Raw genomic sequence first — 115,343 nt, 5'->3', positions numbered from 1 at the left:
AGAACTTCAACATGGGCAGCTACGAAATTGACACCAGCCGGTTCCCTTACGGTGTGTATGACGTCACGGTGGATGTCGTGGTAAATGGCCGGACGGTGAACACCCGCGTCAGTCGTGTGAATAAAATTTTTGCCCGCCAGCAGGCCGCAGGCCTGCATGAAGTCGCATGGCAAATTTTTGGCGGTTCACTTGATTACGACCGCGTGAGTTATAAGCGCAATCATTACCGTGATGCCGGCAGTGAACAGACCTGGATTGCGGGTGGTGCGGCCTCGTTAACCCTGGCAATGCTCTCCGGGCTCACCCTGAAAACGACAGGTTATGGGTTTGATGACAATGCCGTCAATGAAACGGACATTACCCTTAACGTCAACGAATATGTCAGCGTCGGGACACAAACGCTGGTGGCGAACGACGGAACATGGCGCAACGTCAGCAGCGCCAGTCTTAATGCTCCAGGCGGGTTTGGATCGCTGTGGGCATCGCGGGAAGACAGCAAAATCGGTAACCGTCTGCCGGTGCAGGAGCGGGATAACTATTCGATTGGCGCAACATTGAACCTGAGCCGGTTTATTCCGCACGGTGGCACGTTAACGGTCAGCCAGACCGAAAACCGCTATTCCGGTAATACCTACCGGAACCTGGATTACAGTACCACCCTCTATGCGGGACGGTACGCCACAGTGGGGTTACGGGCCGGGATACAGCGCTATTACTACAACAATACGAATGATGACGGACGTCAGGAACGCTATGTCAGCCTGGATTTATCGCTGCCGCTGGCCTCGTGGATGAGTGTCGGGGTTTCACGCGATCGCTACGGCGCAACACAGGGCAATATCAGCGCGCGTAAACAATTTGAGGATAGCGTCATTACGTCTGCAGGCATTTCCGCCTCGACTCGCCTGAGTGGAGAGCAGAACTACGACAACAATTACGCTGTAAATGGCAACCTGAGTTATGACACCCGCTATAACGGCGGGACGGTTTCGGTGACCCGTTCAGCAGACAACTCGACCAATATGAACTTCTCCTCTCAGGGTTCCGTTGCCTGGGCGGGCGGCGATTTTGGTCTGAGCAAAGAGCGACAGCGCTCGGGTATTATTGTGAAAACCGATCTTGTGGGTGATGGAAAGCTGGCCGCAAAAATAAATAACCGAAATTATATTCTTAGCGGCAAATCGAGCTTTATTGCACTCCCGCCTTACGCGCAATACAAGCTGGAAATTATGAATGATAAAAACTCTGAAGACAGTTTTGACATTGTCTCGGGCCGTAAACAGGCGCTTAACCTTTATCCCGGTAACGTCGGCGTGGTGTCACCTGAGGTGAAAAGCATGGTGACCGTGTTTGGCCGGGTGCGATATCCCAATGGTGAACTGGCGTCAAATACGGACATCCATAACCACATTGGCAAAACGCGCACCGACGCGAAAGGTGAGTTCGCCATTGATATTGATAAGAAGTATCCCGTTATTACCCTGGTGTCCGCCAACGGTAATATCTGCGAAGCGGATTTAGATCTGGAAAAAGCCAGGGGCGCTGCGTGGGTAGGGGATGTTAAATGTGCACCGCAAACCACGATGGCGCAGAGATAATGCTATGAAAAAAAGTGCTTCCGTTTTTATTTCGCTCCTGTTTTTGGCGGGGTTGATTCCCTTCACCGCAAGGGCACTGACCGCCTCATCGTCAGGGGCGATCAACAACACGTTTTTATTTATCGAGAACGACATTGACGGTGAGTATTTCATTACGCCGTCCGCGTTAGATCCCCGTTTCAGCGGGTCAAATACCTGGGTTAAATACGGCACATCCCAGGTCAGCCTCGGTTACCTGGGTTATGTCATTTGGACTGCGCCAGCCAATAATTATCAGGATATGTGGATTGATAATTCGCCCATTGATGCTCCTTTCACAGGAATACGCTGCTACCGAGGTTCGCAGTGTCCGACGACGGGCTACATTGCCGGACAGGGGGTGGATAACAATGGTTTTTACCACGCGCAGGTTGGATCCGTGGCGGGGGTTATTGGCGGAGCGTATGGCTTTGCTTCGCTGAGCAACTCAGCCTATGAGTATTTTCGTAATATGCCGACGGGTGGCAGCGAAACCTATGTTTTTAACCGCTGCTATACCTCGGTTAACTATGATTACGCCTCGGGACAACGCTGTAAGGATCAGACAACAGGTCGCTGGAATTACATCAATTACACGTTAAACAAGCGGGGACATCTGGCGCTGGAATCAACAAGTGCCTTTCAGGAGCTGTGGATCGCCAGTGATGGAACCCCAAGCATCACAAATGATTCCGGATCCTGTGAGCTGGGTGTCGTCAGTAACGTTGATGGCGTAATTTGTAAAATGGTCAAATACAACCTTGAGCAGACACAAAATTTGACGGCATCGTTGACGTTCAGAGCGTATATCGATTCTGCTGCGTTGGGTTTTACCCCTTCCGCAACCACCGTGAAATATTCGGGAAATGGCTCGACATGGTATAACTTCAGCGCCTCGACGGCGTATTACAACGTCTTTTCGACATCTGGTCAGTATATCTATGTCTTTTTGTCGAAAACATTCCTTAAGAATCTGGTGGATGCAGGCGTCAGTATTACCAACAGCCAGCCCTTTACGTTTGCGTTTACGAATGCATTAACTCCGGAGTCAGGCTATTACCAGTTTACCCCCTCTTTGCAGCTCAATATTGTGCCGAAGGAGTATGGGATTAGCATTGTCTCATCGAATAATACGGCCTCTGCCAGTGGAAGCGGCACCATCGGAGATGACGCGCCGATTGAGATGGATTACGTCGTCACCGTATCGGGACCCCGTCAGGCTGACAGTATTACGGCCCAGGTTATCGGGGACAGCACGACAATCAACGACACCCCTTACTGCCTGTTTACGTCGGCCCAGGGGGGGATAAACGTGCCTGTCCCTGCCTATCTGCAATACAACACCGTGTCGGGAAGCCCTACTCAGGTGAGGAACAGCTGCAGTGAAAATGCCATTAGTCTGAACGATGCGTTATGGCAACAGGTGCCATGGGATGCCAACAACACGGATGATGGCAGCTTTTTCAGCACCAACTTAACGCTGCTGTTCCCGATGAATGATTCCCGCTCAGCACTGACGGTGGCTGGCGCTGACTGGGAAGGCGTGGTCAGCGCCAGTGGTGAAATCAAAGTCACCGCGAACTGGCTGGGAGTAACAAAATGATGCGCTGGCGGAAGGTCGCGGAGGGTGTGGTGGGACTCTGCATTGCGCTTTACACGCTTTCTGCCCACGCGCTGTATCTGGACTCCACGATCTATGATATCCCCGCAGAGCGGTCGTTCATTAGCAAACGTATTTACAACGACAGCCAAAAACAGAATGTGTACAGCATTTCGGCGATTAAAATCGACCGTCCAGGACCGGGTGGGGAAAAGCGTCTGCCAATAGAGGACGGGGAGTTGCTGTTTACACCGCTCACGTTTTCGCTCGCCCCGGACGCCGGGGAGTATTTTAAGATCTTCTATCGCGGGCCCGAGGATGACAAAGAGCGTTACTACCGGATTCAGTTTCGCGAGATGCCGGTAACGCTGTTTGCTGAACGTCCTTCAGGCAAAGCAAGTGAAGCTGTACCCGCTATTGCATTGGATACGATACTGGTGGTCAGGCCCAGAAAGCTGACGCTAGGTTATACTCTGGATGAGCAAAAAGGGGCGCTGACAAATACCGGCAATACGTTTTTCAGGATCATCGTACACAAGGGATGCCAGTCAACCGATGACGAGGCGACGATGCGCTACCTGCTGCCTGGAGAGACCTACCGAAGCAGTGCGTTAAACACTAAAAATAAAAAATTCATCGTTGCGTTGAAAAAATATATACCGATAGGCGATGGTTGTTTTAAAAATAACAGTTAAAGTTTAAAGAAACAGTTCTTATATTGCTAACTGAACTCTGGGAATATATTCTGTACTGCGTGCTGGCATTGCCGCCGATAATAAAAGAGTTCCCGGATGAAAAAGATAATCAATGATCATATTGTATACGATTCAGAGACCAGAGCGCTAAGTGTACAGGGAGAAAGAGTGGTTCTGTCCGCTGCAACGGCAAGATTACTGGAGCTCTTTATTGCGAACAACCGCAAACAATTACATCGGGATCTGATTATAGAAGAAGTGTGGGGAAGGTATGGGTTGATCCCATCAGGTCACAGTCTGAATAAAAATGTCAGTATTTTGCGCAAAACGTTAGCAGAACTGGGAATGGATAATCTGATCGCAACTATCCCCCGAGAAGGATTTGTTTTTCAGGCGCAGATCGAAAACGTAAAAGAAGATGCGTTGCCGCATAGCATCACTGCATTAACCTCCGCCACCAAACCCGGGTTAAGGCGATATGGTAAAACGATCGTTGGCGGAATGTTAGGCATCAGCCTAGTGATATCTGGCTTTGTCCTTCTGCCAAAATTATTACGAGATACCGATGGTGTCGTGCATGTACAAAAATCCGGTTCCTGTGAAATATTTACGACAGATGATAATTCAGTTGAGAAAATATCCACTTTTTTGAATTCATCCCGATGGCAGCAATTCAAATCTATCTGTAAGGGAAGAAATAAGGTCATTGTGTTTTATGATGACAATGGATTGTCTGCAGGTAATAAACTAAAGGAATCATTTTTCAGTATTTGTACGTTAGGCTCCCGGGGAGTTGCACATGCGTGCGAAAATTATGTATTTTAGTCTTGCCGTAGCGCTTGTTATCATTTTTTTGTTTTTATTTAAACGTCATGAGGTTCCGGCAGCGCTGGTATGCTCAGCGAAGAACCATCTTGTGCTCAATACGCAAAAAACAGGTATGCACATCGAAGGGGAGGTATTGCTGGTTTTCAGGATATCATCTGCTGAAGAGGGGGTATTGTCACAAGTGGGCGTGATTAATGTTAATGGGAAAAGCTACGCCATTAACCGTTCCACGATGCTTAAATTTTTAGGTAATGATAGTGACGGCTACATACGTACCCAACGGGTTTCTGTGATCAAAAATGATAATGATGATTTGCCTGATGAGATCACGGGATTAATTATGTCTAAGCAACACAACTTTTATTATAAAATAATGCATATTGCGCACAATGTGTACGGTATACGCGATTTGCGACGCACCCTGTTGGTGTGTCGGGCAGCGTAATCCTCAGAATAGGGTATCGTCTTATTCTGAAATAATAACCTATGTGCCGCATTATTTATGGTTTTTTATTCTGTTAAAATCGAGTTTATTATCACTAAAGTTTGTCTGAATGTGAATATAAGCGCATAAGTTTGTACTCATTTCGGACCTCAGAATTCGCTACCGATACAGCAAGAATATTCTTATCATTTCCCCTGCGCTCAGTTTTATTGTAGGGGGGATGAGCTACTACACACTATGCAATCTAAAGGCATTTTATTGTTTTACCTTAAGTCTATGTGAATACCAGGTCAATTGTGAATACACTTTCCTGTTCGGGAAGGCTGCGTTTTACAATGAAAACGTGATGGTGATTATTATGAATAAGAAAAAGGTCTTCCTGCTCAGTTATGACATTTATCTTTTCGCCGGGCTTAGGGCTTTTTTGCCTAATCTGGTACTGGTCGACAGTCAGACATTTATATCAGAGTCAGACCTTTCTTTTCAGCAATACAACTCCTGTCTGTTAATTGTTGATAACCGGATGCCCTTTTTCCTGGTGAAGAAATGGCTACATCGTAACAGTAGCCAGTTTATCATGGTAAACAGCGTTGTTCTCAGGTTGAGCGAAAATGAGTGTATTAATCGAGGCTATGAATACAGTACCTCAATTGATGTAACACTGCATTATACGACCGTCATCGATATACTCACGCGTATACTGATGACCACCCCGCAACCGGAATCACGCGTAAAATCAGATGAGCTGGACGTTTTCGCGTTAACCGAATTTGAGGCAGACATGCTTAATGCCATGATGACGAAAGAGGGGCAGGCCGAATTCTGCCGGGCAAATTCATTGACTACAAAATCCCTGTATCGCTACCGGGATAAAATAACGCACAGGCTTGGTTTTAAAAATTTTATTGAATCTATTATTTTTCTTATCCGCAATGGTTTCCTGACTGAAAGGGATGTGGGGCAGAACAGTACGCTAATGCGCAAATCCACCGGGCGTAGTTATGATAATAATGATGCGGGGCGTCTGAGTCTGGCACTCAAAAATGATGAGATTTTACCTTATTATCAACCCGTTGTCGGTGCAGGTGGTGAACTGTGCGGTATAGAGATTTTGGCCCGCTGGCCATTAGGGCATAATTACACGATTTCGCAGCGAGAATTTATTCCGCTGGCAGAAAGCTGTGGCCTGATTAACGAACTCACCAGCTATTTAATGCATAAAGTTGCCAGTGACTTAAAGCAAAAGAATAACGGGTTAAATACACCGCTGTTTGTGGCGTTTAATGTCAGTCCAACCACGTTAAGTAACCCGGTGTTTTATTGGGAGTGCCTCAATTTTTTAGAGCTGACAGAATCGTTACCGGTGAAGCTCATGATTGAGATCACCGAAAATCAAACGCTGGCCGTGACGCCTGCAATAAAAGAACTGATCCGTTCACTGCGTAATCGCGGGGTGATGTTTGCTCTGGATGACTTTGGTACAGGATACGCGAATTTATGCTATCTGAATGAACTCGAACTGGATGTCATAAAAATTGATAAGACCTTTATCAACGCTATCCAGGCTGATAACCAACCGCTGCCGATGCTGGAATCGATTATTAATCTGGCGATGATTCTGGGGCTGCGTACCGTGGCGGAAGGGGTGGAGTACGCTTATCAGCGAGAGTGGCTTATCAGCAAACAGGTGGATTACCTGCAGGGGTATCATTTCCTGCCCCCGGTGCCGTTCGCTGATTTCCGGCGATTTGTCGAGCAAAGCCAGCCGACGACAAGAGAAGCGGCATGCAAAAAGGGCAGCGTGCTGCCAGGTAAAAAGGAAAATGTGCGTTTTAACGCGCTGTAAACGACGGAAGCCCTGCGCATTTCGAGGGCTTCCGTCGGGGCTTAACGGAACATCACCTGTGCCCAGCGGGCCAGACCTGCCGTTACGGAGCCAAAGTCATCGCCACCGGCAATCGGAATACCCGGAAGCTGTTCCGCCAGCGCTTTCTTGATAAGCGGTGAACGGGCGCTACCGCCGGTCAGGTAAATCACATCCGGCTTCTCTTTACCATTCTCCAGCGCCAGTTGCACCTGCTCGAGGATCCGCTGCAGCGGCTGGGCGAGTGCCGTTTCCAGCCCTTCCTGCGATATCGCGGTCGCCAGCTCATCACTGATAAAAGGTAATGAGACAGCGTGTTCAGCACGGTCAGAGAGGGCGATTTTGCTCTCTTCAGCGGTACGCACCACGCGATAGCTGAGACGCTGACGCCACACTTTATAGAGCAGGGCGACTTTATCCGCGTCCTGCGCGTCGCGTACCAGATCGTTCAGGAAGCGCCCGTTCGCGGTGCTGTAAAAATCACTCTGCGCCGGAACGTCGTTGATGGCGATGGCGTTCCACCAGGGCAGAATTGGCAGGGCAATGCCTTTTTCGGTTTGTCCGCCCATGCCGAGCAGCGGCATCAGGCTTTTAAATGCCAGAGCAATGTCCAGGTCGTTACCGCCTACGCGGCAGCCGCTGTGGCCCAACAGGCTGGTTTCGCGGTCACGACGCTGATGCCATTGTGGCCCCATCAGCAGTAAAGAGCAGTCGGTGGTGCCCCCGCCAATATCCACAACGAGCACGCGTTGCTCTTGCGTTAATGTGGCTTCAAAATCCAGCCCTGCCGCTACCGGCTCATACTGGAAGACCACGTCACGGAAACCGGCTCGGTGTGCGGCGCGCTCGAGGATCCCCTGCGCTTGCTGGTTAGCCTCTTCACCGCCCAGACCCTGGAAGTTGATCGGGCGACCAATAACGGCCTGCGTGATGGGATCGGGTACCTGGGTCTGCGCCTGGTTACGGATGTGCAGCATCATGGCGCACACCAGGTCTTCGAACATCGCCACCTGCTGTGGTTTTAACCCACTGGCGCCCAGAAACGACTTCGGTGATTTAACGAAGTAAACCTCTTCCGGATCGTCAATGTAATGGCCCAGCGATGAGAGGCCAAACTGCACGCTGGAAGGGGTCACGTCGATATCTTCGTCGCGGTTAAAACTGACCGCCCGGCGCAGCAGCGCCTGGGTTTCCGCTGCGGTAGCGGGCACCTGATGATGACGGAACAGCCATTCGCTGACCGCTTCGCGTGTGGGTGCGCAGAGCATTGATGGCAGCAGCGTGCTCTCTTTTTCCATCTTCAGGAGCTGTGGTTGCCCGTTTTGCATAATGGCAACCGAACAGTTTGCCGTACCGTAGTCAAATCCAATAAACACGATTAATCCCCATGCCAGTGAGAAGGGGCGAGACTTTAGCGAAATGTCTGCCTGGCGACAACAGGAATATGAAAGCAAGGCGAAACAAGGCCTTTCGGTTTATGCTGAGGGGAATAAAAAAGGAGCGATGATGTATACCCTGACCTGGCAACCCCCTTACGACTGGCAATGGATGTTTGGTTTCCTTAGCGCACGTGCGGTAGCGGGCGTAGAGACCGTCACGGACCACTATTACGAGCGCAGTTTCGCCTGCGAGGGGCATCAGGGGATATTTCGCGTTACGCCGGACAGCCAAACCCCTACGCTTGCCGTGACGCTCAGCCCGGGCTTGATTCCGGTTGCGCAGACCTGCCTTGAGCGTATCGGGCGACTTTTCGATCTTGGCTGCGATCCTCAGGCGATCCGCTCGACACTGGGGGATCTGGGGGCCGCACGGCCAGGCTTACGGTTGCCGGGGGCGATGGATGCCTGGGAGCAGGGTGTGCGGGCGATACTCGGGCAACTGGTTAGCGTGGCGATGGCGGCAAAATTGGCTTCCCGCGTTGTCGCCCTGTGCGGAGAGCCGGTTGAAGACGCCCCGGGTTATCTCTGCTTCCCGACCCCGCACGCGCTGGCCGCAGCGGACCCGCTGGCGTTGAAAGCGCTTGGAATGCCGGTAAAGCGGGCGGAGTCGATCGTTCATCTGGCTCAGTCTGTGGTGGACGGGACGTTTCCGCTTTCCCCTCCTGCGGATATTGAGGCGGGAATGAAGGCCTTACAGCAGCGGCCCGGAATAGGACGCTGGACGGCAAACTACCTGGCCCTGCGCGGCTGGCAGGCGAAGGACGTTTTTCTGCCGGATGATTATCTGATTAAGCAACGTTTTGCCGGGATGACGCCTGCGCAAATTCGGCGCTACGCCCAGCGCTGGCAGCCCTGGCGCTCGTATGCGTTGCTGCACATCTGGTATACCGACGGCTGGGCGCCATCAGTTGATGGCGAAATAGCTGGTATTAAGCAGTAGATCCAACGGCTGCGGCTCGGCGATGGTGTCGCCGTAAATAAAATCAATGCCGATGCCGGAGAGCGTGTCCATCATGATGGGCTGGTTACACGGACCAGCGATGGTTTTCATGCCCAGGCGCTGGGCGTGCCCCTGAACGATCGTCACCATCATCTCATCCATCAGGTTGCCATAAACATTCGTCACCATTTCCGTATCAAGCATCAGATAATCGGCCATATTGGCGCTGAGGTGGCTAAAGATGTTCATATCGCGTCCCACCTGGCTGAGTACGACGCGGCAGCCAGCATGGCGAAGCTTTTGCAGGCCCTGCTGCAGGTTCTCATCCGGGTTACATACCACGTCGGCAGCGATAACCAGATGCAGCAGACGGCCCGGCATGGGGCTCTTCTCCAGCAGGTCGACAAGTTCATCAACCAGCGTGACGCTTGCTAAACCCGCTTCAGACAGCGGAAGCGCGACCCCCATGCCTTTGTGGGCGACCTGTGCGGCGGAGGTGCGGAAAAACTCGTTGAAGATACGTCTGTCAAGGGCGTGCAACAGTTCAGGCTCCGCAAGTCCGGAGCGGAACGCATGCTCTTCCTGCACTTCGCCCTGGCTGGTCCACAGGCGTAATGAAATCAGCCAGAAGTTGCAGCTTTCCGGTATCCGTGGAGACGCGACGCTGCGGGCAATCATCATCAGGTGATTGTCTTTAATCATGTGCCACTGCTCATCAAGCGACATCATGCTGCGCATGCCGTGGTCCCGTTCCTGCTGGGGTTCGTAAACCGTGACGACGCCGCGTCCGCTGTTTTTCGAGGCGTAACAGGCGATATCCGCCTGTGACATGATTTCTGAAGCCTGATGGTTATTTTCATCAATCAGAGTGATACCCGCGCTGGCGCCGATCCGGTGCAGACGTCCTTCCCACATAAAGTGATAGTCATTGATGGTGTTAATCAGGCGGCCGGTAATATAACGCGCGCTTTCGATATTGCAGTCCGGGAGCAACAACCCGAATTCGTCCCCGCCGAGACGAGCCAGCACGTCGCTGGAGCGGAGCATGGTCAACATTAATGACGAAAGCTCCCGCAGCAGAGCATCACCCGCCGCATGGCCTGCGGTGTCGTTGACGGCTTTAAAACGATCGAGATCGATAAACACCAGCGCATGACGCTGGCGTGTCTCCTGTACGGTCTGTAAGAGCCGTTTGAGGTGATTTTCGAAACTGACCCGGTTTGCGAGGTGGGTGAGGGCATCGTGCGAGGCACTGTAACTGAGCTGACGCAGCATTTTGCGCGATTCCGTCACGTCCTGAATCACGATCACGGAGCCAATGTTCTGCCCGTCCAGCGTACTGAGCGGGGTGATGCTGTAGTGGATATCGTAGTTGCCGCCGGTACGGCAGTTCAGCACCACGTCCTGGTCTATATCGGAACGGGACATATCGCCGCTGTGAATATTCTCCATCAGCGGTCCCTTTTCACCAAAGGTGATGTGCAACACTTTCAGGACAGGCTGCCCGATAGCCTCGGTCTGCAGCCAGCCGCTCATTTTCTCGGCAACCGGGTTCATAAAGGTGACATTCATGTCGATATCGGTACACAACACCGCTTCGCCGATGGAATCGAGGGTAATGTGCAAACGCTCTTTTTCCTGGAACAGCGCTTCGTTGAGCTGCTTCACCTCGGTCATGTCCATGTTGATGCCGAGCAGGCGTTCGACTTCACCCTGTTTGTTCAGTACCCGGTTCGCCAGAGAGCGTATATGGCGCACGCCTTCTTTAACACGAATGCGGAACTCAAGCTTAAACGGCAAACGTGAAATGAGGGAATCCCGGAGCACCTTTTCAGCGTGAGCGCGGTCTTCCGGGAGCATCGTTTCGTGCCAGAGCTGCCAGGTGGGCTTGATGTGCGGCGGGATCTCATACAGCTCAAACATCCGCTTATCCCAGCTGATAATGTCCGGCTCCAGATCCCACTCCCAGATGCCGATACCGCCCGCTTCGTTGGCGAGGGTGATGCGCTCCATCAGGCGTTTATTGACCCACTCGGTCTGCTTCAGGTCGTTAATATCTTCAATCTGGGCGATAAAATAGAGCGGTGAACCGTCGGTGTGGCGCACCACGGAGACGGCAAGCAGGGCCCAGACCACTTCACCGTTGCGGGTGTAGTAACGCTTCTCAAGGGTGTAGGTGTTGATGTCGCCGTTGACCAGCTGCTCCAGCTGTTCGAGATCGGTATTCAAATCTTCCGGCCAGGTTAACTGCTGGAAGGTGAGGGCCTGAAGCTCCGTCTGGCTGTATCCCAGGAAGTTACACAGGGCTTTATTGGCCTGAAGCCACTGCCCCTCTATGCTGACCAGCGCCATGCCGATGGCGGAATACTCCATCGCGTTACGAAAACGCGCTTCACTTTCGGTGATATGTTTGCGTTCGGCGCGAAAGGCATACATCACCATGGTCATAATATTGGCCGGCAACAGCATCATCAAAAAGGGTAGCCAGGGCGCGTTTAGCGTCACCAGCAGGTTTTGCGGCGTCATGGATACAGGGTTACGCGTCATGATCAGCGAGACCATCATCACGGTGACCAGAAATACCAGAAACGCCTCCATTCGCGGCAGGCGCACGGCGCTCCACATAAGCAGAACGATAACGCAGGTGAAGGGCCACGGCAGCCAGGTAATCGCCATCCAACTGAGAGCCAGCGTCACGGCCATGGTGGCGAGCGTTTCCAGCAGCAATTTTGGGTTGCGGTGACGCAGCAGATAATGTGGTTTAAACAGTAACCCTAACGGCACCAGCGCCAGCGCACCAATGGCTTCTGATAACACCCAGACGAGGAAATTACGCAGCGGCTCCGGACCCGGCACCAGAAGATACACCAGCACCCCGCCAACCAGCGGTGGCACCAGCGCACTACCGATGGACAGACGGATCCAGTCATTCAGATTCTGCAGGGGGTTATACCACGGGAGCAGTTTACGCAGTAACACCGCGCCAATCACGGCTTCAACCACGTTGATAGCGGTATAGGTCGGGTTGATCGACGACCAGGAGAAAAGCATCCACGCGGCCAGGATATTGCCAAACGAGCAGGCCAGAGCGATACCCGGCCACATCTTTCCTGCATGACGGTAAAAGGCCACCATCATGATGGCGGTAGGGAACCAGAGCGGGGCGAGCAGGGTGCCGAAGCGGGTCAGCTCCAGCGAAAATAAGGTAAAGATAAAGGTGACCAGGCCCAGACAGACAAGTCGCAATAAAGGATGTGGGGTGGTAACCAAAACCCGCTGGTATTGTTTATTCATTACCGCTTTATCCAGAGACGCCATGCCGTCAGGAGAGAAATCCGGACGAGTGAATTTGATAATTTGGTTTATGCTAGTACAAACAATTTACAATTCATATGGCGACTGCTCATAATTTGACATCATAGACTTATTAAATAGTTACTCGGTATAAAATCCCCGACAAACGCTGAAAAAACGTGCGTTTAAATTTCACAAAGGGATCATTTCGTCGCTTTTCACCCTGTCTCGCAGAACCTGCGCTTTCGACTGGTATCATGCCCGCGAAATCCCTATAATTGCCGCGTTTGACGCTCCGGCGTCGTCCTTCCTTAACATCCAGGTTAATCAGGTCGCTAAATTTATGACTGATAAGTCTCATCAGTGCGTCATTATAGGCATCGCCGGCGCATCGGCTTCAGGTAAAAGTCTTATTGCCAGTACGCTTTACCGCGAACTGCGTGAACAAGTTGGTGATGAGCATATCGGCGTCATTCCCGAAGACAGCTATTACAAAGATCAATCCCATCTGTCGATGGAAGAACGCGTAAAAACTAACTATGACCATCCTAATGCGATGGATCACAGCTTACTGTTCCAGCATTTAGAAGCACTTAAAAGCGGCCAGGCAATAGAACTTCCCGTCTATAGTTATGTAGAACATACCCGTACGCAGGAAACGATCCGTATCGAACCGAAGAAGGTCATTATTCTTGAAGGTATTTTGCTTCTGACCGACTCCCGTCTGCGTGAATCAATGAACTTCTCGATTTTCGTCGATACGCCGCTGGATATCTGCCTGATGCGCCGCATTAAGCGTGACGTCAATGAGCGTGGACGTTCGATGGACTCCGTGATGGCGCAATACCAGAAAACTGTCCGCCCGATGTTCCTGCAATTCATTGAACCATCCAAGCAATACGCCGATATCATCGTGCCTCGTGGCGGTAAAAACCGCATAGCCATTGATATCTTAAAAGCGAAAATCAGCCAGTTTTTTGAATAAGCCGCGCGAATTGTGTACCGTTCAGGGATAACCTGGTTTTGCCCTGAGTCTTTATGGCTTCAGGGTACGATGCATGAAAGGAGAAAGTGCGATGCGTCTTTGTGATCGCGATATTGAAGCCTGGCTGGATGAAGGCCGTCTGTCTATTACACCACGTCCACCCGTGGAGCGTATCAATGGTGTGACTGTTGATGTGCGCCTGGGAAATAAATTCCGCACCTTTAGCGGCCATACCGCACCGTTCATCGACCTTAGCGGGCCGAAGGATGAAGTCAGCGCCGCACTTGATCGCGTGATGAGTGATGAAATCGTTATTGACGAGGGCGAAGCCTTTTATCTGCATCCGGGTGAACTGGCGCTGGCGGTGACCTATGAATCCGTGACGCTGCCTGCGGACCTTGTCGGCTGGCTCGATGGCCGTTCTTCTCTGGCGCGACTGGGGCTGATGGTTCACGTGACCGCGCACCGTATCGATCCAGGCTGGTCGGGCCGTATCGTGCTCGAGTTCTTCAATGCCGGTAAACTGCCTCTGGCACTGCGTCCGGGGATGATGATCGGCGCATTGAGCTTTGAACCGCTAACCGGTCCGGCAGATCGTCCTTATAACCGCCGTCAGGACGCTAAATATCGCGACCAGCAGGGTGCGGTCGCGAGCCGTATTGATAAAGACTGATCGTTAGTCCACTGAGGATGCTATGAGAAGAGTTCTGACAACGCTGATGATTTTGCTGGTGGTTCTGGTTGCTGGCCTTTCGGCGTTAGTCCTGCTTGTTAACCCTAATGATTTCCGTGCTTACATGGTGCGGCAGGTCGAAGCGCGTAGTGGTTATCAACTGAAGCTTGATGGGCCGCTGCGCTGGCACGTCTGGCCGCAACTCAGCATTCTCTCAGGCCGCATGTCGTTAACCGCGCCGGGTGCCTCCCAGCCGCTGGTCTCTGCCGATAACATGCGTCTTGATGTGGCGTTGATCCCGCTCTTTTCACACCAGTTGCAGGTCGACCAGGTGATGCTGAAAGGGGCGGTGATTCAGCTGACGCCGCAAACTGAAGCCGTGCGTGACTCGGATGCGCCGGTCGCCCCGCGGGAAAATACGCTGCCCGACGAGCCGACGGATACGGGCTGGTCATTTGATATAGCCAAACTGAAAGTCGCCGACAGCGTGCTGGTTTTCCAGCATGAGTCCGACGAGCAGGTAACCGTCCGTAACATCAACCTGAAGATGGAGCAGGACGCCCACCATATTGCCTCGCTGGAGTTTAGCGGAAGGCTGAACCGCGATCAGCGCGATCTGAATCTGTCGTTGAACGCCAACGTGAATGCCTCAGATTACCCCCATCAGCTCACGGCGGATATTCAGCAACTGAACTGGCAACTGACGGGAGCCGATCTTCCTGCCCAGGGGATCACCGGTCAGGGAACGCTGCAGGCCGTGTGGCGCGAAGAACAAAAACAGCTTGAGCTGGATAATCTCAACCTGCAGGCGAACGACAGCAGTCTGACAGGGCAGGCGAGCGTCACGCTTGAGGAGAAGCCGAAGTGGGTAATGAATCTGCAGTTTGACAAGCTCAATCTGGAGAACTTACTTCCGCCTCAGCCAGCAGGTGCAACCGACGGTAACGCTGCTCAGAATGGGCAAAGCCAGCCGTCCAAGCCGCGTCCGGTCATCTCCTCGAGTCTTGATCAGCCAGACTATAATGGTCTGCGCGGATTCACGGCTGATATCTTACTGAAAGCTAACAGCCTGCGCTGGCGCGGTATCGATTTTACCGACGTGAGCAGCCAGATGTTTAACCATAACGGTTTGCTGGTGATCTCCGAACTGAGCGGCAAAATGGGCGCCGGACATCTTTCTCTGCCGGGCACGCTGGACGTGCGTAAAGAGACGGCCAGCGCCGAATTCCAGCCGCGTCTCGACAACGTTGAGATTGGTACCATCCTTAAAGCCTTTAATTACCCGATCTCCTTAACGGGCCAACTGACGCTGGCGGGTGACTTTTCGGGGACGAAGATTGATGCTGAGGCTTTCCGCCGCGAATGGCAGGGGCAGGCCCATCTTGACCTGAAAGATTCCCGTATGGAAGGGCTTAACTTCCAGCAGCTGGTGCAGCAGGCGGTGGAGCGCAGCAGTGATGTCAAAGCCCAGGAAAACTACGACAGCGCAACGCGCCTCGACAGCTTTACCACTGACCTGACGCTGGATAATGGGCAGCTCACCCTCGACGGAATGCAGGGGACCTCTTCACTCCTGTCGTTAACCGGTGAAGGTAAGCTGGATCTGGTGAAAGAGACGGCGGATACCCGATTTAACGTGCGGGTACTTTCCGGCTGGCAGGGTGAAAGTAAACTGATCGACTTCCTTAAAGAGACGCCGGTTCCGCTCACTGTCTATGGCAAATGGCAGGCGCTGAATTACAGCCTTCAGGTGGATCAGATCCTGCGCAAACATCTGCAGGACGAAGCGAAACGTCGTCTGAACGACTGGGCGGATCGGAATAAAGATTCACAGTCAGGGAAGGATGTGAAGAAGCTGTTAGATAAGCTTTGATGCCCGAGCGCCCGGTAGCGCACATGCTACCGGGCAAAACAACTCACTAAACCTCATAGTCCAGTTCTTCTTCATCCCGCAGTGGAATGAGCTGCACCTTCTGTACACGGTGGCTCTCAACCTGCAACGTTTTAAGCAGATAGTCGCCCACCTGAACCTCTTCTCCCGGTTGCGGGATACGCTGCAAATATTCCATCAGCAGACCGGCAATAGTGTGGTATTCGCGTTTTTCATCCAGCGGCAGCGGCACATATTGCACCAGGTCTTCCAGCGGCATATGGCCGTTCGCCGTCCACGACCCGTCGGCATTTTTCTGGATGTCGTGGCGCGCATCAATCTCATCCACCTCGTTGGGCAAATTACCGGCGATGGTTTCCATGACGTCGCTGAGCGTGACCAGTCCTTCAACGGAACCGAATTCATCCACCACAAAGGCAAAGTGAGTGCGCGCGTTACGGAACTGCTCAAGGGCAGAAAGCAGCTGCAGTCCTTCAGGGAAGACCAGCGGCTGGCGCACCAGAGCGCGCAGATTGAGTGCTTCACCGTGCAGCTGCTGTTGCAGCAGGTCGATGACGTGCACCACGCCCAGTAACTCCTCTTCCTCTTCACCACCGGTGACAACCACGCGGGTGTGCTGGTTTTTATCCAGCAGGGCGCGAATGTGCTCCTCCGGTGCCGTCAGGTCGATATGCTCAATGTCATGCCGTGATGTCATGATGCTGCTGACCGTCCGCTGATTAAGATTGAGCACTCGCTCAATCATCAGTCGCTCCTGCGGATTAAAGATCAGCCCGTCACTGTGATCGGCAAGCATCGCGGCGGATTCCGCATCCAGTTCCGCATCCTCTTTTTTCCCGCTCAGCAGGCGCATGACCGTGTCGGCCGTGCGTTGACGTAACGTCTGATTCGCTGAGAGGAAACGGCGACGGTTGAATATCGCCAGCTGGTTCAGCGCTTCAATCATTACTGAGAAACCAATGGCGGCATACAGATAGCCTTTCGGAATGTGGAATCCAAACCCGTCTGCCACCAGGCTAAAGCCAATCATCAGCAGGAAACTCAGGCAGAGAATAACAATGGTCGGGTGGCTGTTAACGAACCGGGTCAGGGCTTTACTCGCCATCACCATCAGCGTAATGGCAATGATCACTGCGGCCATCATCACGGCCAGGTGGTCAACCATCCCGACGGCGGTGATCACCGAGTCCAGTGAGAAGACGGCGTCCAGCACCACGATTTGCGCCACCACAGGCCAGAATTTTGCCCCGCGTCGCTGGGTCGGGTTTTCACTGTCTTTGCCTTCGAGCCGCTCATTAAGTTCAACCGTCGCTTTAAACAGCAGGAACAAGCCACCGAAGAGCATGATCAGGTCACGGGCGCTGAAGCTCAGGCCGTGAACGGAGAACAAAGGCTGTGTCAGCGTGACCAGCCAGGAGATAGAGGCCAGCAGCAGCAACCGCATCACCATCGCCAAAAGCAGGCCCGTTACGCGAGCGCGGTCACGCTGAGAAGGGGGCAGTTTTTCGGCGAGGATGGCGATAAAGACCAGATTATCAATACCGAGCACCAATTCGATGACGACCAGCGTCACCAGTCCGGCCCAGATTGATGGATCGGCAATCCATTCCATAGTAATAGCAATACCTTCTGTTATATGACGAATGTCACACTTCGATCATGGATAAAGCGGCGGGAAATTGCAATGCCGGGCTGAGATTTCTCTTAATAAGGCCGAACAAAAAGAGAGCAATACGCTGGCGCTGTAAATAAGGTAATTACGTATATTTTATTACGCACAGTACATTTTAGGATATATCGCAATTAATGGTTTTTATTGTTGCTTTGTCAATATAAAGAAAATCCTAAAAGGTCAAAACTTTGCTCTTAATATTAATCTTAAAAACAGTTATTAGGACAGTTGTCTCCTTGCCTGCTATTAGGTTAGCTGCAACAATTCCTCCAGCATCAAATGTTAAATCTCCTTGTTGCTATTATTGTTTCGGTCTTCAGGAATGGTTATTGATTATCCGTCGGGCGTTTTTGCGGCTGATATATTTCCAGAAGACCTTGTTCAAGAGGGTGTCTATCCATAACACATTGTTTAGTCAGTGGATTGGTAACTGAAAGCCAAGGGCGGTAGCGTGCCTGAAAGCGTGTGAATCAGCCTCGATTATTCTGTCAATAGCCAATGGATGAATAAGCTTTTTTTAGGACTGATGCCAGTTATATTTCTATTTGATTAACTGCATGCTGAAACCCAATACGACCCGGCTTATTTTAAATTGCACAGGATAATTACTCTGCCAAAGTGATAAATAATCAATGATGAAATCCAAAATGAAATTGATGCCATTATTGGTGTCTGTGACCTTGATGAGTGGTTGTACGGTCTTTCCCGGCAGCAATATGTCAACAATGGGTAAGGATGTGATCAAGCAGCAGGATGCCGATTTTGATCTCGACAAAATGGTGAATGTTTATCCACTCACGCCACGTCTGGTCGAACAATTACGCCCACGTCCGAATGTTGCTCAGCCGAATATGTCTCTGGATCAGGAGATTGCCTCCTACCAGTACCGCGTGGGGCCGGGTGATGTCATCAACGTCACCGTCTGGGACCACCCTGAACTGACCACACCAGCGGGCCAGTACCGTAGCTCAAGCGACACCGGTAACTGGGTACAGTCAGACGGCACCATGTTCTATCCCTATATTGGCAAGGTACACGTTGCCGGGAAAACGCTCGCCGAAATCCGCAGTGATATTACCGGCCGCTTAGCGCAGTACATCGCCGATCCGCAGGTGGACGTTAATATCGCCGCATTCCGCTCGCAAAAAGCCTATATCTCCGGACAGGTGAATAAATCCGGTCAACAGGCCATCACCAACGTACCGCTGACCGTTCTGGATGCCATTAACGCCGCCGGCGGTTTAACCGACGGTGCCGACTGGCGCAACGTGGTTCTGACGCACAACGGCAAAGAGCAGCGCATTTCGCTGCAGGCGCTGATGCAAAACGGTGACCTGACTCAGAACCGTCTGCTCTATCCGGGCGACATTCTCTACGTACCGCGCAATGACGATCTGAAAGTGTTCGTGATGGGCGAAGTTAAGAAACAGAGCACCCTCAAAATGGACTTCAGCGGCATGACCCTGACCGAAGCGCTGGGTAATGCAGAGGGTATTGATCTGACCACCTCCAACGCCACCGGTATCTTCGTGATCCGTCCGCTGAAAGGTGAGGGCAGTGCGAAAGGCAAGATTGCCAACATCTACCAGCTGGATATGTCCGATGCGACGTCTCTGGTGATGGCAACGGAGTTCCGTCTCCAGCCATACGATGTGGTGTATGTCACCACCGCACCGGTTGCCCGCTGGAACCGTCTGATCAACCAGTTGCTGCCAACCATCAGTGGCGTTCGCTACATGACGGATACGGCGCGCGACATTCATACCTGGTAATCCGCGATGTTTAACAAAATTCTGGTGGTATGCGTGGGGAACATTTGCCGTTCCCCCACGGCTGAACGGCTGCTGAAACTCTACCAGCCCGAACTGACCGTTGAATCCGCAGGGCTGGGTGCGCTGGTCGGTAAAGGTGCCGATGAGCGCGCAACGAGCGTGGCCCGCGATCATAACCTTTCGCTCGACGGGCACATCGCCCGTCAGGTCACCGGCCGTATGTGCCGGGAGTATGACCTGATCCTGACGATGGAAAAACGCCATATTCATGCGCTGTGTGATATCGCACCGGAGATGCGCGGCAAGGTGATGCTGTTTGGTCACTGGGACAATGAACGCGAAATCCCCGATCCATATCGCAAAAGCCATGAGGCCTTCGAGGCGGTATACACCTTACTTGACCAGTCTGCCCGTCAGTGGGCGCAGGCACTGAAAGCTCAGCAGGGATAACAATGACAGAAAAAACAAAACCTTCTGCCGCCCCGACTTCGGGCAGTGATGAAATCGATATTGGTCGCCTGGTCGGCACCGTCGTAGAGGCAAAGTGGTGGGTGCTTGGGATCACCGCCGTGTTTGCCGCGGCGGCCGTCGTCTATACGCTGTTTGCGACGCCAATCTACAGTGCCGATGCGCTGGTGCAGATTGAGCAGAATACCGGTAACTCGCTGGTGCAGGACATTGGCTCCGCACTGGCGAACAAACCGCCGGCCTCCGATGCGGAAATTCAGCTGATCCAGTCGCGCCTGGTTCTGGGTAAAACCGTTCACGACCTCGGCCTTGATATCTCCGTCACCAAAAATACCTTCCCGATCTTTGGTGCCGGCTGGGACCGTCTGATGGGACGCAGCAACGACACGGTCAAAGTGACTGACTTTGTGCTGCCAAAAGGAAGCGCGGATCAGACCTTTACCCTGACGGTGTTAGGCCCGAAACAGTACCAGTTGACCAGCGATGCGGGCTTTAGCGCGCGCGGTGAAGTGGGGCAGATGCTGACGAAAGAGGGTGTCAGCATGATGGTCAGCGCGATCCACGCCCAGGAGGGCGGTGAATTTACCGTGACCAAATTCTCCACGCTGGGAATGATTAACAATCTGCAGAACAACCTGACCGTCACCGAAAACGGCAAGGACACCGGTGTCCTGAGCATGACCTTTACCGGTGAAGATAAGGATCAGATCCGCGACATCCTCAACAGCATCACCCGTAACTATCTTGAGCAGAACGTTGAGCGTAAATCGGCTGAAGCAGCGAAAAGCCTGGCATTCCTCGCCAAACAGCTTCCGGAAGTCCGCGCCCGTCTGGATGATGCCGAGAACAAGCTGAACGCCTATCGTCAGGATAAAGACTCTGTCGACCTGCCGCTGGAAGCGAAATCCGTTCTCGACTCGATGGTTAACATTGATGCCCAGCTTAACGAGCTGACCTTCAAAGAGGCGGAGATTTCCAAGCTTTATACCAAGCGTCACCCGGCCTACCGTACGCTGCTGGAGAAACGCCGCACGCTGGAAGAAGAGAAGGCGAAACTCAACGATCGCGTCACTGCGATGCCTAAAACGCAGCAGGAAATCGTACGTCTGACCCGCGATGTGGAATCCGGACAGCAGGTGTACATGCAGCTGCTGAATAAACAGCAGGAGCTGAAAATTACCGAAGCCAGTACCGTTGGTGATGTGCGCATCGTTGACCCGGCCATCACCCAGCCAGGGGTGCTGAAGCCGAAGAAAGCCCTCATCATTCTCGGCAGCATTATTCTGGGTCTTATCCTCTCCATCGTTGGCGTGCTGCTTCGCTCGCTGTTCAACCGTGGAATCGAAAGCCCGCAGGCACTGGAAGAGAGCGGTATCAACGTCTACGCCAGCATCCCGCTGTCGGAGTGGCAAAAATCGCGTGACAGCGTCAAAACCACCAAAGGCGTTAAGCGTTACAAACAAAGCCAGCTGCTGGCAGTGGGTAACCCAACCGATCTGGCCATCGAAGCGATTCGTAGTCTGCGTACCAGTCTGCACTTCGCCATGATGCAGGCCAAAAACAACGTCCTGATGCTGACCGGTGTCAGCCCGTCAATTGGTAAGACCTTTGTCTGTGCCAACCTGGCGGCGGTAGTGAGCCAGACCAATAAACGGGTGCTGCTGATCGACTGTGATATGCGTAAGGGCTATACCCACGAACTGCTGGGTACCAATAACGTCAACGGGTTGTCGGAAATCCTGCTGGGCAAAGGTGAGATTAGCCAGAGTGCAAAACCGACGACGGTGCCGAAGTTTGACCTTATTCCGCGTGGTCAGGTGCCGCCGAATCCATCAGAGCTGCTGATGAGTGAACGTTTTAGCGAGCTGGTAGAGTGGGCGAGCAAAAACTATGACCTGGTGTTGATTGATACCCCACCGATTCTGGCGGTGACCGATGCCGCCATTGTGGGCCGCCATGCCGGCACCACGCTGATGGTGGCGCGTTACGCGGTGAACACGCTGAAGGAAGTGGAAACCAGCCTGAGCCGCTTCGAGCAAAACGGAATTGAAGTGAAAGGGGTGATCCTGAACTCCATCTTCCGTCGTGCGACCGGTTACCAGGACTACGGTTACTACGAGTACGAATACAAGTCTGACAGTCACTAATCGTTAGCTTTCGGGGAAGACCATGACTACACAACGCCCTTTAGTTTCTATTTATATGCCGACATGGAATCGTCAGCAGCTGGCGATCCGCGCAATAAAATCTGTGCTGCGACAGGATTACGATAACTGGGAACTGATCATCGTTGATGACTGTTCTTCCTCGTACGAACAGCTGCAAAAGTTTGTGACTGACCTTAACGACCCGCGCGTGGTTTACACGCACAACGAGATTAACTCCGGTGCGTGCGCGGTGCGTAACCAGGCGATTATGCAGGCTAAGGGCCAGTATCTGACCGGCATCGACGACGATGATGAATGGACGCCGAACCGTCTGTCGATCTTCCTGTCGCACAAAGCACAGCTGGTGACGCATGCGTTTTTGTATGCCAACGACTATGTCTGTCAGGGTGAAGTTTACTCGCAGCCTGCCAGCCTGCCGTTGTACCCGAAATCGCCTTACTCACGCCGCCTGTTCTATAAACGCAACATCATTGGTAATCAGGTCTTTACCTGGGCGTGGCGCTTTAAGGAGTGCCTGTTCGATACCGAGCTGAAGGCTGCGCAGGATTACGACATCTTCCTGCGCATGGTGATGGAGTATGGCGAGCCGTGGAAGGTGGAAGAGGCGACGCAGATCCTGCATATCAATCACGGGGAGATGCAAATCACCTCGTCGCCGAAGAAATTCTCTGGTTACTTCCACTTTTACCGCAAGCACAAGGACAAGTTCGACCGTGCCAGCCGGAAGTATCAGCTGTTTACCCTCTATCAGATCCGCAATAAGCGCATGAACTGGCGCACGCTGCTCACGTTGTTGTCCGTGCGTAACGGCAAGCGTCTGGCTGATGGACTTCGGGGGAAATAATGTTTCTGGAAGATTGCCGCGCTAACAGCTGGAGCCTGCGCCCGTGCTGCATGGTTCTGGCGTACCGCATCGCGCATTTTTGCTCGGTGTGGCGCAAGAAAAATGTTTTAAACAATCTCTGGGCAGCACCGGTGCTGGTGCTGTACCGCATCATTACTGAATGTTTTTTTGGTTATGAAATTCAGGCCGCTGCCACCATTGGTCGCCGTTTTACCATTCATCACGGTTATGCCGTGGTGATCAACAAATTCGTTGTAGCCGGTGATGATTTCACTATTCGCCACGCGGTCACCATCGGTAACCGTGGGCCCGACAGCCTGGCCTGCCCGGTGATTGGCAATAACGTCGAGCTGGGCGCGAACGTGGTCATCATTGGCGACATCACGATTGGTAATAACGTCACGATAGGCGCAGGCAGCGTGGTGCTGGACAGTATTCCGGATAACGCGCTGGTGGTGGGTGAGAAAGCCCGCGTGAAGGTGATCAAATGAACATTCTGCAATTTAACGTCCGTCTCGCAGAGGGCGGGGCGGCCGGTGTGGCGTTGGATCTTCATCAGCGCGCGCTGCAAAAAGGACTTCAGTCTCGTTTTATTTACGGTTATGGCAAAGGCGGTAAGAAAAGCGTCAGCCACGATAACTACCCGCAGGTGCATAAGCACACGCCGCGCCTGACTTCCGTGGCCAACATTGCCTTGTTCCGCCTGTTTAACCGCGATCTGTTTGGCAATCTTAATACCCTTTATCGCACCGTGACGCGCTCCCAGGGGCCGGTTGTACTGCATTTCCATGTGCTTCACAGCTACTGGCTGAACCTGGAAGAGGTGGTGGCGTTTTGCCAGAAGGTGCAGGCCCACAAACCGGATACCCGCTTCGTCTGGACGCTGCACGATCACTGGAGCGTGACCGGTCGCTGCGCCTTTACCGACGGGTGTGAAGGCTGGAAAAGCAACTGCCAGAAGTGCCCGACGCTGAGCAACTACCCGCCGGTGAAAGTGGATCGTGCCCATCAGCTGGTGGCCGGAAAGCGCCAGCTGTTCCGCGACATGCTCTCGCTCGGCTGTACGTTTATCTCCCCAAGCCAGCACGTTGCCGATGCCTTTAACAGTCTGTATGGGGCAGGGCGCTGTCAAATCATCAATAACGGTATCGACGTGGCGACGGAAGCGATTCTGGCCGAACTTACCCCGGTTGCAGAAACCCCGGGTAAACCAAAAATCGCTATCGTTGCGCATGACCTGCGTTACGACGGCAAAACCAATCAGCAGCTGGTGCGCGACATGATGGCGCTGGGTGACAAGATTGAACTGCACACCTTCGGCAAGTTCTCGCCGTTCGAAGGGGCTAACGTGGTGAATCACGGGTTTGAAACCGACAAGCGCAAACTGATGAGCGCCCTCAATGGGATGGATGCGCTGGTATTCAGTTCGCGCGTGGATAACTACCCGCTGATCCTGTGCGAAGCGCTCTCCATCGGTGTGCCGGTGATTGCCACCCACAGCGATGCGGCACGTGAAGTGCTGGAAAAATCGGGCGGGACCACGTTTGCGGAGCATGAGGTACTGCCTCTGGTGCAACTGCCGAAGGCGCAGATCGCGCAGGCCGTTTTTGGCACCGACCTGGAATCGTTCCGCAACCGCAGCCGCAAGGCCTACAGTGGACAACAGATGCTGGAGGAATATGTCTCGTTCTATCAGAGTCTGTAGTTATCTGCTGCTGCCGCTGATTTACCTGCTGGTCAACGTCAAAATTGCCCAGCTTGGCGAAAGCTTCCCGATAACCATAGTGACCTTCTTGCCCGTTCTGCTTCTGCTGTATGTCGACAAAATCAACCTCAAGAAGCTGATGATGGCCTTAGGGCTGGGCGTGGGTCTGACGCTATTTAACTACATCTTTGGTCAGTCTCTGGATGCCAGTAAATACGTCACCTCCACCATGCTGTTTGTTTATATCGTCATTATTATTGGCATGGTCTGGAGTATTCGTTTCAAGGTTATTTCGCCACACAATTATCGGAAAATCCTTAGGTTCTTTTATATTGCCGTTGCGTTAATTGTTATGCTTGCTGCACTGGAAATGGCGCAAATTATTTTGACCGGTGGCAGTAGCCTGATGGAGATAATTTCGAAATATCTCATTTACAGTAACAGCTATGTATTGAACTTCATCAAGTTTGGCGGAAAACGTACGACAGCCCTCTATTTTGAACCGGCGTTTTTTGCTCTGGCACTAATCTCAATTTGGCTCAGCATCAAACAGTTTGGTATCAAAACCCCTAAGACCGATGCTATGATTCTTGCAGGAATTGTTCTGTCAGGATCGTTCTCAGGGGTAATGACATTTATCCTGTTTTACCTGCTGGAGTGGGCGTTCCAGTACCTGAACAAAGATGCGATTAAGAAAAAACTGCCGCTGGCGATTATCTCTCTGACAGTATTTATGGTTGGCGTGATATTTGCCTTCCCATACATCTCAGAACGCCTGGGAGATTTGGGAACCGAAGGCTCGTCATCCTATTATCGTATCATTGGTCCGCTGGTGATGGTGGGTTATTCCTTAACCCATATCGATGGTGTAGTAAGATTCGGCTCACTTTACGAATATGTTGCATCATTCGGAATCTTTAACGGTGCGGATGTCGGTAAAACCATAGACAATGGCCTGTATCTGTTAATTATCTATTTTTCGTGGTTCGCCGTACTGTTGACACTGTGGTATCTGTTTAAAGTTTTCAAAATGATGATTAACGCGTTTGGTGATAACCAGAACTTTCGCGTGCAGCTTTATCTGTTTACACCGGTGTCGTTGTTTTTTACCGGGTCAATATTTAGCCCGGAATATGCTTTCTTGATTGTCTGTCCGTTTATTCTGCGCAAAGCGCTTAATATTACGAACGTATGACGAAATGAGGTGATTTATGTTTCTTAGCGTCATTACTGTCGCTTTTCGTAATTACGAAGGGGTGGTAAAAACCTGGCGCTCGCTGCGCAACCTGGCGTGCGATCCAAGCCTCACCTTTGAGTGGATTGTGGTCGATGGCGGCTCGAACGATGGTACGGCGGAGTTTCTGGAAAAACTCAACGGTGAGTTCAACTTACGTTTCATCAGCGAGAAAGATAAAGGCATCTACGATGCGATGAATAAAGGCATCGACATGGCGCAAGGCCGTTATGCCATCTTCCTGAATTCCGGTGACGTATTCCATGAGGATGTGGCGTTATTTGCCCGTCAGCTGGCGCGCCAGAAAGAGGATGCGATGTACATTGGCGACGCGCTGCTCGATTTTGGCGATGGCCATAAAGTTTGCCGCAGTGCGAAACCCGGCTGGTATATCTACCACAGTTTGCCTGCCAGCCATCAGGCCATTTTCTTCCCGGTAAAAGGTCTGAAAAAACAGCCTTACGATCTGCAGTATAAAGTTTCTTCAGATTATGCGCTGACTGCCAGCCTGTATAAATCAGGTTACCCGTTCCGTCGAATTAAAGGGCTGGTATCTGAATTTTCAATGGGTGGCGTGTCAACGTCTAATAATCTGGAACTGTGCCAGGATGCCAGAAATGTGCAGCGTAAAATATTAGGCGTGCCGGGGTTCTGGGCGGAATTGTCTTATTTATTACGTCTGCGTACCACCGGTAAAACGAAAACCTTATATAACAAAGCCTGAATATAAGGAAACGTAATGCAGGATCTTAAAGGTTTCTCCGTGCCGAAAGGCTTTCGGGGCGGGAGCGGTATTAAAGTGCAGTTGTGGTGGGCCGTACAGGCCACCTTATTTGCCTGGTCACCGCAAATACTGTACCGCTGGCGAGCTTTTTTATTGCGTCTGTTTGGCGCAAAAATCGGAAAAAACGTAGTCATTCGCCCGTCGGTAAAAATTACCTACCCGTGGAAATTAACGCTTGGGGATTATGCGTGGGTAGGGGATGACGCGGTGTTATATACCCTTGGCGATATTACGATTGGTGCAAATTCGGTGGTTTCACAGAAGTGTTATTTGTGCACCGGCAGTCACGATTTTATGAGTCAGCATTTTGATATTACTGCCACTCCGATTGTGATTGGCGAAAAATGTTGGCTGGCGACAGATGTTTTTGTTGCACCTGGTGTTTCTGTTGGCGATGGCACGGTAGTCGGTGCCCGCAGCAGCGTTTTTAAATCGCTACCGGCAAATAAAATTTGCCGTGGCAACCCCGCAGTGGTGATACGCGAACGCGTTGAAACTGATTAAATTCATAAGTAGAGGAATATAAACATGTCTAAAGTCGCTCTCATCACCGGCGTTACCGGACAGGATGGTTCTTACCTGGCAGAACTGCTGCTGGAAAAAGGTTATGAAGTACACGGTATTAAGCGTCGTGCTTCTTCATTCAACACCGAACGTGTGGATCACATTTATCAGGATCCTCATGCGGCGAACCCGAAATTCCATCTGCACTACGGCGACCTGACCGATACTTCCAACCTGACCCGTATTCTGCAGGAAGTGCAGCCGGATGAAGTGTACAACCTGGGCGCGATGAGCCACGTTGCGGTCTCCTTCGAATCTCCGGAATACACCGCTGACGTTGACGCAATGGGTACGCTGCGTCTGCTGGAAGCGATTCGCTTCCTCGGCCTTGAGAAGAAAACCCGTTTCTACCAGGCATCCACCTCTGAGCTGTACGGTCTGGTGCAGGAAATTCCTCAGAAAGAGACTACCCCGTTCTACCCACGTTCTCCGTACGCGGTGGCGAAACTGTACGCGTACTGGATCACCGTGAACTACCGTGAATCCTACGGCATGTATGCCTGTAACGGCATTCTGTTCAACCACGAATCCCCACGTCGCGGTGAAACATTCGTTACCCGTAAAATCACCCGCGCTATTGCTAACATCGCACAGGGTCTGGAATCTTGCCTGCACTTGGGCAACATGGATTCCCTGCGTGACTGGGGCCATGCCAAAGACTACGTAAAAATGCAGTGGATGATGCTGCAGCAGGAAAAACCAGAAGACTTCGTTATCGCAACCGGCGTGCAGTACTCCGTACGTCAGTTCGTTGAGATGGCTGCCGCTCAGCTGGGTATCAAACTGCGCTTCGAAGGTACCGGCGTGGAAGAGAAAGGCATCGTGGTTTCCGTAACCGGCCATGACGCACCGGGCGTGAAACCGGGCGACGTGATTGTACAGGTTGACCCACGTTACTTCCGTCCTGCTGAAGTGGAAACCCTGCTGGGCGACCCAACCAAAGCACACGAAACACTGGGCTGGAAACCAGAAACGACTCTGCAGGAGATGGTTTCCGAGATGGTTGCCAAAGATCTTGAAGCAGCGAAAAAACACTCCCTGCTCAAGTCACATGGCTACGAGGTTGCCATCGCGCTGGAGTCCTGAGAATGACAAAACAACGTATTTTTGTCGCGGGTCATCGCGGAATGGTGGGTTCCGCGATTGTTCGCCAGCTTGAACAGCGCGGTGATGTCGATGTGATTGTCCGTACCCGTGACGAGCTGAACCTGCTCGACAGCAAAGCGGTACAGGACTTCTTCGCCAGTGAACGTATTGACCAGGTGTATCTGGCGGCGGCGAAAGTGGGCGGCATTGTTGCCAACAACACGTATCCGGCGGATTTCATCTACGAGAACATGATGATTGAGAGCAACATCATTCACGCAGCGCATCTGCACAACGTGAATAAGCTGTTGTTCCTCGGCTCATCCTGTATCTACCCGAAAATGGCGAAGCAGCCGATCGCTGAGAGCGAACTGCTGCAGGGCACGCTGGAAGCAACCAACGAGCCGTATGCGATTGCCAAGATTGCCGGGATCAAGCTGTGCGAATCCTACAACCGTCAGTATAACCGCGACTATCGTTCGGTGATGCCGACCAACCTGTACGGACCGCATGACAACTTCCACCCGAGCAATTCGCACGTGATCCCGGCGCTGCTGCGTCGTTTCCACGAGGCAACGGCCGAAAATGCACCGGATGTGGTGGTGTGGGGCAGCGGTACGCCAATGCGTGAATTCCTGCATGTGGATGACATGGCGGCTGCCAGCATCCACGTAATGGAGCTGGATCGTGAGGTGTGGCAGGAAAACACCGAACCGATGCTGTCGCACATTAACGTCGGTACTGGCGTGGATTGCACCATTCGTGAGCTGGCGCAAACCATCGCGCAGGTGGTGGGTTACAAAGGCCGCGTGGTCTTTGACGCCACCAAACCGGACGGCACGCCGCGCAAACTGCTGGACGTGACCCGTCTGCATCAGCTGGGCTGGTATCACGAGGTATCACTGGAGCAGGGGCTGGCAAGCACCTACCAGTGGTTCCTTGAAAACCAGCACCGCTTCCGGGGGTAATGATGTTTTTAAGTCAGGAAGATTTTGCCACGGTAGTGCGTTCCACTCCGCTCATCTCAATTGATTTGGTGGTGGAGAACGAACGCGGCGAGTTCTTGCTGGGAAAACGAACCAACCGTCCTGCACAGGGCTTTTGGTTCGTGCCCGGCGGGCGCGTGCAGAAGGATGAGACGCTGGAAAATGCTTTTGAGCGTCTCACTCTGGCGGAACTGGGCCTGCAACTGCCGATGGCGGCAGGCCAGTTTTACGGGGTCTGGCAGCACTTCTATGACGATAACTTTTCGGGCACCGGTTTCACCACGCACTATGTGGTGCTCGGTTTTCGCCTGAAGGTGAGTGAGGCAGACCTGCGTCTGCCTGATTCTCAGCATGACGACTACCGCTGGCAGACGCCAGAGGCGTTGCTGGCCAGTGACAATGTGCATGACAACAGTCGTGCCTATTTCCTGGCCGATCGTCAGTCCGGAGTGCCGGGCTTATGAAAATTCTGGTGTACGGAATCAACTATTCGCCGGAGTTAACCGGCATCGGTAAATACACCGGCGAAATGGTCGAGTGGATGGCGAGCCAGGGACATGACGTGCGGGTCATTACCGCGCCGCCATACTACCCGGAATGGAAAATAGGTGAGCGCTATTCAGGCTGGCGCTACCGTCGCGAAGAGGGTGCCGCGACCGTCTGGCGTTGCCCGTTGTACGTGCCGAAACAGCCCTCAACGCTGAAGCGGTTACTTCATCTGGGCAGCTTTGCCCTGAGCAGTTTCTTCCCGCTGATGGCGCAACGTCGCTGGAAGCCGGATCGCATTATCGGTGTGGTGCCAACGCTGTTCTGCACCCCAGGCATGCGCCTGCTGGGCAAACTCTCCGGCGCGCGCACGCTGCTTCACATTCAGGATTATGAAGTGGACGCCATGCTCGGCCTGGGAATGGCCGGCAAAGGTAAGAGCGGGAAGGTGGCGAAACTCGCCAGCGCCTTCGAGCGCAGCGGCCTGCATAACGTGGATTATGTCTCGACCATCTCGCGCTCAATGATGAACAAAGCGCAGGAGAAGGGCGTACCGGCGGAAAAAGTGATCTTTTTCCCCAACTGGTCTGAAGTGGCGCGTTTTCGCGACGTGACAGACAGTGACGCGCAGGCGCTACGCGCTCAGCTCGGTCTGCCTGACGACCAAAAAATCATTCTTTACTCAGGCAACATCGGCGAGAAGCAGGGGCTTGAGAGCGTCATCGACGCCGCACAGCAACTGAGCCATCAACCCTGGATGTTTGTCATCGTCGGGCAGGGCGGCGGAAAAGCGCGACTGGAAAAAATGGCCAACGAACGCGGCCTGACGAACGTGAAATTTTTCCCGCTTCAGTCTTACGAGGCACTGCCTGCGTTGCTGAAGATGGGCGACTGCCATCTGGTGGTACAAAAGCGCGGCGCGGCAGACGCGGTGCTGCCGTCCAAGCTGACCAACATTCTGGCAGTGGGCGGTAACGCGGTGATCACGGCGGAAGCCGAAACAGAATTAGGCCAGCTGTGCGACAGCTATCCGGGGATCGCCGTTTGCGTGGAACCGGAATCGGTCCCGGCGCTGGTCACTGGCATTGAACGGGCACTTGCCATGCCAAAAACGAACACGGTGGCACGTGAATATGCCGAACGCACGCTCGAGAAAGAGAACGTGCTGAGCCAATTTATTGCAGATATACGGGGATAAATCATGAGTCAAACCACTTTGTATCCGGTTGTGATGGCAGGTGGCTCTGGTAGCCGGTTGTGGCCGCTGTCCCGCGTGCTCTATCCAAAACAGTTCCTCTGCCTGAAAGGGGAGCTCACCATGCTGCAGACGACGGTTAACCGCCTGCAGGGTGTGGAGTGTGAAAGCCCGGTGGTGATTTGTAACGAACAACACCGCTTTATTGTCGCCGAGCAGCTGCGCCAGCTGAACAAACTCACAGAAAATATCATTCTGGAGCCTGCCGGACGTAACACCGCCCCCGCGATTGCGCTGGCGGCGCTGGCGGCCAAACGCAGCAGCCCGGATTGCGATCCGCTGATGCTGGTTCTGGCTGCAGACCATGTTATTCAACAGGAAGAGTCGTTCCGCGAGGCGGTACGCGCGGCTATTCCTTACGCCGAAAACGGCAAACTGGTGACTTTCGGCATCGTGCCGGACCTGCCGGAAACCGGCTACGGGTATATTCGTCGTGGCAATGTGACCCCTGGCGAAGGCGACAGCGTAGCGTTTGACGTGGCGCAGTTTGTCGAAAAACCGAATCTGGAAACCGCGCAGGCGTATGTGGCCAGCGGTGAATATTACTGGAACAGCGGGATGTTCCTGTTCCGCGCTGGCCGCTACCTGGAAGAGCTGCGCAAATATCGCCCGGATATTCTGGACGCCTGCGAGAAAGCGATGGCGGTAGTGGATCCGGATCTCGATTTTATCCGTGTTGACGAAGCGTCTTTCCTCGCCTGCCCGGAAGAGTCAATTGACTATGCGGTAATGGAACGCACGGCCGATGCCGTTGTGGTACCGATGGATGCGGGCTGGAGCGATGTTGGTTCCTGGTCCTCCCTGTGGGAGATCAGCGCTCATACCCCGGAGGGTAACGTCCATCACGGTGATGTTATCAGCCACAAAACGGAAAACAGCTATATCTACGCCGAGTCCGGTCTGGTGACCACAGTCGGCGTGAAGGATCTGGTGGTCGTACAGACGAAAGACGCCGTGCTGATTGCTGACCGTAATGCCGTGCAGGACGTTAAAAAAGTGGTGGAGAAGATCAAGGCCGATGGTCGCCATGAACACCATATCCACCGCGAAGTGTATCGTCCGTGGGGCAAATATGACTCCATCGATGCCGGTGAACGTTACCAGGTGAAACGCATCACCGTGAAACCGGGGGAGGGGCTGTCGGTACAGATGCACCACCACCGTGCCGAGCACTGGGTCGTGGTGGCGGGTACCGCCAAAGTCACGATTGATGGCGAAGTGAAACTGCTGGGCGAAAACGAGTCAATCTATATTCCGCTGGGAGCCACGCACTGTCTGGAAAACCCGGGGAAAATTCCTCTCGACTTAATTGAAGTGCGCTCCGGTTCGTACCTGGAAGAAGACGATATTGTCCGTTTCCAGGACCGTTACGGGCGGGTATAGCGCCGTCTCTAAAGCCGGATAGCGTTTCGCGCATCCGGCCTGCGAATGAATAAAAACAAATTTGCCTGTTAATCGGGCGGGCCAACTGTTGCCTGAAAAAGGGGTCATCATGGAAAAATTAACCTGTTTTAAAGCCTACGATATTCGCGGCAAGCTGGGCGAAGAGCTGAATGAAGACATTGCGTGGCGCATTGGCCGCGCATACGGCGAATATCTTAAGCCACAAACGATTGTCCTGGGCGGCGATGTGCGTCTGACCAGTGAGTCCCTGAAGCTGGCGCTGGCAAAAGGGCTGCAGGATGCGGGAGTGGACGTGCTGGATATCGGCTTGTCCGGCACCGAAGAGATTTACTTTGCCACCTTCCACCTCGGCGTGGACGGCGGTATCGAAGTGACGGCCAGCCATAACCCAATGGACTACAACGGTATGAAGCTGGTGCGCAAGGGCGCGCGTCCTATCAGCGGCGATACCGGTCTGCGTGACGTGCAGCGTCTCGCCGAAGCTAACGATTTCCCGCCGGTGAATGAAGCGAAACGCGGCAGCTATAAGCAGATCGACCTGCGTAAAGCGTACATCGACCACCTGCTGGGCTACATCAACGTTGCAAACCTGAAACCGCTGAAGCTGGTGATCAACTCCGGTAACGGCGCGGCCGGCCCGGTGGTGGATGCGCTCGAAGCCCGCTTTAAGGCCCTGAACGTGCCGGTAACCTTCGTTAAGGTCCATAACACCCCGGACGGCAACTTCCCGAACGGTATCCCGAACCCGCTGCTGCCGGAGTGCCGCGACGACACCCGTAACGCGGTCATCGAACACGGTGCCGATATGGGTATCGCCTTTGACGGCGATTTCGACCGCTGTTTCCTGTTCGACGAAAAAGGCCAGTTCATCGAAGGCTACTACATTGTCGGCCTGCTGGCGGAAGCGTTCCTTGAGAAAAACCCGGGCGCGAAGATCATTCACGATCCGCGTCTGTCCTGGAACACCGTGGATGTGGTGAACGCCGCGGGCGGCCAGCCGGTGATGTCCAAAACCGGTCATGCCTTCATCAAAGAGCGTATGCGCGAAGAAGACGCCATTTATGGCGGCGAGATGAGCGCCCACCACTATTTCCGTGATTTTGCCTACTGCGACAGCGGGATGATCCCGTGGCTGCTGGTGACCGAGCTGCTGTGTCTGAAAGGGCAGACCCTTGGCGAGTTGGTACGCGACCGCATGGCGGCCTTCCCGGCAAGTGGCGAAATCAACAGCAAACTGGCGCAGCCGGCCGAGGCCATTGCCCGCGTGGAGCAGCATTTTGCCCTCCATGCGCTGGAAATTGACCGTACCGACGGCATCAGCATGGCGTTCCCGCAGTGGCGTTTTAACCTGCGCTCTTCAAATACCGAGCCGGTGGTGCGCCTGAACGTGGAATCCCGCGCGGATACCGCGCTGATGGAAGCGCGAACGAAGGACATTCTGGCGCTGTTGAATCAGTAAATAGCTTTCCCCCTCACCCTGATGTGGGGTGAGGGGGCAGGTGTTGAACTAAAGGAACAACGATGACGAATCTAAAAAAACGCGAACGAGCGAGAACGAATGCATCGTTAATCTCCATGGTGCAGCGTTTTTCTGATATCACCATCATGGTCGGCGGATTATGGGTGGTGAGTTGGGTAAGCGGGCAATCCTTCTTCTACATGCATCTGCTCATGGCGCTGATTGCGCTGGTTGTGTTCCAGATGATCGGGGGGATGACCGACTTCTACCGTTCGTGGCGTGGTGTGAAAATGACCACCGAACTGATGCTGTTGCTGCAGAACTGGACATTAAGCCTGATCTTCAGTGCAGGGCTGGTGGCATTCAGCCATGATTTTGATAATCGCCTCGTGACGTATCTGTGCTGGTATCTGATTACCAGCGTCGGCATGGTGGTATGCCGCACCCTGATCCGTTTTGGCGCCGGCTGGCTGCGTAACCGCGGTTATAACCGTCGCTTTGTCGCCGTAGCGGGGGATTTGCCGGTAGGGAAGGTGCTTCTCGATAGCTTCCGCAAAGAGCCATGGTTAGGTTTTGAAGTGGTCGGGATTTATCACGACGCGAAGCCTGGCGGCGTGCCTTCAGACTGGGCTGGTAATTACGAACAGCTTATTGAGGACGCGAAAGCCGGCAAAATTCATAATGTCTACATCGCGATGCAGATGAAAGATGAATCCCGCATTAAGAAACTGATGCGTGAACTGGCCGATACCACCTGTTCGGTGATCCTGATCCCGGACGTCTTTACCTTTAACATCCTCCACTCCCGTATTGAAGAAGTGAACGGCGTGCCGGTCGTGCCGCTGTATGACACCCCGCTGTCGGGTATCAATCGCGTGCTCAAGCGCCTGGAAGATATCGTGCTCTCTTCACTGATCTTACTGCTGATCTCCCCGGTGCTGTGCTGCATTGCTCTGGCGGTGAAGCTGAGCTCCCCGGGCCCGGTTATTTTCCGTCAGACCCGCTACGGCATGGACGGTAAGCCCATCATGGTGTGGAAATTCCGCTCAATGAAGGTGATGGAGAACGACAAGGTCGTGACCCAGGCGACGCAGAACGATCCACGCGTTACGCGGGTGGGGAACTTCCTGCGCCGTACCTCGCTGGATGAGCTGCCGCAGTTTATCAACGTCTTTACCGGTGGCATGTCGATTGTCGGACCCCGTCCCCATGCCGTGGCTCACAACGAACAGTACCGCTCGCTGATTGAAGGCTACATGTTGCGCCATAAAGTGAAGCCAGGCATTACAGGCTGGGCGCAGATCAACGGCTGGCGCGGCGAGACCGACACGCTGGAAAAAATGGAAAAACGCATCGAATTCGACCTGGAGTACATCCGTGAATGGAGCCTCTGGTTCGATATCAAGATCGTCTTTCTGACCATCTTCAAAGGTTTCGTGAACAAAGCGGCGTACTAAGATGAGCTTACGTGAAAAAACCATCAGCGGCGCCAAATGGTCAGCGATGGCGACCATTGTCATCATTGGCCTCGGCCTGGTGCAGATGACGGTGCTGGCGCGCATTATCGATAACCACCAGTTCGGTCTGCTGACCGTCTCGCTGGTGATTATCGCGCTGGCCGATACGTTGTCTGACTTCGGCATTGCTAACTCGATTATCCAGCGCAAAGAGATCAGCCATCTGGAACTGACCACGCTCTACTGGCTGAACGTTGGGCTGGGGGTGTTCGTTTTCGTGCTGGTGTTCCTGTTGAGCGATACCATCGCCAGCGTGCTGCACAACCCCGATCTGGCACCGCTGATGCGTACGCTCTCGTTTGCTTTTGTGGTGATCCCGCACGGGCAACAGTTCCGCGCGCTGATGCAGAAAGAGCTGGAATTCAACAAGATTGGGATGATCGAGACCAGCGCCGTTCTCGCAGGGTTTACCTTTACCGTGGTCAGCGCCCATTTCTGGCCGCTGGCCATGACCGCTATCCTCGGGTATCTGGTTAACTCTGCTGTGCGTACGCTGCTGTTCGGCTACTTTGGCCGCAAGATTTACCGTCCTGGGCTGCATTTCTCTCTCGCTTCGGTGTCATCCAACCTGCGTTTTGGTGCGTGGCTCACCGCCGACAGCATCATCAACTATGTCAACACCAACCTCTCCACGCTGGTGCTGGCACGCATCCTCGGCGCGAGCGTCGCGGGGGGGTACAACCTGGCGTACAACGTCGCGGTAGTACCACCAATGAAGCTCAACCCGATTATCACCCGCGTACTGTTCCCGGCGTTCGCCAAAATTCAGGACGACACCGAGAAGCTGCGCGTCAATTTTTACAAGCTGCTCTCTGTGGTGGGCATTATCAATTTCCCGGTTTTGCTGGGGCTGATGGTGGTCTCGAGCAACTTCGTGCCGCTGGTGTTTGGCGAGAAGTGGAACAGCATTATCCCGATCCTGCAGCTGCTGTGCGTGGTGGGGCTGCTGCGATCCGTTGGCAACCCGATTGGCTCACTGCTGATGGCTAAAGCGCGGGTTGATATCAGCTTCAAATTCAACGTGTTTAAAACGTTCCTGTTTATTCCGGCGATTATCGTCGGTGGACATATGGCCGGCGCCATTGGGGTCACGCTTGGTTTTCTGCTGGTGCAGATCATCAACACCATACTGAGCTACTTCGTGATGATCAAGCCGGTGCTGGGCTCCAGCTACCGGCAGTACATTCTGAGCCTGTGGCTGCCGTTTTATCTGTCACTGCCTACCCTTGCGGTGAGCTATAACCTGGGCATCGTGCTCACTGGCCATCTGCCGCTCGCGGCCATGCTGGCAATACAGGTCGCAGCAGGTGCACTGGCGTTTGGCGTGATGATTGTGCTGTCACGTAATGCGCTGGTGGTGGAGATGAAGCGCCAGTTTTGCCGTAACGAAAAAATGAAAACGCTGCTTCGCGCAGGCTAGTTATTTAAGAGGCCATTATGAAATTACTTATTCTTGGCAACCATACCTGCGGCAACCGTGGCGACAGCGCCATTCTGCGCGGTTTATTGGATGCGATTAACACCCTTAAGCCTGAGACTGAAGTGGACGTGATGAGCCGTTATCCGGTCAGCTCTTCCTGGTTATTGAACCGCCCGGTAATGGGCGACCCGCTCTACGGCCAGATGAAGCAGCACAACAACGCCGCCGGCGTGATGGGACGCGTGAAGAAAGTTCTGCGCCGTCGCTATCAGCACCAGGTGTTGCTGTCCCGTGTAACTGATACCGGCAAGCTGCGTAACATCGCCATTGCTCAGGGCTTCACGGATTTCGTTCGACTGCTGTCGGGCTACGACGCCATTATTCAGGTCGGCGGATCGTTCTTCGTCGATCTTTACGGTGTGCCTCAGTTTGAGCACGCACTTTGCACATTCATGGCGAAAAAACCGCTGTTTATGATTGGTCACAGCGTCGGGCCGTTCCAGGATCCGCAGTTTAACCAGCTGGCAAACTATGTCTTCGGCCACTGCGATGCCCTGATCCTGCGTGAGTCGGTAAGCCTCGATATGATGAAACGCAGCGAGATTGACACCTCTAAAGTCGAACACGGGGTGGACACCGCCTGGCTGGTGGATCATCAGGACGACAGTTTCCAGGCGAGCTACGCAGTGCAGCACTGGCTGGACGTGGCGGCGAAACAGAAAACGGTCGCCATCACCCTGCGCGAACTTGCACCGTTTGATAAACGTTTAGGCACCACCCAGGCGGCGTATGAGAAAGCGTTTGCTGACGTGGTTAACCGTGTGCTGGACAGCGGATACCAGGTGCTGGCGCTTTCAACCTGTACCGGCATCGACAGCTATAACAAAGATGACCGCATGGTGGCGCTGAACCTGCGCAACCTGGTAAACGATCCGTCCCGTTATCACGTGGTGATGGACGAACTGAACGACCTCGAGATGGGCAAATTGCTCTCAGCCTGTGACCTCACCGTGGGCACGCGTCTGCACTCGGCGATCATTTCGATGAACTTTGGCACGCCGGCCATTGCGATTAACTACGAGCACAAGTCAGCCGGCATTATGCAGCAGCTTGGCATGCCTGAAATGGCCGTTGATATTCGTCATCTGCTGGATGGTTCGCTTGGCGCGATGGTGGGCGATACCCTGGGGCAACTGCCTGCCATCAATGAACGCCTGGCCGTCGCGGTGAAAGCCGAGCGCGAGAAGGGAATTGGGATGGTGAAATCGGTGCTCGACCGCGTCCGGGAGGGGAAATGAAGGTTGGTTTCTTCTTACTGAAATTTCCGCTGTCGTCTGAAACCTTTGTGCTGAACCAAATCACCGCGTTTATCGATATGGGATACGACGTGGAGATCATCGCCCTGCAAAAGGGCGATACACAAAATACCCATGCGGCGTATACGCAGTATGGACTGGAGGCGAAAACCCGCTGGCTGCAGGACGAGCCCTCAGGAAGAGTAAATAAGCTGCGCCACCGGGCCAGCCAGACCTTACGCGGGATCCATCGTGCGTCGACCTGGCGCGCGCTGAATGTTTCCCGCTATGGCGCGGAATCTCGCAACCTGATCCTGTCCGCCATTTGTGGTCAAACGGCGCAGCCGTACCGCGCCGATGTGTTTATTGCTCACTTTGGCCCGGCGGGCGTGACCGCCGCCAAACTGCGTGAGCTGGGGGTGATTGACGGTAAGATTGCGACCATCTTCCACGGTATCGACATCTCCAGCCGCGAAGTATTGAACCACTACACGCCGGAGTATCAGCAGCTTTTCCGCCGTGGCGACATGATGCTGCCCATCAGCGACCTGTGGGCCGGGCGTCTGAAAAACATGGGCTGTCCGCAGGAAAAAATCACCGTTTCGCGTATGGGCGTGGATTTAGAGCGCTTTACCCGCCGCCCGGTCAAGGTGCCGGGAAAACCGCTGCAGATAATCTCTGTTGCGCGTCTGACGGAGAAAAAAGGTCTGCACGTCGCCATCGAAGCCTGCCGCCAGCTGCGAGCGCGCGGCGTGGATTTCCGCTATCGCATTCTCGGTATTGGCCCGTGGGAGCGTCGTCTTCGCACGCTTATCGAACAGTATCAGCTGGAAGATTACGTGGAGATGCCAGGTTTTAAGCCAAGCCACGAGGTGAAGGCCATGCTGGATGAGGCGGATGTATTCCTGCTGCCTTCCGTGACCGGCGCCGATGGCGATATGGAGGGGATCCCGGTTGCGTTAATGGAGGCGATGGCCGTCGGTATTCCGGTGGTGTCGACCCTGCACAGCGGGATCCCGGAGTTAATCAAGTCTGATTACTCCGGCTGGCTGGTACCGGAGAATAATGCGATGGCCCTTGCGGATCGTTTAGCCGAATTTAGCGGCATCGACCAACAGGCGCTGGAGCCCGTTATCCACAACGCCCGACAAAAAGTTGAAGCAGATTTTAACCAGCAGGTGATTAATCGCCAGTTAGCGAGCCTGCTGCAAACGTTGTAACGCCGAGGTTGTATGCTGAAAAAGATTACCAGACGCACCTTTGTCTCTTCATTATCCGTCCTGGCGGCTACGCCGCTGCTGTCGTCCCGCATTGCGCGGGCGGCAACCGGAAAGACGGTCTCTGTTAACCAGTACAACAACAACGACTGGATCGCCGCCTTTAAGCAGGCATTTAACGAAGGCGACACCGTTGTTGTCCCTGCCGGGCTCACCTGTAAAAACATCAATACGGGCATTTTCATTCCTGACGGTAAAACGCTGTTGATCCGCGGTGCGTTAACGGGAAATGGTCGCGGGCGCTTTGTGCTGCAGGAAGGCAGTAAAGTGATTGGTGAAGGTGACGGCCGCACGGAGAACATTACGCTGGACATTCGCGGTTCAGACTGTGTGATCAAAGGGCTGGCAATGAGCGGCTTTGGACCGGTGACGCAGATCTACATTGGCGGCAAAAAGCCGCGCGTCATGCGCAACCTGCTGATTGATAACATCAGCGTAAGCCAGGCGAACTACGCCATCCTGCGCCAGGGATTCCATAATCAGATAGATGGCGCGCGCATCACCAACAGTAAATTCAGCCATTTGCAGGGCGACGCGATTGAGTGGAACGTCGCCATTAATGACCGTAACATCCTGATCTCCGATCATGTGATTGACAACATTAACTGTACGAACGGCAAGATCAACTGGGGCATCGGCATTGGTCTCGCCGGCAGCACCTACGACAACGATTATCCGGAAAAGCAAACCGTGAAGAACTTCGTGGTGGCAAATATCACCGGCAGCAACTGTCGTCAGTTAGTCCACGTCGAAAACGGTAAGCACTTTATTATTCGCAATATTAAGGCCAAGAATATCACTCCTGACTTCAGCAAGAAGGCGGGAATAGACAACGCCACGGTAGCCATTTATGGCTGTGATAATTTCATTATCGATAATGTCGATATGGTCAATAGTGCCGGCATGCTGATCGGCTACGGTGTAATAAAGGGCGACTATCTCTCGATACCTCAGAACTTTAAGCTGAACGACATTCGACTGGATAATCGCCAGCTTGCGTACAAACTGCGCGGAATACAAATTTCCTCCGGCAACGCCACCTCCTTTGTGGCCATCACCAACGTTGAGATGCAGCGGGCTACGCTTGAGTTGCACAACAAACCGCAGCACCTCTTCTTGCGTAATATCAACGTGATGCAGGAAGCTGCCGTCGGCCCGGCGCTGAAGATTAATTTCGACCTGCGTAAGGATGTGCGAGGCAAGTTTATGGCTAAAGATGAGACCTTACTGTCGCTGGCGAACATCAAGGCTGTGAATGAGAAAGGGCAGAGCTCCGTGGATATTGACCGCGTGGACCAGCAGGTGGTGAATACGGAGCGGCTGAATTTTGCGCTCCCGCACAGATAATCGACAATTGCCTTTTTTTGCGACTATTCCTGGCACAGAAACGCGATCTATTCAGATTACAACTACTGTTTTTTGTGATGTGGTCCCCTAACATCATATAAGAATCACGGCAAATCATGCTGGCGAAAACAGGTTAAAGAGCTATAATTCGTCAACCATTTTAAGGTGGAAGAAATAATGATTAATTTGAAAGCAGTCATTCCGGTAGCAGGCCTGGGCATGCATATGTTGCCAGCCACAAAAGCCATTCCTAAAGAGATGCTGCCGATTGTCGACAAACCGATGATTCAATACATTGTCGATGAAATTGTTGCTGCAGGGATCAAAGAAATCGTCCTGGTTACGCACTCCTCCAAGAATGCGGTAGAAAACCACTTCGACACCTCTTACGAACTCGAAGCGTTGCTTGAGCAGCGCGTAAAACGCCAGCTGCTGGCTGAAGTGCAGTCTATCTGTCCTCCTGGCGTAACCATCATGAACGTGCGTCAGGCGCAGCCGCTGGGTCTGGGCCACTCCATTCTTTGCGCGCGCCCGGTCGTGGGTGACAACCCGTTCATCGTTGTACTGCCGGATATCATTATCGACAGCGCATCTGCCGATCCGCTGCGTTACAACCTGGCGGCAATGGTGGCGCGCTTCAACGAAACGGGCCGTAGCCAGGTACTTGCTAAGCGCATGAAAGGCGATCTCTCCGAGTACTCTGTTATCCAGACTAAAGAAGCGCTGGAGACGGAAGGGCAGGTGAGCCGTATCGTTGAGTTTATCGAGAAACCGGATCAGCCGCAGACGCTGGATTCTGACCTGATGGCCGTTGGCCGTTATGTTCTCAACGCGGATATCTGGGCCGAGCTGGAAAAAACCGAGCCGGGTGCCTGGGATCGTATCCAGTTGACCGATGCGATTGCTGAACTGGCTAAGAAGCAGTCTGTTGATGCGATGCTGATGACCGGTGACAGCTACGACTGCGGTAAGAAACTGGGCTATATGCAGGCATTTGTGAAGTATGGCCTGCGTAACCTGAAGGAAGGTCAGAAGTTCAGAAGCCGGATTGAGAAGTTGCTGGCTAACGACTGATCCACCTTTTAGCACGTTCTATAAGCGGTAGTCAGTATTTTGGTGTTGTGACATAACCAGAATGCGCGCTACCGCTTTTTGTTATTAATTTCAGTGATAACAGAGAGTTATCTGATTTAAATATCGACGAATTTGTAACGATTTATGCTTGTTTCTGATGCCATTTAAGACGACAATTAACGCCAGTTTTTTGCAGTGGTTCAGCGCTTGGGTGAGTTCGGTGCCGGACCAGCAAATGGGACATTCAACCTTTCGCTCAGTGCACTGGTAGCTGTTAAGCCTGGGGCGGTAGCGTGCCTGGAATTTATAAGTTGGGTTTTGTGAAGATAAAAAACAGTCAAATGCTTGGAGGGATGTGGTACAAGGGGCTTTATATTCTTATCACATCATTGAATGCATTGTTAATGATAAAAATTTTGCCTCCTAAAGAGTTAGGCGTTTGGTACATATTTATGACTTTGCAAACACTCATCTTTACATTGAATAATTCATTAGTGCCAAATATTTCCAGGCAATATACACTAGGTAATCATAAGAACGGATTGGATTTTTGCTGCAATACTTTTCATCACGAGACTAAAAGAATATTTGGTATTCTTGTGTTATTAGTGTTTGTCCTGTGTGGTGTATTAACAGTCACTTATCTCCAATCGGTATTATCCATTTTTGAACCTAATAACAGGCTAATCCTCGCCGCATGGATTTTTATCGTTATATCCTTGTGTATGGAAGTGTATTTTTCTTCTTATGATTGCGCCTTTAACGGTATGGGGGATTTTAAAACAGTAAATAAAGTTAACTTTGTATCAAAATTATTTCTTTTTTTGTCGAGTGTGGTTCTTGTTTTTGGGCAGTTCCATGGTGAGTATGGTGTTTTTTATTTCTGCGTGCTATATTTCATTAGTAACTTAATTAAAAGGGTGTTAATAAGTAATACGTTCCGTCATGACTTTAAAAACAAAGAAATTGATGAATTGAGTGACACTAAAATTTATTTTAACGAAGCGTTCAAAATCATAATAAAGCTATCTTTTTTGTCATTGGTTTCATCAGTCGGAGGGAGTTTTATAGTCAGAGGGGGGATGTTTATTCTCCCCTATTATGTGTCTTTAGAAGACGTTGGGTCGTATGGAATAACGTATCAATTATTTGAAATCGGATTTAACCTTTTATTTACTGCCGCAATAATTAAAACCCCACACTGGATACAACTGTTTAGAGAGTCTTCACTGAGGTCTCTTTCAAAATCGTATCGAAAGTTAAAATTTGTATGCTTACTATTAATGCTTTTTGGGGGGGTATTTATAAGCATTTTAGGCCAGCCACTATTGCATCTATTTGCAGTTAAGACGCCGTTGCTCTCATCATATGATTGTCTGTTCTTTACTCTTGTATTTATTCTTCAACTCAACCATAGCATTTCCGGACAATTATTAACTATACAAAATAAAATACCATTTGCTTTAGCATCTTTTCTCACTGGTATTTTGGTTATAAGCTTTTCAATGATAACAATACCATTTTATGGCGTCGTTGGCGCTATCGCTTCAATATTCGTGGGGCAGGCCATATATAACAATTGGAAATGGCCTTTAGAGGCTCGGAGACTAATCACTAATGCATAGCAACAAAATCAAGAAGAACTTGCTAAGTATGTTTGTCTTTAGCGAATTAATGTGCGCTTTATATATTTTTTATTATCATCAGTATGTTTCAGATTATCTTAATGTTGAAGCTAATATTGATAGTGTAGATGTCATTGCTTGTTTTAGTTTGATTTTTATCGCTTATATATTCTATTATTATTCATGGTCAGGTTTAACCTTTGTATTCGAAAAACGGAAAAAGATAGCACCGTTAGGAAATGTTAATTTGCTTTTTTTTGTCTTTGTTGTTATTTATTTTATATTTATCATAAAAACAGGAGTCGGGAAAGTAAATGCCGAAGATGGTACATCTTCTGGTAATTTATCAGTTTTTGATAAATTGTTTTTTTTCCCAGTCATAGCTTTAAAGTTGAATTATCTTATTTATATTTACGCTGCAGGATGTAGAAATAAAAATAAATTATATTATGTAACAATTGTGCTTTTCTTACTGTGCGAGTTATATAGAGGAGTATCATTTTCTATTTTGTTACTTGCAATAATAGAATTTGACAAATGGAAAGGGCTTATTAAATTACGCAATTTAATTTTAACTATACCATTTTTTCTTCTATTTGTTAATGTTGTTTATAATTTAAAATTTATGGCAAGATTAAATGATGCATATGAATATTTAAATGTATATCAAACTCTTGTTATGTTAATGGGACGACTGAGTGTTATCTCTAATATCCTATATAATTATGAGAATTATTCATCCATAAGCAATTTTGTCAATATCAATAATTATAGTGTGGTTAATGAATTTCTTGAGAAACTCACACCGATGCCTTCAATTTTTGGAATACATGAAAAAACTATAGAGTTTGGTAAGTTAATTTTTTTAAATTCATATGGAAGACCCGATAGTGCTATTGCTATTTCAATACTTGGAATGATGGCGATTGTTCCAACTCAAGTAACAACTATTATAACGATCTTAACTTTAAGCACTATTTTTATCAAATTTACAATCTCTCTGCTAGATAAAAGCGAAGAGCAAGATATCGTTGCATTCTTTTTTGTTCTTTTGACCTTATATCAAGGCTTTTGGGGGATTCTTGCAAATTATGTGTATGCATTGTTTATTTATTTAGCCTTGACCTGTTTAAAGCAATTGTTAAGCTATGGTGGAAAAAATGTCTAATTTTGAAATATTAGTTCTTTCATTACCTGATGCGATTCATCGAAGAGAGAATTTTCATAAGAATTTTAATTCAGTATCCAAACTTAACTATAAATTCTTTGATGGTGTCTATGGGAAAAACTTAGAACAAAAAAAAATAGATGAAATATACTCTTCAGCGAAGGCTAATTTTAAAATTGGAAGAGATTTAACGCTAGGTGAAATTGGGGCAACTTATTCACATTACTTAATGTATAAACAGGCGCTGCAAAAAGAATGTGATTATCTCATTGTGCTTGAGGATGACTCTTTTTTAAATCCAAACTTTGACGTAGTTCTAAAGAGTATATTGTCGGAGTTTAAGTATACAGATGATGCGATAATTTTCATTCAGGAGCATACACTTAATAATAAAGTTATTTTCAGTAAAAATTCGACCTGTGTTCATGGTGAGTATACTGTTAGTCGAATGCTTGGGAGTTCTCAGTACTTTGTTGGTTCTTATGGTTATATAATTACAAAGGAAGCACTGCATAAAATTGTAAAAAATTATCTTCCTCTTTATTGTGTCTGTGATCATTGGTATTTTATTAAAAAACAGAGCGCTATAAAATATTTTTATGCATTAAAACCTAGTATAGTTCGTACGAATGAAGAACATGTAAGAGAGATTGATAGTTTTATTAATGAAGAAAGGAAGCAAATTCTAATAAAGAATGAATTGACGAATTTGGCTAAGCTGAAAATTTTCACAAAGAAAATTCTATTACCTGTTTTAAATAAGGATTGGGAATAGTGTATTCTTTCAAGGTCTTAATGGTTTTTTTAAAGCTCGTTGTAGCGTTCCTTTTATATCCAGCTTATTACCTCTATAAGTTACGAATCAAACAAGATAAGATAATTATTGGAACAAGGAATGGTGAATCTGGATATGATAATGGTGAGATTTTTTATTTATACCTTCTTAAGAAGACTGATTCACGTGTGATGTTTGTATCGCGGAAACCAAAATATAAGGATACTTCAACAGTAAAGAAAAATTCTATAAGAGCTAATTTAACTATATTGGATTCCGATATTATATATGTCACTCACTCTCAATCTGATATAATTGACTATTGGTGGCGGCTATTATTATTCAAGAAAATTATCTTCATTCAACATGGTGTAATTGGCATAAAAAAACTACCTGAGTATGAGCGCAAGAAGTTCGATGGAATAGTTGCCAGCAATGAATATGAAGCTGCCATATTTAAAAAATACTATGTAAATAGTGCCGATAAAATCGTAAAAAGCGGACTGCCTAGATTTGATTTATATTCTGTTAGGGAGACATGTCCTCTGCAAGTTCAAACATGCTTAATAATGTTTACCTGGCGGAAGTACTATGAAGATAATAATATTTTTAGAATAAATCAGGTTGTCGAAAAATTAAGAAAAATTGATCCCACTCTAGATATTTACATTGCTAGTCATGAAATGGTGAAAAAATCATATCGCAAGCCTCTAAATGGTATTAATTTTGTGAGCTCAAAAGATATAAATAATATAATAAAGAACACTGATCTTTTAATCACTGATTTTTCCAGTGTGGCATGGGATTATCTTTATCAGAATAAGTTAGTCTGTTTTATACAAGATGATTTTAAGGACTACATTGATAGTGAAGGGGTCTATTACATAGAAGATGACTTTTTTGGACATTTCACTAAAAGTTTCGATGAAATTGATATGTTTTTTTTAGATAAAATAATTAGCTCTAATAGAAAAAATAATTCGCGTTTTTTAAGTAAGTACCATTTTTATGCTCATGGTACAAAAAAACATGCTGAATTGCTATATTCAGAAACTAGAGGGTAAAATGAGGGTTATAATATATGCTACCGCGGCTACAGAAGGCGGTGCCCTTTCTGTTCTTAATGATTTATTGCACCATATTGATGGCGATGGTAACTCATACATTGTCTGCGTTAATATTGAACTCGAAAATAAGCTTCCAAAAATAAATAACGTAATATATAGATACATTGATACCAAGAGGTTTTGGAAACGTATTTATTTAGATTTTATTGGCTTCGATCATTTAATTAACAAAGAAAGTAATGATATTATAATAAATTTACAGAATATACCAGTAAGAACTAAATTAAAACAAATCGTTTTTATCCATCAACCTATACCTTTTTCAAATATTAAATTGAGTTTTTTAGAACGTAATGAACGAAAGTTGTTTCTTTACAAATATATTTATGGTTATCTAATTAAACTTAATCAAAGTTTTATTAGCCATTGCTTAGTGCAGACTGAATGGATGAAACTTGCTGTATGTAATTATCTTCATTTGAGTCCGGAAAAGATAACTATTGTTAAGCCAAAAATAAATGTTGATGATAAATACGTGCGTAAAAATTATGCTATAAGTAATCTTTTTATTTATCCTGCAGCCTCATATAGTTACAAAAACCATCGAGTATTAGTCGAGTCAATAAATTCACTAGATCGAAATTTTCTTGCTAATCATAATTTTCTTATGACTTTCACGATTAATGAAAGTGATGATGTTGAATTATCTTCATTAGTAAATAAATATAATCTAAATGAATTTGTTAAATTTTCTGGAGCTCTCCCTAGGAACGAAGTTCTTCAGCGTTTGTCTGAGTCAAAGGCTTTGTTGTTTCCTTCAAAGTTAGAAACTTTCGGCATTCCATTGGTTGAAGCTGCTAAAATGGGGGTGAATATTATCGCTTCGGATTTGCCTTACTCGAAAGAAGTGTTGTCTGGTTATAATAAAGTTATCTTCTGCGACCAGAACTCTATTTCTCAGTGGTCCAATGCCATTGCTAAAATGGTTGAAAGTGATAGCAATCATATTGATTGTGGGTCAGCTTTCAAGATGAAATCTGGCTGGGATGAATTAGATAGTATTCTTGAAAACCTTAAGTGATTAATTGTGAAGGCTATATTATGTTTAAAGATAAAGTGTTGTTGATCTCTGGTGGAACAGGTTCTTTCGGAAATGCTGTGTTGAGAAGATTTCTTGATACGGACATTAAGGAAATTCGTATTTTTTCTCGTGATGAAAAAAAACAAGATGACATGCGGAAAACTTATAATAATAGCAAGTTGAAGTTTTATATTGGTGACGTTAGAGATTACAAAAGTGTACTAAATGCTACACGTGGGGTTGATTTTATCTATCATGCTGCGGCGCTTAAACAAGTTCCTTCGTGTGAATTCCATCCTATGGAAGCCGTGAAGACAAATGTACTAGGTACTGAAAATGTATTAGAAGCAGCGATTGCCAACGAAGTTAAACGTGTTGTTTGCTTAAGTACTGATAAAGCAGTTTATCCTATCAATGCTATGGGTATCTCTAAGGCAATGATGGAAAAAGTGATGGTTGCAAAATCACGTAACGTTAATAGTGAAAAAACAGTAATTTGCGGCACTCGCTATGGCAACGTGATGGCTTCTCGTGGCTCTGTAATTCCATTGTTTGTTGATCTTATTAAAGCAGGTAAAGCGCTGACTATTACTGATCCAAATATGACTCGCTTTATGATGACTCTTGAAGATGCAGTCGATTTGGTCCTTTATGCATTTGAACATGGTAATAATGGCGATATCTTTGTCCAAAAAGCACCAGCCGCGACGATTGAAACATTAGCCATTGCACTAAAAGAGCTACTCAACGTCGAACACCATCCCGTCAACGTTATCGGAACCCGCCATGGCGAGAAGCTATATGAAGCGCTGCTGAGCCGCGAAGAGATGATCGCGGCAATCGATATGGGAGATTATTATCGTGTTCCGCCAGATCTTCGTGATCTGAACTATGGAAAATATGTAGAACAAGGTGATAGCCGTATATCTATTGTAGAGGATTATAACTCACATAATACGCAGCGACTGGATGTAGAAGGAATGAAAGCTCTTCTTCTTAAATTGCAATTTATTCGTGCATTGCGCGCGGGTGAACAATACGATCTGGACGCATGATATGAAAATCCTGATTACTGGAGCTGACGGCTTTATTGGACGTAACCTGTGCTTACGCCTTCAGGAAGCAGGGTACAATGACCTTGTTAAGATTGATCGCGGTTCGAGTGCTACTGAACTAGAGATTGGCCTGCGAGAAGCTGATTTTATTTATCATCTCGCAGGTATCAATCGACCTAAAAAAATCGAAGAGTTTGCCGAAGGAAATAGCAATCTGACCCAGCAGATTGTGGATTCTCTTTTAGCGATGCATAAAAACATACCCATTATGATTAGTTCTTCCATCCAGGCTGAACTGGATAATGCGTATGGACAGAGTAAAGCTGCAGCCGAAAAACAAATTGAACGCTATGCAGCAGAAAGTGGTGCAGCATACTTTATATATCGTTATCCGAATGTATTTGGTAAATGGTGCAAGCCAAATTACAACTCATTTGTCGCGACTTTCTGCCATAATATTGCCAACAATATCGATATTACCATCAATGACTCATCCTCATCAGTTAATCTTGTTTATATTGATGATGTTTGTACTGATGCGATAAAACTCTTGTCTGAAAAGGTTGAAAGCGGGTACAAGACTGTTAATCGAGTATATTCTACGACAGTAGGTGAGGTGGCGGATTTACTTTATCGTTTCAAAGACAGCCGTTCCACTCTTGTCACCGAGGCTGTAGGTACAGGGTTCACCCGCGCGCTTTATTCGACGTGGTTAAGTTATCTACCAGCTGATATGTTTGCGTACTCAGTTCCCTCTTACGGGGACGCCCGAGGGGTTTTTTGTGAGATGTTAAAAACCCCTTCAGCGGGTCAGTTTTCATTTTTCACAGCGCATCCCGGCATTACACGTGGTGGTCATTATCATCATACCAAAAATGAGAAGTTTCTGGTCATTCGTGGCCAAGCATGCTTCAAGTTTGAACATGTGATTACTGGTGAGCGATATGAGCTGAATGTCTCCTCAGGTGAATTCAAAATCGTTGAGACTGTCCCCGGCTGGACACATGACGTAACAAACATTGGAACTGATGAATTGATAGTCATGCTCTGGGCAAACGAAATTTTCAATCGTGATGAGCCTGATACTATTACGAGATCTCTGAAATGAAAAAATTAAAAATTATGTCTGTTGTTGGTACGCGTCCTGAGATTATTCGTCTGTCACGCGTTCTCGCTAAGCTTGATGAACACTGCGAGCATATTCTTGTCCATACTGGTCAAAACTATGATTATGAGCTAAACGAAGTGTTCTTTAATGACCTGGGTGTACGAAAGCCCGATTACTTTTTAAATGCTGCTGGGAAAAATGCTGCAGAAACTATCGGTCAGGTTATCATCAAAGTTGATGAGGTGCTTGAATTCGAAAAGCCTGAAGCAATGTTGGTGCTGGGTGATACTAACTCCTGTATTTCTGCTATTCCAGCCAAGCGCCGTAAAGTGCCGATCTTCCATATGGAAGCTGGCAACCGTTGTTTTGATCAGCGCGTCCCGGAAGAGACCAATCGACGCATCGTCGACCATACCGCTGACATAAATATGACCTACAGTGATATTGCACGTGAATACCTTCTGGCTGAAGGCCTCCCAGCGGACCGAATTATTAAAACCGGTAGCCCAATGTTTGAGGTACTAACGCATTACATGCCTCAAATCGATAATTCGGATGTACTGTCGCATCTGAGCCTGCGTCCGGGCGAATTTTTCGTCGTCAGCGCGCATCGTGAAGAGAATGTTGATTCTCCCAAACAGCTTGTCAAGCTTGCCACCATTCTCAATACTATTTCTGATAAATATGATTTGCCGGTTATTGTATCCACTCATCCGCGGACACGTAATCGTATTAACGAGCAAGGGATTAAATTCCACCCAAATATTAATCTGCTGAAACCGTTAGGTTTCCATGATTACAACCATTTGCAGAAAAATTCACGTGCTGTGTTGTCTGACAGCGGTACGATCACTGAAGAATCTTCCATTATGAATTTCCCAGCGGTAAATATTCGGGAAGCACATGAGCGTCCAGAGGGCTTTGAAGAAGCCTCTGTCATGATGGTGGGTTTGGAATGTGAACGTGTTTTACAGGCACTGGATATTCTGGCAACACAGCCTCGTGGCGAAACTCGTCTTTTACGACAAGTAAGTGACTACAGCATGCCTAATGTGTCGGATAAAGTCGTCAGAATCGTTCATTCTTATACAGATTATGTCAAGCGAGTCGTCTGGAAAGAATACTGATGAAACTTGCTTTAATCATAGATGATTACCTGCCCAATAGTACGCGAGTTGGTGCAAAAATGTTTCATGAATTGGCTCAGGAATTTATTCGCTGTGGGCATGATGTTACGGTCATTACACCTGACACCTGTCTCCCGGAAGAAGTATCTTTTAGCACCTTCCAGGGGGTCAAGACATGGCGTTTCAAAAGTGGGCCTCTCAAGGATGTGAGCAAAATTCAACGTGCAATTAATGAAACGCTTCTATCCTATCGGGCATGGAATTCCATTAAAAGCCAGATAAAAAAAGAAACTTTTGATGGGGTGGTTTATTACTCACCCTCCGTTTTCTGGGGGTACTTAGTTAAGAAAATTAAATCCCGTTGCCAGTGTCCGGCTTACCTGATTTTGAGGGATATGTTCCCGCAATGGGTGATAGACGCTGGCATGTTAAAAGCCGGTTCTCTCATCGAACGTTATTTCCGTCTTTTCGAAAGATCGTCTTATCGCCAGGCAAACTGTATTGGGTTGATGTCAGATAAGAATCTTGACGTCTTTCGGATGAACAACAAAGGCTATCCTTGTGAGGTTTTGCGTAACTGGGCTTCACTCACGCCGGCGGTACCACCCCAAGGTTATATACCATTACGTCAGCGTCTTGGCCTTGAAGATAAAGTTATTTTCTTCTATGGAGGGAATATTGGTCATGCGCAGGATATGGGTAATCTGATGCGTCTTGCCCGTAAAATAGCTGAGCATCCTCAAGCCCACTTTTTATTTGTCGGGCAGGGAGATGAAGTTGAATTAATCAATTCCTTGGCTGCCGAGTGGGCTTTACCTAACTTCACATATATGGCCTCTGTCAATCAGGATGAATTTAAATTTATCCTTTCGGAAATGGATATTGGTCTTTTTTCACTTTCTGCCAGACACTCATCACACAATTTCCCTGGAAAATTGTTAGGGTATATGGTTCAGTCCTTACCTATATTAGGCAGTGTGAATGCTGGTAATGATTTGCTCGATGTCGTTAATCAAAGTAATGCCGGATTAATTCACATCAATGGTGAGGATGATAAACTTTATGAGTCCGCACTGCTAATGCTTAAAGACGTTGCCAGGCGTCGCCAATTCGGCTTAGGTGCGAATATATTGTTGAAAGAACAATTCTCAGTCGAGTCTGCGGCACAGACTATAGAAATGAGGTTAGAGGCATGTAATGCGGCTAATTGATACTCTTCAGCTTGAAGCCTTATACGAACAAGCCGGGCATTCTCCACGCTTGCGCGCTCACCTTCTGTTGCATAATTCGCACCAGGATAAAGTGCAGCGGTTGCTCATTGCTCTGGTTCAGGGTAGTTATGTCGACCCGCATTTCCACGAACTCCCTCATCAATGGGAGATGTTTATTGTTATGCAGGGGCAAGTACAGGTTTGCTTGTATGGCAAAGATGGCGGAATCATTAATCAATTTGTGGCCGGAGAGAATACCGCAATAAACGTAGTCGAGTTTTCTCCGGGTGATATACACAGTGTCGAATGTCTCTCTCCGAGAGCACTAATGATGGAAGTGAAAGAGGGGCCTTTTGATCCTTCCTTTGCCAAGGCGTTCATCTAACGCCCCTCTGAATCGCATCTTCCGCTATCTACTCAGGCTCATCCTGAGTTAACATCTAAGCCACATTTCAAGCCGCGCACAGTCGCGGTGACCACACCTGACAGGAGTATGTAATGTCCAAACAACAGATCGGCGTTGTCGGTATGGCAGTGATGGGGCGCAACCTGGCGCTCAACATCGAAAGCCGTGGTTATACCGTCTCCGTTTTCAACCGCTCCCGTGATAAGACTGAAGAAGTGATTGCCGAGAACCCGGGCAAGAAACTGGTTCCGTTCTATACGGTGAAAGAGTTTGTTGAGTCTCTGGAAACGCCTCGTCGTATCCTGTTAATGGTGAAAGCGGGCGCAGGTACCGATGCTGCTATCGACTCTCTGAAACCTTACCTCGAAAAAGGCGACATCATCATTGATGGCGGTAACACCTTCTTCCAGGACACCATTCGTCGCAACCGTGAACTGTCTGCTGAAGGTTTCAACTTCATCGGTACTGGTGTTTCCGGTGGTGAAGAGGGCGCACTGAAAGGCCCATCTATCATGCCTGGTGGTCAGAAAGAGGCATACGAACTGGTTGCGCCAATCCTGACAAAAATCGCTGCGGTTGCTGAAGATGGCGAGCCGTGTGTGACCTATATTGGTCCAGACGGTGCGGGCCATTATGTGAAGATGGTTCACAACGGCATCGAATACGGCGACATGCAGCTGATCGCGGAGGCTTACTCTCTGCTGAAAGGCGGCCTGAACCTTTCTAACGAAGAGCTGGCAGAAACCTTTACCGAGTGGAACAAAGGCGAACTGAACAGCTACCTGATCGACATCACCAAAGATATCTTCACTAAGAAAGATGAAGAGGGTAAATACCTGGTCGATGTGATCCTGGATGAAGCAGCGAACAAAGGTACCGGTAAATGGACCAGCCAGAGCTCTCTGGATCTGGGTGAACCGCTGTCTCTGATCACCGAATCCGTATTTGCGCGTTATATCTCTTCCCTGAAAGAGCAGCGTGTTGCGGCATCCAAAGTGCTGTCTGGCCCACAGGCTAAACCCGCGGGTGACAAAGCTGAATTCGTCGAGAAAGTTCGCCGCGCTCTGTACCTGGGTAAAATTGTCTCCTACGCGCAGGGCTTCTCTCAGCTGCGTGCCGCATCAGACGAGAACAACTGGGATCTGAACTACGGCGAAATCGCGAAGATCTTCCGCGCAGGTTGCATCATTCGTGCACAATTCCTGCAGAAAATCACCGATGCTTATGCGGAAAACGCGGGTATTGCTAACCTTCTGCTGGCGCCATACTTCAAGAAGATTGCCGACGAATACCAGCAGGCGCTGCGCGATGTGGTTGCTTATGCCGTTCAGAACGGTATTCCAGTACCAACCTTCTCCGCAGCAGTGGCGTACTACGACAGCTACCGTGCTGCCGTTCTGCCTGCTAACCTGATTCAGGCGCAGCGCGACTATTTTGGCGCGCATACCTACAAGCGCACTGATAAAGAAGGCGTGTTCCACACAGAATGGTTGGATTAATCTGATTCTGCCATTCCATAAAGCCCGGTAGCGATACCGGGCTTTTTTATCTTGTAAAATCCACTCAACTCACTTTAACGGAATAGACTGCGTGAAAATTCTAGTTACTGGCGGTGCCGGGTTTATTGGCTCCGCGGTTATACGACATATTATTAGCAATACTCAGGATAGCGTTGTTAACGTTGATAAATTAACCTATGCCGGTAACCTGGAATCCTTGCGTGAAGTAAGTGATAGTGAACGTTACGTTTTTGAGCATGCTGATATATGCGATAAAAATGCCATAGAACGTATATTTTCCACTCATCAGCCTGACGCGGTGATGCATTTGGCGGCTGAAAGCCATGTTGACCGTTCTATTACTGGACCGGCTGAATTCATTGAAACCAATATTGTTGGCACCTATGTTTTGTTAGAGGTCAGCCGTTCTTACTGGTCGTCACTGAACGGAGCAGCAAGAGCTGCATTTCGTTTTCATCACATTTCAACTGATGAAGTCTATGGTGATTTGCCTCATCCAGACGAATATCATGAAGCTACTCCGTTGCCACTCTTTACTGAAAAAACGGCATATGCACCAAGTAGCCCTTACTCAGCATCAAAAGCTTCCAGCGATCATTTAGTGCGCGCGTGGATACGTACCTACGGCCTGCCGGGAATTGTGACAAACTGTTCCAATAACTATGGGCCTTACCATTTTCCGGAAAAACTCATTCCACTTGTCATCCTGAATGCTCTGGAAAGTAAACCCTTACCCATTTACGGTAAGGGCGATCAGATCCGCGACTGGTTATACGTGGAAGATCATGCGCGTGCACTTTATACCGTTCTGACAACGGGTGTCGTGGGGCAAACGTATAATATTGGAGGGTACAACGAGAAGAAAAATATCGAGGTTGTACACACCATATGCGATCTGCTGGATGAAATCGTGCCCAAGGAACGATCCTATCGGGAACAAATTACTTATGTTACTGACCGTCCAGGGCACGACCGCCGTTACGCGATCGACGCTCACAAAATCAGTGCCGAACTGGGCTGGAAACCGCTTGAAACCTTTGAAAGTGGTATTCGCAAAACCGTTGAGTGGTATTTGAACAATCAGAAATGGGTTTCTAATGTTAAAAGTGGCGCCTATAAAAGCTGGATTGATCAGAATTATGGGGAACGTAAGTAATGATTAAGCGTAAAGGTATCATTTTAGCTGGCGGATCTGGCACACGTCTTTACCCCGTCACGATGGCGGTAAGTAAACAATTGTTGCCGATTTACGATAAGCCGATGATCTATTATCCGCTATCAACACTGATGCTTGCTGGCATCAGGGACATCCTTATTATCAGCACGCCACAGGATACGCCGCGTTTTGAGCAACTGCTGGGTGATGGTAGCCAGTGGGGGCTGCGTCTGCAGTATAAAGTGCAACCGAGCCCCGACGGGCTTGCTCAGGCCTTTATCCTTGGCGAAGAGTTTATCGGAAACGACAACTGTGCTCTGGTGTTAGGGGATAACATTTTCTATGGACATGACCTTCCGCGACTCCTTGAAGGGGCTGCAAGTCAGGAAGGAGGGGCGACCGTTTTTGCCTATCATGTCAGCGATCCGGAACGTTATGGTGTTGTTGAATTTGACAAAGAAGGGACCGTAATTGGCCTTGAGGAGAAACCTCAACAACCAAAAAGTAATTACGCCATAACCGGTCTTTATTTTTATGACAATGATGTCATTGAGATGGCTAAAAGTTTGAGCCCATCGGATAGGGGTGAATTGGAAATCACCGATATCAACCGTCTTTATATGCAACAGGGCAGATTGTCTGTCGCAATGATGAGACGAGGATACGCCTGGCTGGACACCGGAACACACCAAAGTATGATTGAGGCGAGTAATTTTATCGCAACGATAGAGGAGCGACAGGGACTAAAGGTTTCTTGCCCAGAGGAAATCGCTTTTCGTAGGGGATTTATTAATGCGGAACAACTTCTGCTGCTTGCAGAGCCACTTAAAAAGACGGGATATGGTCAATATCTGCTTAACCTTACCAAGGGATTAGTCTGATTTGAGTCAGTCCGCTATTTATCCATTTTATGGGTCTATAAGCGTTAAGTGCCCCACTATTGCTGGAAATCCGGTACTTCATGCTCTGTTGTGATAACGATATCTGTGGAGTCAACGTATTCTTCAGCCAGGCATGCACCTTGACAGTGAATTAGCATTAGCGATAAAAAACCACCAGTTATTCATTGTGGTGACCCTTAGATGTCACCAGAAACTCATACTGAAGAAGCCAAACGAATGAAAATAACCATTTCCGGAACAGGCTATGTTGGCCTTTCAAACGGTATCTTGATTGCGCAGAACCATGAAGTGGTTGCGCTGGACATCGTACAGTCCAAAGTGGATATGCTGAATCAGAAGAAATCGCCGATTGTAGACAAAGAAATCCAGGATTACCTTTCGAACAAACCGCTGAATTTCCGTGCTACCACCGATAAAGAAGATGCTTATCGTGATGCGGACTTTGTCATCATTGCGACCCCAACAGACTACGATCCAAAAACCAACTATTTCAACACTTCGACGGTTGAAGCGGTGATCAAAGACGTTATCGCGATTAATCCGAATGCAGTGATGATCATTAAGTCGACCATTCCGGTCGGTTTCACTACATCAATCAAAGAAGAGTTGGGTATTGATAATGTCTTCTTCTCGCCAGAGTTTCTGCGCGAGGGCAGGGCGTTATACGATAACCTGCACCCATCCCGTATCGTGATCGGTGAGCGCTCTGAGCGTGCGGAGCGTTTTGCTGCTCTCCTTCAGGAAGGCGCAATCAAGAAAGATATCCCGGTGCTGTTTACCGACTCCACTGAAGCCGAAGCGATCAAACTGTTCGCGAATACCTACCTGGCAATGCGCGTGGCTTACTTCAACGAGCTGGACAGCTATGCCGAGAGTCTGGGCCTGAACACCCGTCAGATCATCGAAGGTGTTTGCCTCGACCCGCGTATCGGCAACCATTACAACAACCCGTCGTTTGGTTACGGCGGCTACTGCCTGCCAAAAGATACCAAACAGCTGCTGGCGAACTATCAGGCTGTGCCAAACAATTTGATTTCAGCGATTGTTGATGCAAACCGTACGCGTAAAGACTTCATTTCTGATTCCATTCTCGCGCGTCAGCCGAAAGTGGTGGGTGTATATCGCCTGATCATGAAGAGCGGTTCTGATAACTTCCGCGCCTCTTCCATTCAGGGGATCATGAAGCGTATTAAGGCTAAAGGCGTTCAGGTGATTATTTATGAGCCAGCGATGCAGGAAGATGAATTCTTCCATTCCCGTGTGATTCGTGACCTGGATGCATTCAAACAGGAAGCGGATGTGATTATCTCTAACCGTATGGCGGAAGAACTGGCCGACGTGGCGGATAAAGTGTATACCCGCGATTTGTTTGGTAGCGACTGAGTCTCTGCTTAAGGCGCATAAAAAAACCGGCACTTGCCGGTTTTTTTGTTGTCATCCCTAAACCACCTCCTGGGGAGGTGGTGATTGTTCCTGTAAGGCTCTAGCCTGAAGAATGCCCATGTCGAAATATCTTTGCTTACTCACCACAAGTAAGAGGAGACAAACCGACATGGGGCTTTACAGGAGTTCATCACATGTATATTGGCGTTGCAAATACCACATAGTCTGGACGCCGAAGTACCGTTTCAGGATCCTGAAAGATAAGCTGGGTAAAGAACTTTACAGGACAATCTACATTCTCTGCGGAATCAAAGATTGTGAGGTTCTGGAGCTAAATGTTCAGCCAGATCATGTACATCTCGTTGTCATTGTCCCACCGAAAATTTCTATATCCACTCTGATGGGGCATCTGAAAGGCCGCAGCGCTATCAGGCTCTACAATCGTTTTCCGCACATAAGAAAGAAGCTATGGGGCAATCATTTTTGGTCCCGCGGATACTTTGTAGATACGGTGGGGGTAAATGAAGAAATAATCAGACGATATGTGCGGCATCAGGAGAAAACGGAACAGACACATGAACAGCAGATGGAATTGTTAGAGTAGTTAGTGGAAAGTGATAGTAGCTCCCCTTACAGGGGGCATTCTCAAAAGCCACCTTCTAAGAAGGTGGTCTTTTACTTTTATACTTTGTAGAAGTCGCGATACCAGTCAACGAAATTCTTCACGCCTTCTTTAACGGAAGTCTGCGGTTTGAAGCCAATAACGTCATACAGCGCTTTAGTATCTGCGCTGGTTTCCAGTACGTCACCCGGCTGGATTGGCATCATATTCTTCTCTGCCTCTATCCCGAGCGCTTCTTCAAGAGCCGTAATGTAATCCATCAGTTCAACCGGAGAGCTGTTTCCGATGTTATAGACGCGATAAGGCGCAGAGCTGGTTGCCGGTGAACCGGTTTCAACGGTCCAGTTTGCATCGGCCTGAGGGATAACATCCTGCAGACGGATAATGGCTTCGGCGATATCATCAATGTAAGTGAAGTCGCGCTTCATCTTACCGTAGTTGTAGACATCAATGCTTTTGCCTTCAATCATCGCTTTGGTGAACTTAAACAGCGCCATATCCGGACGTCCCCACGGACCGTACACGGTAAAGAAGCGCAGTCCCGTCGTGGGCAGGTTGTACAGGTGGGAATAGGTATGCGACATCAGTTCATTGGCTTTTTTGGTCGCGGCATAAAGTGAGACAGGGTGATCGACCGAATCGTCAGTCGAAAAAGGCATCTTGCGATTAAGGCCGTAAACGGAGCTGGAAGACGCATACAGAAGATGTTGTACCTTGTGATGGCGACAGCCTTCCAGCACGTTGAGGTGGCCAACCAGGTTGGCATCTGCATAGGCGTGAGGGTTTTCAAGCGAGTAGCGTACACCTGCCTGTGCGGCCAGGTGGATGACGCGATCAAATTTCTCACGGGCGAACAGTGTGGCCATGCCTTCACGGTCGGCCAGGTCCAGCTTGTGGAAGGCGAAACTGTCAGATGTCAGCAGATCCAGACGTGCCAGCTTAAGATTGACATCATAGTAGTCATTCAGGTTATCAATACCGACGACCTGATGACCGGCATCCAGGAGTCGTTTGCTGACATTTGCGCCGATAAAGCCTGCTGCACCCGTTACCAGAAATTTCATACCTTCCCTCATAAATATGTGTTCTTACTGATGCCATCACGCATCACATTGCGTCTATCATAGCGCGGCGGATGCCAGTTACATAACCCATCTTTCCGATTTAACTCATCGGATTCTTATAGAAAAATTCATAGCAACAGATACACTATGTGAACATGTTTATTTTTGCCCTTTATCATCTGTTAGGGATTGTATGACGCAGAACAACAATAACCTGGTCAGCAGAAGTAATGACCCGGAGCAAATTGATTTACTTGATTTAGTGCTGCAACTGTGGCGAGGGAAGTGGGTTATTGGAGCTTTTGTTGCTGTATTTATCATATTGGCTGGGATCTACATCACCGTAGCAAAAGAGAAATGGACATCGTCCGCCATCATTGCCCAGCCGGATGCCGCGCAGATTGCAACGTATGCAAATGCATTGAACATCCTTTATGGTGGTGCCGCACCGTCAATTTTGGATATCCAGACCCGTGCAATTGGTCGTTTTAATTCATCTTTTTCAGCTTTAGCGCAGGCGCTTGAAAATCAGGAAATCCCGGAAAAGCTAACCATCGATTCCACGGTTAAGGGACAAGCATTTCCATTGACCGTCAGCTATGTTGGTGAATCTGCTGAAGCAGCTCAAAAGCAGCTTGCACAGTATATTCAGCAGGTTGATGAACAGACGGCGAAAGAACTGGCGCTTGACCTAAAAGATAACATTAAGCAGCAGATCACAACACTGAATGACTCGCTGGAGAACCAGGAGAAAGTCTCGCAGGAACAAAAAGATCTGCGCATTAAACAGATTACGGAAGCGCTGAAGAACGCTGAAGCGGCCAAAATCACTTCTCCACAGATTCAGCAAACTCAAGACGTGACGCAGGAAACCATGTTCCTGTTAGGCAGCGAAGCGTTGAAATCGATGATTGAAAACGAAGCATCTCGTCCGCTGGTGTTCTCTGGAGCGTACTATCAGACTAAGCAGAACTTGCTGGATATTGAGAAGTTGAATGTTAACCCGGACACCATTCATGTCTATCGCTATGTCATGAAACCGGATCTTCCTGTTTATCGCGACAGTCCGAAAAAAGCCATCACTCTAATCCTTGCCGTACTCCTTGGCGGGATTATCGGTTCAGGTGTGGTGTTGGGTCGCAACGCGTTGCGGAACTACAAACCAAAATCGTGATTCTCATCAGATAAAAAAACCGGGGAAATTCCCCGGTTTTTTTATTTATGTCTCTTACGTAGATTCTCAATCACCGCCGTTAAATCAAGGTCCTGATCCTGCAGCAGTACCAGCAGGTGATACATCAAATCCGACGCCTCGTTCGTCAGCTCCTCGCGGTCATGCACGGTCGCGGCCAGCGCTGTCTCAACGCCTTCTTCCCCCACCTTTTGCGCGATACGTTTGGTTCCGCTGGCGTAGAGTTTCGCCGTATACGAACTTTCAGGATCCGCCGTTTTACGCTCAGCGAGTAACTGTTCCAGTTGATACAGGAACAGCCACTGGTGGCTTGCGTCGCCGAAGCAGCTGCTGGTGCCCTTGTGGCAGGTTGGGCCGATCGGATTCGCCAGTACCAGAAGCGTATCGTTATCGCAGTCCGGCGTAATGTTGACCACATTCAGGAAATGGCCAGAGGTTTCCCCTTTGGTCCACAGGCGTTGTTTGGTACGCGAGAAAAAGGTGACCTTGCAGCTGTCGATGGTTTTGGTTAGTGCATCCTGGTTCATATATCCCAGCATCAGCACTTCACCTGAGACGGCATGCTGTACAACCACCGGCAGTAATCCGTCAGTTTTTTCCCAGTCCAGTTGTGCCTGTTGTTGCTCTGTTAACATACCCTGATCTCCACGCCCTGGTCGGCCAGGTACGTTTTTAACTCACCAATATTAATAATCTGTTTGTGGAACACAGAGGCCGCCAGCGCGCCGTCAACGTTTGCATCGCGGAAGGCTTCAAGGAAGTGTTCCATGGTGCCTGCACCGCCGGAAGCAATCAGCGGTACGTGGCAGACCGCGCGGACTTTTTTCAGCTGCTCGAGGTCGTAGCCGTTACGCACGCCGTCCTGGTTCATCATGTTCAGCACAATTTCGCCTGCGCCACGTTTCTGGACTTCCTGCACCCAGTCCAGCGTCTCCCATTGGGTTACGCGGGTCCGGCTTTCATCGCCGGTGTACTGGTTGACATGGTATTTACCCGTTGCGGCGTCATACCAGGTGTCGATCCCCACGACAATGCACTGTACGCCAAAGCGATCGGCCAGACGGGTAATCAGCTCCGGGTCTGCCAAAGCAGGGGAGTTAATGGAAATCTTATCGGCACCAAAGGAGAGAATTTTTGCCGCGTCTTCCGCAGATTTAATCCCGCCTGCCACGCAGAAGGGAATATCAATCACTTCTGCCACGCGCGCCACCCAGCTTTTATCCACGACGCGGCCATCGCTGGAGGCGGTGATATCGTAAAACACCAGCTCATCTGCGCCTTCTTCAGCGTAGCGTTTTGCCAGCGGGACGATATCGCCAATGATTTCGTGGTTGCGGAATTGCACGCCTTTCACTACCTGGCCGTCACGTACGTCCAGGCAAGGGATTATCCGTTTTGCCAGCATTGAATCGCCTCCGTCACAGTAAATTTACCTTCCAGCAGGGCCCGGCCCACAATCACGCCCTGTACGCCCGTTCCGCGCAGCGCGGCAATATCAGTGATATCACCAATACCGCCCGACGACTGGAAGGCCACCTGCGGATAACGCGCGCAGACTTCTTGGTATAAAGAAACGTTAGAGCCTGCCAGCGTGCCGTCGCGGGAGATATCGGTGCACAGCACGTGCTTCAGGCCAACGGGCAGATACCTCTCGACCAGTTCTTCCAGCGTCACCCCGGAATTTTCCTGCCAGCCGCTGACTGCAACCTGCTTGTTACCCTGTTCGTCGATACGAACATCCAGCGCCAGCACCAGCGCGTCAGCGCCAAAGCGGCGGAACCAGGCTTTAACCTTTTCAGGATCGTTAACGGCAGTCGAGCCGACGACCACGCGCGCCACGCCAGCGTCCAGCAGCGCCGCAACGTCATCTTCCGTACGTACGCCACCGCCTACCTGGACGGGCACATCCACGCCGGCCACCAGTTTTTTAAGAAGCGGGATTTGACGTTTTGTCGGATCTTTTGCGCCAGTCAAATCCACAAGGTGCAGCACCTGCGCGCCCTGGGCGGCGTAATCCTGCAGACGTGGCAAGGGGTCGTTACCGTAGTCGCGTTGCTGCCCGTAATCGCCCTGATGGAGACGGACAACCGTGCCGTCGATTAAATCTAAAGCGGGAATAATCATTACATCTCCAGGAAGTTTTTCAGCAACTGTGCGCCTGCGGCACCCGAACGTTCCGGGTGAAACTGCACGCCGAAGAAGTTATCTTTCTGCACCGCCGCGGTAAATGCTTCGCCGTAATTGCACTGGGCAATGGTGTACGGATTTACCGGCATGGCGTAGCTGTGCACGAAGTAAAAATAGGCCCCGTCTTCAATGCCGCGAAACAGTCTGTCACCGGCTTTGGCATAAACACGGTTCCAGCCCATGTGCGGCAGAGGCAGACCGTGATCGGTCATTTTCGGCACGTCTTCGTCGATAATCCCGAGCAGATCAACACCGTTGCTCTCTTCACTGCGTCGGCCCAGCAGCTGCATGCCGAGACAAATTCCCAGCACCGGTTGAGTACAGGCTTTGATGAGACTCACCAGCTCGCGCTCGTGGATCTGATCCATCGCCGCCTGCGCTGTCCCTACGCCGGGCAGAAAAAGCTTATCGGCGCGCAGTACGACGTCCGGGTCGCGACTTACGTCCGGTGCATAGCCGTGACGGGCAATTGCCGACTTTACGGAGTTCAGGTTGGCGCATCCGGTATCCAGAATCACCACATTCATTACAGCACTCCTTTCGATGAAGGCAGGGCGTCACCTTCCACGCGGATCGCCTGGCGAAGGGTACGGCCGAAGGCCTTGAAGAGACTCTCTACGCGGTGGTGGTCGTTCTTGCCCTTGGTCTTCAGGTGCAGCGTCAGGCCCATGGTGTAGGACAATGAGCGGAAGAAGTGCTCCACCATTTCGGTGCTCAGATCGCCCACGCGCTGGTAGTTGAAGTCTGCTTTATATTCCAGGTGCGGGCGTCCGGAGATATCCATGGCGCAGCGCGCCAGACATTCGTCCATCGGCAAAACGAAGCCAAAACGGTTAATACCGCGCTTATCGCCGAGCGCCAGCTTCAGCGCTTCACCCAGCGCCAGGCCGGTATCTTCCACGGTGTGGTGATCGTCGATATACAAATCGCCTTTCACGGCGATCTCCATGCGGAAACCACCGTGGGTCGCGATCTGGTCCAGCATATGGTCAAAGAAACCCACACCGGTGTGGATCTTGCTGCCGCCTTCACGATCCAACCAGACCTTAACGTCGATTTGCGTCTCTTTGGTGTTGCGCTCAACGTGCGAGTAGCGGTCACGCTGGGTCAGTTGATCACCAATTTTTGCCCAGTTAAGGGTGGAACGGTCATAGCGCAGCCCGGAGATACCCATGTTCTCCGCCAGCGTAATATCGGTCATGCGATCGCCAATGACATAGCTATTGGCTTTATCCAGCACGTCATCCGTCAGGTAGCGTTCGACCAGCTTTACCTTCGGCTTGCGGCAGTCACATTCATCGGCAGGCAGGTGTGGGCAGATCAGCACCTCATCAAATTCAACGCCCTGAGAGGTCAGCACCTGCATCATTAGGTTATGCGGGCCGTCAAAATCCGCCTGCGGGAAACTGTCGGTACCCAGCCCGTCCTGGTTAGTGATCATCACCAGCTTATAGCCGGCTTTCTGTAGCTTGAGCAGCACCGGGATTACATCGGGTTCAAAAGCCAGTTTGTCGAAACGATCGACCTGAAAATCGGTTGGCGGCTCCGAAATAAGGGTACCGTCACGATCGATAAAGAGGGTCTTCTGGCTCATACTTTCTCCGCTTTCAGGGCGTCAATCACGCGCTGACTCTCTGCACGGGTGCCTACGGTAATACGCAAACAGCCGCTTAAGGATGGTTGTTTATTTTGGTCTCGTAAGATAATGCCCTGATCCCATAAAGATTTAAATACGGCACTCGACGCGGTAAAGCGTACCAGGATGTAGTTGGTTTCAGAGTCGAATACCTGCTCCACGCAGGGAATATCTTTCAGGGCAGTGACCAGATACTGCCGTTCTTCAAGGATTTGAGCCACGCGTTCGCGCATCGCCTTGATCCCCTGAGGGGCCAAAGCCTGCGCCGCAATGTCGGCAACCGGCGTAGAGAGTGGATATGGCGCAATCACTTTCATCAGCAGGTCGATGACTTCTTTATTGGCCAGCGTAAAGCCGCAGCGCAGGCCTGCGAGGGCGAAAGCTTTTGACAGCGTACGCAGTACAACCAGGTGCGGGTACTCCTCGAGCCAGCCAGCCAGCGTCGCCTGCGGGCAGAACTCAATATAGGCTTCGTCAGCCACCACCAGCGCTTTACCGCGCGTCATCTCCAGCAGGGTTCGAATGTCCTGCGGGTTGATAATTTGCCCAGTCGGGTTATTTGGACTGCAGACGAACACCACTTTCACGCCGTCAAGATTGTCGGCAATCCCCTGCAGATCGAGCTGCCAGTCTTCCAGCGAAAGCACGTTACGGCACGCCACGCCAAAGGTTTCTGCGCTGACGCTGTACATTCCGTAGGTTGGCTGGCAGTACATCACCGCGTCTTTACCCGGTTCGCAGAAGGTTCGGATCAGCAGTTCAATGCCTTCATCTGCACCCCGGCTGACCAGCACCTGCTCAGGCTTTACGCCTGCGTACCGGGCGTAATTTTCGATAACCGCTTTCGGCTGGCATTCCGGATAGCGGTTCAGCGTTTGCTGCGACAGCTCGAACTGTACGGCAGTCGGGTATTCGTTGGCGTTCAGCCAGACATCACCGTTGCCACCCAAACGACGAGCAGACTGATAAGGCGTCAGGCGACGGACATTTTCGCGGGCTAATTCTTCAATGCTCATGCTTGCTCCTTCAGGGCTGCAACGCGCAGCGTAACGGCGTTTTTGTGGGCGGTCAGACGTTCGGCGGCGGCCAGGGTCTCAATGGTGGAGGCCAGAGAGGCAAACCCCTCGCGGGACAGCTCCTGTACGGTCATGCGTTTCTGGAAATCCGCCAGCCCGAGGCTCGAACAGGTTGATGTATAGCCGTAGGTTGGCAAAACGTGGTTGGTGCCGGAAGCGTAATCGCCGGCGGATTCCGGTGACCAGTCGCCAAGGAAGACCGAACCTGCGCTGGTAATGCTGTCAACCAGATCGCGCGCATTGCGGGTCTGGATAATCAGGTGTTCCGGGCCGTACTGGTTGGAGATGGCAATGCACTGCGCCAGATCGCGCGCCACAATCAGGCGGCTTGCTGAGAGTGCCTGGCGTGCCGTGTCGGCGCGCGGCAGGTCGGCAAGCTGACGTTCAACGGCTTCACCCACGCGTTTTGCCATATCCGCATCCGGCGTCAGCAAAATAACCTGTGAGTCCGGGCCATGTTCTGCCTGGGATAACAGATCGGAGGCGACGAAGTCCGGCGTTGCACCGCTGTCGGCAATCACCAGCACCTCAGAAGGACCGGCAGGCATATCAATCGCGGCACCGTCCAGACGCTGGCTGACCTGACGCTTGGCTTCGGTCACATACGCGTTGCCCGGGCCAAAAATTTTGTCCACTTTAGGAATGGATTCGGTACCAAACGCCAGCGCGGAAATTGCCTGTGCACCACCCACTTTATACACCGCCTGTACGCCACACAGTTTTGCCGCATAGAGAATTTCATCGGCAATCGGAGGCGGCGAGCACAGTACTACTTTCTGACAACCGGCGATGCGTGCCGGGGTTGCAAGCATTAATACGGTAGAGAACAGCGGGGCGGAACCACCGGGGATGTAAAGCCCCACCGACGCAACCGGACGCGTGACCTGCTGGCAGCGTACGCCGGGCACGGTTTCCACATCGACCGCTTGCAATATCTGCGCGGTGTGGAAGGTATCAATGTTTTTCACCGCGACGGCCATCGCCTGTTTGATCTCGTCACCGAGGCGGCTTTCCGCGTCCGTGATTTCCTGTTCGGTTACCTTTAAAGCGCCAACCTCGGTTTTATCAAACTTTGCGCTGTATTCCCGCAGCGCATCGTCGCCACGGGCTTTGACGTTATCAAGGATCTCGGCCACGGTGCGGGTAATGCTTTCTGAGGCCGAAATCGCCGGACGCATCAGCAGCGCGCGCTGTTGTTCTTGCGAACAATCGTTCCAGTTGATGATTGTGTTAAAGCTCATGGCCATCACTCCATCATCTTCTCAATTGGCAGCACCAGAATTGAGCTTGCGCCCAGCGCCTTCAGTTTTTCCATGGTCTCCCAGAACAGGGTTTCGCTACTGACCATGTGCATGGCGACGCGCTGCTGGTCACCGGCCAGAGGCAGGATGGTCGGGCGCTCTGCGCCTGGCAGCAGGGCAATGACCTCATCAAGACGTTCGGTTGGCGCGTGCATCATGATGTATTTCGATTCACGGGCCTGAATCACGCCCTGAATACGGGTCAGCAGTTTGTCGATCAACTGCTGTTTCGCATCGGCCATTTCGCCGTCGCGCTGGATAAGGCACGCTTTGGAGCGGTAAATCACTTCCACTTCGCGCAGACCGTTCGCTTCCAGCGTGGCGCCCGTAGAGACGAGGTCACAGATGGCGTCAGCCAGACCCGCGCGCGGCGCCACCTCAACAGAGCCGTTCAGCAGGCAGGATTTAAACTGCACGCCTTTCTGATCCAGGTAACGTTTTAACAGGTGAGGGTAGGAGGTGGCGATACGTTTGCCGTTCAGCGCGGCCGGGCCGTCCCAGGCTTCATCGACAGGCGTGGCCAGCGACAGGCGGCAGCCGCCGAAGTCCAGACGACGCAGGGTAAAATAGCGTGGATCTTCACCCTGGGCACGGCGGGTCAGGAGTTCTTCTTCCAGCACGTTTTCACCGATGATGCCGAGATCAACAACGCCATCCATCACAAGGCCGGGAATATCGTCATCACGCACGCGCAGAATGTCGATGGGCATATTTTCAGCCAGGGCAATCAGGCGCTGGGTGTGCAGGTTGATTTTAATCCCGCAGCGGGCGAGCAGTTCGCGTGAATCATCACTCAAACGGCCTGATTTTTGAATAGCTATGCGTAAACGTGAGTTATCTAACATTCTGTTTTCCTCGTTAACCTGTTTTAACCTGTCTGAATTTGGTCCAAAAAAAAGCCCCCGGAAGAAGATCTTCCGGGGGCTTTTTCATGCGTTCATGCACCACTGGAAGATCCAAACGTCTTCCAGCACACATCGCCTGAAAGACTAGTCAGGATGATGGTGATGATGGTGGTGTTTAAATTGAACGCGTGTCATAAAATTCTCGATGAATGCTTATTCATTTGATGTCTTTTAACCTAAACCAGTTGTATGACTCATTGCAAGGGCTTTTTTTGATCATTAATTCATTTCATATTGACGCTATGAATTGTGTGTTCTGTCGGGCTGGCGTAGCCTTAAGAAAGACGAGTAAAAGTCAGGAGAATTCGCATGAAAAAGGTCGCGATTGTCGGTTTAGGTTGGCTGGGAATGCCGCTGGCGATGTCATTGGCCGCAAAAGGCTGGCAGGTGACCGGAAGCAAAACCACGGCGGATGGGGTTGAAGCGGCGCGTATGTGCGGTATTAACGGCGTCGAGCTGCGTCTGGAACCTGAACTGGTGTGTGATGCTGACGATCTGGACACGCTGATGAACGTTGATGCGCTGGTGATTACGTTACCGGCACGGCGCAGTGGCCCGGGCGAATCATTTTACCTGCAGGCGATGCAGGAGATTGTCGACAGCGCGCTGGCGCATCACGTCCCACGCATTATTTTTACCAGCTCAACCTCGGTCTACGGCGATGTTGACGGCGTGGTGAAAGAGACCTCTGAGCGTCATCCCGTTACCGCGAGCGGTAAAGTGCTGAAAGAGCTGGAAGACTGGCTGCATCATCTTCCCGGCACCCAGGTCGATATCGTACGGCTGGCAGGTCTGGTTGGCCCCGGGCGACATCCAGGACGCTTCTTCGCGGGAAAATCCGCGCCAGACGGACAACATGGCGTCAATCTTGTGCATCTTGATGACGTAATTGCCGCAATAGAACTACTCTTACAGGCTCCAAAAGGTGGGCACATCTATAATATATGTGCGCCTTCTCATCCAGCGCGTAGCACGTTTTACCCGCTGATGGCACGCCAGCTGGGTCTGGTTCCGCCTGTTTTTGGTGAAGCAAAGGACGAAAGTAAAGGCAAAATTGTTGATGGCAATCGCATTTGTCATGAGCTGGGGTTTGAGTATCAATATCCCGATCCGCTGGTGATGCCGATGGAATAAGTTTCTCAGCGGAAACGATCGCACACCGGAAGGGGGCGAACATGAAACCGCTGCTGGATGTTCTTATTATTCTGGATGCACTGGAAAAAGAGGGGAGCTTTGCCGCTGCTTCGGCAAAGCTCTTCAAAACCCCGTCGGCGCTGAGCTATACCGTTCATAAACTGGAAAGCGATCTTAATATCCAGATCCTCGATCGCTCTGGCCACCGCGCCCGTTTTACCCGTACCGGGCAGATGCTGCTGGAGAAGGGGCGCGACGTCCTGCATACCGTTCGCGAACTGGAAAAACAGGCCGTCAAACTGCACCAGGGATGGGAGAACGAACTGGTCATCGGCGTTGATGATACTTTTCCGTTTTCTCTTCTGACGCCGCTGATTGAGGCGTTCTATCAGCACCACAGCGTAACCCGGTTAATCTTCATTAATGGCGTGCTGGGCGATTCATGGGATGCCTTAACTCAGGGCAGGGCCGATATTTTTGTCGGTGCGCTGCATGAACCGCCCCAGTTAAGTGATTTCGGTTTCGCCCGGCTGGGTGTGCTGGAGCAGGTTTTCGCCGTCGCGCCACACCATCCGCTCGCGCAGGAGCCGGAACCCCTTAACCGGCGCACGATTAAAGGCTACCGCGCCATTGTGGTCGGTGACAGCTCGCGTCCCGACTGTGCGGCCTCCACGCAGTTGCTTGATGAGCAGGAGGCGATCACGGTGTTCGACTATAAAACCAAGCTGGAGCTGCAAATCAGTGGCCTGGGGTGCGGCTATTTACCCCGCTATCTGGCGCAGCGGTTTTTAGACAGCGGTGCGCTTGTTGAAAAACAGGTGCTTGCACAAAGCAGCAATGAATCGGTGTGGGTCGGCTGGAATGAACAAACTGCGGGGCTGGCAAGCGCGTGGTGGCGGGACGAAATTTTAGCAAATAGTGCTATTGCTGCCGTTTACTCGCAAAGCAGCGTCGAGAAATCAGCCAGTTAGAAAAAAGAAAATCGCCCCGGGCGTTGCAAAGTATTGCCTTTTGTATCCGATGTGGGGCAAAATGCGCCGCTGCAACCAAATGAATAATCGACGATATAAAAGGCGTCGGTTATTTTTTTTTGCACGTATGAAACGAAACTAAAAACCAAGAGGCCGGGCTTCGTACCGGATAGATATTTACTAAAATCCGACAGTTGTTGTCGCTGAGGAATACAGAAATGGGGCAATTTTTCGCTTACGTGGCGGTTATCACCGTAAAGGAGAATAACTATGTCGCATAACGCAACTCCAAACACCTCTCGCGTGGAATTACGTAAAACCCTTACGTTAGTTCCGGTTGTTATGATGGGCCTTGCCTATATGCAGCCAATGACGCTGTTCGATACATTCGGTATCGTATCAGGCCTCACAGACGGTCATGTGCCGACGGCTTACGCCTTCGCACTGATTGCGATCCTCTTTACCGCGCTGAGCTACGGTAAACTGGTCCGTCGCTATCCGTCTGCCGGTTCCGCCTACACCTACGCCCAGAAATCCATCAGCCCGACCGTTGGCTTTATGGTGGGCTGGTCTTCGCTGCTCGACTACCTGTTCGCGCCGATGATCAACATTCTGCTGGCTAAAATTTATTTTGAAGCACTGGTGCCGTCGATCCCTTCGTGGATGTTCGTCGTGGCGCTGGTGGCCTTTATGACGGCGTTCAACCTGCGCAGCATCAAGTCCGTTGCGAACTTTAACTCCGTTATTGTTGTGCTTCAGGTCATCCTGATTGCCGTGATTCTGGGCATGGTTATCTTTGGTGTCTTCCACGGTGAAGGTGCAGGTACCCTGGCGAGCAGCAAGCCTTTCTGGTCTGGTGATGCGCATGTGATCCCGATGATTACCGGGGCAACCATTCTGTGCTTCTCCTTTACCGGTTTTGACGGCATCAGCAACCTGTCTGAAGAGACCAAGGACGCAGAGCGTGTTATCCCGCGTGCTATCTTCCTGACGGCGCTGATTGGTGGTCTGATCTTTATCTTTGCGACCTACTTCCTGCAGCTGTACTTCCCGGATATCTCTCGCTTTAAGGATCCGGATGCCTCTCAGCCAGAAATTATGCTCTATGTGGCGGGTAAAGCGTTCCAGGTTGGCGCGTTGATCTTCTCCACCATCACGGTACTGGCATCCGGCATGGCCGCGCACGCAGGCGTTGCACGTCTGATGTACGTAATGGGTCGTGACGGCGTATTCCCGAAAAGCTTCTTCGGCTACGTTCACCCAACCTGGCGTACGCCGGCGATGAACATCATCCTCGTCGGCGCTATTGCTCTGCTGGCGATTAACTTTGACCTGGTGATGGCAACTGCGCTGATTAACTTCGGTGCGCTGGTGGCGTTCACCTTTGTTAACCTGTCGGTTATTTCTCAGTTCTGGATCCGTGAAAAGCGTAATAAAACGCTGAAAGACCACTTCCAGTATCTGTTCATGCCGATGTGTGGTGCGCTGACAGTGGGTGCGCTGTGGGTTAACCTGGAAGAGAGCTCCATGGTGCTTGGCCTGATTTGGGCGGGTATCGGCCTGGTTTACCTGGCGTGCGTCACGAAGAGCTTCCGTAACCCGGTTCCTCAGTACGAAGACGTTGCGTAAGAACTAAGTAAAAAAAAACCGGAGACCATCACCTCCGGTTTTTTTTCGCCCAAAATCTGTCAGACGATTTCCTGCGCATACTGATACAGCGCTTTTAACAGCGCCTGCTTTTCAGCATTTCCTTCATACTGGCTATACAGCATCTCCAGCTCCTGCGCGTAGCTCTGCAGAAACTCCGGTGTAAACACATTACGACGATGCTGAAGCCAGCGCGCCTGTTCGGTTTCATCCAGCGTGCCAGGATAGTTGCGCGCGCGGTAATTAAACATCAGTTTTTCGATACGTGCGTCCGCGAAGGTAATATCCAGCGCGGGTAAGTTACGCGGTTCGGTTTGCAGAACAATATTCATTGCCGCACGGTCTGCGTCGCTGAAAAAGCCGTTGTACAATTGTGCATCGACGTTGTCTGACGGAATAAAGGGTTCGGCTTCGGCAAAGATCGCCACCGCTTTCTCACGTACCTGCGGGTTTTCACGCAGCACCTTGAGGTTATCCAGGCAACGCTGACGGTTAATCCCCAGCCTGTCGGCATCCTCTGCGCGCAGAGTATTGGCCTGGGCCAGGACCGGACATTTATTGATATGGACCAGTTTGACCGGCACCGCGGGCAGATCGCCAAGTTCATCTTTTGGGGTATAGAGCCGTTCGCGCAGCGTATCGCTGTCGAGATCGAGCAGCGGTGTAATATCACCGGCTAAATCCACCATAATCACGGCATTACGGTTATCCGGATGCCAGGCCAGCGGAGCGACCCAACTGGTATTGCCGCGCCAGGCGCCAAACATACCGGAGATATGTACCAGCGGTTTCATCTGCGGCACATCAATCAGCGTGGTGAGTTTCTGCTTGCTGCGGTGGCTCAGCAGATAGTCAAACAGCCGTGGCTGAGCGGTTTTCACCAGCTTTGCCATAGCAATGGTGGCGTAGACATCGGCCATCGCATCGTGGGCATTGCTGTGCTCAATACCGTTCGCGCGCGTCAGGTGTTCCAGTCTGAAGCTCGGCAGCCCTTCATCATTCTCAGGCCAGTTGATGCCTTCCGGGCGCAGCGCATAGCAGGCACGCATAATGTCGAGCAAATCCCAGCGCGAGTTGCGGTTCTGCCAGCTCCAGGCATAAGGATCGTAGAAGTTGCGGTAGAAGATATTGCGCGTCACTTCGTCATCGAAACGGATGTTGTTGTAACCGACCACGCAGGTATTCGGGACGGTGAAGAGGTCGTGAATGCGCCGGGCGAATGCGGCCTCGTTCACGCCTTTGTCCCGGGCTTCCTGTGGGGTGATCCCGGTGACCATTACCGCGCCGGGCTGGGGCAGGTAGTCATCGGCCGGCTTACAGTAAAAGACCTCAGGCTCGCCAATGATGTTGAATTCGTCGTCGGTACGGATGGCCGCAAACTGTGCCGGTCTATCCAGCGCCGGGTGGGTGCCAAAGGTTTCGTAGTCGTGGAACAAAAATGTAGGGCGCGCGGCTGAATCAGACACCAGTAATACCATCCTGTTAAAAAATGACGTCTCTATGGTAAACGATCGTGCAGGTCAGTCCGAATAAAAAGCGCCATCACCGTGCAAATTTGCGAGGGCGCTTCAGCGTAAAATCTGCTTTCTGTCACATTTTTTTGCAATTAAGCCAGGTAACGACAACAGAACTCCCGTAAAAAGGTCATCGATTTTTAATGACCTGAGGATATACCGTTGAAACGCCGTCTGTTTATTGCTGTTTCTTTACTCGCTTCGAGTGTCTCTTCTGCCTTCGCGGCCGATCCGCTGGATTTTTCGCCGCAGCCTCCGGCCATTCAGGCGGGCTCCTGGGTGCTAATGGATTACACGACTGGTCAGATCTTAACGGCGGGCAACGAACATCAACAACGTAATCCGGCGAGCCTGACCAAGCTGATGACGGGCTACGTTGTCGATCGGGCCATCGACAGCCACCGCATTACCCCGGATGACATCGTTACTGTTGGCCGCGACGCGTGGGCAAAAGGGAACCCGGTGTTTGAAGGATCGTCGCTGATGTTCCTGAAAGAGGGCGATCGCGTCTCGGTGCGCGACCTGAGCCGTGGTCTGATTGTGGATTCCGGTAACGACGCCTGCGTGGCGCTGGCGGATCACGTAGCGGGTGGTCAGCCGCAGTTTGTGAAGATGATGAACGACTATGTACAAAAGCTGAACCTGCGCGATACCCACTTTGAAACCGTCCACGGTCTGGACGCGCCGGGCCAGCACAGCTCTGCCTATGACCTGGCCGTGCTCTCCCGGGCTATCATTCACGGCGAGCCAGAGTTCTACCACATGTACAGCGAAAAGAGCCTTACCTGGAACGGGATCACCCAACAAAACCGTAACGGCCTGCTGTGGGATAAAACCATGAACGTTGATGGTCTGAAAACGGGGCACACGTCGGGAGCGGGCTTTAACCTGATTGCGTCAGCGGTTGACGGTCAGCGTCGTTTAATCGCGGTGGTGATGGGCGCTGACAGCCCGAAAGGGCGTGAGGAACAGGCCCGGAAGCTGCTGCACTGGGGGCAGCAGAACTTTGATACGGTGCAGATCCTGCATAACGGCAAAAAAGTGGGAACAGAGCGTATCTGGTACGGCGATAAAGAGCAGGTGGAACTGGGCACCGACCAGGATTTCTGGCTGGCCTTGCCTAAAACAGAAGTTCCTAACATCAAAGCCAAGTACGTGCTGGATAAAAAAGAGCTGGAAGCGCCGATTGCGGCTCATCAGCGGGTAGGGGAAATCCAGCTTTACGATCGTGACAAAGTCGTGGCGCACTGGCCGCTGGTGACGCTCGAAGCGGTGAATAAAGGCGGCCTCTTCTCCCGTCTGAGCGATTATCTGCATCACACGCTGTAACGGCCTGCGTTAAAGCTCATGAGCAGACTGGCGCGGTTGCGAGTCTGCTCACATAATAAACACTCCTCGTTTGCTGAACAGTTAAAACCTGCTTTAAAGTGTATAAATATACAGTAATAAAAGGAGGCAGCATGGACTACAGCATCAAGCAGCAACAGAAACGTAAAATCGCCGGCTTTCATCTGGTCGGGCCGTGGGACAAAACGGTAAAAAAGGGCTTCGAACAGTTAGTCATGTGGGTGGATGGACGTCACATTCAGCCGCTGGAGTGGGTTGCGGTTTACTACGATAATCCGGACGAGGTCCCGGCAGAAAAATTGCGCTGTGACACGGCCGTAACGGTACCGGACGATTTTGTCATTCCTGAAAACAGCGAAGGCGTCATGATGACGGAAATCGCCGCTGGAGAGTATGCGGTGGCGACGGCGCGCGTTGAAAACCATGACTTCGCGACCCCATGGAACCAGTTCTTTAATTCCCTCTTGCAGGACAACAGCTACCAGATGGCCCCTAAACCCTGCTTTGAGCGCTACCTTAATGATGGTAACGCGGACGGTTACTGGGACATCGAAATGTATATTGGTGTAGAGCACAAAGTCGGTTAAGCCTGGTTATTACAGGGTTTTTCAGCCGGGTGTGATCCGCCCGGCTGAAAACACAGTACAATTGTGATTTGCCGTGTAGCTGGAGAGCGGGTGTGCGTCCCGACAAATCATTAACTCCTTTTGAAATTCGTCTGTACAAACACTACCGCGTGGTACATGGGTGCCGTATCGCGCTGGCCTTTGTGTTGACGTTTGTGCTGGTTCGTTTGCTGGATGTTCCTGAGGGAACATGGCCGCTTATCACGCTGGTGGTCGTGATGGGGCCTATTTCGTTCTGGGGGAACGTTGTTCCACGTGCCTTCGAGCGCATTGGCGGTACCGTTTTAGGCTCTGCCCTGGGGCTTATCGCGCTGAAGCTTGAGCTTATCTCGTTTCCGGTTATGTTGATCTGGTGCGGTGCCGCGATGTTCCTTTGCGGCTGGCTGGCTTTAGGCAAAAGGCCCTATCAGGCGCTGCTGATTGGTATCACGCTGTCGGTGGTGGTCGGTGCACCGGCGGGGGATATGACGACTGCCCTGTGGCGAAGCGGGGACGTTATCCTCGGCTCACTGCTGGCTATGCTCTTTACCGGCATCTGGCCACAGCGTGCTTTTCTGCACTGGCGTATTCAGATGGCTAACTATGTCACCGCGTTCAACCGCGTCTATCAGGCCGGATTTTCCCCTAACCTGGTTGAGCGCCCCCGGCTGGAAAAACACCTGCAAACGATCCTCAACGATGTGGTCAGGATGCGCGGGCTGATTACCCCGGCCAGCAAAGAAACCCATATCCAGAAATCCATTTTCGAAGCCATTCAGACGGTAAGCCGCAATCTGGTATGCATGCTTGAGCTGCAAATCAACGCGCACTGGGCTTCTCGTCCCAGCCACCTTTTAATGCTCAACGCCCATACCTTAAAAGAGACGCAGCAGATGACGCAGCAAACGCTGCTCACCATCGCCCACGCGCTTTATGAAGGTAACCCGCAGCCCATCCTGGCGAACAGTGAACGTCTGAATGAGATCGTTGCTGAGCTGAAGCAGTTAATGAATGAGCGTCAGAGCGATAACGTTGCGGAAACGCCTATTCATGGTTATGTCTGGCTGAGCATGGAGCTGGCGCGGCAGCTGGAGCTACTGTCGCATCTCATTTGCCGGGCGCTGCGCAAATAAAGAGCAGCTATCTCCATATGTGACGCCTGCTGCTTCGATTCAGCATCAATTGGGGTTATGATAGCTTTAAACGATATACTCATTGTCATTCGCAGCCGCTGTCAGTAAGGTTATTGTTACAACGGTTGCTTTAACGAATCCGAATCTCACATTATCAGGGGTGTAAAAATGGAAACTACCAAGCCTTCGTTCCAGGATGTTCTGGAATTCGTCCGCCTGTTCCGCCGCAAAAACAAACTGCAGCGTGAAATCCAGGACGTTGAGAAGAAGATCCGTGACAACCAGAAACGTGTCCTGCTGCTCGATAACCTGAGCGACTACATCAAGCCAGGCATGAGCGTTGAGGCTATTCAGGGCATCATCGCCAGCATGAAGAGCGACTACGAAGACCGCGTTGATGACTACATCATCAAAAACGCTGAGCTGTCTAAAGAACGCCGTGATATCTCCAAGAAACTGAAAGTAATGGGCGAAATCAAAAACGGTGAAGCCAAAAGCGAGTAATCGCCGATGAATACAAAAAAGGCTCTCTGGTGACAGAGAGCCTTTTTTATTACGCAGTACGCGGCTGTAGCTGATAAATCCAGGCGTTGACCTGTGTTCCATCCGGCGTGGTCACATTGACCTCAACCCGATCGTAGCCGTCTTCAAATTCGTCCAGCATTGGCCAGTGTGCACTCAGGCTATCAGAGATAAACAGAAAGCCCTCCACGCGTGGGCCGTCCGGGTGCAGCACTATCCCCGGAAAATCTGCCGCCGCCCCCCAGCCACGTTCGTAAAACGTCCCGGTGACAAAACCGGCCTGCCATTCGCCACCGATGTTTTCAAGAATATGTGCATTCGCGTGACCCGGGCGTAGCGTGCCGTAGACAAACAGAGCGTTCATTTTCCCTCACCAGCAAAGCAAAAAGCCTGCTATAAAAGCAGGCTTTTTAAATTTGGCTCCTCTGACTGGACTCGAACCAGTGACATACGGATTAACAGTCCGCCGTTCTACCGACTGAACTACAGAGGAATCGTTGTGGAGGCTTATCTTAGCGGCGAAAAAAGTTTTGTCAAACCTGATCTTAGCGATTAGCGATCGATTGATGATTCTGTCGACAGTTTGTTGTAAATCCACACATCTTTTTATGGAAAATACTTTGCAGGTTTAGCATTTCTCCCCCATCATTTGAAATGGAGTTTCAACTTTCTCGTTAAGGTCCATTTTGAACGTCACTGCCCCCCTACGCCAGGCGATTATGCGCACGCCATGGTATGCAAAGCGTAAAAGCTATCGTGTTCTTTTCTGGCGTGAAATCACCCCCCTTGCCGTGCCTATTTTCCTGGAAAACACCTGCGTTCTGTTGATGGGGGTGCTGAGTACCTTCCTGGTCAGCTGGCTGGGTAAAGAGGCGATGGCCGGTGTCGGGCTGGCGGACAGCTTTAACATGGTGGTTATTTCTTTTTTTGCCGCCATTGACCTCGGGACGACAGTTGTCGTCGCCTTTAGCCTCGGCAAGCTCGATCCTAAACGTGCGCGCGAGGCTGCCCGACAGTCGCTGATGATCATGACCATTTTCTCGATCGTGCTGGCGGCGGTGATCCACTATTTTGGCAGGGAAATTATCGATTTTGTCGCCGGTGAGGCCACAAATGAAGTTAAAGACCTGGCGCTGACCTACCTGGAAATGACGGTCCTGAGTTATCCGGCTGCAGCCATCGCGCTGATTGGCAGCGGCGCGCTGCGCGGCGCGGGCAACACCAAAATTCCGTTGCTGATAAACGGCGGGATGAACATCCTGAATATTATGATCAGCAGCGTGCTGATCTACGGCGTCTTCTCCTGGGACGGGCTCGGGTTCGTGGGTGCCGGGCTGGGGTTAACGATTTCACGTTATATCGGTGCGGCCGCCATTCTCGGGGTGCTGATGGCGGGGATCACGCCGTCACTGCGCCTTACGCTGAAGAGCTATTTCCGCCCCTTTAACTTCGCCATTATCTGGGAAGTGATGGGAATTGGTATTCCCGCCAGTATTGAATCCGTGTTGTTTAACGGGGGCAAGCTGCTGACGCAAATGTTTGTCGCCGGGATGGGGACTGACGTTATCGCCGGTAACTTTATTGCCTTCTCCATCGCCTCCCTGATAAACCTGCCGGGCAATGCCCTCGGTTCGGCGTCGACCATCATCACCGGTAAACGGCTGGGGAAAGGGCAGATAGGGCAGGCGGAACGGCAGTTGCGGCACGTCTTCTGGCTGTCAACCATTGGCCTGACGCTGATCGCCTGGGGAAGCGCCCCCTTTGCCGGGCTTATGGCCTCTTTTTATACCCACGAAGATGATGTCAAAGAGGTCGTTAAGATCCTGATCTGGCTGAACGCGGCCTTTATGCCCATCTGGGCGGCTTCATGGGTTCTGCCTGCCGGGCTGAAAGGGGCACGCGATGCACGCTTCGCGATGTGGGTGTCGATGCTCGGCATGTGGGGTTGCCGCGTGGTGGTGGGTTACACGCTCGGGGTCATGCTTGGCATGGGGGTAGTCGGCGTCTGGCTGGGGATGTTCCTTGACTGGGCGGTGCGTGGGGCGTTGTTCTACTGGCGTATGGTCAGTGGGCGCTGGCTCTGGAAATACCCGCGAATAAAACAGGAACCAACGACCACAGAATCAACAGAATGCCTGACAAATGCGCGAAGTGGAGAATAATTCGGCAAACAGTCAGAAATATGCATTCTGCCTTTGACATCATCGGGGAGCATCGATAATATGCGCCCCGTTCACACGATTCCTCTGTAGTTCAGTCGGTAGAACGGCGGACTGTTAATCCGTATGTCACTGGTTCGAGTCCAGTCAGAGGAGCCAAATTTAAAAAGCCTGCTTTTATAGCAGGCTTTTTGCTTTTCTACGTCCTGAAAAGGTCCGATGCGACGGGCTTACCGCCGGGTCAGGCGAAACCGCCGCCCGGCATCCACCTGATAGTTCTAGTGGTTAACCCCAACCGGCATCGTCGCCTCAAGCAACCATTGCCGCGCGTCACTGTCGACCAACGGTAACAGGGCCTCACGCACCTGCTGATGATACTCATCCAGCCACTGTTTTTCCTGTTCGTTCAACAGCTGTAACTCGACCTGGCTCAGGTCGATCGGGATCAGCGTCAGTGAGGAAAACGTGCAGAATCCCGGACGGCTTTCGACAATCTCCACCTGGTTTTCAATGCGGATCCCATGGCTGTCCGCCAGATAATATCCAGGCTCGATAGTCATGATGGTGCCGGCCACCAGGGGCCACGGGTTAACCTTTTTGGCGAGACGATGCGGGTTCTCATGGATAAGCAACTGATGTCCTACCCCATGCCCTGTCCCGTGATCGTAATCCAGCCCCATTTCCCACAGCGGGCGACGCGCGAAGGCATCAAGCTGATGGCCCTGGCTGCCGGAGGGGAACGGTAAGGTTATCAACGACAGGAACCCTCTCAGTACGGCGGTATAGTGCAACTTCTGCTGTGGCGGCACGCTACCCCATGCCAGCGTACGCGTGGCGTCAGTGGTGCCGTTATGGTACTGACCGCCGGAATCATTAAGGTAAAAATGATGATGACCGATGGGCTTATTGCTGGCTTCGCTTGAGTGATAGTGGCACATCGCCGCATTACTGGAGGAGGCGGAGATGGTGGCAAAACTTTGCTCAATAAATCCAGGCTGCTGTTTACGGAACGCAAGCTGCTGCGCCTGCGCTTCCAGCTCCGTCAGCGGTTTTCCCGCCGCCTCACGCAGGGGGACTTCACGGCTTAGCCAGGCCAGGAAATTCACCCAGGCAGCACCGTCCTGGTGATGACACTCGCGGTACCCGGCAAGTTCGACCGGGTTTTTAGTGGCTTTCATCAGAGTGATGGGATCGGTTCGCCAGACTATTTCGCCCTCTGGCTCAATGGCAAAGCGCAGGGCGACCGGTGCGGAATCGGCATCAACCATCACCCGCTTACCTTGTGACAGGCGCTGGCAGCGTTCGATAAAGGCATCCTGCGGCGCAATCCTGAATGCGCTTCTCACGCTCTCGGGTAGCTCGCTGAGCTTATTGTCGTTAACAAACCACTCCACGCTACCGTCACGGTCAAGAAGGGCAAAGGAGAGGGGAACAGGACTGGATGGAATGTCGGCGCCACGCACGTTCAACAGCCAGGCGATGTTATCCGGCAGAGTCACGGCCAGATAATCGGCATCGTGTGCGGCCAGCACGGCGGCAACGCGCTGACGTTTGGCGAGGCTGCTTTCGCCACTGACCTCCACCGGCATTTCTCGAATACGTCCCGCCGGCGCGGCAGGGCGATCGTGCCATAAGGTATCAAACGGCGACTGACTGAGCGGAACCAGTTCACAGGGTGTTGCAGACAGTTGCCCGAACTCCGTATTGGTCATCAGCAGTGCTTCAAATCCAATACGCATGCCAGACCCGACGTTGGCTGTGAGCCATTCGGCCAGCGGTTCATTGTGCAAATGGTGGATTTCAATTTCATCCATATTGACCTGAAGGCGAGCCTGAACCTGATAGCGGCCATCGACAAACAGCAACGCTGTGTTTTTCAGTATCAGCGCCAGACCTGCGGAGCCATCAAAGCCCGTCAGCCAGGCCAGCTTTTCATCGTACGGCGCGCAATACTCACTCTGCCAGGCATCCGCGCGCGGCACGATCATGCCATCAAGATTGTTTTCCTGTAGCCATCGGCGCAGGGCCGATAAGCGTGATGGGGTGTGCATGGTGATTCCTTGTTCTGGTTAGCGGAATGGCGGCTCGTTGAAGGTACGTAATTTACGGGAATGCAGCCTGTCACCTTCCGCACGCAGCAAATCAATGGCGCGAATGCCGATTTGCAGATGTTCGGAGATTGCCCCTTCATAGAAACGGTTGGCCTGACCCGGAAGCTTAATTTCGCCGTGCAGCGGTTTGTCGGAAACGCACAGCAGCGTGCCGTAAGGGACGCGGAAGCGATATCCCTGTGCGGCGATGGTGGCGCTTTCCATATCAATCGCGACGGCACGGCTGAGGTTGAAACGCAGCGCGGAGGCGGAGTAACGCAGCTCCCAGTTGCGGTCATCCGTCGTCACTACCGTACCGGTACGCAGACGCTGTTTAACCTCTTCACCCGGCATACCGCTCACCTCTTTGGTGGCGTCATACAGCGCACGCTGCACTTCGGCGATGCTCGGGATAGGAATATCCGGTGGAAGCACAGCGTCAAGCACATGGTCATCACGCAGATAGGCGTGGGCCAGCACGTAGTCGCCAATCAGCTGGCTTTCACGCAGGCCGCCGCAGTGTCCAATCATCAGCCACACGTCCGGGCGCAATACCGCCAGATGGTCGCAGATGGTTTTGGCATTTGACGGACCAACCCCGATGTTAATTAAGGTGATCCCCTGGCCGTCAGCGGTGATCAGGTGCCAGGCAGGCATCTGGTGTTTTTTCCACGCGAGGTCGGAGATGGCCTGCTCGGGTGCCTCGGTTTCCGCGGTGATCCAGATCCCGCCGGCGCAGGACAGCGCGATGTAAGGGCTATCCGGGTCGAGGATCTGGCTACAGCCCCAACGGACAAACTCGTCGACATAGCGGGTGTAGTTGGTAAACAGTACAAAGGGCTGGAAATGGTCGACGGGCGTCCCGGTGTAGTGACGCAGGCGCGCCAGAGAGAAATCCACGCGGCGGGCATCAAAGTGCGACAGCGGTGAAAATTCTGCCGGATGGTAGATACCATCCGCCGTCTCATCGCCAATCTGCGACAGCTCGGTGGTCGGGAAATGGCGCGTCAGCCCCGCGCTCATGGAGCGGTCAAGGGTTAATGCCGAACCGTCAATCACATACGGATACGGGATCTCATGCTGTGAGGGTTCAACGGCAATGTGCGCGCCGTAATCCTGATACAACAGCGTGAGTTGCTCTTCAAGATAAGGGCGGAACAGTGCAGGGCGGGTGACGGTGGTGCTGTAGCAGCCGGAGTGGGTAAAGCGTGCGTAGGCGCGCGTTTTCGGCGTGTTAGTCGCGCTGCCGTCCCAGGTGACGGAAAGCGATGGATAAACAAAAAGGCCCTTACTTCTGGCCTTTTCGTCGGGGAGTTTCCCTGTTTCGATATACTCACTGATGGCGCTGCGCAGCGCGTTGACGGACTGTTCATACAGTGCATCGAGTTTTTCCAGTGCCTGAGCCGGGGTCAGGCTGGAGCCCTTATTATTCATCTCTGTCTCCTTGTTCCACAGGTGTGCGACTCTACCCGATAGTATGTCACACGCCTGTGAAACAAAAGTGAGATCAGGTGTGGCTCGTCTCTTTCATCAATAGCGCCGTCGCTGCTGACAGCAGGCAACCGGCCAGCAGATAAAGTGCCACACTATGCCAGTTGCCGCCGGAGAAGGTCACCAGCGCGGCGGCAATAAATGGCGTAAACCCGCCGCCGACCACACTTGCCACCTGATAGCCTACACCCGCGCCGCTGTAGCGATAGCTCGCCCCGAACAGTTCGGTAAACATGGGCTGCTGCACGCAGACCACCATATCGTGGGCGATGTTAGCGAGCATGATGGCAAAGAAGACAATCCAGAAGATCGACTGTGTCTCCAGTGCCATGAAGAACGGCCAGGCGCTGAGGGTGCCAATCAGCGCCCCGGTGATATAGACGCGACGGCGACCAAACCTGTCCGCCAGCCAGGCGAAGCAGGGGATAGTCAGGCAGCTGATCCCGCCGACCAGCAGGCCAATGTTCAGGAACAGCTCGCGGGGCAGACCGAGATTTTGCGTTGAATAATTGAGGGCAAACGCGGTCACGATATACATCGTCAGCAGTTCGCACAGGCGCAGGGCAATAATTTTCAGAAAAGCGCCAGGATGTCGGACAAGCGCTTCCATCACCGGCAGTCGTTTTCTGGCAACGGGCGGTTCTTGCCGCTGTTGTTCGAACTCAGCAGATTCCTCCATGCCGTTGCGGATCCACAGGGCAGCGACAACCAGCACGATGCTGAAGATAAACGGAATGCGCCAGCCCCAGCTCAGGAATTGTTCATCGGTGGTGAAATGGCTCATCAGCGACACCAGCCCGGTGGAGAGCAGCAGACCTACGCCATAGCCCACCTGCACGCCGCTGCTGTAAAACGCTTTCTTGTTCTTCGGGGCACTCTCAACGGATAACAGCGCCGCGCCACCCCATTCGCCGCCTACCGCGAAGCCCTGAATGGCGCGCAGCGTAACCAGCAGCACCGGCGCCCACCAGCCAATGGCGGAAAATGAAGGGAGAACGCCAATCAGCGCGGTGGCGATGCCCATCATCCAGACGGTGAGCATCAGCATGCGTTTGCGACCGAGACGGTCACCGAAGTGGCCGAAGATCACCCCGCCCAGTGGACGAAACAAGAAGCCGACGCCAAAGGTAGCAAACGCGGCGAGCGTACCCATTGCCGGGCTAATCTGGGGGAAGAATTCGCGGTTAAACACCAGCGCGGCAGTAATGCCGTAAAGCAGAAAATCATACCAGTCGACGACGGCACCCGCGAAGCTGCCGAGGGCTGCGCGGCGGGCACGATTGAGGGAAGGTGTCTCCTCGTTGGGATGTGTGGAGGTGAGAGTGGAGTCCATAGTTGTCCTGTCTGCACGTATTTCTAATTATTGGTATAAGAAAAGGTCACTCACATAGCCACCGTCATATAAACGGAACGTATGAGACTACCGCGCCAGGGCGCGTGTGCAAACTGATTTTATTTCCTGATGGGTAATGCAAAGCGGCTACGCTATGCTTAGCAAATCGAGGTGCGACTGAGGAAGGGAATATGTGTCGTATAAATGTGTTGAGTTGTCTTGCTGCATTACTTATCAGCCAGAGCGTTCAGGCGGTAAGTTATCCTTTACCGCCGACAGGCAGTCGGCTGGTGGGCACTTCGCAAACCATTACCGTGCCGGATCACAATACGCTACCGCTCGAAGCGTTTGCCGCGCAATACGGGCAGGGTCTGAGCAATATGCTGGAAGCGAACCCGGGCGTGGATCCTTTTTTGCCTAAATCCGGTACGCGACTGGTGATACCCCAGCAGCTGATTTTGCCTGACACCGTCCGCGAGGGAATTATCGTTAATGCGGCAGAAATGCGCCTCTACTATTACCCACCGGGAAGTAACACTGTTGAAGTGTTACCCATCGGCATTGGTCAGGCCGGGCGCGAAACCCCGCGAAACTGGGTCACAGCGGTAGAACGTAAGCAGGAAGGCCCCACCTGGTCTCCTACGCCGAATACGCGACGCGCCTATGCGGCAGAGGGGAAAACGCTGCCTGCATTCGTGCCCGCCGGGCCCGATAACCCAATGGGACTGTATGCGATTTATATTGGCAGGCTGTATGCCATTCACGGGACAAACTCCAATTTTGGCATCGGACTGCGGGTGAGCCAGGGTTGTATTCGTCTGCGCAATAACGACATTAAATATCTTTTCGATAACGTCCCGGTAGGCACCCGTGTACAGCTTATCGATCAGCCCGTTAAAGTGACGACAGAGCCGGACGGCAGCCGCTGGGTTGAGGTGCATGAACCGCTATCACGGAACCGGGCGGAATTTGAATCGACCCGGAAAGTGCCTTTGCCGATATCTGCCTCGCTGCGAACCGAGCTTGTCAACGAGGGGGCGGGCGCGGAACTGGAACGTCGGTCAGGGATGCCGGTTAAGCTCGGCAACTGAGGGCAATTTTACCTGCCCCAGAAAAGCAAAAAGCCTGCTATAAAAGCAGGCTTTTCAAATTTGGCTCCTCTGACTGGACTCGAACCAGTGACATACGGATTAACAGTCCGCCGTTCTACCGACTGAACTACAGAGGAATCGTGTGAACGGGGCGCATATTATCGACGTCAGCCGGCCTTGTCAAAGGGTGGATCAACGCCTTTTGATCGTTTGCTGACAAAATCAGCAAAATGGCGTTTTTGACGCCGGAATGCACCGTAATGGTGCGCACATACCCCTAATGGGGCAGATCATAAACTGCTGTTTCAGTAATAAAACCGCTGCTTATGATTAGCTTTCCTTATTTTCAGCCGCTTAGCGACAAATCAGACCTCTTCGTAAAACTGGCATTCATATTGCAAAACCCTATCAACAATGAAAAGCCAGTACCGGCACAGCATTTCGAACAGGGGGCAAAATGAACTTAAGACGACTGAAATACTTCGTAAAAATCGTCGATATCGGCAGCCTGACTCAAGCGGCGGAAGTGCTGCATATCGCGCAGCCTGCGCTGAGCCAGCAGGTGGCTACTCTGGAAGGCGAGATGGATCAGCAGCTGTTGATCCGCACCAAACGTGGCGTGACGCCAACGGAAGCAGGCAAAATCCTGTATACCCATGCGCGCACCATCCTTCGCCAGTGCGAACAGGCGCAGCTGGCGGTGAATAACGTGGGCCAGACGCTGAGCGGCCACGTATCCATTGGGCTGGCTCCGGGAACGGCCGCGTCCTCTATTACCATGCCGCTGCTGCAGGCCGTCCGCGCAGAGCTGCCAGAAGTACTGGTTTACCTGCATGAGAACAGCGGTTCTGTGCTAAATGACAAACTTCTTAGCGGCCAGCTGGATATGGCGGTGCTGTACGACCGCTCACCGGTGGCCGGGATCACCAGCCAGCCGCTGCTGAAAGAAGATCTCTACCTTGTGGGCACCCGCGACTGTCCGGGGCAGAGCGTCGATCTGACGGCCGTTGCAGAAATGAATCTTTTCCTGCCGCGTGACTACAGCGCGGTGCGCGTGCGTGTGGATGAAGCGTTCTCCCTGCGCCGCCTGACGGCAAAAATTATCGGTGAAATTGATTCCATCTCCACGCTAACCGCCGCTATAGCCAGCGGTATGGGTGTGACCGTCCTGCCTGAATCCGCAGCACGTTCGCTGTGCAGCGCGGCAAACGGCTGGATGGCGCGCATCACCACGCCTTCGATGAGCTTACCGCTGTCGCTGAATATGTCCGCGCGCGGATCGCTGTCACCTCAGGCGCAGGCGGTAAAAGAGATTCTGATGTCGCTGGTCAGCAAACCGTCTCTGGAGAACCGTGAGCTGCAGCTGGTGAGTTGATATTCCATAAAAGCATAAGATGCTGGTTTTTATTATTTGTTCTGCAGGTCGGCTGACTCTAACAATAGCGTTATGTCAGATGCGCCGGAGTGAATCGTGAATTTCCAGCAACTTAAAATTATCCGTGAGGCGGCCAGGCGGGACTACAACCTGACCGAGGTCGCCAATATGCTTTATACCTCTCAGTCCGGCGTCAGTCGCCATATCCGCGAGCTGGAAGAAGAACTGGGGATAGAGATTTTTATCCGTCGCGGCAAGCGTCTGCTTGGCATGACGGAGCCGGGAAAAGCCTTGCTGACCATCGCTGAGCGGATCCTCAACGAGGCCAGTAATGTTCGTCGCCTGGCGGATCTCTTTACCAATGACGCCTCGGGCGTCCTCACTATCGCCACCACCCACACCCAGGCGCGTTACAGCCTGCCGCCGGTGATTAAAGCCTTCCGTGAACTTTTCCCTGACGTCCGTCTGGAGCTTATCCAGGGCACACCGCAGGAAATTGACGTGCTGTTGCAAAACGGTGGGGCAGATATCGGCATTGCCAGTGAACGCCTGAGCAACGATCCGCTGCTGGTGGCTTTCCCGTGGTTTCGCTGGTACCACAGTCTGTTACTTCCCGTCGACCATCCGCTGAATCAGGTTACGCCCCTGACGCTGGAAGATATCGCGAAATGGCCACTGATTACCTACCGGCAGGGTATTACCGGACGCTCGCGCATTGATGAAGCCTTTAACCGCAAAGGCTTAACACCGGATGTGGTGCTGAGTGCACAGGACTCTGATGTAATCAAAACCTACGTCGAGCTGGGGCTGGGCATTGGTCTGGTGGCGGAACAGTCCGGTGGTGAACGCGAGACGGAGAACCTGGTACGACTGGATACGCGTCATCTCTTTGATGCCAATACCGTATGGCTAGGCCTGAAGCGTGGACAACTGCAGCGCAACTATGTGTGGCGCTTTATCGAACTCTGCAACGCCGGGCTGTCCGTGGAGGAGATTAAACGTCAGGTGATGGAGCCAGAAGAAGTGGCGATTGATTATCAGATTTAAGCCCCTTATAGCACCTGTCGCCGTCGACAAGAAGCGCAAGCCTGCAATTAAAGCAGGCTTTTTTATTGAAACCGTTTAATTTCCTGACCGCTTGTTCTCAATAATACCCTGATGAATAACGATACCTTGTGACGTCATAATATTGCTTTATATTGAAATGTTTCTCATATTTTCCATTGGGTTACATATAAGAATAAAGAAATATGAATCTTTTAGATGAGGATAATATCCCGTGCGGCAAAAAAGGGCTGAAAAGCCCATAACACGCCGAGCGAAGCGTTAGCTAAAAGGGTATTTTTTAAATGCCGCCTGGTTTTCGAAAACGTCGGCTACCGCCTGAATTCTTTTAAAATCCCCGGCGTTAACGACGTGAGGGATCATTGACTGAATAAATGTCCAGATAACCGTATTGGTGACAGCAACCTGATCGGCCACCGCGTTTTCCGGGCGTGCTTCCAGCAGCGCGTTCCATTCCCGACAGGCAGCCAGCAGCTGGACGGTAATACGTTCTATCCACGGATTATGTTGTTTCTCCGCCGGGCGCAGATTGTGTTCGTACACATTTTGCACAGCTTTCTCCGCGGCGGTGAGGATAAAGCCCAGCGTCTGGAGATCGTTCGCCAGTGCATCCTGCGTCACGGGCAGGAGTCTCCGTTCAGGCACGGCCTGAGCCTCAAAATAATTCAGTATAAGAGACGAGTCCATCAGACGTGTTCCATTCTCCAGAACCAGCGTTGGCGCTTTTACCGCAGGGTTAATCCGGGAAAATTCCTCAAATGAGCTGAATACGGACAACGGCTGGCTTTCAAACGCAACGCCATAAAGTTCCAGGGAGACCGCCACGCGGCGTACATAAGGAGAATCCATCATGCCAATCAGCTTTATCATGATTCCAGTTTTCCTGTCTGTGTGAAAAAACGCTTCATTGAAGATGATAAACAGACATTACAATAAATTCGTTATTGCAAATATCATCAGTATCTTACGGCCTGAGTGAGTATTACTGACAGATTGACCGGTTGACCTGCTCCCCGTTGATTAATACACCGCGATGTTAGTAATGTCTTCATAAGCCACATGAGGACATGCCCATGAAGAAGCGTTTTTCCGACGAACAGATCATCAGTATCCTCCGCGAGGCTGAAGCCGGGGTTTCTGCCCGTGAGCTCTGCCGTAAGCACGCCATTTCCGACGCCACCTTTTACACCTGGCGTAAGAGGTATGGCGGTATGGAGGTGCCCGAGGTTGAGCGCCTGAAGTCGCTTGAGGAAGAGAACGCCAGGCTCAAGAAGCTGCTTGCCGAAGCCATGCTGGATAAGGAGGCGCTTCAGGTGGCTCTGGGGCGAAAGTACTGACGACAGGGCAGAAGCGTGAAGCCGTGGTGTTGATGTGTGATGCGACCGGTTTGTCGCAACGTCGTGCCTGCAGGCTTACAGGTTTGTCCCTGTCGACCTGCTGTTATGATGCTCAGCGTCCGGCTGCTGATGCACATTTATCAGGGCGTATTACTGAGCTGGCGCTTGAACGCAGACGTTTTGGTTATCGGCGCATCTGGCAGTTGCTGCGTAGGGAGTGCCTTCACGTCAATCACAAGCGGGTATACCGTATTTACCACCTTAATGGACTGAGCGTAAAACGCAGACGACGCCGTAAAGGGCTTGCGACCGAACGGTTTCCGCTTCTGCGCCCGGATGCGCCGAACCTTATATGGTTGATGGATTTCGTTATGGACGCACTGGCCAACGGTCGCAGGAACAAGTGCCTGACCTGTGTGGATGATTTCACGAAGGAGTGTCTGACGATCACCGCTGCTTTCGGTATTTCAGGCGTTCAGGTCACGCGTATTCTGGACAGCATCGCGCTATTTCGGGGCTATCCGACGACAATAAGAACCGATCAGGGCCTGGAATTTACCTGCCGCGCGCTCGATCAATGGGCCTTTGAGCATGGTGTGGAACTACGGCTTATCCAGCCAGGTAAGCCAACGCAGAACGGATTTATTGAGAGTTTTAACGGACGCTTTCGCGATGAGTGTCTGAATGAACACTGGTTCAGCGATATTCTTCATGCCCGGAAAACGATTAATGGCTGGCGACAGGATTATAACGAGTGTCGGCCACATTCGGCACTGAATTATCAGACGCCATCAGAGTTTGCAACACGGTGGCGAAATGGAAAATGTGAAGGTAAACAAACCGACATTACTAACTGACGGTTGTAGCTAATACTGGGGGCAGGTCACCTGCACCGTAAAACGCCCGACCTGCGGATCGTAATAACGGAACAGGTTATAGTGTAATCCCGTTTCACTGTCGGCATAGCGCAATGGCTGATGAGCGAGGGCTGTTTGAAAATCATCCTCAACAAAAGAATTAAGTTAGAATAATGGCTTTCACGAATGTCATGAAATGATTACAAGTTATTGCCCTCGCGAGACTAACGTCTGTTCATATCCTCAGTTAATTTCTGGTGAAGATGGTGCTGAAAATAGTTTAATACAGCCTGCAACCCTTAAAAATAGTGTGCAGGCTGTCTGGATAAATGTCAGAAATCTAAAAAATCATCATTTTCAAGGTAATAGTTTAAAGCATCAATAAAATCTTGATTACTGGCAGAAGGTTTTTGTTCGATTACTGATAAGATTACATCAGCAAACTGCTCACCAGAATAAATATATGATAAACCTCTGCTAGCCGCATCTTGCGGATAGACTTCTTTATCGTTTTCATCTACCTGTGGATAACCGGAGACAAAATATTCTTTTTCTCCGAATAACTCTCCGTCTGAGCCATAAATGCAAAAATTATCATCTTCGCAACGCGATTTAACCATGATGTCAATTATATCTTTCAATTTCATATGGTTACCTTTAATCGACATACTATCCCCTTTTTATTTAGGTTTAGCTACAAATTTTTCTACCAGTAGGACCATCAAGCTTACCTTGTCGTCCAGGTTTTCCACCACCCCATATATCACGTCCACCTTTACCAGTTGGATGATATAAAGAATGATTAGATCTGTGGTCTGCTCTGTCGACCAGAGTCAGTCTGTTTATATCTTCATGGTGATGCCAGGTTAATCCCGAAGGACTTCTGCTCATATCCCCATCTTTGAGCCAGTCATTTAGTTTTGGATATCTGTTGAGCATATCTTGGCGAAATTCCAGATTCGTCTCCATTTTCTGAACAAAATCCACATTAGCTCTGTTGAACTGGACTGCATCACTGGAATATCGATATTGAGGGTCAAGTGAATAATCATGAAAAATATGATATTCACCATTATTTGGCCTGTTAGCTAACCCCCACGGATCAATCCAACCCAGCGGATTCGGTGCATACTGATAAAGATTCCAGCCTCCCAGTAATCCAATCGGGTCCTGCACCGTAAACCGTCCAACCTTCGGATCGTAATAACGGAACATATTATAGTGTAATCCCGTTTCACTGTCTGCGTACTGCCCGGCATAGCGCAGTGGCTGATGAGCGAGGGCAGTTTGCTGCGTGAATCTGTGGAAGCCTTCCGTCTGTCGTGCAACCTCACCAAAACTCCCGTAATGACCGCTCCACCGGAGTTGTCCCTGTTCATCAGTGATATCGAGCGGTGCACCGTTCAGATCGGTTGTGAACCAGAGAACCTCTCCGCTGGTTTCGTCACGCAAATGGTCAATACGCGCCAGCGGGCTGTATGTTTCGTTCGGGTCGTAAACATATGTCTGACATTGTCCGTTCTGCTGCTGTTCCTGCAACAGCCGGTATCCCTGCCACAGAAAGCGGGTCTTTGTGGTGCCGTGTGGCATGGTGACCGTTTTGCGTGTGCGGCGGCCCAGGGCGTCATAATGGTAGCGGGCGGTAAAATTGCCTTCTGGTCCATTGCCCCCGGCCCGTATCAGGCGGTTTTCCGCGTCGTATACATAATGCTGTTCATACAGACCACTTCGGCGAAAGACCAGGTTACCCCACCAGTCGTATTTCATAAACAGGTTCTGCCAGTGCGTGAGGCGGTTATCCCTCAGCGACAGGGCAGGAAGGTCATCATCCGGCAGCAGGTTATCCGCAGCGTCGTACCGGAACCTCCTGTTACTGAGGTCCGGACGGGCTTCGTAGTGCCTGAGAAAACGGCCTTCCTCATCATAGCCGTAAATTGTGTTGCCACGCAGGGTGTCACTGACGTCTGACAATTCTCCACGCCCGGTGTAGTTGAAGGCGCGTTCGAAGATTGTCTGTTCCGGCAGGTCGGGTGAGAAACTGCGCTGCCCGGTACGTCTGCCGAGACTGTCATACCGGCGGGTCTGTTCACGGGTTCCCTGAGTGCGGGCCACCTCCCTGTGAAGGCGGTCGCGTCTAAATTCAGAGATGATTTGCTGACCGAACCGGATGGCACTGACGTGTCCGGAACCAATTGTGCTTGGCGGTGAGGTGGCAAAGTATCTGGGGGCTGGATATTAATCATGATTTGTTAATTGGTTTTCTACTGACTTTCGCCAGCTCGACAGATGTACAACGAAAAACCTGGTTAAGTAACGGGGTCAGAGCCAGAGAAAATGAAAGTCTGAGAAAAGAGCAAAGAAATAAAAATTATATCAAAATGCTCATGAAAAAGACGATATTAAGTTATATCATGAATCGGGAAGTGTTATTCAGCCTGATACAATGACAAAAAATACTGAAAAGGGAAAGGCAATGCAGCTTAATAACACTTTTTCCGCAATGCTCGAAAAGAAACTGACAGAGAAGAAAAATAAAAATGAATGAAATTAATTTGGAAGGTAGAGAAAGCAATGATGAGGTCATTGCGGCAGCAACAGATCATATGGCTTTTTTTCTGTTCTCCATTCTCTCAGGTTGTTATCCGGAGATTGCGACATCTGAATTTGAAAACATCTTCAATGATGAGTTTAAGTTTGATATTGAAAGTTTTATTAAAAATTACAGGAAAAACGATGGAAACATAATGACGATGTCGGGTAAAGATATCGCTCAGATATATTCAAATCAGCGGTTTCATGAAAAGTTGTCCAGAGCACTCGAACAGTGTAAAAAAGATAAGACAGCTTTAACTGCTATGAATCAAGTAAAGGCTTTTCAGATATAACGCTGAACTGACTAAAACTTGTTTTGGTCTGTGAAGGGTTGGACAAACCCACCGGGTGCGGCAGGAATTAAATTTAATATTCAGTATTAACATTTTTTGCTTGAATGTCATTGCTGGATTTTATTATTAATTTTTCTTTACCATTTAGCCCCTTATAGAGGGGCCTTCCCGTTATCATTATTCTAATGATTTTTATTAGTTGCGAAATCAAACGGTCTTACTATAGAATTCTTATTTGCATCGAGAAAATCAGCCCACCATTGTAACATTAAGCGGCGCTGTTCAAGATGTTTGGCCTTATGTGTGTAGGCTGCACGGACATTGTTCTTTTCCATATGGCTCATTTGAAGTTCAACAACATCTTCTGACCAGATACCTGATTCAATCAGAGCACTACAAGCTAGGGTACGGAAACCATGACCGCACAAGTCGGTTTTGGTTTTATAGCCCATTTTACGTAGCGCCTTGTTGATTGTGTTTTCACTCATAGGCTTCATCGCGTCATAACAGCCCGTAAAGATAAAATCGTTATCATTGTTTACGCCATAAGTCAGCGTCTTTATCTCTTCAATAATGATTAGAGCCTGATTACACAGTGGCACGTAATGTTTCCTTCGCATTTTAGCACCACGAGCAGAATGCTTAATGCCCTCAATTGCTTCACGCTGTTCCGGGATGACCCAAAGCCCACCCTTAAAATCGATTTCTGACCATCTGGCGAATCGTAGTTCACTGGAACGCACAAACGTCAGGGGATTGAGCTTGATCGCCAGTAACGTGAGCCTGCTAAGTCCCTGATAACCATCAATACGTTCCAGAAGTGCTGGTATATCTTCCAGTTCAATTGCAGGTCGATGTTCTGTCTGTGGCTTCTGTACTGCACCTTCCAGATCATAGGCAGGATTGAAGCGGATTATCTTTTGCTGAACAGCATATCGTAGGATAGCGGTAGCGTACTGTTTTACACGCATAGCGATTTCAAGATAACCGAGTGTTTCAATCTTCTTGATTGGAACCAAAAGATCACCCGTATCTAACTCACCTATATCTTTGTTACCGATATCAGGAAACAGGTAAGTTTCAAGACGAGTCCAGACTGAGCGCTGATAATCTTCTGACCAGTTAGTTTTGGTTGCAAACCAGCTTTTTGCAACGGTTTTAAAAGCGCGGGTATTGTTACGCTTTTCCATCGTGGTTTTGTTGTCAGCCTGTTTTTTAGCGCTGGGATCAACTCCTGATGCTAAAAGCTTTTTGTCTTCGTCGCGGCGTTGCCTTGCGTCTGCCAGAGAAACGGCAGGGTAGACACCTATGGAAAACACCTTTTGTTTCGCTTCAAAGCGATAACCCAACTGCCAGTACTTTGAACCGTTAGGATGTACCAGAAGGTAGAGGCCGAACCCACCAGTGAGCTTAACGGGCTTTTAAGCGGGTTTAGCATTTTTTACTTTAGTATCAGTAAGTGGCATGGCGGTTACCCCTGGATGCTGGTAAAAGAAAAACCGAACCAGCTTTACCAGCAAAAGGGTGTAGCTTCGAGTGTTTTTTACTAGACGTGAGTAGACAAGCTAGAAGGATTAACCAATTGATAGAAAGCAAAAAACCAGACGTCAGTAGACATCTGGTTTCTTTAAATTGGCTCCTCTGACTGGACTCGAACCAGTGACATACGGATTAACAGTCCGCCGTTCTACCGACTGAACTACAGAGGAATCGTGTGAACGAGGCGCATAGTATCGACCTCAGTTCGTCTTGTCAAAGGGGGAAAACGCACTTTTCGTTCGTTTGCCGACAATTTCAGCAAATCGCTGATTTTATAGCAAATTTGTGCTGAAATTACACAGCAAATTGCGCCGCCCGCAGGCGGCGCGCAGGATTAGAACAGTACGGAGTAGTTCAGACCAAACGTACGGCCACGGCCTTTATAAGTATACAGACCTGGTGCACCGTAGGTTGGGCTATACAGCCCCGGCGCACGCTGACCCCAGGCGGTGGTGTAGTCTTTGTCCAGCACGTTTTCCACGCTGAAGCTCACTTTACCCACCGGCAGGTCGTAGCTGCCCAGGAAGTCGACCGTGTTATAGCCATCGATCTTCTTACCGTCGGCATCTGACACGTCAAAGGTCTGCGTACTCTGCACGCGCAGGGTCCAGTCGCCCGGTGCCCAGTTGACCCAGGCGCTGGCTTTCGACGGGCTGGCGCTGTCTACCGTCAGCTTCTCCCATTTACCGTTTTCGCGGGTTTCAGACTTAATGGCGTTAAAGTTCGCGCCGGTGCTCCAGTCGCTGTCGGTGAAGAAATAGTCCACCTGGCCTTCAATCCCGTAGATACGACGTTTGTCGTCTTCCAGGTTGATGGTCATGTCCGTTTTGTTGATGGTGATGGTTTTGTCCGAGAGCGAGTAATACGCCGCAACCTGCGTGCGCAGGTTGTCGCCGGTGTAGCGCCATCCCAGCTCATACGCGTTAACCTTAATGCCGTCCAGCGTCGAGTCGTTCACGTTCACGCTGTTCAGCAGGCGATAGTGCCCGTCGACAAGCTGGTAGGTACCGGAGCCGTAGTACTTCGCCAGGTCCGGAATTTCGAAGCCCTGGGAGAAGTTAAACCACAGCTGCTGCTGTTCGGTCAGGCGGCCAAGGATCCCGGCGTTGAACAGGAAGTTGTTGTAATTGGTTTTCCCGCCCGGTACCGCATCAGCCGATGTGGCTTTCCCGTTAGCGATGGCCTGTTGCTGGGTATAACCTACGAAGTCATCCACCTTGTTTTCGGTGTACTGATAGCGCACGCCGCCGCTCAGGGTAATGGCATCAATGTCGTAGCTGGCCTGCAGGAACGGGGCGAGGTTGGTAATGCTGTAACCCGGGTAACGGCCCACGTTATAGGCGTTCTCCAGATCCATACCGCCGCTTGCTGCCGCTTTGTCCAGATTGAAGAACTGCTGGTTAGCGTCGAAGGTTTCGTGGTCAGCATCCACACCCCAGGTCAGCGTTAAATCATCCATCGGTTTGCTGTTCAGCGTCAGCTTGCCGCCGTAAAAATCGGTTTTCTGCTGCGACGCACCGATGCTGCTCACCACGCCTTTGGTCAGTGTCGGGAACGGGTAGTAGGTCAGGCTTTCGTCACGATAGTAAATCTGTGCGACCAGATCCTGGCCCCAGAAATCGGTGTTGGAGTACTGCAGGTTAATCAGATGCCGCTCTGTGCCCGGCAGGCGGTCAGAGTTCAGGTTGCCTTTATTGTAGGCTTTGGCATCACCCGTAACCGCGGAGAAGTTTTCCCCAAGGAACAGGCCGTGCTTCCCGTCGGACTCGCTCTTGTAGTATTGAGTCGTAAGCTGCAGCTGCTGGTGATCGTCGATGTTGAGGGTGCCTGTTCCCATCACATCCAGACGGTCGGAATACTGTAATCCGGTCTGGGTGTTATCAATAATCACCTCGTTGCCTTTGCCGTCGTACCAGCCGCCGTAGCGCTGATACGATACTGACAACCGGCCAGAGGCATTGTCGTTGCCGCCGCTCACCGCGGCTGACACGTTCTCATCGTGATCGTTATGGCTGTTAAAGCCACTCTTTGCTCCGGTCTGGAACTCCACTTCGGTATCAGGCTGGCCTTTTTTGGTGACGATGTTCACCAGGCCGCCGGTACTGCCGCCGCCGTAGAGGGACGTGGCGCCGGAGATCACTTCGATACGGTCAATGTTGAACGGATCGATGGAGTCGAGCTGGCGGCTGTCGCTGCGGGAGGAGTTAAGACGCACGCCATCCACCATCACCATCATGGAACGACCGCGCAGGTTCATACCGTAGTTGGTGCGGCCCTGGCTGCTGACGTCCATGCCCGGGATCAACTGCGCCAGGACTTCTTTAATCTCTTTTCCACCCTGAACCTGCTGTTCAATCTCAGCACGCTCAATAACCCAGGTAGTCTGCGCCATCTCCGCCACGCTGCGGTGCGCGCGGCTGGCGGAGACAACAATATTTTCTTCCTTTTGTTCTTCCGCCCACGCAGAGGTAGAAAGCATTGCAAGCAAGCAAGGATTTAAAACCCAAAGATGAGAACGTTTCATTGTTATGTAGTTCCTGAATGTGTGTGTCAGTACTCGGTGGTTCTTGCTAAAGATTGATAAACCTGGCTGCTGTCCGGGCGGGGAGTGCTACGCCAGTGGATCACGCCAGGGGTGGTGGCCAGCTCAAACGGCTCGTCGTCGTGCGCGCGATTCAGAATTCGCGCGGCGCGCCAGGCCATCAGGCTGAGCTGGGGTTCGGCAATGCCAAGACGGTGCATCCCGGCATTCACGGCGAACAGGCGGTTGCTCTGCGGACCGTCCCATTCAAGGGTGAAATCATTGTTGATGCAGAAGGTTTCGTCGGCGTCCAGACGCAGGCGATGGGAGAGCGGTGCCAGAAACGCAGGCTGCACGGTGCGATAGCCGGTCGCGAAAATCACCACGTCGGTATCGAGTTGTTCACGGCCGCCGTCAAGGTGATGCTGTAACGTCAGGCGCTTACCGTTCTCCTGCTGCGCGATCGCGGTGACCGAGCGAGAGGGCAGGAGGTGTGCCCACGGTTTTTCCCGAAGCACTTCGAAGCGGTGATACATGGCGCGATAAATCGCCAGCAGAGACTCCGTGGTGATGCCGTCGGAGGTCATCTTCTGCTCGTGCAGCATCTGACGACGCGCCTCTTCGCCAAGCGTGGAGAAGCTGTCTACATATTCCGGTGTGAAATACTCGTTGGCGAAAGCCGCTTCATCCAGCGCGTTATAATTGTTGCGTCGGGAAACCCAGTTCAGGCTCAGTGGCTGACCCCACTCCCCGCGGAAGATATTCAGAAACAGATCTGCACCACTCTGACCTCCGCCGACGACGGTGACGCGCTTGCCCGCTAAGTCCGGCGTGCGCAGCATCATCTCGCTGGCGTGGAAGCAGCTGTCATCCTGCGCCGGAGCGCAGTCAGGCAGGTTAATCTGTTTGCCAATTCCCACGCAGACGTGACGCGCCAGGAAGCGCTCGCGCTGAGTCACCACGTCGAACAGACCGTTTTTTTCATCAAAACTGACCTGCTGTACCTGCTGGCTGAAGGACAGGTTGGTGAGATTTTCCGCGGCCCAGCACAGGTAATCGGCAAACTCTTCGCGAGAGACGGTACGCTGCTCGGTGGTCAAAAAACGATAGAACTTTTTACGCTGCACCAGATAGTTAAGAAAACTGTGGCGATTGGTGGGCTCCACGGCGCTCACCAGATCTTTCAGGAAGCTGGTTTGCATATGGCAGTCCGGCACCATCATGCCAGGGTGCCAGGAGAAATGCGGCTTACGTTCAAGAAACAGCGAACTAAAACCGTCCAGTCCTTCAGCCAGTGCGGCGATGCTGAGGTTAAACGGGCCAATACCAATGCCGATGAAATCATACGTTTTCATTGCGCTGACTCCTGGGAGACCAGAAAAAGAGGGTTATCAAGATCGGTGACATAGTTCGGCAACATGCGGCTGCCGCCGTCGTGTTCGGAGAAGGTCAGTTTGACCGGGTTGAGGATCACGCGAATAATTTGCGGCTTAAACAGATCAAACTTCGCAAAGCGTTCGGCGAGATCGGGATGCGCGGCCATATAGCGGCGCAATACCTCGGCCAGGATCTGGTAGAAACGGGTTTCGCTGACGCCGCTTTGCAGGGTAAGGCGTGAAATAAACCGCAGCACCGTGACAAAATTACCGGTTTGCAGATCGTGAATGATGTAATCCGCACTCAGGCGCGCCGTGACGGACTTCACCTGTTCAGGCAGGCTTGCTGCCTGCGGGAAATCTTCATCCACCAGGCGCATGTCCCCCTGGAAATCTTTCAGCAGGATGCGTTGCGGGATGGCGTCTTTCATCACCAGCGTCACGTTCTGGCCGTGGGCGATAAGCGCCACGCCGTAGCGGCAGAGCAGGTGATAGAAGGGGATGACCGTCGCGTCAAAGAGCTTTTCCAGCCAGGCTTCAGCGGTCAAACCGGATTGGGCGATCCATGCGTCAATCAAGGGGCGTCCGGCGTTATCGCTCTCCATCAACGCAGCCATCAGCACCGCTTCTTCACCCTGCTGAAGATAACAGGACGGATTTTCGCGCCAGATAACCCCCAGCATCTCCTGATAGCGGTAAGGCGCTTTCGGCAGCGCGGCGTAACCCGGGTGGGAAAGATACCCGGCCGCGGGCTCGCCAAGCACCTGCGCGCCACAGCGAATAAGCGTGGCATCGCTGGCGAACTGCTGCTGTAACCAGCGTGAGGCCAGCGGGCCAGCGGCAATGTACTTACCCGGAATACCGCGATAGCAGGAGGTGTTGTAAATGGTCAGCGGCAGCTTGATGTCAAACGGCACACGGCGGCTGGCATTGGTGAGGGTACGCAACGATTGTTGCGCCAGGTACTCGTCGCCAAACTCGCCCAGCGCAACCATTTCGCCGCGCGCGAGTTGCGCCAGGAAATGGACAGCAATCTTTTGTTGCCACTGCCACGGATGCAGCGGCACGGGCAGCCAGTTATCATCAAGATCCAGCGCCTGCCAGCGGGCATCAAACCGGGCGCGCTCGGCGTTATCCATGGCGCTCGCCAGCAGGGTATTGATATCGCAATCAACATCGCTGCTCCAGACCAGGTGCGCACGTTGCACGGCGACCCAGTGCAGGCGAAAACGGCCACGGTATTCCGGAGCATACTGGCGTAGCGCATCCAGCCCCCAGCCGCGGCGTCCCTTGTTAAAGATAAACTTAGGATGGCCGCTCATCAGGCACTGTAATTCGTCCGGGTCGAGATGAATGAGCGCATCAGCATCCAGCGTTTCGCGCGCCTGTAACAGCTGAATATCACCCCGCAGCGTGGCATAGAGATCTTCCAGATGCTCCGCGGTCTGCGCGTCGCTCATCTCCAGTACCGTAGCAAGCTGCAGCAGTGCAGTTTCTGCGTCCACTGCCTTACCGCTGACGGTGGTCAGGCTCGCGGGGTCGATATGCAGCCAGCCCCAGATCCCGCGCGTGGCCTGGAACTGCCAGGTCTCCGCGCCCATGGTGATTTGCCAGCGATTGTCTGCCAGCTGCCGGGCGCTCAGGGTGCGTTCATATTCCAGTTCGGCGAGGATCTTCGCCACCATGTCGCGGTTCACTTTCTGCCAGTACACGTTCACAGTCCCACCTCGCTGAAGAAGCGGTGACGCTGGTTCATGATGAGGCGCGAGCGTTTATGCGGGAAGTCGAACTCTTTCACGGTTTCGAAACCGGCAGACGAAAGATGGCGGAACAGGCGCTGGTTGTCGAAACGCGGCTCGGCAACGATGCGTGTTGTGCGTGGCTCATCCAGCCACAGATAATGGCTCAGACCGCGCAGCCAGCTGCGGATATACTGCGCGCCGCGCCAGTTTTCTTCCCCAACCAGCATGTGCAGGCCGCGGTCAAACGGCTGCCAGCGATAGTGACGGCCAATACGGTCTTCCGCCGCCCAGTAAATTTCAAAGTAGCCGAACGGCTGGTCATCAAAGCAGCCGATAAGCGGATAACAATAGGTCGAGTCGAGCTGACGGTGCAGGTAATTTTCCTGCTCCGCCTGCGGGCCGGCCATCTCCCAGAAGGCGTTAACGCGTGGGGTGTTCATCCAGCGGGTGAAACGTTCGCCGTCCTGCGCCACATCGGCCACGCGGAAACTCAGGATGCGTTTAATCTGCGGGTCGTAACGGCGATAGACTTCACCTTGCGGGCGGTGAGGGCGCAGCGGGAAGTAAAGCTGACGGCTTTCATCGAACTGCATGCCGCCGTGGTTCTGGGGCCGTTCTCCCTGCAGCCACAGGGGTAACTGCCAGAACGTTTCGCGCGCCAGATAATCTCCGCTGGCAAGCGTAAACAGCGCCTGCGCCTGCGGTTCATCCTGCCAGGCGGACCAGGGGAGCGTGACGCCGGTCAGTGCCGGTGCGGCGATAAACAGCTGATCCAGCGCGTCGACTAACCAGCCTTCCGGGATACCACCCACGCGCTCAAGCACTGCGCTGCCGTCGAGACCTAACGTCAGGGGGAGAGTGTTCTCCGTTGCGGTGCAGCGAAAGCCATAGCCAGAATGGACGATATTCGCGTTTGCCATCACGCCTTCTCCTTGTAAAACGGGTTGCTAAAGTCGAAATAGATCACTGCCGGATCGGCGATGGTGTTTTCGTTGCGATCGTGCAGATAGCAGAAAAAGTTGCCTTTACAGTTCCAGGTTGGGCTGTCGAGCACGTAGTCGAGGCAGCGGGTCTGTTTCGCTGTTTTGCGTAATTCGACCAGTGCGTCACGCACCTGCGCCATCAGGCTCTCTTCGCTGTCGAAACCGGCGGCGGCGAGGGCGGCAGTCACGGCAAGCGTTGAGTTCAGCAGCAGGTAGTAGGGGAAGTAGCGCAGCAGCTGGCTTTCGCCAAAACGGTTTTCCACATCATGTTCACCCGCCTCTTTTAGCCATTCATCGGCCCCTTCAGTCCAGGCGCTGCCCTGACAATCGCGGTAGATCAGCCCGACGGGGAAATCCTGCTGCATCTCAACGAGGATATTTTGCTGGTGCGCCAGCAGAACCAGGCCGTAATCCGCTTCCGCGCTAAACAGCGGAAGTAAGACGCGATCGCAATACGCCTGCACCCAGCAGCGCGCAGCCTCGGCAAGGGGTAAATCCAGGCGCTGGCTCAGACGACGTACCGCCGCAACCAGCAGACTGTCACCTCCGTCCGGTGCCGCCTGCGTCAGACTCACCAGTACGTTGGTCTGGTTGTCTGGCGTCCCGAACAGCAGGTTCACGCGAAGGGCCATCAGGCTCTCTTCCTGGATGACGCCATTTTCATCACGCAGCCCCGCCCAGCCGTCTTCCTGCATAACTCGCAGGGTCGGGTAGCGTGCCTGTAAGGTCTGCCAGCGCGCTGTCTTAGCCAGACGCGCCAGGCGCATACCGCGTTTAACCTCTTTCACTGACAGCGTGCGCACGGAGTTGGTCAGGCGCACGCTGAGGGAAAACTTGATCATGTCGCTGTTGGTTTCGCTGTACAGCGAGCGCGAGGAGCTGGTGGGCAGCCACTGCGCGCCCGCTTCGCCCAAATCCTGCAGGTCGCCGTTAGCCACAAGACGCTGGCACCAGGCCTGACCCAGCAGATGCTCGGCCTGCCACGGATGCATCGGCAGCAGCCAGCAGGTATCGGTGAAGTGACCGAGGAGCTCAGGGGCACTCTGCGCTGCGAAGCGCAGCAGGCGTTCGCGAAGAGAGACGGCCAGGCTGTCGCCGGCAATCAATTCACGCTTAACCGCAAACCAGCGCAGCGGGAAGCGGGAGGCAAAATCAGGCAAATAGCGGCGCGCTTCACTTTCGTTAAACGGCTCGTGAGATTTGGGGGCCGGGTGAAACGCATGCCCCACCAGCAGCGCCTGTTCTGCTTGCGCAAAATTCAGCGGTTTGTCACGCAGGTTTGCCCAGTTGTGGCGCAAATCGATGGCCTGCCAGGTGTGGGCATGGCTTTCAAGGGCGCGTTGCTTAAAGCGAGCCAGCGTTTCGGTGTCGAGTGAGCCTTTAACTGAAGGTTTTTCCAGAATTAAGTCAATCAGTTGCGTGAAAGTGACGGCGTCACCGCTATCGCTATCGCGCTGGATAAGCATCGCCGGAAAGTGATACTGATGATGCTGAGTCGGTGAGAAATAGCGTACCGGAACCCGAATGGCCTGGGTTGAAGAGAGCGGAATATGAATCTGCGATAGCTCAGCCGCAACGGTAGCGGGGAGATAGCGCCAGTCCTTCGTTTCACGCAACAGGGCGTTCAAAAAACACTGGGCCGCAACGTCTGTACCGGCGGAGCGGGGCAGAGTACGCATAGGTGTACCTCATTCCATGATTGATAATAATTATCGTTATGATATGCATTCTGTTTACAGTCGCAACTATTTTTGCAATATTTGTTTTCATAAACTTCATGATTTCCACACATTTATTGACACTATGTTCACATTCTCATGCGCACTTACCCTGAAACACTGACGGAAAACCTCACCCCGAAAGCGAACTGGCCACTGGCGTTATGCGCCGGATTGTTAGGTATTGGGCAAAACGGTTTGCTGGTCATGCTGCCGCAACTGGTCACCCTGACCGGGTTATCGCTCTCCGTCTGGGCGGGGCTGTTAATGTTCGGCTCCATGCTCTTTTTACCCGCATCGCCCTGGTGGGGGCGTCAGAGCGAGCGACACGGCTGCAAGGTCGTGATGCTGGCCTCGCTAAGTGGCTATCTTGCAAGTTTCGCTGTGATGGCGCTGGTGGTCTGGGCGATGGCAAGCGGGATGATGAGTGCTGTCTGGGGGCTGGCGGGCCTGATCCTCTCGCGTACGCTGTACGGCCTGACCGTCTCAGGGCTGGTGCCCGCGGCTCAGACATGGGCCATTCAGCGCGCGGGTCTGGATAAACGCATGGCCGCGCTGGCGACCATAAGCTCCGGCCTCAGTTGCGGTCGTCTGCTGGGGCCGCCGCTGGCGGCGATGATGCTCAGCGTCAATCCGGTGGCTCCCCTCTGGTTGATGGCGATTGCACCGTTTATCGCTCTCCTGCTGGTCCTTCGAGAGGTCGCCGATCCGCCGCTGCCGCCGGTCGCGCATCAGGCGACGCGTGTGCAGGTTTCAATGCTGCCGTACCTTGTGCTGGCGTTGCTTCTGGCCGCACTGGTGAGCCTGATGCAGCTTGGCCTGTCACCGCATCTCAGCCCTCTGCTGGACGGTAACCCGCGAGAGGTGAGTCATCATGTCGCGCTGCTGCTGAGCCTGGCCGCGCTGGCAACGCTCGCTGCACAATTTCTGGTGGTCCGTCCGCAGCATTTCAGCCCGGTGACATTGCTCTGCCTGGCCGCGGTACTGATGGTGACGGGACTGGGGCTAATGTGTATTGCCGGTCTGGTGTTGTTCTACGTGGGGATTGTCATGACATCGCTGGGAGCCGCCATGGCGACGCCGGGATACCAGCTGCTGCTGAATGAACGGCTGACCACCGGAAAAGGGGCGGGAGTTATTGCCACCAGCCACACGCTGGGCTACGGCCTGAGTGCGCTGCTGGTGCCTGTCGTCACGCGTTTATTCGGCGAGGTATTTTTAACGCAGGCCGCCTGGGTGATGGCGCTGATGTTTCTGGTGATGAGCCTATGGGTACGGGCGGTCAATCGTACCCATGTCGACCCGTCTTAATGGAGCTGGTGAGATGAATTGCCGGCAGGATCCTCATTTTGCCGCAGACGCAGCAGAGGGTCTTGCTGATAAAACTGACAGAACCGTTGCCACAGGGCCGGGAAACGGGGTGCGAAAAGCTCAGGCGCGCTAAAGAAATATTCTGACAGCACCGCAAAGCACTCCGCAGGATCGGTTGCCGCATAGGCATCGATGCTGGCGGCACTTTCGCCCACCAGATCTATCTCATCCTGGATATTATCCATTGCCGCATGCAGATCGTGTTCCCAACCTGCAACCTCACGAAGCGGGATCAGCGGTACACCGCTGGCACGATCCCCGTTGCGGGTATCCAGCTTATGCGCCACTTCGTGAATGATCAGGTTAAAGCCTGATGCGTCGAAGGAGTCCTGAATATCAAGCCAGTTCAGGATGATCGGTCCTTGCTGCCAGCTTTGCCCGGACTGCACCACCCGCTGGTTATGCACCAGGCCGAAATCGTCCTGCCATTCATCGTCCACCACAAACGGTGCGGGGTAAATGAGTACTTCATGGAAGCCATCCAGCCATTCAATACCGAGTTCCAGTACCGGCAGACAGAAAAGCAGGGCGATACGCGCGTTTTTCAGGGGATCCAGCTCGAAGCCCTGCAGCGGAACCAGACGTTTTTGCTGCAAAAAGCGATCCGCCAGTTGAACCAGTTTTGATTGTTCATCCGGCTGAAGATTAGCCAGAACAGGGATCGCCAGCGCTTCATCCCACGGCAGCGCCATATTTCGGCCAGCGTCATTCGTTTTCCAGGGCCACTTAATCATCGCTTTGCTCGCAAACTCGTCACTTGAACAAAAGGGGAAGGTAAGGTTCTGTTAAAATGCCAGACATTCGGTCATTGCTTCAATTCCAGCCTGGATAAACTATCACTTCGTACGTAACGGTGGATAGCGGTTTGCTGGTATCACCTTCATTTTGTGAACTCAGTCGAAGCCTAATCTTATGACACTTACCCCATTATGGTCAGCGTGAAAACCAACTCCTTAAGGGATTTCGGTGCTTCACCGGTTGCGGCTGGACAATAAGCCGCTATTATTTTTGACTTTCGTTCGTATTGCCAGACAGGACATTCAGACGCTATGCCCGTAAATTTTGACCTTAACGATCTTTATGCTTTCAGAGCGTTAGTGGAATACGGCAACTTTCGGGTTGCTGCTGAATCTATCTGTTTGTCCCCGTCAGCACTGAGCCGCAGGATTGAAAAACTGGAGGCGGCGCTGGGAGCGAAGCTGTTTGACCGGACCACCCGCCACGTGGCTCTGACACTGTACGGGCAGAACTTTGCTGAACGTTCAGCGCAGTTGCTCGATAACGTTGAGTCCATGCTGGCTGATATTGATAAAGTGAGTGAAGAGCGGACCGGGCTGATTACCGTCGCTACGGTACCGTCTGCGGCCTATTACTTTATGCCGGATGTTATTCGTCGCTTTCAGTCCCGTTATCCGCGTGTCCGGATTAAGCTCATCGACAGTAGCGCGGGGAATGTCATTGACGCGGTTGCCCGTAGCCAGGCGGATTTCGGGATCTGTTTCGCCGGGAGTTTGCCCTCTGAAATCGAGTTTTTCCCCCTTGTAGAAGATAGCTATGTCGCCGCGTGCAGGCGCGATCATCCGCTGGCAAAAAAGACTCACCTGACGTGGCAGGCGTTTTATCAGCAGGACTATATCATCCTCGACAAAACGTCAGGCAATCGTAACCTGCTCGACCGGATGCTGGGGGATATCGTGCCTGAGCGTCCCAGCGTTTGCGAAACGCGCCATGTGACCACGATGCTCGGTATGGTAGAGGCTGGCATCGGCATTGCTGCCGTGCCCGCTATGTCGATGCCGACGTCAGAGCACTCGCTACTGACGTCTGTCCCGCTCGTGGCACCGGAGGTGAAACGCACTGTGGGGCTGATTCGACGCCGGGGGCGCATCCAGTCTTACATTGCGGCTGAACTGGAAAAACACATTACTGAGCAGTACCGCGGGACGTGACGGGGCTCATCCCCGTGTCGCGAATCACGGCGCTGGACTGTGTCGAGGAAAGGTAATCCAGCAGCGCTTTCCCTTCGCCAGGATGGTCGGCGTGGCGGGTCACGGCGCCAGCAAAGCGGGTGATGTATTGCAGGTTGTCCGGGAGTTTGCCAACAAACGTCACCCCTGGAATCGGCAGCAGTTCGCTGACCTGCTGGAAACCTACCGCGTATTTCCCTTTCGCCACTTCTTCGGCGACGGGGATGCGCTCAACCTTCGTTGCTTTACCCATCGCCTCTTTTTCAATCCCCAGCGTTTTGAACAGCGTCTGGCTGACGTATCTGCCGCTGGCGCTGTCGGAGTAGGCGATGGACTCCGCCTGAAGCAGCGTATGGCGAAGTTTTGCCTCGTTACTGATATCCGGGACGTCTGCGCCTTTTTTTACCACCATACCGACAGGGGAGTCCGCAAGTTCCGTGCGCGAGCCAGGCTGAGTCAGGTTGTCCTTTTCAAGTGTTGCCAGCGCATCGCCCACCATGATCACCACGTCGGCTTTTTCCCCACGCGCAAGCCGGTTAGGAATTGCCTGCGGAGTCGTTCCCATAGACGGGCCGGGAATGAGCACAATGTTATCTCCGGTCTGGCGTTCATATTCCGGTGCCAGCTTTTCAAGGGCGGCTTTGAAACCGCCTGAGATCATGACCGTCACCTCTTTCGCTGAGGCACTAAAGCTCAGGACGGTCAGTATCAACGCGCTGGTGGTCAGTCGAGGAATCAGTCTCATGCCGCCCCCTCTGATTTCACGGTATTTTGCAGCGTCACTGCACGACGACGGTACAGGTAGAGCGTTGCCAGCAGGGCGCATACCGCGGCGAAACTCATCCAGTAGCCGGGAGAGGCTTTATCCCCGGTATATTCAATCAGCGCGGTAGACATTACCGGCGTGAACCCCCCAAATACCGCCGTTGCCAGACTGTAGGCCAGAGAGAAACCCGCCACGCGAACTTCAGAAGGCATGATCTCCGTGAGCGCCGGGATCATCGCACCGTTGTACAGGCCATAGAGGAAAGAGAGCCACAGCAGGACGCTCAGCATCATTGAGAAGCTCGGTGCCTGCGCCAGCAGCGTCAGTGCCGGGTAGCTCGTCGCCAGAGCCAGCAGCGTCATGGCGATAAGCACCGGTTTACGCCCAAAGCGGTCCGATAGCGCACCGCCTACCGGCAGCCAGATAAAGTTGGAAATTGCCACCAGAAGCGTGACCAGCAGGCTGTCCGAGGCGCTGAGCATCAGCACTTTTTTCCCGAAAGTCGGCGCGTAAACGGTGATCAGATAAAAGGCCGTGGTGGTCATTGCCACCATCAGCATGCCGGCAATGACCACCTGCCAGTTACCGAGCAGGGTTTTAAAGACCTGATGCATCTCCAGATGATGGCGGCGTGCGTTGAATTCCTCTGTCTCCTCCAGCTTGCGGCGCAGGAAAAAGATAAACGGTACGATTAAACAACCGACCAGGAACGGGATACGCCAGCCCCATTCACGAATGGCGCTCTCTGCCATCAGCGCATTCAGCGCAAACCCCATGGCTGCCGCAACCATAATAGCGACCTGCTGGCTGCCGGACTGCCAGCTGGTGTAAAAACCTTTGCGGCCGGGCGTGGCAATTTCTGCCAGATAGACCGATACGCCACCCAGCTCCGCTCCGGCAGAAAACCCCTGCAACAGTCGGCCAGTCAGAACCAGTAACGGTGCCCACAGACCTATGCTGTGATAAGACGGAATAAGCACGATCAGGAAGGTACCCGCCGCCATAATCGACAGGGTCACGATGAGTCCTTTTCTGCGTCCAACCTTGTCGATATAGGCACCCAGTACGATTGCCCCGATGGGGCGCATTAAAAATCCTGCGCCAAAGACGGCAAACGTCATCATCAGGGAAGCAAATTCACTGCTCGCCGGGAAAAAGGTGTGCGCGATGTAGGTCGCATAAAAGCCGAAGAGAAAGAAGTCGAATTGCTCGAGAAAGTTGCCGGACGTCACGCGAAGTATCGCGCCCGCTTTCGAGCGAACGGTTGCAGGTGAGGTTGAGGAAAACATGGTTATCTCCAGTTTATTGTTGACGTTTTGCTCGTCTGTTTCTGAAAACTGGATCAAGAACCCCAAATTTATAAGCGCAATTAATACATGGACTGATGCATTTAACGCATCAATAGCGCGTGGTCGATCGGGAGTGATTGTCGTAACAACAACTTAACAATTAATTGATTTTTTATTCACCAGTTTGGGTAAGTCACTGATATTGCCGTTTTGTGACATCGCGCAGAGGCACCCTTGTTTGCAGCGAATACAAAAGCCAGGCGATGCCTGGCTGTTAACTATCACTTACCGCGACTTACCGCAACGCGTTGGCAATCGCACTGAACATCAGTGAGGCTTCCAGCGGCTGAGCGCTAAACGACGGTTCGGCCTGCGGCCAGGTGGACCACTGAACGATCACCAGATTTTCCGCCTGGTTTACCATGATCATCTGCCCAAAGATCCCCAGCGCCCAGAGCGAGCCTTTCAGCGACTCATTCGCCGCGGGCACCACCTTCGTGGCCGTGACGGGCACTTCGTTGTTCCACCACTGATAGCCGTACAAGCTGGTCGGGTGTGCGTCAGAGACAGAGCCATCAGCCTGCGTCCAGCGTGAGGCGTCTTTCACCCAGTTGTCAGGCAGGATCTGTTTGCCATTCGGTAGTGTGCCGTTATGCAGTATAAACTCCCCGAAGCGTCCCCAGTCTTCCAGCGTGGCGTTAAAGCCATGCGCGCCGACATCATGCTGACCTTTACGGTAGGCATGCCATACACCGTCGCTCGCCATGCCGTACGGCTGCCAGATGCTCTTCTCAAGATAGGCGGCCAGGGTCATGCCCGTTGCACGCTCAAGCACGTCACCCAACAGCCAGGCGCCACCGGAGGAGTAAGACCAGTGCTGGCCTGCCGGGTGTTCGCGTTTTAGCCCGGACACCAGCTTACGCACGCAGTCATAGGTGCCTGGTTTCGCTTCACACTCGGTGAGCTGTGCGAAATCGGAGGCGGGATTGGTGTAGTCTTCGTTCCATGCCACGCCGGAGGTGTGGGTGATCAGCTGTTTTAACGTCACTCCGTCCCAGGCGGTGCCTTTCAGGTCTGGCTCGTATTGCGTGACCAGGTCGTCGAGTGAGCGAATTTTTCCCTCTTTGAGAGCCACGCCAACCAGCGTTGAGACCACGGATTTCCCGACCGAACGGGAGGTCCAGAGCGTCGTATCCGTATTGCCTTCGCCGAGATATTTCCACGCGATTTTGCCGTCTTTCAGTACCAGCATGCCGCTCACGTTCTGACGTTTCAGGTAGTCCTGTAGGTTATAGGTCATGCCGTTAACCTGATAGCGGGCGTCAGTGAGCGGTTTCTCTGCGCTGAGCAGCGGCGTGGCGTTGCCGTGATGGAACACATCTCCCGCGTAGTTGCGGTAGTCATTTCGAAAGCCGACCACGCGATCCGCCTGGCTCCAGGTGAGCATCATGTGCGTGTCAGGAAGTTGTTTGTCGAACGGAGCAGGGCAGGTGTTCAGGTCAGTACCGTCGCAGGCAGCCAGCGCGACAGGCGCAAACAGAGCGCTGCACAGGCTAATTACAACGCCCGCCAGCAGCGTGCGGTTCAGTGAAGGACAATTCATCATTTTTCTCGCTGTGATTAGGAACGCCTTCAGTTTAAGAACCCGCGGCTTATAATAAAAAACGCGTAATGGGGGAAATTCCCCCCGAAAACTGAATGGAGAGAGGCGTGACGACGGTAATTTATTCCTTTGCCCAACTGGAAGCGTTTACCGCCGTGGTGGAATACGGTGGCCTAGCAAAAGCGGCGATGAAGCTCGGGAAAGATCGTACGACGCTGCGCGACCTGATTGATTTTCTCGAAGATGGATTAGGGTACAGGCTGTTTGTGCGTGAAGGACGCACGCTGCGTCTGACCCCTGAGGGCGAGCAACTGCAGCGGCAGGCGCACCTGCTGATGCGCCAGGTGAAAGCCTTTGAGGCATTTGCCAGCGCGGTACCGGAGCGTGCTACGCAGGACATCACGCTGGTTTACGATCCCTTTACCTCAAGGCCATTTTTGCAGGCGCTGATTGGCGAGATGGCGAAGCGACATTTACGTTTGAGCCTGGTCAGCGCCTCCCGGGATGAGGCTGAAGCGATGCTGGCCAGCGGGCAGGCGGATCTGGGCATTTGCCAGGCACGTAATCGCAGTGTGGGTAATGAAATGGAGTGGCGGGCGCTCGGGGCGATCGATATGGATTTCTACGCCTGCAACACGCTGTTCGCCGAAGCCACGCAGCCGCTGTCGCTGCTTGAGTTGTCGCTGGTGCCGCAGGTGATTATGCACGCCGCCTCGGATGAGCCGGTGGCGCGTCGTCTGCAGATTTCGGGGCACACCCTTTTCACCAATGAGCTGGAGATGTTGCGGGCCCTGCTGGAGCAGGGATGCGGCTGGGGATTCTTACCGACGCATTTCCAGCCGACCGGGTGGAAAAAGGTAAAAAGGCTGCACACCGAAGTGGGCAGCCAGGGGATAAGTCAGACGATGGTGACCATCTGGAAGCCGGGAAGCAACAAGCGAGAGAGGATCGCTGAAACGCTGTCGCTGTTACCGGCGTTGTGGAAAAACTCAGCGCTGTGAACACCCATTGCACTGCTGATTCTGGATCTGCTGGAAGAAGTCGTTACCCTTGTCATCCACCAGGATAAACGCCGGGAAGTTTTCCACTTCGATTTTCCAGATGGCTTCCATACCCAGTTCAGGATAGGCCACGCACTCCAGACGCTTGATGCTGTTTTGTGCCAGTACCGCCGCCGGGCCGCCGATGCTGCCGAGGTAGAAACCGCCGTGCTTATGACAGGCATCGGTCACCTGCTGGCTACGGTTGCCTTTCGCCAGCATGATCATGCTCGCACCGTGAGACTGCAGCAGGTCGACGTACGAATCCATCCGTCCTGCCGTGGTTGGGCCGAGAGAGCCTGATGCATAGCCTTCCGGAGTCTTGGCCGGGCCTGCGTAGTAGATTGGATGGTCTTTGACGTACTGCGGCAGTTCTTCACCGTTGTCGAGCAGCTCTTTCAGCTTCGCGTGGGCAATATCGCGCGCCACGATGATGGTGCCGTTCAGCGACAGGCGGGTAGAAACCGGATGAGCAGAAAGCTGGGCCAGGATCTCCTTCATCGGCTTATTCAGATTGATGCTGACCACGTCGCCTTCGCCCTGCTGGCGCAGGGATTCAGGAATATACTGGCCCGGATTGTGCTCCAGTTTTTCAATCCAGATCCCGTCGCGGTTGATTTTGGCTTTGATGTTGCGGTCAGCGGAGCAGGAGACGCCCATGCCAATGGGGCAGGAGGCACCGTGGCGCGGCAGACGGATCACGCGAATATCATGGGCGAAGTATTTCCCGCCAAACTGTGCGCCCAGGCCGAGGTTCTGTGCTTCCTGAAGCAGTTCCTGTTCGAGCTGAACATCACGGAACGCCTGACCGTGTTCGTTGCCTTCGGTGGGCAGCGCGTCGTAATAGCGCGTTGAGGCGAGCTTAACGGTTTTCAGCGTCGCTTCTGCCGACGTTCCCCCAATCACGAAGGCAATATGGTAAGGCGGGCAGGCCGCGGTACCCAGGGTACGCATTTTCTCAACCAGATAGTTTTTCAGCTTCGCCGGGGTAATCAGTGCTTTGGTTTCCTGATAGAGATAGGTTTTATTCGCGGAACCGCCGCCTTTTGCCATGCACAGGAATTTATACTCGTCCCCGTCGACGCTGTAGAGATCGATCTGCGCAGGCAGGTTAGTGCCGGTATTGACCTCTTTATACATATCCAGCGCGGCATTCTGGGAATAACGCAGGTTATCTTCGATGTAGGTGTTATAGACACCCCGACTCAGTGCGGCTTCGTCACCGCCACCTGTCCAGACGCGTTGGCCTTTTTTACCCATGATGATCGCCGTGCCGGTATCCTGGCAGGTGGGCAGCACGCCTTTGGCCGCGATTTCAGAGTTGCGCAGGAACTGCAGGGCAACGTATTTATCATTTTCGCTGGCTTGTGGGTCGTTAAGAATAGCGGCAACCTGTTTCTGATGCGAAGGGCGCAGCATAAAGGCGGCGTCGTGGAAGGCCTGCTGTGCCAGCAGCGTCAGCGCTTCGGGTTCCACTTTCAGGATCTCCTGACCCTCAAATTCGGCAACAGAGACGTGTTCTTTGGTCAGCAGATAGTATTCGGTATCGTCGTGTGCAAGAGGGAAGGGGTTCTGGTAGTAAAACGGTTTGTTTGACATAGCGTATTGCTCCAAAAAAATAAAACCGCCGGAGAGGTAGCCCGGCGGTCAGGGATCAGAACATCATGGACATCCACGGATAACCAATCAGCAGCAGGGCCGCCAGGAAGATGGCACCAAAGATGGTGCCGAGGCGCCAGTAGTCTTTGGTTGGCAGGTAGCCGCTACCGTAGTAGATAGGGCTAGGGCCGGTACCGTAAGGGGTGATAATCCCCATGACACCCAGGGAGGTCACCATCAGCAGGACGAACACCTCCATATTCATGCCCGGAATGGTAGAGGCGATGGTCAGCATCGCTGGCAGCAGCGCCGTGGTGTGTGCGGTGGTGCTGGCAAACAGGTAGTGCAGCAGGTAGAACGCCAGCAGCAGTACGATGGTGGCAACACCCGGCGAGATACCGCTCATCAGCAGACCGCCTTCTTTACCCAGCCAGCTAATGAAGCCCGTGGAGGAGAGGCCATCCGCCAGCGCAACCAGGGTGGCGAACCAGACGAAGGTGTTCCAGGCGGCTTTATTCCCGGTGATATCGTTCCACTCCAGCACCCCGGTCCACAGCATCAGACCCACGATTAACAGTGCAGCCATCGCCGGTTCAATCCACGCGGCGGCGAAGATCCACATCAGCAGCGCGCAGCAGACGAAAATCAGCAGCAGGATTTCGTTACGGGACAGTTTGCCCAGTTTTTCCAGTTCACGGGTCGCCCACAGTGGCACTTCGTTGTTCACTTTAACTTCAGGCGGGTAGAACCAGTAGGCCAGCAGCGGCATGGTCAGAATCAGCAGCACGCCCAGCGGCAGGAATGCGATAAACCAGGTGCCCCAGGAGATGTCGATCCCCACGGTGCTTTTCACCAGCGCCAGCGCCAGCAGGTTCGGCGCGAGGGCAGACAGGAACATTGAGCTGGTAATACAGGCCGCGGTGATCGCCACCCACATCAGGTAAGAACCAATTTTACGCGCGCTTGGATCGTTTGGTTTCGAACCATACAGCGGCGGCAGGTTAGCGATAATCGGATAGATGGTCCCGCCGCTACGCGCGGTGTTGGAAGGTGTAAACGGTGCCAGCAGCAGGTCCGCGAAGGTGATAGCGTAACCGAGCGTCAGGCTGCGACGACCCAGATATTTCACCAGAATCAGTGCCAGACGGCGGCCGAAGCGGGTTTTGTCATAGCCTGCGGCAAACATGAAGGCACCGAAAATCAGCCATACGGTAGAGTTACCAAAACCGCTCACGGCCCATTTAAAGGAGGCACCCGCCAGTTTGAATTTCGGGTCAGCCAGCTGTTCCGGGCTGAACAACACCCACTGGCTGCAGAGCGCAATCGCCACGACGCCGGTCAGGCCAATGACCGCGCCTGGCAGCGGTTCGAAGATCAAACCGACAATCACGCCGACAAAGATAGCGAAGTAGTGCCACGCGTAAGGAGGAAGCCCTTCCGGGACCGGAACAAACAGTAACAGCACGGCAACGACAATGGGCAATGCCATCATTAGCAGACGTTTTGCCTTTCCGTTGGATGCTTGACTCACCACAGGGGGCGTTACAGCAGTTTTTGTATTCATAGTTTCGCGTCTTAAGTTGTCAGGAATCCGGTTATGCGCTGAAATATTCATTTGCTTTCTTTAGTTTGCTTTTATTTTATTTAGTTACTAAAGGTGCGCATTTGCTATTTCAGCAATAGCGATTTAACGCATTTTTGATGCGCTAAATTAAAAATTGATGATATTTATATATTGCGCCTTTGACTGTCTCGATGCTTGATCGCGATCAAAAAAATAGAGTTGCGGTGGTGTTTTTGTTCAGTTGATAATAACCACTCTGGCGTATGTGGGTATTATTTATTTTGATATGGATTTTACTCAATGTTGTTAACATTTCAAATAACTATTTTCATATAACTCTTTGTTTTTAATGGTTTGTTTTTGTCTCTTGGGATCGTGAAAAGGTCATTGATACGTTAACGGTGTTTAAAGGATTGTGAATGGAGTAATTAATATTGCTAACACCAATGTGTTATTAATGTTATTGAAGGGATTAAATAGTTTTTTAACTAACGTAATAGCTTTAGAAACTAAAAAAATCATTATATTAGTATTATGACATCGGAATAAAAAATCGAAATAAAACTGAGCCCGATAACGAATTCTTAATTTTAAAGTTTGGAGTTTCTATTATGAGCACTAACGAACGTATTCTAAGCCCCTTCACATTACCGAATGGTACCGAACTGAAAAACCGTTTGTTAATGGCCCCTATGACGACCTGTACCGGTTATTACGACGGTACGGTGACCAGCGAGCTGGTTGAGTACTATCGCGCCCGCTCAGGCAGTATTGGTACCATTATTGTTGAGTGCTGCTTTGTTGACGATCTCGGTCTCGCCTTCCCGGGTGCGATTGGCATTGATAACGACGAGAAAATCGCCGGGCTGGCGAAGATCGCTGAGGCGATTAAGTCCAAAGGCTCTAAAGCGCTGCTGCAGATCTACCACGGCGGCCGCATGGTTGATCCGAAACTGATCGGTGGCCGCACGCCGGTGGGGCCAAGTGCCGTTGCCGCGCCACGTGACGGCGCCGCCACGCCGGTTGCCCTGACGGGGGAAGAAGTCGAAGGGATGATCGGTAAGTTCGGTGAAGCAGTACGCCGTGCGATTCAGGCGGGTTTCGATGGCGTTGAAATCCATGGGGCCAACACCTATTTGATTCAGCAGTTCTACTCTCCAAACTCTAACCAGCGTGACGACGAGTGGGGTGGCAGCCGCGATAACCGCGCGAAATTCCCGCTGGCCGTGCTCGACATCACCCATAAAATGGTGCGCCAGTACGCCGATGACGCCTTTATCATCGGCTATCGCTTCTCCCCTGAAGAGCTGGAAGAGCCGGGCATCCGCTTTGAAGACACCATGTACCTGCTGGAAAAGCTGGCCGCGCGCGGTGTGGATTATCTGCACTTCTCCGTTGGCGCAACCCTGCGTCCTTCTATTGTCGACACGCAGGATCCGACCCCGCTTATCGAAAAATACCGCGCAATGCGTTCTGACACGCTGGCGCAGGTGCCGGTCATGGGTGTCGGAGGCGTGGTCAATGCCGCGGATGCGAACGAGGCGCTGGAACATGGCTACGATCTTATCGCTGTAGGCCGCGCCACTATCGCCTACCCGGACTGGACAGACCGCATCGCGGCGGGAGAAACGCTGGAACTGTTTATGGACAGCACCCGACGCGAAGCGCTAAGCATCCCTGAGCCGCTGTGGCGTTTCTCGCTGGTGGAGGCGATGATCCGCGATATGAGCATGGGTGAATCGAAATTTAAACCGGGCATGTTTATTGAGAATGTTCGGGACGATAGCAACGAACTGGTGATTAACGTCAGCCTGGAGACCGACCGCATCGCCGACATTGAACTGGCTTCTGGCCCGACCCAGGACGTTGAGTTTGTCACCAGCTTCGAAGAGATCCGCACCCGTATTCTGGATGCAAACACCCCGCACGTGGATGCCATTACCGGTGCAACCAGCCAGAGTGAAGCGGTCAAAAAAGCGGTGTCTAAAGCCATGCTGAAATCCAGCAAAGCGCTGGCAGCCGAAGAGGGTGTCGACCCGAACGAGACCCGAAGCG

The 115,343-nt window shown here is 51.9% G+C and carries 96 protein-coding genes, 4 tRNA genes, 3 pseudogenes and 1 other annotated feature (2 of these 104 cut by a window edge); of the genes and pseudogenes, 66 read left to right on the top strand and 37 right to left on the bottom strand.

Annotation, left to right across the window (positions count from 1 at the left end):
• From AAIR21_RS01965 to AAIR21_RS01940, 6 genes are all read left to right on the top strand, one after another.
• Positions 1-1,598, top strand: the 3' portion of a protein-coding gene (locus AAIR21_RS01965; RefSeq protein WP_183516153.1) for a TcfC E-set like domain-containing protein. It extends 895 nt beyond the left edge of the window; 1,598 of the gene's 2,493 nt are visible here — the last part of the coding sequence; its start codon lies off the left edge, out of view; the stop codon is at positions 1,596-1,598.
• A 4-nt stretch (positions 1,599-1,602) separates the two neighbouring features.
• A complete protein-coding gene (locus AAIR21_RS01960) occupies positions 1,603-3,219 on the top strand; it encodes a fimbrial protein (protein ID WP_183516638.1) in 1,617 nt (538 codons plus the stop codon).
• A complete protein-coding gene (locus AAIR21_RS01955; protein ID WP_126487903.1) occupies positions 3,216-3,911 on the top strand; it encodes a fimbria/pilus periplasmic chaperone in 696 nt (231 codons plus the stop codon). Before AAIR21_RS01960 ends, AAIR21_RS01955 begins: the two co-directional genes overlap by 4 nt.
• 96 nt (positions 3,912-4,007) lie before the next feature.
• Positions 4,008-4,736 (top strand): winged helix-turn-helix domain-containing protein, encoded by a 729-nt coding sequence (locus AAIR21_RS01950; protein ID WP_014170839.1) that lies wholly within the window; start codon positions 4,008-4,010, stop codon positions 4,734-4,736.
• Positions 4,711-5,184, top strand: coding sequence for a hypothetical protein (locus AAIR21_RS01945; RefSeq protein ID WP_020883251.1), 474 nt, complete (start codon positions 4,711-4,713; stop codon positions 5,182-5,184). Before AAIR21_RS01950 ends, AAIR21_RS01945 begins: the two co-directional genes overlap by 26 nt.
• A 358-nt stretch (positions 5,185-5,542) precedes the next feature.
• On the top strand, positions 5,543-7,030 hold the full coding sequence (locus tag AAIR21_RS01940) for an EAL domain-containing protein (RefSeq protein WP_229216795.1): 1,488 nt from the start codon (positions 5,543-5,545) through the stop codon (positions 7,028-7,030).
• 41 nt (positions 7,031-7,071) lie between these two features.
• On the opposite strand, the gene yegD is transcribed toward AAIR21_RS01940, so the two are convergent.
• The gene (gene yegD / locus AAIR21_RS01935) at positions 7,072-8,424 is read right to left on the bottom strand and encodes a molecular chaperone (protein ID WP_020883253.1); all 1,353 of its coding nucleotides are present in this window, start codon (positions 8,422-8,424) and stop codon (positions 7,072-7,074) included.
• A 130-nt stretch (positions 8,425-8,554) separates the two neighbouring features.
• Here yegD and alkA point away from each other — a divergent pair, with 130 nt between their 5' ends.
• Entirely contained in the window at positions 8,555-9,427 is an 873-nt protein-coding gene (gene alkA, locus AAIR21_RS01930) for a DNA-3-methyladenine glycosylase 2 (protein ID WP_032679714.1), read from the top strand.
• Here alkA and AAIR21_RS01925 read toward each other — a convergent pair.
• A complete protein-coding gene (locus AAIR21_RS01925; RefSeq protein ID WP_183516154.1) occupies positions 9,392-12,721 on the bottom strand; it encodes a diguanylate cyclase in 3,330 nt (1,109 codons plus the stop codon). The genes alkA and AAIR21_RS01925 overlap by 36 nt on opposite strands.
• Before the next feature lie 343 nt (positions 12,722-13,064).
• Here AAIR21_RS01925 and udk point away from each other — a divergent pair, with 343 nt between their 5' ends.
• From udk to asmA, 3 genes are all read left to right on the top strand, one after another.
• Positions 13,065-13,706: a uridine kinase gene (gene udk, locus AAIR21_RS01920; protein ID WP_020883256.1), complete on the top strand. Its 642-nt coding sequence runs from the start codon at positions 13,065-13,067 to the stop codon at positions 13,704-13,706.
• A gap of 91 nt (positions 13,707-13,797) precedes the next feature.
• The gene (gene dcd / locus AAIR21_RS01915) at positions 13,798-14,379 is read left to right on the top strand and encodes a dCTP deaminase (RefSeq protein WP_020883257.1); all 582 of its coding nucleotides are present in this window, start codon (positions 13,798-13,800) and stop codon (positions 14,377-14,379) included.
• 22 nt (positions 14,380-14,401) lie between these two features.
• On the top strand, positions 14,402-16,252 hold the full coding sequence (asmA, locus tag AAIR21_RS01910; protein ID WP_032680627.1) for an outer membrane assembly protein AsmA: 1,851 nt from the start codon (positions 14,402-14,404) through the stop codon (positions 16,250-16,252).
• A 46-nt stretch (positions 16,253-16,298) separates the two neighbouring features.
• On the opposite strand, the gene AAIR21_RS01905 is transcribed toward asmA, so the two are convergent.
• Entirely contained in the window at positions 16,299-17,882 is a 1,584-nt protein-coding gene (locus AAIR21_RS01905) for a TerC family protein (protein ID WP_020883259.1), read from the bottom strand.
• Positions 17,883-18,574: 692 nt separating this feature from the next.
• Here AAIR21_RS01905 and AAIR21_RS01900 point away from each other — a divergent pair.
• The 36 genes from AAIR21_RS01900 to tnpA all read left to right on the top strand — a co-directional run bounded on the left by AAIR21_RS01900 (position 18,575) and on the right by tnpA (position 58,275).
• Entirely contained in the window at positions 18,575-19,714 is a 1,140-nt protein-coding gene (locus AAIR21_RS01900) for a polysaccharide export protein (protein ID WP_014170829.1), read from the top strand.
• Between the two features lie 6 nt (positions 19,715-19,720).
• On the top strand, positions 19,721-20,164 hold the full coding sequence (wzb, locus tag AAIR21_RS01895) for a low molecular weight protein-tyrosine-phosphatase Wzb (RefSeq protein WP_014170828.1): 444 nt from the start codon (positions 19,721-19,723) through the stop codon (positions 20,162-20,164).
• Positions 20,165-20,166: 2 nt separating this feature from the next.
• Positions 20,167-22,329: a tyrosine-protein kinase Wzc gene (gene wzc, locus AAIR21_RS01890; RefSeq protein WP_032680628.1), complete on the top strand. Its 2,163-nt coding sequence runs from the start codon at positions 20,167-20,169 to the stop codon at positions 22,327-22,329.
• Positions 22,330-22,351: 22 nt separating this feature from the next.
• The gene (gene wcaA, locus AAIR21_RS01885) at positions 22,352-23,194 is read left to right on the top strand and encodes a colanic acid biosynthesis glycosyltransferase WcaA (RefSeq protein ID WP_014170826.1); all 843 of its coding nucleotides are present in this window, start codon (positions 22,352-22,354) and stop codon (positions 23,192-23,194) included.
• A complete protein-coding gene (gene wcaB, locus AAIR21_RS01880) occupies positions 23,194-23,685 on the top strand; it encodes a colanic acid biosynthesis acetyltransferase WcaB (RefSeq protein ID WP_014170825.1) in 492 nt (163 codons plus the stop codon). The genes wcaA and wcaB overlap by 1 nt, the downstream gene beginning before the upstream one ends.
• A complete protein-coding gene (gene wcaC, locus AAIR21_RS01875; protein WP_014170823.1) occupies positions 23,682-24,899 on the top strand; it encodes a colanic acid biosynthesis glycosyltransferase WcaC in 1,218 nt (405 codons plus the stop codon). Before wcaB ends, wcaC begins: the two co-directional genes overlap by 4 nt.
• Complete coding sequence (gene wcaD, locus AAIR21_RS01870; RefSeq protein ID WP_020883262.1) at positions 24,874-26,094, top strand: colanic acid polymerase WcaD; 1,221 nt, start codon at positions 24,874-24,876, stop codon at positions 26,092-26,094. The genes wcaC and wcaD overlap by 26 nt, the downstream gene beginning before the upstream one ends.
• 16 nt (positions 26,095-26,110) lie before the next feature.
• Positions 26,111-26,857 (top strand): colanic acid biosynthesis glycosyltransferase WcaE, encoded by a 747-nt coding sequence (wcaE, locus tag AAIR21_RS01865; protein WP_183516155.1) that lies wholly within the window; start codon positions 26,111-26,113, stop codon positions 26,855-26,857.
• A 15-nt stretch (positions 26,858-26,872) separates the two neighbouring features.
• Complete coding sequence (gene wcaF / locus AAIR21_RS01860) at positions 26,873-27,421, top strand: colanic acid biosynthesis acetyltransferase WcaF (protein WP_020883264.1); 549 nt, start codon at positions 26,873-26,875, stop codon at positions 27,419-27,421.
• 24 nt (positions 27,422-27,445) lie between these two features.
• Positions 27,446-28,567 (top strand): GDP-mannose 4,6-dehydratase, encoded by a 1,122-nt coding sequence (gene gmd / locus AAIR21_RS01855; RefSeq protein WP_014170819.1) that lies wholly within the window; start codon positions 27,446-27,448, stop codon positions 28,565-28,567.
• A 2-nt stretch (positions 28,568-28,569) separates the two neighbouring features.
• Positions 28,570-29,535: a GDP-L-fucose synthase gene (gene fcl, locus AAIR21_RS01850; RefSeq protein WP_014170818.1), complete on the top strand. Its 966-nt coding sequence runs from the start codon at positions 28,570-28,572 to the stop codon at positions 29,533-29,535.
• A gap of 2 nt (positions 29,536-29,537) precedes the next feature.
• A complete protein-coding gene (locus AAIR21_RS01845) occupies positions 29,538-30,017 on the top strand; it encodes a GDP-mannose mannosyl hydrolase (protein WP_072126435.1) in 480 nt (159 codons plus the stop codon).
• Positions 30,014-31,237, top strand: a complete 1,224-nt coding sequence (gene wcaI, locus AAIR21_RS01840; RefSeq protein ID WP_183516156.1) for a colanic acid biosynthesis fucosyltransferase WcaI — start codon at positions 30,014-30,016, stop codon at positions 31,235-31,237. Before AAIR21_RS01845 ends, wcaI begins: the two co-directional genes overlap by 4 nt.
• A 3-nt stretch (positions 31,238-31,240) precedes the next feature.
• Positions 31,241-32,677, top strand: a complete 1,437-nt coding sequence (cpsB, locus tag AAIR21_RS01835) for a mannose-1-phosphate guanyltransferase (RefSeq protein ID WP_113656053.1) — start codon at positions 31,241-31,243, stop codon at positions 32,675-32,677.
• A gap of 109 nt (positions 32,678-32,786) precedes the next feature.
• Positions 32,787-34,157: a colanic acid biosynthesis phosphomannomutase CpsG gene (gene cpsG, locus AAIR21_RS01830; protein ID WP_032680630.1), complete on the top strand. Its 1,371-nt coding sequence runs from the start codon at positions 32,787-32,789 to the stop codon at positions 34,155-34,157.
• 62 nt (positions 34,158-34,219) lie between these two features.
• The gene (wcaJ, locus tag AAIR21_RS01825) at positions 34,220-35,614 is read left to right on the top strand and encodes an undecaprenyl-phosphate glucose phosphotransferase (protein ID WP_014170813.1); all 1,395 of its coding nucleotides are present in this window, start codon (positions 34,220-34,222) and stop codon (positions 35,612-35,614) included.
• 1 nt (position 35,615) lies between these two features.
• On the top strand, positions 35,616-37,094 hold the full coding sequence (wzxC, locus tag AAIR21_RS01820) for a colanic acid undecaprenyl disphosphate flippase WzxC (RefSeq protein WP_434679746.1): 1,479 nt from the start codon (positions 35,616-35,618) through the stop codon (positions 37,092-37,094).
• A gap of 17 nt (positions 37,095-37,111) precedes the next feature.
• The gene (wcaK, locus tag AAIR21_RS01815) at positions 37,112-38,392 is read left to right on the top strand and encodes a colanic acid biosynthesis pyruvyl transferase WcaK (protein ID WP_434679743.1); all 1,281 of its coding nucleotides are present in this window, start codon (positions 37,112-37,114) and stop codon (positions 38,390-38,392) included.
• Positions 38,389-39,609 carry a colanic acid biosynthesis glycosyltransferase WcaL gene (gene wcaL / locus AAIR21_RS01810; protein ID WP_014170810.1) on the top strand — a complete coding sequence of 407 codons (1,221 nt, stop codon included), beginning with the start codon at positions 38,389-38,391 and terminating at the stop codon, positions 39,607-39,609. The genes wcaK and wcaL overlap by 4 nt, the downstream gene beginning before the upstream one ends.
• 12 nt (positions 39,610-39,621) lie before the next feature.
• Positions 39,622-41,013, top strand: coding sequence for a colanic acid biosynthesis protein WcaM (gene wcaM, locus AAIR21_RS01805; RefSeq protein WP_279256298.1), 1,392 nt, complete (start codon positions 39,622-39,624; stop codon positions 41,011-41,013).
• A gap of 177 nt (positions 41,014-41,190) precedes the next feature.
• Positions 41,191-42,087: a GalU regulator GalF gene (galF, locus tag AAIR21_RS01800; protein WP_020883269.1), complete on the top strand. Its 897-nt coding sequence runs from the start codon at positions 41,191-41,193 to the stop codon at positions 42,085-42,087.
• A 293-nt stretch (positions 42,088-42,380) separates the two neighbouring features.
• On the top strand, positions 42,381-43,712 hold the full coding sequence (locus AAIR21_RS01795; protein ID WP_434679739.1) for a hypothetical protein: 1,332 nt from the start codon (positions 42,381-42,383) through the stop codon (positions 43,710-43,712).
• On the top strand, positions 43,705-44,880 hold the full coding sequence (gene wzy, locus AAIR21_RS01790; protein ID WP_434679737.1) for an oligosaccharide repeat unit polymerase: 1,176 nt from the start codon (positions 43,705-43,707) through the stop codon (positions 44,878-44,880). Before AAIR21_RS01795 ends, wzy begins: the two co-directional genes overlap by 8 nt.
• Complete coding sequence (locus tag AAIR21_RS01785) at positions 44,873-45,655, top strand: glycosyltransferase family 25 protein (RefSeq protein ID WP_434679734.1); 783 nt, start codon at positions 44,873-44,875, stop codon at positions 45,653-45,655. Before wzy ends, AAIR21_RS01785 begins: the two co-directional genes overlap by 8 nt.
• Positions 45,655-46,719, top strand: a complete 1,065-nt coding sequence (locus AAIR21_RS01780; RefSeq protein WP_434679731.1) for a CDP-glycerol glycerophosphotransferase family protein — start codon at positions 45,655-45,657, stop codon at positions 46,717-46,719. The genes AAIR21_RS01785 and AAIR21_RS01780 overlap by 1 nt, the downstream gene beginning before the upstream one ends.
• A complete protein-coding gene (locus AAIR21_RS01775; protein ID WP_434679729.1) occupies positions 46,664-47,803 on the top strand; it encodes a glycosyltransferase in 1,140 nt (379 codons plus the stop codon). Before AAIR21_RS01780 ends, AAIR21_RS01775 begins: the two co-directional genes overlap by 56 nt.
• Positions 47,804-47,823: 20 nt before the next feature.
• Entirely contained in the window at positions 47,824-48,858 is a 1,035-nt protein-coding gene (gene fnlA / locus AAIR21_RS01770) for a UDP-N-acetylglucosamine 4,6-dehydratase/5-epimerase (RefSeq protein WP_434679727.1), read from the top strand.
• Between the two features lies 1 nt (position 48,859).
• Positions 48,860-49,966 carry a UDP-2-acetamido-2,6-beta-L-arabino-hexul-4-ose reductase gene (gene wbjC, locus AAIR21_RS01765; protein WP_434679725.1) on the top strand — a complete coding sequence of 369 codons (1,107 nt, stop codon included), beginning with the start codon at positions 48,860-48,862 and terminating at the stop codon, positions 49,964-49,966.
• Positions 49,963-51,093 (top strand): non-hydrolyzing UDP-N-acetylglucosamine 2-epimerase, encoded by a 1,131-nt coding sequence (gene wecB, locus AAIR21_RS01760; RefSeq protein ID WP_434679723.1) that lies wholly within the window; start codon positions 49,963-49,965, stop codon positions 51,091-51,093. The genes wbjC and wecB overlap by 4 nt, the downstream gene beginning before the upstream one ends.
• Positions 51,093-52,304, top strand: a complete 1,212-nt coding sequence (locus AAIR21_RS01755; RefSeq protein WP_434679721.1) for a glycosyltransferase family 4 protein — start codon at positions 51,093-51,095, stop codon at positions 52,302-52,304. The genes wecB and AAIR21_RS01755 overlap by 1 nt, the downstream gene beginning before the upstream one ends.
• Entirely contained in the window at positions 52,291-52,689 is a 399-nt protein-coding gene (locus tag AAIR21_RS01750) for a WbuC family cupin fold metalloprotein (RefSeq protein WP_434679719.1), read from the top strand. Before AAIR21_RS01755 ends, AAIR21_RS01750 begins: the two co-directional genes overlap by 14 nt.
• 113 nt (positions 52,690-52,802) lie before the next feature.
• Positions 52,803-54,209, top strand: coding sequence for an NADP-dependent phosphogluconate dehydrogenase (gene gndA / locus AAIR21_RS01745; RefSeq protein ID WP_023325612.1), 1,407 nt, complete (start codon positions 52,803-52,805; stop codon positions 54,207-54,209).
• 91 nt (positions 54,210-54,300) lie between these two features.
• Positions 54,301-55,386: a dTDP-glucose 4,6-dehydratase gene (gene rfbB / locus AAIR21_RS01740; RefSeq protein ID WP_193162432.1), complete on the top strand. Its 1,086-nt coding sequence runs from the start codon at positions 54,301-54,303 to the stop codon at positions 55,384-55,386.
• Positions 55,386-56,267 carry a glucose-1-phosphate thymidylyltransferase RfbA gene (gene rfbA, locus AAIR21_RS01735; protein WP_434679716.1) on the top strand — a complete coding sequence of 294 codons (882 nt, stop codon included), beginning with the start codon at positions 55,386-55,388 and terminating at the stop codon, positions 56,265-56,267. The genes rfbB and rfbA overlap by 1 nt, the downstream gene beginning before the upstream one ends.
• 237 nt (positions 56,268-56,504) lie before the next feature.
• Positions 56,505-57,671 carry a UDP-glucose 6-dehydrogenase gene (gene ugd, locus AAIR21_RS01730; protein ID WP_193162429.1) on the top strand — a complete coding sequence of 389 codons (1,167 nt, stop codon included), beginning with the start codon at positions 56,505-56,507 and terminating at the stop codon, positions 57,669-57,671.
• Between the two features lie 169 nt (positions 57,672-57,840).
• A complete protein-coding gene (tnpA, locus tag AAIR21_RS01725) occupies positions 57,841-58,275 on the top strand; it encodes an IS200/IS605 family transposase (protein WP_041162689.1) in 435 nt (144 codons plus the stop codon).
• A 77-nt stretch (positions 58,276-58,352) separates the two neighbouring features.
• Here the strand turns inward: tnpA and AAIR21_RS01720 are convergent, their stop codons facing one another.
• Positions 58,353-59,357, bottom strand: a complete 1,005-nt coding sequence (locus AAIR21_RS01720; protein ID WP_151711910.1) for an NAD-dependent epimerase — start codon at positions 59,355-59,357, stop codon at positions 58,353-58,355.
• A gap of 193 nt (positions 59,358-59,550) precedes the next feature.
• Between AAIR21_RS01720 and wzzB the strand changes: the two genes are divergently transcribed.
• Positions 59,551-60,531 carry an LPS O-antigen chain length determinant protein WzzB gene (gene wzzB, locus AAIR21_RS01715; protein ID WP_434679712.1) on the top strand — a complete coding sequence of 327 codons (981 nt, stop codon included), beginning with the start codon at positions 59,551-59,553 and terminating at the stop codon, positions 60,529-60,531.
• 41 nt (positions 60,532-60,572) lie between these two features.
• Here wzzB and hisIE read toward each other — a convergent pair whose 3' ends face one another.
• From hisIE to hisL, 9 genes are all read right to left on the bottom strand, one after another.
• Positions 60,573-61,184: a bifunctional phosphoribosyl-AMP cyclohydrolase/phosphoribosyl-ATP diphosphatase HisIE gene (gene hisIE, locus AAIR21_RS01710; RefSeq protein ID WP_434679709.1), complete on the bottom strand. Its 612-nt coding sequence runs from the start codon at positions 61,182-61,184 to the stop codon at positions 60,573-60,575.
• Entirely contained in the window at positions 61,178-61,954 is a 777-nt protein-coding gene (gene hisF, locus AAIR21_RS01705; protein WP_014170794.1) for an imidazole glycerol phosphate synthase subunit HisF, read from the bottom strand. Before hisF ends, hisIE begins: the two co-directional genes overlap by 7 nt.
• Positions 61,936-62,673: a 1-(5-phosphoribosyl)-5-[(5-phosphoribosylamino)methylideneamino]imidazole-4-carboxamide isomerase gene (hisA, locus tag AAIR21_RS01700; RefSeq protein ID WP_025203708.1), complete on the bottom strand. Its 738-nt coding sequence runs from the start codon at positions 62,671-62,673 to the stop codon at positions 61,936-61,938. The genes hisF and hisA overlap by 19 nt, the downstream gene beginning before the upstream one ends.
• Positions 62,673-63,263, bottom strand: a complete 591-nt coding sequence (hisH, locus tag AAIR21_RS01695) for an imidazole glycerol phosphate synthase subunit HisH (protein ID WP_020883288.1) — start codon at positions 63,261-63,263, stop codon at positions 62,673-62,675. The genes hisA and hisH overlap by 1 nt, the downstream gene beginning before the upstream one ends.
• A complete protein-coding gene (gene hisB / locus AAIR21_RS01690; protein ID WP_434679705.1) occupies positions 63,263-64,330 on the bottom strand; it encodes a bifunctional histidinol-phosphatase/imidazoleglycerol-phosphate dehydratase HisB in 1,068 nt (355 codons plus the stop codon). Before hisB ends, hisH begins: the two co-directional genes overlap by 1 nt.
• Entirely contained in the window at positions 64,327-65,388 is a 1,062-nt protein-coding gene (gene hisC / locus AAIR21_RS01685; protein WP_113656050.1) for a histidinol-phosphate transaminase, read from the bottom strand. Before hisC ends, hisB begins: the two co-directional genes overlap by 4 nt.
• Positions 65,385-66,689 carry a histidinol dehydrogenase gene (gene hisD, locus AAIR21_RS01680; protein ID WP_079232036.1) on the bottom strand — a complete coding sequence of 435 codons (1,305 nt, stop codon included), beginning with the start codon at positions 66,687-66,689 and terminating at the stop codon, positions 65,385-65,387. The genes hisC and hisD overlap by 4 nt, the downstream gene beginning before the upstream one ends.
• Positions 66,690-66,694: 5 nt before the next feature.
• Positions 66,695-67,594, bottom strand: coding sequence for an ATP phosphoribosyltransferase (gene hisG / locus AAIR21_RS01675; protein WP_000886595.1), 900 nt, complete (start codon positions 67,592-67,594; stop codon positions 66,695-66,697).
• A gap of 45 nt (positions 67,595-67,639) precedes the next feature.
• Positions 67,640-67,763, bottom strand: a sequence feature (His leader region).
• A complete protein-coding gene (gene hisL / locus AAIR21_RS01670; RefSeq protein WP_001364200.1) occupies positions 67,739-67,789 on the bottom strand; it encodes a his operon leader peptide in 51 nt (16 codons plus the stop codon). Its footprint overlaps the feature before it by 25 nt.
• Positions 67,790-67,963: 174 nt before the next feature.
• Here hisL and AAIR21_RS01665 point away from each other — a divergent pair, with 174 nt between their 5' ends.
• From AAIR21_RS01665 to plaP, 4 genes are all read left to right on the top strand, one after another.
• Positions 67,964-68,788 carry an SDR family oxidoreductase gene (locus AAIR21_RS01665; RefSeq protein WP_183516163.1) on the top strand — a complete coding sequence of 275 codons (825 nt, stop codon included), beginning with the start codon at positions 67,964-67,966 and terminating at the stop codon, positions 68,786-68,788.
• A 41-nt stretch (positions 68,789-68,829) separates the two neighbouring features.
• Positions 68,830-69,759, top strand: a complete 930-nt coding sequence (locus tag AAIR21_RS01660) for a LysR substrate-binding domain-containing protein (RefSeq protein ID WP_014170787.1) — start codon at positions 68,830-68,832, stop codon at positions 69,757-69,759.
• A 218-nt stretch (positions 69,760-69,977) separates the two neighbouring features.
• Complete coding sequence (gene yoeI, locus AAIR21_RS01655) at positions 69,978-70,040, top strand: membrane protein YoeI (protein ID WP_099458931.1); 63 nt, start codon at positions 69,978-69,980, stop codon at positions 70,038-70,040.
• The gene (gene plaP, locus AAIR21_RS01650; RefSeq protein ID WP_183516164.1) at positions 70,030-71,388 is read left to right on the top strand and encodes a putrescine/proton symporter PlaP; all 1,359 of its coding nucleotides are present in this window, start codon (positions 70,030-70,032) and stop codon (positions 71,386-71,388) included. Before yoeI ends, plaP begins: the two co-directional genes overlap by 11 nt.
• Positions 71,389-71,447: 59 nt before the next feature.
• Here the strand turns inward: plaP and sbcB are convergent, their stop codons facing one another.
• Positions 71,448-72,884 carry an exodeoxyribonuclease I gene (gene sbcB / locus AAIR21_RS01645; RefSeq protein ID WP_371807588.1) on the bottom strand — a complete coding sequence of 479 codons (1,437 nt, stop codon included), beginning with the start codon at positions 72,882-72,884 and terminating at the stop codon, positions 71,448-71,450.
• A 198-nt stretch (positions 72,885-73,082) separates the two neighbouring features.
• Between sbcB and dacD the strand changes: the two genes are divergently transcribed.
• The 4 genes from dacD to AAIR21_RS01625 all read left to right on the top strand — a co-directional run bounded on the left by dacD (position 73,083) and on the right by AAIR21_RS01625 (position 76,509).
• Positions 73,083-74,249: a serine-type D-Ala-D-Ala carboxypeptidase DacD gene (gene dacD / locus AAIR21_RS01640; protein WP_014170783.1), complete on the top strand. Its 1,167-nt coding sequence runs from the start codon at positions 73,083-73,085 to the stop codon at positions 74,247-74,249.
• 131 nt (positions 74,250-74,380) lie between these two features.
• A complete protein-coding gene (sbmC, locus tag AAIR21_RS01635; protein ID WP_183516165.1) occupies positions 74,381-74,854 on the top strand; it encodes a DNA gyrase inhibitor SbmC in 474 nt (157 codons plus the stop codon).
• Between the two features lie 92 nt (positions 74,855-74,946).
• Positions 74,947-76,005, top strand: a complete 1,059-nt coding sequence (locus tag AAIR21_RS01630; protein ID WP_020883296.1) for an FUSC family protein — start codon at positions 74,947-74,949, stop codon at positions 76,003-76,005.
• Between the two features lie 168 nt (positions 76,006-76,173).
• On the top strand, positions 76,174-76,509 hold the full coding sequence (locus AAIR21_RS01625; protein WP_008499467.1) for a DUF496 family protein: 336 nt from the start codon (positions 76,174-76,176) through the stop codon (positions 76,507-76,509).
• Positions 76,510-76,558: 49 nt separating this feature from the next.
• Here AAIR21_RS01625 and AAIR21_RS01620 read toward each other — a convergent pair whose 3' ends face one another.
• Both AAIR21_RS01620 and AAIR21_RS01615 read right to left on the bottom strand, forming a co-directional pair.
• Positions 76,559-76,891 (bottom strand): gamma-glutamylcyclotransferase family protein, encoded by a 333-nt coding sequence (locus AAIR21_RS01620; protein ID WP_183516166.1) that lies wholly within the window; start codon positions 76,889-76,891, stop codon positions 76,559-76,561.
• A gap of 53 nt (positions 76,892-76,944) precedes the next feature.
• Positions 76,945-77,020: transfer RNA gene (locus AAIR21_RS01615), tRNA-Asn, on the bottom strand.
• 190 nt (positions 77,021-77,210) lie between these two features.
• On the opposite strand from AAIR21_RS01615, the gene emmdR reads away from it, so the two are divergent.
• A complete protein-coding gene (emmdR, locus tag AAIR21_RS01610; RefSeq protein ID WP_431835325.1) occupies positions 77,211-78,689 on the top strand; it encodes a multidrug efflux MATE transporter EmmdR in 1,479 nt (492 codons plus the stop codon).
• Between the two features lie 80 nt (positions 78,690-78,769).
• Positions 78,770-78,845, top strand: a tRNA-Asn gene (locus AAIR21_RS01605).
• Positions 78,846-78,964: 119 nt separating this feature from the next.
• Here AAIR21_RS01605 and AAIR21_RS01600 read toward each other — a convergent pair.
• The 3 genes from AAIR21_RS01600 to shiA all read right to left on the bottom strand — a co-directional run bounded on the left by AAIR21_RS01600 (position 78,965) and on the right by shiA (position 83,600).
• Positions 78,965-80,737, bottom strand: a complete 1,773-nt coding sequence (locus tag AAIR21_RS01600; protein WP_183516167.1) for an aminopeptidase P family protein — start codon at positions 80,735-80,737, stop codon at positions 78,965-78,967.
• 18 nt (positions 80,738-80,755) lie between these two features.
• On the bottom strand, positions 80,756-82,210 hold the full coding sequence (locus AAIR21_RS01595; RefSeq protein ID WP_014170778.1) for an AMP nucleosidase: 1,455 nt from the start codon (positions 82,208-82,210) through the stop codon (positions 80,756-80,758).
• Between the two features lie 73 nt (positions 82,211-82,283).
• Positions 82,284-83,600 carry a shikimate transporter gene (shiA, locus tag AAIR21_RS01590; RefSeq protein WP_183516168.1) on the bottom strand — a complete coding sequence of 439 codons (1,317 nt, stop codon included), beginning with the start codon at positions 83,598-83,600 and terminating at the stop codon, positions 82,284-82,286.
• A gap of 191 nt (positions 83,601-83,791) precedes the next feature.
• On the opposite strand from shiA, the gene ldtA reads away from it, so the two are divergent.
• Complete coding sequence (gene ldtA / locus AAIR21_RS01585) at positions 83,792-84,691, top strand: L,D-transpeptidase (RefSeq protein ID WP_063858302.1); 900 nt, start codon at positions 83,792-83,794, stop codon at positions 84,689-84,691.
• Between the two features lie 61 nt (positions 84,692-84,752).
• On the opposite strand, the gene AAIR21_RS01580 is transcribed toward ldtA, so the two are convergent.
• A tRNA-Asn gene (locus tag AAIR21_RS01580) sits at positions 84,753-84,828 on the bottom strand.
• A gap of 320 nt (positions 84,829-85,148) precedes the next feature.
• Here AAIR21_RS01580 and nac point away from each other — a divergent pair.
• Both nac and cbl read left to right on the top strand, forming a co-directional pair.
• Positions 85,149-86,066 carry a nitrogen assimilation transcriptional regulator NAC gene (gene nac / locus AAIR21_RS01575; protein ID WP_014170773.1) on the top strand — a complete coding sequence of 306 codons (918 nt, stop codon included), beginning with the start codon at positions 85,149-85,151 and terminating at the stop codon, positions 86,064-86,066.
• A 96-nt stretch (positions 86,067-86,162) separates the two neighbouring features.
• Positions 86,163-87,113, top strand: coding sequence for an HTH-type transcriptional regulator Cbl (gene cbl / locus AAIR21_RS01570; RefSeq protein ID WP_138614287.1), 951 nt, complete (start codon positions 86,163-86,165; stop codon positions 87,111-87,113).
• Positions 87,114-87,392: 279 nt separating this feature from the next.
• On the opposite strand, the gene AAIR21_RS01565 is transcribed toward cbl, so the two are convergent.
• Positions 87,393-88,001, bottom strand: a complete 609-nt coding sequence (locus tag AAIR21_RS01565) for a glutathione S-transferase family protein (protein ID WP_138614285.1) — start codon at positions 87,999-88,001, stop codon at positions 87,393-87,395.
• Positions 88,002-88,204: 203 nt separating this feature from the next.
• Between AAIR21_RS01565 and AAIR21_RS01560 the strand changes: the two genes are divergently transcribed.
• Positions 88,205-89,325 (top strand): IS3 family transposase gene (locus AAIR21_RS01560; RefSeq protein WP_183516169.1). Its coding sequence is split into 2 segments (ribosomal slippage): positions 88,205-88,463 and positions 88,463-89,325, totalling 1,122 coding nucleotides; the frame shifts between segments, so codons are not numbered across the junction.
• Positions 89,326-89,355: 30 nt separating this feature from the next.
• Here the strand turns inward: AAIR21_RS01560 and AAIR21_RS01555 are convergent.
• The 3 genes and pseudogenes from AAIR21_RS01555 to AAIR21_RS01545 form a co-directional block, all read right to left on the bottom strand.
• A pseudogene (locus AAIR21_RS01555) lies at positions 89,356-89,463 on the bottom strand (RHS repeat-associated core domain-containing protein); the annotation flags it as partial.
• Positions 89,464-89,657: 194 nt separating this feature from the next.
• Entirely contained in the window at positions 89,658-89,993 is a 336-nt protein-coding gene (locus AAIR21_RS01550) for a DUF7716 domain-containing protein (protein WP_020883305.1), read from the bottom strand.
• Positions 89,994-90,015: 22 nt separating this feature from the next.
• Positions 90,016-91,515, bottom strand: a pseudogene (locus tag AAIR21_RS01545) (RHS repeat-associated core domain-containing protein); the annotation flags it as partial.
• Between the two features lie 347 nt (positions 91,516-91,862).
• Between AAIR21_RS01545 and AAIR21_RS01540 the strand changes: the two are divergent.
• A complete protein-coding gene (locus tag AAIR21_RS01540) occupies positions 91,863-92,210 on the top strand; it encodes a hypothetical protein (RefSeq protein ID WP_183516171.1) in 348 nt (115 codons plus the stop codon).
• A 182-nt stretch (positions 92,211-92,392) separates the two neighbouring features.
• On the opposite strand, the pseudogene AAIR21_RS01535 reads toward AAIR21_RS01540, so the two are convergent.
• The 7 genes and pseudogenes from AAIR21_RS01535 to AAIR21_RS01505 all read right to left on the bottom strand — a co-directional run bounded on the left by AAIR21_RS01535 (position 92,393) and on the right by AAIR21_RS01505 (position 102,050).
• Positions 92,393-93,676 (bottom strand): annotated as a pseudogene (locus AAIR21_RS01535) (tyrosine-type recombinase/integrase).
• A 167-nt stretch (positions 93,677-93,843) separates the two neighbouring features.
• A tRNA-Asn gene (locus AAIR21_RS01530) sits at positions 93,844-93,919 on the bottom strand.
• A 164-nt stretch (positions 93,920-94,083) separates the two neighbouring features.
• The gene (locus AAIR21_RS01525; protein WP_014170770.1) at positions 94,084-96,273 is read right to left on the bottom strand and encodes a TonB-dependent siderophore receptor; all 2,190 of its coding nucleotides are present in this window, start codon (positions 96,271-96,273) and stop codon (positions 94,084-94,086) included.
• A gap of 26 nt (positions 96,274-96,299) precedes the next feature.
• A complete protein-coding gene (locus tag AAIR21_RS01520; protein ID WP_183516172.1) occupies positions 96,300-97,625 on the bottom strand; it encodes a lysine N(6)-hydroxylase/L-ornithine N(5)-oxygenase family protein in 1,326 nt (441 codons plus the stop codon).
• The gene (gene iucC / locus AAIR21_RS01515) at positions 97,622-99,364 is read right to left on the bottom strand and encodes an aerobactin synthase IucC (protein ID WP_320206078.1); all 1,743 of its coding nucleotides are present in this window, start codon (positions 99,362-99,364) and stop codon (positions 97,622-97,624) included. Before iucC ends, AAIR21_RS01520 begins: the two co-directional genes overlap by 4 nt.
• Positions 99,361-100,308: a GNAT family N-acetyltransferase gene (locus AAIR21_RS01510; protein WP_032680665.1), complete on the bottom strand. Its 948-nt coding sequence runs from the start codon at positions 100,306-100,308 to the stop codon at positions 99,361-99,363. The genes iucC and AAIR21_RS01510 overlap by 4 nt, the downstream gene beginning before the upstream one ends.
• Positions 100,308-102,050, bottom strand: a complete 1,743-nt coding sequence (locus tag AAIR21_RS01505; RefSeq protein WP_183516173.1) for an IucA/IucC family protein — start codon at positions 102,048-102,050, stop codon at positions 100,308-100,310. Before AAIR21_RS01505 ends, AAIR21_RS01510 begins: the two co-directional genes overlap by 1 nt.
• Before the next feature lie 138 nt (positions 102,051-102,188).
• On the opposite strand from AAIR21_RS01505, the gene AAIR21_RS01500 reads away from it, so the two are divergent.
• Complete coding sequence (locus tag AAIR21_RS01500) at positions 102,189-103,400, top strand: MFS transporter (RefSeq protein WP_176587147.1); 1,212 nt, start codon at positions 102,189-102,191, stop codon at positions 103,398-103,400.
• Here the strand turns inward: AAIR21_RS01500 and mtfA are convergent.
• Positions 103,397-104,194 carry a DgsA anti-repressor MtfA gene (mtfA, locus tag AAIR21_RS01495; RefSeq protein WP_014170764.1) on the bottom strand — a complete coding sequence of 266 codons (798 nt, stop codon included), beginning with the start codon at positions 104,192-104,194 and terminating at the stop codon, positions 103,397-103,399. The genes AAIR21_RS01500 and mtfA overlap by 4 nt on opposite strands.
• Before the next feature lie 315 nt (positions 104,195-104,509).
• Here mtfA and AAIR21_RS01490 point away from each other — a divergent pair, with 315 nt between their 5' ends.
• The gene (locus AAIR21_RS01490; RefSeq protein ID WP_040017852.1) at positions 104,510-105,409 is read left to right on the top strand and encodes a LysR family transcriptional regulator; all 900 of its coding nucleotides are present in this window, start codon (positions 104,510-104,512) and stop codon (positions 105,407-105,409) included.
• On the opposite strand, the gene AAIR21_RS01485 is transcribed toward AAIR21_RS01490, so the two are convergent.
• The 3 genes from AAIR21_RS01485 to AAIR21_RS01475 form a co-directional block, all read right to left on the bottom strand.
• A complete protein-coding gene (locus AAIR21_RS01485; RefSeq protein WP_113656035.1) occupies positions 105,384-106,172 on the bottom strand; it encodes a substrate-binding domain-containing protein in 789 nt (262 codons plus the stop codon). The two genes, AAIR21_RS01490 and AAIR21_RS01485, sit on opposite strands and share 26 nt — an antisense overlap.
• Positions 106,169-107,482 (bottom strand): MFS transporter, encoded by a 1,314-nt coding sequence (locus AAIR21_RS01480; RefSeq protein WP_032680672.1) that lies wholly within the window; start codon positions 107,480-107,482, stop codon positions 106,169-106,171. The genes AAIR21_RS01485 and AAIR21_RS01480 overlap by 4 nt, the downstream gene beginning before the upstream one ends.
• 295 nt (positions 107,483-107,777) lie before the next feature.
• Entirely contained in the window at positions 107,778-109,085 is a 1,308-nt protein-coding gene (locus AAIR21_RS01475; protein WP_183516640.1) for a serine hydrolase domain-containing protein, read from the bottom strand.
• 95 nt (positions 109,086-109,180) lie between these two features.
• Between AAIR21_RS01475 and AAIR21_RS01470 the strand changes: the two genes are divergently transcribed.
• Positions 109,181-110,086 (top strand): LysR family transcriptional regulator, encoded by a 906-nt coding sequence (locus AAIR21_RS01470; RefSeq protein ID WP_183516175.1) that lies wholly within the window; start codon positions 109,181-109,183, stop codon positions 110,084-110,086.
• Here the strand turns inward: AAIR21_RS01470 and fumA are convergent.
• Entirely contained in the window at positions 110,075-111,724 is a 1,650-nt protein-coding gene (gene fumA, locus AAIR21_RS01465; RefSeq protein ID WP_183516176.1) for a class I fumarate hydratase FumA, read from the bottom strand. The two genes, AAIR21_RS01470 and fumA, sit on opposite strands and share 12 nt — an antisense overlap.
• Before the next feature lie 55 nt (positions 111,725-111,779).
• Positions 111,780-113,288 (bottom strand): anion permease, encoded by a 1,509-nt coding sequence (locus AAIR21_RS01460; protein WP_194372952.1) that lies wholly within the window; start codon positions 113,286-113,288, stop codon positions 111,780-111,782.
• A 611-nt stretch (positions 113,289-113,899) separates the two neighbouring features.
• Between AAIR21_RS01460 and AAIR21_RS01455 the strand changes: the two genes are divergently transcribed.
• A protein-coding gene (locus tag AAIR21_RS01455; RefSeq protein WP_183516177.1) for a flavocytochrome c crosses the window boundary here: on the top strand, positions 113,900-115,343 show its 5' portion. It continues 1,337 nt past the right edge of the window; 1,444 of the gene's 2,781 nt are visible here — the first part of the coding sequence; the start codon lies at positions 113,900-113,902; its stop codon lies beyond the right edge, outside the window.

The sequence above is a fragment of the Enterobacter sp. PTB genome, from assembly GCF_051130085.1.
GTDB classification, from domain to species: Bacteria; Pseudomonadota; Gammaproteobacteria; order Enterobacterales; family Enterobacteriaceae; genus Enterobacter; species Enterobacter ludwigii.
This window is presented reverse-complemented; position numbering and strand designations above follow the sequence as displayed.

Coding starts and splice junctions, on each gene's coding strand:
- AAIR21_RS01960 (WP_183516638.1), top strand. CDS start 1,603: ATGAAAAAAAGTGCTTCCGTTTTTATTTCGCTCCTGTTTTTGGCGGGG.
- AAIR21_RS01955 (WP_126487903.1), top strand. CDS start 3,216: ATGATGCGCTGGCGGAAGGTCGCGGAGGGTGTGGTGGGACTCTGCATT.
- AAIR21_RS01950 (WP_014170839.1), top strand. CDS start 4,008: ATGAAAAAGATAATCAATGATCATATTGTATACGATTCAGAGACCAGA.
- AAIR21_RS01945 (WP_020883251.1), top strand. CDS start 4,711: ATGCGTGCGAAAATTATGTATTTTAGTCTTGCCGTAGCGCTTGTTATC.
- AAIR21_RS01940 (WP_229216795.1), top strand. CDS start 5,543: ATGAATAAGAAAAAGGTCTTCCTGCTCAGTTATGACATTTATCTTTTC.
- alkA (WP_032679714.1), top strand. CDS start 8,555: ATGTATACCCTGACCTGGCAACCCCCTTACGACTGGCAATGGATGTTT.
- AAIR21_RS01925 (WP_183516154.1), bottom strand. CDS start 12,721: ATGAATAAACAATACCAGCGGGTTTTGGTTACCACCCCACATCCTTTA.
- udk (WP_020883256.1), top strand. CDS start 13,065: ATGACTGATAAGTCTCATCAGTGCGTCATTATAGGCATCGCCGGCGCA.
- dcd (WP_020883257.1), top strand. CDS start 13,798: ATGCGTCTTTGTGATCGCGATATTGAAGCCTGGCTGGATGAAGGCCGT.
- asmA (WP_032680627.1), top strand. CDS start 14,402: ATGAGAAGAGTTCTGACAACGCTGATGATTTTGCTGGTGGTTCTGGTT.
- AAIR21_RS01905 (WP_020883259.1), bottom strand. CDS start 17,882: ATGGAATGGATTGCCGATCCATCAATCTGGGCCGGACTGGTGACGCTG.
- AAIR21_RS01900 (WP_014170829.1), top strand. CDS start 18,575: ATGATGAAATCCAAAATGAAATTGATGCCATTATTGGTGTCTGTGACC.
- wzb (WP_014170828.1), top strand. CDS start 19,721: ATGTTTAACAAAATTCTGGTGGTATGCGTGGGGAACATTTGCCGTTCC.
- wzc (WP_032680628.1), top strand. CDS start 20,167: ATGACAGAAAAAACAAAACCTTCTGCCGCCCCGACTTCGGGCAGTGAT.
- wcaA (WP_014170826.1), top strand. CDS start 22,352: ATGACTACACAACGCCCTTTAGTTTCTATTTATATGCCGACATGGAAT.
- wcaB (WP_014170825.1), top strand. CDS start 23,194: ATGTTTCTGGAAGATTGCCGCGCTAACAGCTGGAGCCTGCGCCCGTGC.
- wcaC (WP_014170823.1), top strand. CDS start 23,682: ATGAACATTCTGCAATTTAACGTCCGTCTCGCAGAGGGCGGGGCGGCC.
- wcaD (WP_020883262.1), top strand. CDS start 24,874: ATGTCTCGTTCTATCAGAGTCTGTAGTTATCTGCTGCTGCCGCTGATT.
- wcaE (WP_183516155.1), top strand. CDS start 26,111: ATGTTTCTTAGCGTCATTACTGTCGCTTTTCGTAATTACGAAGGGGTG.
- wcaF (WP_020883264.1), top strand. CDS start 26,873: ATGCAGGATCTTAAAGGTTTCTCCGTGCCGAAAGGCTTTCGGGGCGGG.
- gmd (WP_014170819.1), top strand. CDS start 27,446: ATGTCTAAAGTCGCTCTCATCACCGGCGTTACCGGACAGGATGGTTCT.
- fcl (WP_014170818.1), top strand. CDS start 28,570: ATGACAAAACAACGTATTTTTGTCGCGGGTCATCGCGGAATGGTGGGT.
- AAIR21_RS01845 (WP_072126435.1), top strand. CDS start 29,538: ATGTTTTTAAGTCAGGAAGATTTTGCCACGGTAGTGCGTTCCACTCCG.
- wcaI (WP_183516156.1), top strand. CDS start 30,014: ATGAAAATTCTGGTGTACGGAATCAACTATTCGCCGGAGTTAACCGGC.
- cpsB (WP_113656053.1), top strand. CDS start 31,241: ATGAGTCAAACCACTTTGTATCCGGTTGTGATGGCAGGTGGCTCTGGT.
- cpsG (WP_032680630.1), top strand. CDS start 32,787: ATGGAAAAATTAACCTGTTTTAAAGCCTACGATATTCGCGGCAAGCTG.
- wcaJ (WP_014170813.1), top strand. CDS start 34,220: ATGACGAATCTAAAAAAACGCGAACGAGCGAGAACGAATGCATCGTTA.
- wzxC (WP_434679746.1), top strand. CDS start 35,616: ATGAGCTTACGTGAAAAAACCATCAGCGGCGCCAAATGGTCAGCGATG.
- wcaK (WP_434679743.1), top strand. CDS start 37,112: ATGAAATTACTTATTCTTGGCAACCATACCTGCGGCAACCGTGGCGAC.
- wcaL (WP_014170810.1), top strand. CDS start 38,389: ATGAAGGTTGGTTTCTTCTTACTGAAATTTCCGCTGTCGTCTGAAACC.
- wcaM (WP_279256298.1), top strand. CDS start 39,622: ATGCTGAAAAAGATTACCAGACGCACCTTTGTCTCTTCATTATCCGTC.
- galF (WP_020883269.1), top strand. CDS start 41,191: ATGATTAATTTGAAAGCAGTCATTCCGGTAGCAGGCCTGGGCATGCAT.
- wzy (WP_434679737.1), top strand. CDS start 43,705: ATGCATAGCAACAAAATCAAGAAGAACTTGCTAAGTATGTTTGTCTTT.
- AAIR21_RS01785 (WP_434679734.1), top strand. CDS start 44,873: ATGTCTAATTTTGAAATATTAGTTCTTTCATTACCTGATGCGATTCAT.
- AAIR21_RS01775 (WP_434679729.1), top strand. CDS start 46,664: ATGCTCATGGTACAAAAAAACATGCTGAATTGCTATATTCAGAAACTA.
- fnlA (WP_434679727.1), top strand. CDS start 47,824: ATGTTTAAAGATAAAGTGTTGTTGATCTCTGGTGGAACAGGTTCTTTC.
- wbjC (WP_434679725.1), top strand. CDS start 48,860: ATGAAAATCCTGATTACTGGAGCTGACGGCTTTATTGGACGTAACCTG.
- wecB (WP_434679723.1), top strand. CDS start 49,963: ATGAAAAAATTAAAAATTATGTCTGTTGTTGGTACGCGTCCTGAGATT.
- AAIR21_RS01755 (WP_434679721.1), top strand. CDS start 51,093: ATGAAACTTGCTTTAATCATAGATGATTACCTGCCCAATAGTACGCGA.
- AAIR21_RS01750 (WP_434679719.1), top strand. CDS start 52,291: ATGCGGCTAATTGATACTCTTCAGCTTGAAGCCTTATACGAACAAGCC.
- gndA (WP_023325612.1), top strand. CDS start 52,803: ATGTCCAAACAACAGATCGGCGTTGTCGGTATGGCAGTGATGGGGCGC.
- rfbA (WP_434679716.1), top strand. CDS start 55,386: ATGATTAAGCGTAAAGGTATCATTTTAGCTGGCGGATCTGGCACACGT.
- ugd (WP_193162429.1), top strand. CDS start 56,505: ATGAAAATAACCATTTCCGGAACAGGCTATGTTGGCCTTTCAAACGGT.
- tnpA (WP_041162689.1), top strand. CDS start 57,841: ATGGGGCTTTACAGGAGTTCATCACATGTATATTGGCGTTGCAAATAC.
- AAIR21_RS01720 (WP_151711910.1), bottom strand. CDS start 59,357: ATGAAATTTCTGGTAACGGGTGCAGCAGGCTTTATCGGCGCAAATGTC.
- wzzB (WP_434679712.1), top strand. CDS start 59,551: ATGACGCAGAACAACAATAACCTGGTCAGCAGAAGTAATGACCCGGAG.
- hisIE (WP_434679709.1), bottom strand. CDS start 61,184: ATGTTAACAGAGCAACAACAGGCACAACTGGACTGGGAAAAAACTGAC.
- hisF (WP_014170794.1), bottom strand. CDS start 61,954: ATGCTGGCAAAACGGATAATCCCTTGCCTGGACGTACGTGACGGCCAG.
- hisA (WP_025203708.1), bottom strand. CDS start 62,673: ATGATTATTCCCGCTTTAGATTTAATCGACGGCACGGTTGTCCGTCTC.
- hisH (WP_020883288.1), bottom strand. CDS start 63,263: ATGAATGTGGTGATTCTGGATACCGGATGCGCCAACCTGAACTCCGTA.
- hisB (WP_434679705.1), bottom strand. CDS start 64,330: ATGAGCCAGAAGACCCTCTTTATCGATCGTGACGGTACCCTTATTTCG.
- hisC (WP_113656050.1), bottom strand. CDS start 65,388: ATGAGCATTGAAGAATTAGCCCGCGAAAATGTCCGTCGCCTGACGCCT.
- hisD (WP_079232036.1), bottom strand. CDS start 66,689: ATGAGCTTTAACACAATCATCAACTGGAACGATTGTTCGCAAGAACAA.
- hisG (WP_000886595.1), bottom strand. CDS start 67,594: ATGTTAGATAACTCACGTTTACGCATAGCTATTCAAAAATCAGGCCGT.
- AAIR21_RS01665 (WP_183516163.1), top strand. CDS start 67,964: ATGAAAAAGGTCGCGATTGTCGGTTTAGGTTGGCTGGGAATGCCGCTG.
- AAIR21_RS01660 (WP_014170787.1), top strand. CDS start 68,830: ATGAAACCGCTGCTGGATGTTCTTATTATTCTGGATGCACTGGAAAAA.
- plaP (WP_183516164.1), top strand. CDS start 70,030: ATGTCGCATAACGCAACTCCAAACACCTCTCGCGTGGAATTACGTAAA.
- sbcB (WP_371807588.1), bottom strand. CDS start 72,884: ATGGTATTACTGGTGTCTGATTCAGCCGCGCGCCCTACATTTTTGTTC.
- sbmC (WP_183516165.1), top strand. CDS start 74,381: ATGGACTACAGCATCAAGCAGCAACAGAAACGTAAAATCGCCGGCTTT.
- AAIR21_RS01625 (WP_008499467.1), top strand. CDS start 76,174: ATGGAAACTACCAAGCCTTCGTTCCAGGATGTTCTGGAATTCGTCCGC.
- AAIR21_RS01620 (WP_183516166.1), bottom strand. CDS start 76,891: ATGAACGCTCTGTTTGTCTACGGCACGCTACGCCCGGGTCACGCGAAT.
- AAIR21_RS01600 (WP_183516167.1), bottom strand. CDS start 80,737: ATGCACACCCCATCACGCTTATCGGCCCTGCGCCGATGGCTACAGGAA.
- AAIR21_RS01595 (WP_014170778.1), bottom strand. CDS start 82,210: ATGAATAATAAGGGCTCCAGCCTGACCCCGGCTCAGGCACTGGAAAAA.
- shiA (WP_183516168.1), bottom strand. CDS start 83,600: ATGGACTCCACTCTCACCTCCACACATCCCAACGAGGAGACACCTTCC.
- ldtA (WP_063858302.1), top strand. CDS start 83,792: ATGTGTCGTATAAATGTGTTGAGTTGTCTTGCTGCATTACTTATCAGC.
- nac (WP_014170773.1), top strand. CDS start 85,149: ATGAACTTAAGACGACTGAAATACTTCGTAAAAATCGTCGATATCGGC.
- AAIR21_RS01565 (WP_138614285.1), bottom strand. CDS start 88,001: ATGATAAAGCTGATTGGCATGATGGATTCTCCTTATGTACGCCGCGTG.
- AAIR21_RS01550 (WP_020883305.1), bottom strand. CDS start 89,993: ATGTCGATTAAAGGTAACCATATGAAATTGAAAGATATAATTGACATC.
- AAIR21_RS01540 (WP_183516171.1), top strand. CDS start 91,863: ATGAATGAAATTAATTTGGAAGGTAGAGAAAGCAATGATGAGGTCATT.
- AAIR21_RS01525 (WP_014170770.1), bottom strand. CDS start 96,273: ATGAAACGTTCTCATCTTTGGGTTTTAAATCCTTGCTTGCTTGCAATG.
- AAIR21_RS01520 (WP_183516172.1), bottom strand. CDS start 97,625: ATGAAAACGTATGATTTCATCGGCATTGGTATTGGCCCGTTTAACCTC.
- AAIR21_RS01510 (WP_032680665.1), bottom strand. CDS start 100,308: ATGGCAAACGCGAATATCGTCCATTCTGGCTATGGCTTTCGCTGCACC.
- AAIR21_RS01505 (WP_183516173.1), bottom strand. CDS start 102,050: ATGCGTACTCTGCCCCGCTCCGCCGGTACAGACGTTGCGGCCCAGTGT.
- AAIR21_RS01500 (WP_176587147.1), top strand. CDS start 102,189: ATGCGCACTTACCCTGAAACACTGACGGAAAACCTCACCCCGAAAGCG.
- mtfA (WP_014170764.1), bottom strand. CDS start 104,194: ATGATTAAGTGGCCCTGGAAAACGAATGACGCTGGCCGAAATATGGCG.
- AAIR21_RS01490 (WP_040017852.1), top strand. CDS start 104,510: ATGCCCGTAAATTTTGACCTTAACGATCTTTATGCTTTCAGAGCGTTA.
- AAIR21_RS01485 (WP_113656035.1), bottom strand. CDS start 106,172: ATGAGACTGATTCCTCGACTGACCACCAGCGCGTTGATACTGACCGTC.
- AAIR21_RS01480 (WP_032680672.1), bottom strand. CDS start 107,482: ATGTTTTCCTCAACCTCACCTGCAACCGTTCGCTCGAAAGCGGGCGCG.
- AAIR21_RS01475 (WP_183516640.1), bottom strand. CDS start 109,085: ATGAATTGTCCTTCACTGAACCGCACGCTGCTGGCGGGCGTTGTAATT.
- AAIR21_RS01470 (WP_183516175.1), top strand. CDS start 109,181: ATGGAGAGAGGCGTGACGACGGTAATTTATTCCTTTGCCCAACTGGAA.
- fumA (WP_183516176.1), bottom strand. CDS start 111,724: ATGTCAAACAAACCGTTTTACTACCAGAACCCCTTCCCTCTTGCACAC.
- AAIR21_RS01460 (WP_194372952.1), bottom strand. CDS start 113,288: ATGAATACAAAAACTGCTGTAACGCCCCCTGTGGTGAGTCAAGCATCC.